We start from the raw sequence: 111,752 nt of genomic DNA on the forward strand, positions 1-111,752 counted from the left end.
CGGCGAGCGCATTCCCGATGTCACCCTCACCCCGGCCGATGGCAGCGACTACCGGGTAAGCCTTGCCGCACGCGAAGATGCCGGTACCACCATTGCGTACTACCGCGACGTGCGCAGTGCCAAGCGCCAGGAAGTGAAGGTCGGCAGCGGTGAACCGATCATGCGCCTGCGCATGGCCTATGCCGACCGGGAGAGCGCAGAAGCGGCGGCGCGCGCCAAGCATCGCGAACAGGCACGGCAGACGCGGACGCTCAGCTACACCCTGCCCGGCCGCGAAACACTGATGGCCGAAGCCACCGTGGTGATGCAGGGGTTCCGCGAGGGCGTGGATGGCCAGTGGCTGGTCAAGCGTGCCGAGCACAGCATCGGCAGCGAGGGCTTTATCACCCGCATCGAATGCGAACAACCCAACAGCGCCGACGCAGTGAAAGCGGCCAGCAATGCCCCGGCCAGCGAAGGCGAACAGGTCGGCAGCGAAGTGTAGATTCACGCCATGCGTGGTGCTTTCCGCGCATCAACTCACGTACTGCGCCACGCCATTGCCGAACGACCAGTTCTCCTTCTTTACTTCAACAAGATTGATGAACACATCCTCGCGGCGGATGCCCACCGCCGCGTGCAGTCCATCGGCGATGCCGGCGTACAACGCCTTCTTCTGCTCCAGCGTACGCCCTTCGTTCCAGGTGATCTGGATGCAGATGAAATCGTCGGTGCGGTCCACCCCCAGATAGCCGGGGTCGTAGATCAGCGTGCCGGCGTCGTGCTGCTGGAAGATCTGGAAGCGGTCGTTCTCCGGCACGCCCACCGCGCGCATGGCCTGGTAGATGGCTTCGCCGACACGTTGCAGGTAGTCGGCGGATTTACCTTTGCGAAGATCGATGCGGGCGAGCGGCATGGTGGCACTCCAGGGAATGGGGGCACGGCACTGCCTCGAGAGTACGCCGGCCGTGAACCACGGAACAGCGCATGGATGGAATCCTGTGCCCGCATCGGTGAAGTGCGTCCCCCGAGCGCTTCGCGCGGTTGAGGGAGCCGGTGAGTCGCGCTTCCAACGATGCCGGAAGGCCGCGCTGATGGCCAGGCAACAAAAAAGCCCCCATTTCTGGAGGCTTCTTTCGTTCTGCAACATGGTGGGCGGTACAGGGATCGAACCTGTGACCCTTGCCGTGTGAAGGCAATGCTCTACCGCTGAGCTAACCGCCCGGTGTGTTGCTGAGCCGCTCATTATAGGGGCTTTTCAGAGGCCGTCAACACTTTTTCACATTGGTGTTCACGGGCGTTTCGAGGCATGCAGCCGCATGGCCCGGCGCTACCTCACATCGTGTGGGTCGGCTTGTCCGAACCGGTCAGGCCGGCCAGCAGGGTCTCGATCTTGTGGCGTACGCCCTCGCCTTCTGCACCGTCGGCCAGCTGCACGCCGATGCCGGCGGTACGGTTGCCCTGCGCGCCGGCCGGGGTCACCCAGATCACCTTGCCGGCCACCGGCAGGCGCTCGCTGGAATCGGGCAGCGTCAGCAGCAGGAACACCTCGTCACCGAGGAAGTAACGCTTGGGCGTGGGCACGAAGATGCCGCCGTTCTTCACGAACGGCATGTACGCGCTGTACAGCGCGGCTTTGTCATTCACGGCCAGGGACAGGATGCCCTGGCGGGCGTTGCTGGCACTCATCGATTTCCCCTTGCGGCAGGCCGCTCGTTCACCTTGTTCCAGGCCAGCAGCAACTCGACCACCGCAAGGTCTGCACGCACCGTGGTGCGCAGCAGGTCGCGGGTGCGGTTGGCCGCATCGAACCAGGCTGCAAGCTTGTGCAATCGCTCCGGCGTGGTCAAGGCATCGGTGCTGGCCTGGGCCAGCGCCAGGTCGGCGGCAAAGCGCAGGCGCAGCGCCGCGTTGTCGTCACCACACCACTTCTGCGCCAGCTCCACCGCGCCGGTCTTGCCGGCGGCCAGCTGTTCCAGATCTCGACCGACTTCGCGGCGCAGGCTCAGGCCGTCTTCGCGCAGCCAGTTGTCGGCCTGGCCGGGATGGCCGCGGGCGGCCTCCAGCGCTTCGCGCGCCGATGCTTCGCTGTGGCCCTGCTGCTGCAGCCAGGCCAGCGCTTCGTGCTGCGGCGGCAGCTTGAATTCCAGGCGCTGGCAACGGCTGCGGATGGTCTGCGGCAGGCGCGCCGGGTCGCTGCTGATCAGCCACAGGTAGCGGCCGGGCTGCGGCTCTTCCAGCGTCTTCAGCAGCGCGTTGGCCGCCGAGCGGTTGATCGCATCGGCCGGGTCCACGATCACCACCTGCGCCACGCCGTACTGCGGGGTCAGCGCCAGCTTGTCGGTGATCTCGCGCACCTGCTCGATGACGATCTCGGTGCGCAGCTTGTCGCCGCTCTTGTTTGGAATGAAGCTGACCAGCTGCAGGTCCGGATGGGTACCGGCGGTGATCAGCTGGCGCGTGCGCGTGGCATGCGCGGCATCACCGCGCGCCAGCACGTGGTCGGCCAATGCCAGCGCCACCTCACGCTTGCCCAGCCCGGCCGGCCCGCAGATCAGCAGGCCATGGCCGAGGCGACCGGCATCGAGCGCGGCCACGGTCTGGTCGAACGCGCGCTGCTGCCAGGGCGAAAACGTGCTCATGCGCCCTCCCCGTCCTGCAGCCAGCGCTCGACACGCGCGACCACATCGGCGGCCACGCGCGCCTGCTCCTGGCCGGCGTCGATCAACGCGAAGCGCTGCGGGTCCTGCTGTGCGCGGCTGCGGAACACTTCGCGCACGCGCTGGAAGAAATCATCCTGTTCGCTCTCGATGCGGTCCGGCCACAGGTCACGGCCATTGGCGCGTGCCCGGCCGACGGCCACGTCCACGTCCAGCAGCAGGGTCAGGCCCGGCAGCAGGCCCACCGCGCGGCGCTCCAGATCGGCAATCCACTGCGGGTCGAGGCCACGGCCACCGCCCTGGTAGGCATAGCTGGAATCGGTGAAACGATCGCTCAGCACATAGGCACCGCGCTGCAGCGCCGGCTGGATCACCTGGCGCACATGCTGCGCGCGCGCGGCGAACACCAGCAACAGCTCGGCTTCGGCGCTGAGCGGTTCGGCGGCGATCTCGGCATCGGGCTTCAGCACCAGGCCGCGGATGCGCTCGGCCAGCGGCGTACCGCCCGGCTCGCGGGTCAGTACCACCTCATGACCGTGGCTGCGCAGGCAGTCTCGGATGGCATTGATGGCGGTGGTCTTGCCCGCGCCCTCGCCGCCTTCCAGGCTGACGAAACGCGGGTGGCGAAGCAGCGCGGGACTCATTGCGCCGGGGTCTCCTGGGTACGTTGCTGGCGCAGCTGCTGCAGGTAGCGGGCGACTGCGGCGTTGTGCTGGTCCAGGCTGGGCGAGAACACGTGCGCGCCGCTGCCATCGCCCACCGCGACGAAGTACAGCGCGTCGCCCGCCGCGGGTTGCGCGGCCGCCATCAGCGCGTCGCGGCTGGGCATCGCGATCGGGGTCGGGGTCAGGCCGGCACGGGTATAGGTGTTGTACGGCGTATCGGTGGTCAGGTCGCGGCGGCGGATGTTGCCGTCATACGCGGCACCGAGGCCGTAGATCACGGTCGGGTCGGTCTGCAGGCGCATGCCGATCTTCAGGCGGCGCATGAACACGCCGGCAATCTGCGGGCGTTCGCTGGCCAGCGCGGTTTCCTTCTCGATGATCGAGGCCATCGTCAACAGCTCGTAGGGCGTGTTGATCGGCAGGTCCGGCGCGCGGCTTTCCCAGGCCTCGTCCAGCGCCTTTTCCATTGCGGCATGGGCGCGCTTGAGCACGTCCAGATCGCTGTCGCCACGCTGGTAGACATAGGTCTCCGGCAGGAAGCGGCCTTCCGGATGCTGGCCACCGAAGCCGAGACGCTGCATCAGCGCGGCGTCATCGAGATTGTCGGTGGTGTGCAGCAGCGGCTCGGCGCGCTTGAGCGCGGCACGCAGCTGGCGGATGTTCCAACCCTCCACGATGGTGACGCGGTGCTGCAGCACCTTGCCGGCACGCATGCGCAGCAGCAGCTCGCGCGGGGTCAGGTCGCCACTGAGCGCGTACTCGCCCACCTTCAGCTTGCCGGCGGCATCAAGCTGACGCGCCAGCAGCTGCCACTGGGTGTCCTGGCCCTCGTCCACGCCGGCATCGCGCAGCTTGCGCAGCACGCTGTTCATGCCATCGCCGCTGGCGATGACCATGCTCTCGGCAGTCGGGGTGATCGGGGCATCGGCGAAACGCGTCTGCTGGTAGAAGAACCACGCGCCCACGCCGGCCACGACGGCGCCCAGCACCACCACCAGCGTTACCACGAACAGACACCCGCGCTTGGCTCCCGCCATGGACTACCTCTGAACTCGATTCCGTCGTGCAGGATACCGTGCCGGTGGATTGGGGTCATGACCGGGGCCACGCAGCCGTGCCGACCAACGGTCGGCACCCACCGGAACAACGGCACCCGCCGGTACCGGTAGTGCCGGCCGCTGGCCGGCAATCGCGTGGACCGCGGATGAATGAGGTTGCCGGCCAGCGGCCGGCACTACCCCTGCTGGCCCAGTGCGCGCAGCAGGCCGCGGGCCTTGGCGCGGGTCTCGTCCAGCTCCTTGTCCGGGTCCGAATCGACCACGATGCCGGCGCCGGTGCGGAAGCTCACCTCGTGGCCATCCACTTCGGCGGTACGGATCAGGATGTTCAGGTCCAGGTCGCCATCGCGGTTCAGCCAGCCGAACGCGCCGGTATAGGCGCCGCGCGGCACCTGCTCCAGCTCGCTGATGATCTGCATGCAGCGCACCTTCGGGCAGCCGGTGATGGTGCCACCCGGGAACGTGGCGGCGATCACCTCGCCGGGCGTGACCTCCGGGCGCAGATGGCCGCTGACGTTGCTGACGATGTGGTGCACGTGCGCGTAGCTCTCCACGGTCATCAGCTCATCGACCACCACGGTGCCCGGCAGGCAGATGCGGCCCAGGTCGTTGCGCTCCAGGTCGATCAGCATCACGTGCTCGGCGCGCTCCTTGGGGTGACCGACCAGTTCCTGGATGCGCGCGGCATCGTCGTCGCCTTCGAAGCGTGGACGGGTACCGGCAATCGGACGGGTCTGCGCATGGCCGGCGTGCACCGACACCAGCCGCTCCGGCGAGGAACTGACCACATGGCGGCCGTGCGCGCTGAACAGGCCGGCAAACGGCGCCGGGTTGGCACGACGCAGCTGTGCGTACAGCGCCTGCGGGCTGACCGGCGCAGCGAACTGCGCGTTCCAGCGCCGCGACAGGTTCACCTGGAACACGTCGCCGGCGCGCAGATACTCGATCACCCGGCGCACGCCATCGGTGAAACGCTGCGGCGCGTCCTCGCCGACCGCCTGCGGTGGCTGCCAGCCCTGCCCGGCTTCGGGCAGCGCGGCCGAGGCCAGTGCCACCAGCGCATCCAGCAATGCCTGCTCGCCGGCTTCGGCAATGACGAAGCTGGCCTCGTTGTGGTGGTCGTGCAGCACCGCGGCCGGGCAGCGCAGCGCCAGCGCGGTCGGGCGGCCATCCCCGCGAGCACGCGCCGGCAGCACCGGTTCGATCTGGCTGGCCACTTCGTAATCGAGCATCAACGCCCAGCCGCCGCGGAACGGCAGGCTGTGGCTGCCGTCATGCGACAGGCGCTCATGCTGCCAGGCGCGATCCAGTGCCTGCAGGAACGTGCCGGGCTGCACCAGGTCGTGCTGGTCGCGCACCTGGCCGTCGGCATCCAGCCGCAGGCCATCGCCCTGCGCGACCAGCAGCAGGCTCCAGCGGCCCTGGGCGGTGCCCGAGGCGGTGGATTCCATCAGCAGCGGGAAACGCGCCGGGTCGTGCTGCTGCAGGGCCAGCAGATCGATCGGGTGCGGCAGCGGGTGGATCAGCGGTGCGTGGGTCATGGCAGCCAGTTCGGGAGTTCAGATGCACGGAAGCCGCCTTGCGGCGGCTCCGTGGTGCACGGCGTTGATCCGTTTGTCGGATTGCCGATGGGTAGAGTCGACTGTCAGTCGACTGCTTTCCCATCAACGATCACCGCGGCGGATCGAAAGGCAGTCGACTGACAGTCGACTCTACCAATGCGACGTCGAGCGTGGCGCGACGTCGCAACACCACTCAGACGCGCTTGAAGATCAGCGTGCCGTTGGTGCCGCCGAAGCCGAAGCCATTGGACATCACCACGTCCACCTTGGCCTGGCGTGCTTCGTTCGGCACGTAGTCCAGGTCGCAGCCTTCGCCCGGCTGTTCCAGGTTGATGGTCGGCGGAATGACGTTGTCCTGCAGTGCCATCACCGAGAAGATCGCTTCCACGCCGCCGGCAGCGCCCAGCAGGTGGCCGGTCATCGACTTGGTGGAACTGACCATCATCTTGTAGGCGTGGTCGCCGAAGGCGGTCTTCATCGCCATGGTCTCGCCCAGGTCGCCCAGCGGCGTGGAGGTGCCGTGCGCGTTGAGGTAACCCACCTGCTCCGGGGTCACGCCGGCGTCCTTCATGGCCATGACCATGCAGCGCGCGGCGCCTTCGCCGTTCTCGCTCGGTGCGGTCATGTGGTACGCGTCGGAGCTGGCGCCGAAGCCAGCCAGTTCGCAATAGATCTTCGCACCACGGGCCTTGGCGTGCTCGTACTCTTCCAGGATCAGGATGCCGGCGCCGTCGCCCAGCACGAAGCCGTCACGGTCCTTGTCCCACGGGCGCGAAGCCTGTTCCGGGGCATCGTTGCGGGTGCTCATGGCCTTCATCGCGCAGAAGCCGCCCAGCGCGGTCGGCGACGAGCCACGCTCGGCACCGCCGACCACCATCACGTCAGCATCGCCGTACTGGATCATGCGCATCGCGGTACCGATCGAGTGGTTCGAGGTCGCGCACGCCGAGACCGCCGAGAACGACGGACCCTTCAGGCCGGTGATGATGCTCAGCTGGCCCGGCAGCATGTTGATGATGGTCTTCGGTACGTAGAAGGGCGAGATCTTCTTGCCCTCGTGGAACTCGATGGTCTGCTCTTCGATGCCGAGCAGGCCGCCGATGCCGGCGCCGACGATGGCGCCGATGCGCTCGGCATTGGCGTCGGTGATCTCCAGGCCCGAATCATGCAGGGCCATGAACGAGGCACCGAGGCCGTAATGGATGAACGGGTCCATCTTCTTGGCATCCTTGCCGCTGACCCGGAACTTGCCGAACAGTTCATTGTCGGCGGTGATGTCGAATCCCTTGACCTCACCTGCAATCTTGGTGGTGAACCGATCCACGTAGGCATCAGCAACGTTGGTCAGCGGACCGATGCCCGAACGACCGTGGGTGATGCCTTCCCAGCTGCTGGCCAGATCATTGCCCAACGGCGAGACGATACCCAGGCCGGTTACGACGACGCGACGCTTCATTGCTGTTTCTCCTGACCCGGATGATTTCTACGGGTAACTCGGTTTGCTTCGATGTGATGCCCAAACACACGGGGCCGCAACAGCGGCCCCATGGGGTGCGGTGCGCGGCAAGGAAATACCTGCACGCGCACTGCCGTCTGACATCAGGCCTTGACGTGGGCCTTGACGTAGTCGATGGCGGCCTGCACGGTGCTGATCTTCTCGGCTTCTTCGTCCGGGATCTCGCACTCGAATTCTTCTTCCAGGGCCATCACCAGCTCGACGGTGTCCAGCGAGTCAGCGCCCAGGTCATCGACGAACGATGCGCTGTTGGTGACTTCTTCTTCCTTGACGCCAAGCTGTTCGACGACGATTTTCTTGACGCGTTCTTCGATGGTGCTCATGGGATCTCGCTCCAGATGGAGTTGTGGTTCAAAAGTGGTCGCCATCAAAGGCGATGGCCGTGGGATAGTGTAGTGGAAACCGGCGCGGCCTTGCATCGCAGCAAAAACCTCAGCAGATCAACCACTTGCGGCGCAATCCCTGCGCCCCTTGCTTACGGCATGTACATGCCACCGTTCACATGGAGGGTTTCGCCGGTGATGTAACCGGCAGCCGGGCTGGCCAGGAAGGCCACCGCATGGGCGATGTCCTCCGGCGAACCCAGGCGTTCGAGGGCGATGTCGTTGATCAGCGCGGTGCGCGCTTCTTCCGGCAACGCCTTGGTCATGTCGGTGTCGATGAAGCCGGGAGCAACCACATTGACGGTGACACCGCGCGAACCGATTTCCTTGGCCAGCGACTTGCTGAAGCCGATGATGCCGGCCTTGGCGGCCGCGTAGTTGGCCTGGCCGGCATTGCCGGTCACGCCCACCACCGATGCGATGTTGATGATGCGGCCCTTGCGTGCCTTCATCATGCCGCGCATCACCGCCTTGCTGGTGCGGAACACGCTGGTCAGGTTGGTGTCGATGATCGACGCCCAGTCCTCGTCCTTCATGCGCATCAGCAGGTTGTCGCGGGTGATGCCGGCATTGTTGACCAGGATCGAGATCGGGCCGAACTCCTTGGCGATGCCGTCCAGCACGCTGTCCAGCGCGGCAGCGTCGGTCACGTTCAGTGCACGGCCGTGGCCGCCGTGGGCGGCCAGGCGCTCACCGATCGCGGCAGCGCCGGATTCGGTGGTGGCGGTGCCGATGACGGTGGCGCCCTGGGCGGCCAGCAGATCGGCGATGGCGGCACCAATGCCACGGCTGGCGCCGGTGACCAGTGCGATTTCACCCTGCAGGGGCTTGCTCATGATGTTTTCCTCAGGCTGGGGCGGCCGCCGTACCCGTACCGCGTGCAGCGGCCACCGGTACGGTCGGCAGGAACAGGGGGAGTCAGGCCGACCATGCCTCGCGGGCGGCTTCGAAGTCGCCCGGGGTGGCCAGTGAACGGCCGTCGATGGCCTTGTCGATGCGCTTGACCAGGCCGGTCAGCACCTTGCCCGGGCCGCACTCGGCGATCCGGGTGATGCCACGGCCGGCCAGCGCCTGCACGCATCCGGTCCACTGCACCGGCTGGTACAGCTGCTGGACCAGCGCGGTACGGATCGCGTCGATACCGTCATGCACCTGGGCATCCACGTTCTGCACCACCGGCAGCTGCGGCGCCTGCCAGGACAGGCCGGCCATCACTTCGGCGAGGCGGTTGGCGGCTTCGCGCATCAGCGGGGTGTGCGAGGGCACGCTCACGGCCAGCTTGACGGCCTTGCGCACGCCCTTCCCGGCCAGCAGCGCCAGCGCGCGGTCAACCGCATCTGCGTCGCCGCCGATCACGATCTGGCCCGGCGAATTGAAGTTGGCCGGCACCACCACCTGGCTGCCCGCGGCTTCGGCGCAGACGTCCAGCACCAGCTGGTCTTCAGCGCCGAGCACGGCGGCCATGGCGCCGACACCGGCCGGTGCGGCTTCCTGCATCAGCTGGCCGCGCAGGCGCACCAGGTGCGCACCGTCATGCAGGCTCAGCGCGCCAGCGGCGACCAGGGCGGTGTACTCGCCCAGGCTGTGGCCGGCCAGCACCGACGGGCGCGGACCGCCCAAGGCGTTCCAGGCACGCCACACGCCGATGCTCGCGGCCAGCAGGGCCGGCTGGGTGTATTCGGTACGGTTGAGCATTTCCTCCGGGCCACCCTGGGACAGCGCCCACAGGTCGACGCCGGCACCATCGGATGCTTCGGTGAAGGCTTCACGCACCTGCGGGTGCAGTTCGGCCAGCTCGGCCACCATGCCCACAGACTGCGAGCCCTGGCCGGGGAAGACAAAAGCGAGGGTGGATACGGTCACGCGGTCATCCGCTTGTTGCAATCGAAGCGGGCCATGATAAGGGCGAATCCGCTGTGTCGTCTGTACGTGCGCGTATGCAGGCGTATGGAGCGCCGCCGCGGGACAACCCCGCATCCGGTGCGGTGCCCCGCCCAGGTAGAGTCGAGTGACAGTCGACTGCCCTTCGATCAGCCGCTGAAAACCTGCGCTGCGCGCGGAAGTCGACTGACAGTCGACTCTACCGCAGCGCCAACCTGCCAGCAGCGCGAACCTGCCATCAGCAGAACAGCTGCAGCACGTCCAGGTCGCCGTCGGCGAGGAAGTCCACGCACAGGCCCACCAGCATCAGTACGCCCGCCGTGCTGGCGCCATGGGCGATGAAGATCGAATGCGCCAGCGCGCGCGCTGAACGGCCCAGCTTCATGCAGACCCGGGCCAGGCTGCGCAGGCGGCCGCTGACCGCGTGCACGTGTTCGCGCACAGGCGCCTGGGCCTCGCCCATCGCCTCGGCCATCATCGCCTGCAGCTGCTCGGGGCGGTCGGCGTAGTACTTGGCCACGCCGTAACCGAACATCAGCCAGTCGCGGGCCTGCGCTTCGGACAGATCCATCACTTCCAGCGGATCTTCCTCGAAGTCGATGAAGCCCACCTTCTGCCCATCCCAGGTGAGGTTGCGCGGCAGCGGCTGGCCGAAATAGGCGCCGCGCGCATGCGCTTCGGCGATGGCCTGCATGGCCGCCATCACCAGCCGGTCGCGGCCGGCCTCATCGGCCTGGCGCAGGCAGGTATTGAACGAGCTGCCGTTGTCACCGATCACCAGCGCGGCGTGGCCGCTGCCCAGCACGTCGGGCACGTTCACGCCTTGCGCCTGCAGTTCTCCCAGGCGACGGGCTTCGGTTTCTCGCGCGGCATCACCACCACGGTGCGGCGGTGGCCGCAGGGCGTCCAGATGGAAACGGCGGGCAACGAAATTGAGCAGGCCCAGGGCCACTGCGCGGCTTCCCTTGCCGTACTGCTTCAGCCAGGCGCGCTGCCCTTCGATGACGATGGGCTCAACCATGACGTGTACTCCTTTAAACGCGTTACGGCCCCAGAGGGGCCGTAACGACAAAACTTCACATTGTCGTAACTTGCACTATCAATAGCGCAGCAGGGCCGAACCCCACGTGAAGCCGCCGCCGAAGGCTTCCAGCAGCAGCAGCTGGCCGCGCTCGACGCGGCCCGAACGCACCGCGGCGTCCAGCGCCAGCGGCACCGAGCCGGACGAGGTGTTGCCGTGCTTGTCGACAGTCACCACCACCTGGTCCATCGACATGTCCAGGCGCTTGGCGGTGGCTTCGATGATGCGCAGGTTGGCCTGGTGCGGAATCAGCCAATCCAGGTCGGACTTGTCCAGGCCATTGGCAGCCAGGGTCTCGTCCACGACCGAGTCCAGCGCCTTGACGGCGTACTTGAACACGTCGTTGCCCTTCATGTTGATGGTGCCACCACCGTTGGCGCCGTCCTTGAAGCCGGTCGAGACGCCCACCGGGTTCCACAGCAGCTCCTTCTTGCTGCCGTCGGCATGCAGGTGGGTACTGAGGATGCCGGTTTCCTCGTCGGCCTTGAGCACGACGGCGCCGGCGCCATCGCCGAACAGCACGCAGGTGGTGCGATCGTTCCAGTCGACCATGCGGGTCAGCGTTTCGGTGCCGATCACCAGCACGTGCCTGCAGTCGCCGGAACGGATGAACTTGTCGGCCACGCCCAGCGCGAACACGAAGCCCGAGCAGGCGGCGTTGACGTCAAAGGCAGGGCACCCCGCAACACCGAGCTTGGCCTGGATCAGGCACGCGGTGGAGGGGAAAATGAGGTCGGGCGTGGTCGTACCGACCACGATCATGTCGAGCTGCGAAGCGTCGATACCGGCCGCTTCAAGTGCGCGCAACGCGGCCTGGTAGCCGAGGTCGCTGGTGGTTTCGCCTTCGGCCGCGATGTGCCGTTCACGAATTCCGGTGCGCGACTGGATCCACTCATCCGAGGTTTCGACCATTTTTTCCAGGTCGGCGTTGGTCAGGACTTTTTCCGGCAAATAGCTACCGGTGCCCGCGATCCTCGAATAGATCCGCTTGCTCATCATGTTTCCTGTTGCGCGGGCCGCCGATCACCGGCACGCCCGGGAAAGAAGGCAAAGGCCGCTGCCCGGGGGCAGCGGCCTTCCCGGCACATCAATCTTCTTCGACGGCCGAGGTCTTGGTCTGGATGACCTTCTTGCCGCGGTAGAAACCGTCGGCAGTGATGTGGTGACGCAGGTGCACTTCGCCGGTGGTCGGGTCGGTCGACAGCTGCTTGGCGCTCAGGGCGTCATGCGAACGGCGCTGGCCGCGGCGGGACGGGGTAACACGGGATTTCTGCACAGCCATGGGATTGCTCCAAACTCGGTTCGTTTTGCTTCGTCGTATCGTCGCGCAGGACGCCAGCGCCCAGCACACTTTCGCTTTCGCCGCAGCCGCCGACGACAATCCGGCTGCTATTGTTTCTTCAATGCCGCCAATGCCGCGAACGGATTGGCCTTCTTTGTTTCTTCTTCGCTCGGCGCCCAGTCCTTGTCGACTGCTTCACCGTCGGGCGACAGTGGAACCACCGGCACCGCCAGCACCAACTCGTCTTCGACCAGGTCCAGCGGACGCAGCTGGCCGTCTTCCGGCACCAGCAACGCCTCGTACTCCTCCGGCAGGGACGATTCCTCGTCCTCGTCGCGGATCAGGCCAAGCCTCTGGGTCACCTTCACCGGCAACAGGAATCGCTGCATGCTGCGCTGACAGGTCAGCGGCAACGCGGTGTCGATGGTCAGTTCCACATAGGATACCCGCAGGACTTCGTCGCGACCGAATTCAAGCGAGTAGGAACACTCGCCGTCGGTATCTGCGACCAGCCCCTGCAGGCGGGTCAATTCAGCCAGGGAGACCTGGCCGTCGAAGCGCCTTCGCGCTACGACCATCCGCCAAGCATCCAGCGATTCGGGCACGTTCGCGGACATAAGCCGCTGAATACTAAGGATCGGGGGGGCTGCTGTCAAATGCCCGCCATACAGCACTTGCTGCTGGCGCTGCGCACAGGCCAGACTGCCGCACCCTGCCCCGGTATTCTCGCATGTCACTGGTCCTGGCCTCCACCTCCCGCTACCGCCGCGAGTTGCTGCAGCGGCTGGGCCTGCCCTTCGACTGCGCGCGCCCGGAGGTGGATGAAACCCCGTTGAACGGTGAGACGCCGCTGGCCCTTGCAACGCGCCTTGCCACGGCCAAGGCAACCGAAGTCGCCGCCCGCCACCCCGGCGCCTGGGTGATCGGCTCGGACCAGGTGGCGGACCTGAACGGGCGGCCGCTGGGTAAACCGGGCACGGCCGGGGCGGCCTGCGCGCAGCTGGCGGCGATGTCCGGGCAGACAGTACGCTTCCATACCGCCATCAGTCTCACGCGAGACGGAGAATCATTCAGTGCCGTGGATCTGACCGAGGTCCGTTTCCGCGCGCTGGGCCAGGAGGAGATCGCACGCTACGTGGCCACCGAACAGCCCCTGGACTGTGCCGGCAGCTTCAAGTGCGAGGGTCTGGGCATCAGCCTGTTCGAAGCGATCGACAACCGCGACCCGACCGCGCTGATCGGCCTGCCGCTGATCGCGCTGTGCGGGTTGCTGCGCCAGGCAGGGTTCGCGGTGCCCTGAAGGCGACACACTGACTGCCGGCACCGATCGCGGAAACAGGCCGGACACGGGCCGGGTAGGACCTGAGCCGGGTAGCGTCGACTGTCAGTCGACCATCGCGCGCAGCGCGGGGTTTTGCCGGCGGCTGGAAGAGCAGTCGACTAACAGTCGACTCTACCAACGTGGAGCACCCGACCAACCTGGAGCACGCAACCAACCTGGCGCGCGACCACCTGGACCGCGCTCCGCCTCAGCGCCCGCGAACCTCGAACGGCTGCTCCTGCCATTCCTCTACGCTGCCATCGCGACCGTGCAGGCGCAGGCCCAGCCAATGCCGTCCCGGCGCCAGCGTGCTCGTGTCCAATGAAGCATCGAAGCCCACCGCAGGATGCTGCGGATCGGTGCTGTCCGGCCAGGTCTGGCGCACGTCGAATGCGCGGCCATAGCGCGCATCCCCCATCGAGCGGCCATCGACCAGCACCTCAACCCGTGCCAGGCCGACACCATCCTTGAACGCCCATCCCTTGATCGCCAGCGTGCCAGACACCTTTTCGCCGTTGGAAGGCGTATCCAGCCACGCCATTGCCGGAGTCACGCACGCCCCGGACGCGCGCTGCGCCGGCAGCCGGAACAGCAGGAAACGCTGGAAGCCATGGTCACTGCTGACCACCCGCGGCGCCGGCAACGGCCCCACCTGTCCGCAGATGGCGTGATAGCGCGCCAGCAGATCGCGGTAACGCTGGTCGCTGGGTGAAAGCACCAGCAGCATCGGCGTCGAGCGCTTGCCCTCATGCAGCAGTTCCCACTGCGCCAGCTGCGCGGTGCGCCCATGCTTGTCGTTGAGCGGATGCGGCAGCACTTCGATATCGCCATTGCCGAGCTGGAAGCCCAGCTCGGCCCCCACCTTGAAGTTCCCCGCCAGCACCCGCGTGCCCGCCGGCATCTGCTGCAACTCTTCGCGCACCGCCATCGCCAACGGCTGCCAGCCAGCGAAATTGCGCGGGTAGTACTTGCTGCCTGCCAGCTGCTCGCGCAACGCAGGCGTGGAGGCCATCAGGTAATAGCCGAACGCCAGCACCATGCCTGCGCCCGCCAGCCACCAGCCGGTGCGCCGCAGCCAGCGTGGCCAGCCGTTGAGCACCACCGGCACCGCCACCAGCAGGGCCAGGTAGCCCGGCAGCGGCCAATGGAAACTGATCCGCTCGACGTCGGTGAAGAAGCCCAGCAGGAAGATGCCCAGCGTGGATACGCCCCCGACCAGGCCGAAGTAGCGCCACTGCACGCGCGTGCCGCCGCCCCTGCGGGTACCGGCCAGCGCCACCTTCCACATCGCCATGCACAGGATCGGGGTGACCAGCATGGGCTGGATCACCAGGAACCACAGCCCGTTCCATTCGAACGTCCAGGGATGGCGCTCGACCACCTGGAACTTCAGGCCGGCGTCGTGGTTGTCCGCGTTCCATGCCAGCAACGGCAGCCACGCCAGCACGCCCACCGCCAGCGCGACCCATACGCGCGGATCGGCCAGCATGCGCCGCCCCTGCGGCAGCGCCAGCAACGCGATGAAGCCAACGCCGATGACACCGATGAAACGGTAGTGACTGAGCGCACCGATCGACAGGCCCAGCGCAAGCTTCATCGCCGACGATGCATCAACGTTGTGCAGCAGCCGCGCACCGGCGTGCAGGCAGATCACCGCGGCCAGTGCCATGGGCACATCCGGCACCGCCAGCAGGCCCAGCGTCGCCGACAACGGCATCAACAGCGTGAGGCTGCCCGCTTGCCAACCGGCCACATTGCCGAACCAGCGCGTGGCCGTGCGCACCACCAGCAACGGCAGCAGCGCGCCGATGGCCAGGAACGGCAGGCGCAACGCGAGCACATGGTGGCCACCGATCTCCACACCCAGGCGCGCCAACCACGCGGTCAGTCCGGGAAGGTCCGAATACGCAGCGGCCAGATGCTGGCCTTCCTGCCAATAGAACGCCTCGTCAACAAACAGTGGTAGCCGCGCAGCCACTACCAGCTTGGCCGCTGTGACCAGCGTCCATAACCAGAGAAATATTGTCCGCGCGCGCTGTTCGCCCTGCATTGCTCTATGGATAATCGAATGGATTCCAGACCTGAGACGATCATGCCAGCCTCGTCCCCCAATCCCAGCATGCTAACCGATCAACTGCGCCAGGCCCTGCGGGAGGCACAGGATCAGGTAAACGCACTGGTGCTGGGCAAGGTGCCGGAAGTCAGGCTGGCTTTCGTCGCCCTGCTTTCCGGTGGCCATCTGCTGATCGAGGATCTGCCCGGCCTGGGCAAGACCACGCTGGCGCATGCGTTGGCCAGCAGCCTGGGCCTCAGTTTCCAGCGCGTGCAGTTCATCTCCGACCTGCTGCCCGCCGATGTACTGGGCGTTTCGGTATACGAGGCCGGCAGCCGCCAGTTCCAGTTCCACCCGGGGCCGGTGTTCACCCACGTGCTGCTGGCCGATGAGATCAACCGTGCGCCGCCGCGCACGCAGAGCGCGCTGCTGGAGGCGATGGCCGAACAGCAGGTCACCCTGGATGGGCAGACCCATCCCCTGCCCGATCCGTTCTTCGTGATCGCCACGCAGAACCCGGTGGACCTGTCCGGTACCTTCCCGCTGCCGGATTCGCAGCTGGATCGTTTCCTGCTGCGCCTGGCGATGGGCTACCCCAGTGCGCAGGCCGAACGCGAACTGCTGCGTGGTACAGACCGCCGCGACCTGATCGCACGTGCCGTACCGAAGCTGGATGACACCCAGGTACGCGCGCTGCGTGAAGCCGTCAGCCAGGTCCATGCCAGCGATGCACTGGTCGACTACGTGCAGGCCCTGCTGACCCGCAGCCGCCAGCACGCCGGCGTGCGCGTGGGCCTGTCACCGCGTGCCGGCCTTGCGCTGCTGCGCGCGGCCAGGGCGCATGCACTTCTGCTGGGCCGCGGCCACGTGGTGCCCGAGGACGTGCAGACCCTGTTCGTGGCGGTGGCCGGTCATCGCCTCGTGGCCGAAGCCGAGTCCAGCTCGGGGCCGGCACTGGCACGGGCCATCCTGCAGACCGTTGCGGTGGATTGAGGGTGGCCACGCGCTGGGCACGACTGCAACTGCTGGCACGCCCGCGCAGGCCTGAAGCACTGCCGCAGCGCCTGGACCGCCATCGCATCTACGTGCTGCCCACCCGTTTCGGCCTGTTCGTCGCCGCGCTGCTGGCGGCAATGCTGCTGGGCGCACTGAACTACAACAACAACCCGGCGTTGCTGCTGGCCCTGCTGCTGGCGGCAGCGGCGATCGCCAGCGCCATCGCCGCGCACCTGCAGCTGTCCGGCGTACAGATCGACGCGATCTCCGCCGAGCCGGTTCCTGCCGGGCAACCACTGCGCCTGCGCGTGGACCTGTCACTGCGTGATCCGCGCGCACGCCACGGCCTGCACCTGCAGCTGGGTGACAGCGAAGCCTGGACCTCGCTGCCTGCACACGGCCGCGGTGAAGTGGAGCTGCACGTTCCCAGCGAACGCCGCGGCTGGCTGGAGCTCCCGCGCATCCGCCTCTCCACCACCCAGCCACTGGGCCTGGTGCGGGCATGGTCGTGGGTGTGGCCGGAACAACCGCTGCTGGTCTATCCGCAACCCGAGGCGCTGGCCCCTGCACTGCCGGAAAGCGGCAACGATCCGCTGCACACGCGCGCCCATGCCAGTGGCGAGGAACTGCATCAGCTACGGCCCTATCGTGCGGGCGATGCGCCACGCAGCATTTCCTGGAAGCACTCGGCACGCCGCGACAGCCTGCTGGTGCGCGAGTACGAAAGGCCGGTTGGCATCGAAGTCATCCTCGATTGGCGCACGCTGTCCCCGCTGGGCCATGAAGCACGCATCGCGCGTTTGGCGCGATGGGTCGACATGGCCGAGCGCGAAGGCCGCCGCTACACCCTGCTGCTGCCTGCACACCCGCCATTCGGGCCAGGCCAGGGCGCCATCCACCACCACCTGTGCCTGCGTGCACTGGCATTGATGCCGCATGACTGAGACCACGCCCGCGCTCGACCGCAATGCCCGCAACTGGACCCTGGCCAGCGCGGCGTTGGCGCTGTTGCCGTTGCTGCTGCAGTTGCCGCCCCTGCTGGCGGGCGTGATCGCGGCCGCAGCGCTCGTGACTGCGGTCCTGTCGAGGCGGAAGGTGCTGCCCATGCCGGTGCGCCTGCTGCTGGTGCTGGCCATGCTCGGTGCCATCGCCTGGCAGATGGGGATGGTCCGACCTGGGCGCGATACCGGTTGCGCCCTGCTGGCAGCGATGCTGGCGATCAAGTCCAGCGAACTGCGCAGCCGGCGCGATGCCCGCAGCCTGCTCGGCTTCGCGCTGTTTTCCCCGTTTGCGGCGTTCCTGCTCGACCAAGGACCACTGACCACGGTGTTGGCCGCACTGGCGGGGATCAGCGCGCTGCTCGCCCTGCAACGGCTGGCCGGGGATGAAGGCAACGCCGCGCAGCTGCCCTTGCGAGGGCAGCTGCGCGGCGTTGGCCGCCTGCTGGCGATCGGCCTGCCGCTGGCATTGGCCTGCTTCTGGCTGTTCCCCCGCCTGGCCACGCCACTGTGGGGTGTTCCCGAGCGCGCCGTGGGTACGCCGGGGTTGTCCGACAGCATGGAGCCCGGCCAGTGGCTGGACCTGATGGCCGACGACAGCCCGGCGCTGCGCGTGCAGTTCTTCGGCGCGGTACCCGAGCCGATGCAACGCTACTGGCGAGGACCGGTACTGACCGCCTTCGATGGCCGGCGCTGGACACGTGACCGCGCCAGCGAGCGACGGCCGGCGGCCGTGGTCGAGGCCGGCACGCAGGGCTGGGACTACCAGATCGACTACGAACCCACCGACCGGCGCCAGCTGGTGGCACTGGACCTGCCCAGCCGCGCGCCTGCAGGCAGCACGCTGGATGCGGACATGAGCCTGAGCAGCGAGCGGTCACTGGCGTCGCTGAGCCGCTGGCGGTTGCATTCGGCGCCACCACAACGCTTCGACAGCACGCTGTCACCCTATCTGCGACGGGCCGCGCTGCAGTTGCCCAGTGGCTTCAACCCGCGCACCGCCACGTTGGCGCAGCAATGGCGGCAGCAGGCTGGCAGCGATGACGAGGCCATCGTGCGCCGCGCGCTGCAGTGGATCACCACCGACTTCTCGTACACGCTGGACACCCCTGCGGCAGGGCGCGACCCGATCGACGAGTTCCTGTTCGGCTACAAGGCCGGCTTCTGTGAACACTTCAGCTCGGCCTTCGTGGTGTTGATGCGCAACGCCGGCGTCCCGGCACGGGTGGTGACCGGCTTTGCCGGCGGCACCTACAACCGCCTTGGCGACTACTGGATCGTGCGGCGGATGGACGCCCATGCCTGGGCCGAGGTATGGCTGCCGCAGCGCGGCTGGGTAAGGGTTGACCCGACCGCAGCCGTGGCACCGGAACGCATCTTGGACACACTGGACGACCGCCTGCAGGCCGGTACGGACACGCCACTGCAGCAACGCTGGCAGCAGCTGGGGCAGATGGGCGACTGGCTGCGCCGCGGCTGGAACGACCTGGTGCTGTCATTCGATGCACGCCGCCAGCAGCAACTGCTCACGCCGTTCGGGCTGGATGATCTGGGCCCCACGCAACTTGTCGCTGGCTTCGTGGTGGCAACGATGCTGGCCTTGGCGTGGATGGCCTGGCTGCTGGCCCGTGGCGAGCGCGAACGCGACCCGCTGCTGCGCGCCTGGCACCGGCTCGGACGGCGCTACGCCCGCCTCGGCCTCGCCCGTGAACCGCACGAAACCGCACAGGACTGGGCCCAGCGGGTGCACCGGCAGCGCCCTGACCCGGCCCTGCTCGCACTCAGCCAGCGTTTCGCCGACGCGCGCTACGCTGGAACTTGCACCGACCTCGCTTCATTATTGCGGGACCTGCGCAGGCATCGCCCGACTTCCGGAGCCTCCCCATGAACACCAAGTTCCTTCTCACCGCTGTGGCCACGCTGGCCCTGTCGGCCTGCGCCACGGCCCCCAAGCCGCTGCAGGGACAGTTCAGCCTGGTCTCCCCGCGCGACTCGGTCGCTACCCAGCAGGTCGGCACGCCGGTCCGTTGGGGCGGTCGCATCATCGAAACCAAGCCCGGCCAGGGCGAGACCTGCTTCCAGATCATCTCGCGCCCGCTCAATGGCAGTGGCCGTCCGAACACCACCTCGTCCGACGCCAGCGACGGCCGCTTCATCGCCTGCCGTGCCGGCTTCTACGACCCGGCCGTGTTCGAAGCCGGTCGTGACGTGACTTTCATCGGCAAGATCGACGGCTACCAGAACACCCGCATCGGCGAGTACGACTACCGCCTGCCCAAGCTGTCGGCCGATGTGATCTACCTGTGGCCGGAACAGCGCCAGGTCGACGTGGTGCCCTACCCCTATGGCCCGTGGGGCCCGGGCCCGTATGGTCCGTACTGGGGCGGCTATGGTCGCTGGGGCTGGTGGTGATCGTCACCGCACAGGCATGACGGAAAAGGCCGCCCTCGGGCGGCCTTTTTCATCCGCGCATGGCGTGGACAGGGGCTTCAACGCCCAGGCGCACCGAAATGCCCCAGCGGCGCACCGGCCAGCAGGTGCATGTGGATATGGAACACGGTCTGCCCGGCATGCTCGCGGCAGTTCATCACGATGCGGTAGCCGTCCTGCGCGAAGCCCTCGCGGCGCGCGTACTCGGCGGCAGCCAGCGCCAGCTTGCCGATCAGGTGCGCCTGCGACGGCTGCAGGTCATCCAGGGTCGGAATGATCTCGTTCTTCGGAATGAACAGCACGTGCACCGGTGCCTGCGGTGCGATGTCCTTGAAGCCCAGCACCTCGTCATCCTCGTAGACGATGGTGGCCGGGATCTCGCGACGGATGATCTTGCTGAAGAGGGTTTCGTTGCTCATGGTCGGCCTCGGCGGGGATGTCATCCGCATTGTAGGCCGGCCGCGCCGGGGGATGCCCGGCCGGCATTCAATCGCGGAATTCGCTGCGCGTTCCGAACGCGTGCGAGAGCGTGCCGCGATCGACGTATTCGAGTTCACCGCCAAGTGGCAGGCCCTGCGCCAAACGGCTCGGCTGCACCTTGCGTGCGCGCGCCAGCTGCGCCAGGTAGTGCGCGGTGGCCTCGCCCTCGACAGTGGCGCTGGTGGCGATGATCAGCTCCTGCACCTCGCCTTCGGCCAACCGTCGCTCCAATTGCTCCAGGCCCAGCTCGCGCGGGCCGATGCCATCGAGCGGCGACAGCCGCCCCTGCAGCACGAAGTAGACACCGCGGAAGCCGGTGGCGTTCTCGATGGCCAGGCGGTCGGCCGGCGATTCGACCACGCACAGCTGGCTGCGCTCGCGGCTGCCGTTGGCACAGGTCGGGCACAGCTCGGTTTCGCTGAAATCGCGGCACTGCACGCAGTGGCCGATTCGCTCCACCGCCAATGCCAGTGTCTCGGCCAGACGCTGGCCACCTTCGCGCTCGCGCTCGAGCAGGTGATAGGCCATGCGCTGTGCAGTCTTCTGGCCGACGCCAGGCAGCACCCGCAATGCGTCGATCAATTGTTCAAGCAGGGGTGCGGACACGGCGGCATGCTTTCATGGCGTCGAGCACGCTCGACAGCTGTCTGTAGAGTCGAGCCATGCTCGACCGAGGGTTGGAGCGGGCACCTGCAGCGGCAGGCGCCCCCTGGGAAATCAGAACGGCAGCTTCATGCCCGGCGGCAGCTGCATGCCGGCGGTGGCCGACCCCATCTTCGACTTCGACTCGGCATCGATCTTGTTCGAGGCATCATTGAAGGCGGCGGCGATCAGGTCTTCCAGCATCTCCGGGTCGCTGGTCAGCGACGGGTCGATGCGCACCTTGCGGCATTCCTTGGCACCGGTCAGGGTCACGCTGACCATGCCGCCGCCGGCGCTGCCGGTCACTTCGATCTTGGCGATTTCTTCCTGGGCCTTCTGCAGGTTTTCCTGCATTTTCTGGGCCTGCTGCATCAGTTGTGCGATGTTTCCGCGCATGGTGTCTTACTCGTCAAAAGAACGGATGGAATCGGAAACAACCCGGGCACCGTGCTGTTGGATCAGCACCTGCACTTCCGGGTCGTCCATGAAAACGGCCTCTGCCACCTGCTGCCGCTCACTACGCTGGCGGTCGGCACGCTGGTGCAGGGTCTCGGCCGGAACGTGTTCGGTTTCCACGGTCTCGACCACGATCTTCGGCGCCTGGCCGAGGGCCTTCTCCAGCATCTCGCCCAGGGCGGCCAGCGCGCGCTCCGAGCGCAGGTATTCAAATCCGGGCGAAAGGCCCAGTTTCAAGGTCCCGTGCTGGCAACTGATGAAGGCAGCGTTGGCGGCCAGCTGCCGCGACGGGCCGCTCAGGCCACTGTTGGCGACCAGATCCAGCCAGTCCTCGGCGCTGGCCAGGTCGCTGACACCTTCCAGCGGCGCGTTCTCCTGCACTGGCGCCGGCTCGACCGGCGCGATGGCAATGCCTTCCGTGCGGAACGGGCGTGCGGGCGGTGCAGGCTCGCTGGGAGCCGCGACGGGAGCCGGCGGCTCATGCCAGGGCGCCACCATGGCAGCTTCCGGCCCAGCCATCTCGGCCGCCAGCGCCTCGTCACGTGCCTCGGCTTCGTCGGTGGCCCACGGCGGCAGGTCGTCGCCCGCTTCTGTTTCAACGGACGGCGGCGCCGCTGCTTCGGCCTTCACCGGCGGCGGTGACACCGGCTCTTCCACCGGAACCGGCTCGGGCTCCGGCGTCGGGTCCGGTTCGGGTTGCGGGGCCGGGTCCGGTTCGGGTTCAGGTTCGCGCGGCGCGGCCTGCACCGGAGCGGCCACCTGCGCCACCAAGGCCGGGCTTGCCGAAGCGGCGGCAGTCGCCGGCGTCGCTTCGTGGGTACCCGCACCGGTGCCACCACCGGCAGCATTGCCACCCGGCGCATTGCCTGCCCCCTCCACCGACTTCGGCACCGGCGGGACCGCCGCGGCCGGGCGGAACGCCAGCATGCGCAGCACGGCCATCTCGAAGCCCGCGCGCGGGCTCGGCGCCATCGGCAGGTCACGACGGCCGTTCAAGGCCATCTGGTACCAGAGCTGCACCACTTCCGGGCGCAGGCGCTCGGCGAATGCGGCGGCATCCAGGCCTTCGGCAACGGCCGCACCCGGTACCAGCTGCTGCACCTGGATGCGGTGCAGGCCTTCGGCCAGCGCTTCCAGCACGCCACTCCAGTCCGGCGAGAATTCGGCCAGCGCGGCCACCACCTGCAGCAGGCGCGGGCCATCGCCGTCAGCCAGCGCATCGAGCATCGCCGCCACCTGGGTGCGGTCGACCGTGCCCAGCATGGTACGCACCACGTCCTCGCGCAGCGCGCCGCCGGCATAGGCAATCGCCTGGTCCAGCAGCGACAGGCCATCCCGCAGGCTGCCATCAGCGGCCTTGGCCAGCTGCACGATGGCACTGCCGTCGGCCTCGATCTCCTCGGCCGCCAGGATGCGGGTCATCTGGCCCTGGATCTGGTCCTCGTCCAGGCGCTTGAGGTTGAACTGCAGGCAGCGGCTGAGCACGGTGACCGGCAGCTTCTGCGGATCGGTGGTGGCCAGCAGGAACTTCACGTGCTCCGGCGGCTCTTCCAGCGTCTTCAGCAGCGCGTTGAACGCCGCCTTGGACAGCATGTGCACTTCGTCGATCAGGTAGACCTTGTACTTGCCACGCGAAGGCATGTACTGCGCGTTCTCGATCACCTCGCGCACGTCGTCCACGCCGGTGTTGGACGCGGCGTCGATTTCCAGCAGGTCGATGTAGCGGCCGGCGTCGATATCCAGGCAGGCTGCACACTGGCCGCATGGATCGGCACTGGTGCCCTGTTCGCAGTTCAGCGACTTGGCGAAGATGCGCGCGATGGTGGTCTTGCCCACGCCGCGGGTGCCGGTGAACAGGAACGCATGGTGGACCCGGCCGCTGTCGAGCGCGTTGCTGAGCGCACGGACCACGTGTTCCTGGCCCACCAGCTCGGCAAAACGCTTTGGACGCCACTTGCGGGCAAGGACGAGATAGGACATCAGGCCACCGTTTTCCATCGGATGTTCCATTGTGCCATGCCTGTCCAGCCCCCCTCGCCTCCGGCACATCTTTCGCGGGTTCCTGGCCGGGGTGCTTGTGAAGTGCCGCGCAGCCCGCTAGAATCTGCGCCCCTGCTGAGGCGTTTGCCGATGGCAGGGATCCGGAGAGGTGTCCGAGTGGTTGAAGGAGCACGCCTGGAAAGTGTGTAAGCGTCTAAACCGCGCTTCGGGGGTTCGAATCCCCCTCTCTCCGCCATATTAAAGATTAAGCCCCTGATTTCAGGGGCTTTTTCTTTTCCATTGGGCAGCATCCCAACATCTATCCCAACACGGGCAGAAGCGCGCTTCGGGTAGCCTGTGCTTTAGGGACTGCAAAATCTACCGGCGTTACGAGCTCACTTAAAGCCCGGCATCCACGATGAAAACGGCCTTCGCCCTGCTCAACCCAGCCTGAGCATTCCCATTGTCTAGGTCAGACCTCGAAGAGGCATTGCGGATAGCGTCAGCGTAAGCCAGTGACGCGATATAGACCTCTTTAGCGGCGGCTTTCTCGCCTTCTTTCGGTTGCGACGCTACGTAAGCATCGTAGGCAACTTTGACCCGCTCACTACCTGTCGAAGCACAATCAAGAACTCGGCCTGTACCACTTGGCGCAAACGAGCCATACATCTGATTGTTCATCTCACCCTCTCCAATCAGTCGCGAACAGCTATAGAAGGCACCATTGACCTCCTGCAAAAACGCCAGGGCCGGGGGCCTATCATCCGCCAGAGCTAGAGATGGCGGCGAAAACACTACGATTGCGACTGCTAGATTTTTAATACCCATATATTTCCTAGAGGCCTTTCGTTACATGTTATTCCCTAAGACCGAATGGCCCAAGTTCCATGTCTTGAGCCCTTCTAGCCCCTCCCTTGGAGGAGGCTCATGGTTTGCAATGATCGAAGCAAATAGAAGACCCGAAGGTTTGATGCGCCGCCCGCCCTGCTCAGGAGCGACTAGGCGTGTCAGGGGGGAGAACGGGGTCAGCACGCTGAATGTCTAGGTTTCCGTTCATGTCTATCGACAGTCTAAAGAACTTTTTCTCGCCGTTCCGGAAGGTGGTTTCGCGCTGGGTCCAATGCTCTTTGCTCAGCGCACACAATCCGCGACCGCTCGGGTCGCCCCCCCCCACACGAAGCACCAGCTCACCGACAGGGACAGTGAATCTAGCAGTTTCAGAGTTATCAATCCGGGCGGCAAGCTCTTCGTTTACGAAGAAGCCGGCGTAACAGCCGGAACCAAGATAGCCCTTGTCTCGGGTCAACACCAAAGTTCCACTTGGCCCATCTACAAGGGACAGAAAGCCCAATAGCCTATCCGCTGGGACGGGGCGAGCCTTAGAGTGGTCAGCCGGAGTGGTTGCGCATCCAGCCAGCGTAAGTGAAACGAAGAGCATTCCTGCGCGCGCTTTCGTACGATTTCCCTGTCCCTCTTAGCTCGGCCCGGTTGGCTTAGAGGGCACTCTAGTCATAGGGCCATGGGCTGTACACCCCCCCTTTTTCTTCGCCAGAGCCCAAGCTACGGCCTGCAGCCTAGTGATGCAGGTACAATCTGGCTAATTGCTAGGAGGATGCAAGAATGGCCTTAGTAACTTGTCACGAATGTGGGCACAACGTCAGCACTACTGCAAAGGCATGCCCTTCATGTGGCGCAGCCCCGCCGCCGACGCCCGTGCCGCATGTGCGGCCTCCCTTGCTCACTGGCGCGGGGTGGGCAATCCTAATTTTTGGTTTGGGCGCGGGGTTGTTGGTTTTACTTCTCCTGATTGCAGCAATGCGGGGGCCGTCACCTAAGGCTAAAGAAAAGGGCCAGGAGCGGGCCGCAATCGATCTGTGTTGGAAAGACTACGAGCGAAGGTCTCTTGATCCATCCACCAAGAGATTCGTAGCTAGCGCATGTGAGCTTATGGAAAAGCGATTCCGGGAGAAGCATGGGGTGGAGCCATAAGAGAGGGGGGATTCGGTCTTGATTTGTACTCGATGACTGCGCCCCTTTAGGGGCTGAACAAATTAAGCGTCCGTCTAGTTTTATGGTTGCGCGAAATAGTCGCAGCGCCCCGCTGCTGAGCGCTGACTCAGCCCTGTGAGCAGCGCATGGAATGGCAGCAGTATCTGTGTAGCTGTGATGGCTACGCAAAGCTCATTTAAAGCACCCTTTCGGTAGTCGGATTGGCTACCAAAAGGGCGATTCGTTCTCACTAAGCCTCATCACTGTAGCGAACACAACTACAGAGCCTGTGCACAATGATTACCGGTGTTTTTTAGATCGGCAGGTGCAGGCGTCCAGCGGAGATATGCCTTATTTGGGTTGGCCCCAGGTGCACAGGTAGCTTCATTTGTGAGGCGATAGCTTGTGGCGTGGCGCGTCTTTTGTTGGAAGCCGCCCGGGGTTTCCACAGTAATCCAGCCACGTTGGATAAGATCGGAGAATGCGCGTTGTGCGCGTCTCTGCCCAATATTCAGGCGAGCCATTGCTTCTCTAATAGAAAGAAATACAACGTTCCCGTTCGAGGGTCTATACAGACCTCTGAGCGCAACGAGCAATGCGCGAGCGTCGGGAGACATTGTCGTCCAAGCGAGGCATCGCTCCTCGTACCAGTAGATTCGTACATGCGCATCTGCTTTCCTGGATCTTCTTTTCATCGTTCAAGAGACCCCTTGGGCGAGGGGAGGTGGTACTGGACGACGCGGGCCATCGTTTGATGACGCGTAGTTACATTTATCCACGTTGAGAGGATGGGCCATCCCATCCGTCGGAGCTCGTGAACATCTGCGGCAAGTCGTGACGATCCAAATTCGCGCCAAGCGTCGGCACTTGTGAGGTTTCTGCCAAGCATTAGCGCGTCCAGAACCTTGGCTCTCGCCGAGCCGGTTGCTGGGTAGGTAGTAATTGAATTATCATTCGATTTCTCGCTAAAGCTGTAACCTCTTGCGAAACCCGGTCCGCCAGCCGGGTTTCGTTTTTTTTGACCTCCAGAGAGCGCTTCTGCCTTAGGCAACGTGCGCGGGATTTGGTTAGTCGAATAGATGCTCAGATTGGAGTCGGCTCCGCTTGGCACCTCAACGCCTGTCTCCTTTTGAATTGCCGTAATCTTGTCGTGCCAGAGGTTTGGATCATCGAAATTAATCACTTCAGACCTCCCTGCGTCTGCGCATCCAGCCAGCTACGAACGTCGCCCCAACGCCAGCACGTAATTCGGCCGGGAAGGCGATGGGGACGCGGGAATTGCCCTTCTTTTATCCGTCGCCAGCACGTCGCTTGGGAATAGGGGATGACGGGAAGTAGGTCCCGAATTCGCAACATCGCGTCATCTGGCAGCGAGGGGAAATGAATAGCTGATTTCATATGTGCCCTTAGGCGAGGAGATGAGGCTATTAAAGCCAAGCACCGTCCCCGCAACTGGACACAAAATGTGCGATTTTCTAGAGACTTGGGTAGATGGGGTGCAGGCCGTCGAGTACGCCTGAACGTCCATTCGCGATTACTTGGTCAAAGACAAACCAGTACTTGGGGTACGTTTTTGCCCAGACGCGTCTTAACGTCCTTTCATCTCTATTGCCTTGAGCCTTACCCAGCCGTTGCAACCTCTCGAGAACCAAGCGACAAGCCTTGCCTGGCCGTCTGATATCGCCGTTCAGTGCCCCTAGCTGATCCGCGACCAAGATGCATATGCGGTAATCTTGATCGTCTAAGAACTGCGAAGTTATAACTCCTCGGCGGGGCCGCTTAGCTCTCTCTGCAAAGCTGATGAGAAGCGCCTTAGCCACCTCAGTACCCAGCCCATAGTCAATGAAGTGATCTAGGAGCGGGTCCAATAGGCGGTGATTCCGGTAGACGCTCACAAGGTAGTGCTCAGCAACCTCCCGCCCGCAGTGACTCTGTCCGGACGAGCATCGCCAGCAAGGCCGACCGTCTGATCTCGTGCCGTTGTGGCGATATGCCCTCTGGCTAGCGAGGACACCCTCAATGCCGGCCATGTCATCCTTGTTGATGCGGGTTCGAGGTCGTCCCTTTCCCTCCCTGCGCGCTCTCTTTGCTAAGGTGGCAACCAGCTCTCGGGCCTCCTTGGTGGCTAGGCCGTAAGCTCTCATCTGATTTAGCAATGGCCCTGACTCTCCGTACGCTTCGTACACAAAGCGAACGCGGATCTCCTGCGCGCCACGGCCAACCACACTTTCACATTGTGAGCATACAAACGACGACGATCCGCGACTTCCCCCTGCGGCGAGTTCGTCTACCTCACTCACCCGCCTGCGCTCCACGCCGAGTGCTGGGGAACCTAAGCACAGTGCTTTCAGACTTAGCGGAGTCTATAAAATTGGCCCAGTCTTCCATTAATCCCGTCCGTTTTACGAATAGATCCCCCCGGCGGTATGCTGCCTCAACCTTGTTGCTGATTGCATGGGCCAGTGCCATCTCTGCTACGTCGCGAGGATAGTTGGTTCGTTCGCTGCACCAGTCGCGGAATGTAGAGCGAAAGCCATGCGGCACAGCGTCAACCTGCATCCTGCGCATTACGGCGGAGATGGTCATATCCGACAACCTGCCCCCCCTTGGGGCGGGAAAGACAAGCTCAGTGCCTCCCATGCGCGGCAACCCCTTGAGAATAGCTACTGCGCGCGCGCTGAGCGGGACGCGATGTTCTTTGCCAGCTTTCATGCGCTCCGCTGGAACGGTCCACACAGCGGCATCTAGGTCAACTTCCTGCCATGTAGCCCCGCGAACCTCACCGGACCGAGTGGCGGTCAAAATCAGGAACTCCAGCGCGCGCGCCGCCATGCCTTGCTGCAAGCGGAGCGAAGCTACAAAGGTGTGCATCTCATCAATTGGTAGCGCCTTGTAATGGCTCACCTTTGCAACCTTGCTTGGCTTCGCCAGGACAGCGTCTAGGTTCCCCTTCCAACGCGCGGGATTGTCGCCTTTGCGGTAGCCCGAGGCGGTCGCCCAAGCCAGCACTGCTTCCAGCCGAGCGCGTAGGCGTGTCGCCGACTCGCATTTAACCGTCCAGATAGGGACCAGCACTTCCAGCAAATGAGAAAGCTCGATTTGGTCTACAGGAGTCTTCCCGATGACGGGATAGGCATCGGCGGCAAGGGTGCTGGTCCACTGGGCGGCATGCTTGGCAGACTTCCATTCCGGACGCTTCGCAGCAATGGTTTGCTCGGCACACCATTGGAAGGTCGGAATGGCCTTGTACGCCATTCTGCGCGCTTGCTTGTCCGCTACAGGGTCAGAGCCACTTGCTACAGCCTCGCGGACCTTGCGGGCCGCTTTGCGTACGTCTGCGAGGGTTACGGCAGGGTAGCCGCCCAAACCCATGTCACGGCGGTGGCCGTTGATCACGATGCGCAGAATCCAGCTCTTTGCTCCCTTGGGAGTCGCGCGCAAATAAAGCCCGGTAACAGTGCCCTCCGGATGGAAGCCCGGCTCTAGCTCAGGAATCTGAATGGCTGTCAGCCCGTCGGCAGCTTTCTTTGGCATGGCAGTCCCAACATCTGTCCCAACATCAGATGATGCCATAGGATGCTACCAAGTGACGCCTTATGATGCGATGAAAGCCCTACTGTACTTGGCCACAATGCTCGTTTGAGTCGATGTGATGCAATGTGAATCATGGCGGAGGCTGCCCCTCTCTCCGCCAGACAAACGCAAAAGGGCCGCCCACAGGGTGGCCCTTTTGCGTTTGTCTGGCGGATGGGATGGGTGGTGAGAAGCCCCGCCGGGGTTCGACGGTTCTGCAGGAGCAGAACCGGACAGCCGCAGGCTGGTCCCGGGGCGCAACGCGCATCGGGATCGGGATCGGGTGCAGGGATGCACCCGACAATCCCCCTCTCTCCGCCAGATAAATGAAGAAGCCGCCCACTGGGCGGCTTTTTTATTTGGCTGGCGGGAAGCGCGGCAGGTACTACCGAACTGAACAGGCCCTGCCGCCAGGGGCAGGTCCAACGGTTCGCCCGCCGACAGCGCGCGATCCGCTGCGAGTCACCTGCGCCGGAGCAGTCCCCGCACGCAGACGCCGACGAACGCCAGCCCCAGCAGCATCCACACGACCGTCATTCCCCACAGCGCACCGAACGTATCCAGGACCGGCTCCAGGCGCGGTTGCGCCGGATCGTACAGCACGCGTACCGGCTGTCCAGGCTCATAGCCGAAGATCATGCCACCCTGCGGGTAAGAGACGTGTTGGCCGGTCGCGGTGGTGAACGCAATCTGCGGATGTGATCCGCCCGCGTTCAGGCGCTCGACCTGGCCATCGACGGCCTGCGCGATCTGCAGGAACTCAAGGCGATGCGTCACTTCGAAGGCGGCCACGGCAAGGATCAACAGCCCCACCGCGCCAAACAGCAGACCGCGCATGACCTGGGCAGTCCGGGAAAGAGAAGGGTCGGGCATCGCTGGGCAGCTCCGTTGCAGGCAGGAAGACGAATGGGGCCGGCGGATCCTGCCGCGCGGTCAGTCCCACGTGTCGAAAGCATAGCCCAAGAGCCGCCGCGCCCCGCTGCATGCCATCGCGGCCGCATGCGCCTCGCCACTGACGCACCCGCCTGGTGCAGGCGCCTGTGTTCCGCACAGTCATTCGAGGTGGGCGAAATCATCCGTGAGAAGATCGACTCCGCTCCATGTACCTTGGAGCACTTCGGCGGCTCCTGCGGCCTCGTCGCGCGATACCCCCTTGAGAAGGACAACGTCTGGACGGTTGAAATGCGCCCGGGCAACGCCAAGGCATTTTCCATGAACCTCCGCCTCTACCGCCCCGCCGATGCCAGCGCCTGCCTGTCGATTTTCGACAGCAACGTGCCCACCTACTTCGCGCCCGAAGAGCGCAGCGACTTTGAGCGCTTCCTGCAAGAACAGGCCATGGACTGTGCATTCCAGGTCATCGAGCGAAATGGCAGCATCGTGGCGTGCGGCGGCCTGTCGCGACGCGGCGACGGCAGTGCCGGTTTCTGCTGGGGCATGGTACAGCGCGCGCTGCACCGGCATGGACTGGGCCGGGAACTGGCGCTGGCACGCCTGCGCCAGGCCGAAGCGGATCCCTCGATCAAGCGCATCACGCTCAGCACCAGCCAGCACACCCAGGGCTTCTATGCTGGCCTGGGCTTCCAGGTGACGCGGATCGTTTCCAATGGCCACGGCGCCGGGATCGATGCCGTGGAGATGGAGCGGAGGGTCTAGCCCTCCGCACCGCCCTGGATCCACGCAGGCGTGGATCCAACGTCGCCCCACTCTCCTCAGAAGCCCACACGCAGGTTGATCTGCCCGCCCACGTCGCGGCGGCCATCGCCGTGCTGGCCCTGCACGAACATCGACAGCTGGCTGTTGCGGCCGAGGCCCACCGCCACGCCCACCTGACTGACCAGCGCATTGCGTGCCATCACCGCGCTGTAGACGTCGAAGGCATTGCCGCCCACCGCGAAGCGGTTGCGGCTGGCCACATCGGTATCACCCGATGCATGCTGCCAGCCCAGGCCAACCGTCAGCTGCGCCGGGAAGCGCTCGCCGCTGCCCACATCCCAACGGCCGCGCACGCCCACGGTGCTGACATTGAGCGTGTCCTTGCCGCCTTCCAGCACCAGCGCAGCCGTGCCGCCCTGCTCCACCGCACGATCACTGTCGACCCAGTGCCTGGTGAACTGCACATACGGCTGCAGTTGGGTCCTGCCATGGGTCCAGGTCCAGCTGCCCTCCACCTGCGCGATGGTCACATCCGAGTCCTGGCGGCTGTACAGGGTCTGGCCCAGCAGCGGCACCTCACGCGTGGTACGCGTGCGGTAGTCACCGCGCGATACGCTGCCACCGACCGCAAAGCCGTTGTTCCACTGGCCCTGCGCATACAGGCCGAACGTGTTGCCGCGCAGGCGGGCCCGCGAGCTGCGATCGTACAGGCGGGTATCCAGCCGCTCGTTGCCTGCGGCCGCACCCAGCACCACGTGTTCGCCCAGCTGCCAGTCCACGCCCGCCATCAGTGCATTGCGGTTGGAGCGGATGTCATCGCCGTTGCCGTCACCGTCCTGGCGGAACACCTTGCCGCTGCCGGCCAGCCAGGCCGAGGCACGCTCGCCACGCACGGTCGGCAGTTCGCTGCCGAGACGCTGGCGGATGCCCTCTTCCAGGTAGTTGTCGTACAGCAGCACCGCACGGCTGGCCGCATGTACCTCGCCGGACAACTGGTCGAACGCCGCACGCGCGGTACCCGCGTCATACATCAGCAGCGTGTTGTACAGGCCCAGTGCCGGACCACTCTGCGGCAGGCTGTCCAGCGCTGCAGCGGTGTTGTACTGGTTGCGCGTCTTCGCCGCCGTGGTGAATGCCGCGGTCTGCGCCACGTCGATCTGCAGGTTGGCCGTGTTGGCGGTATAGACCGGAGTAACCGAAAGGAACGCCGAAGTGCTTCTCCCTGCCGCGAACTGCCCACTCACGCCACCGCCCGCATTGACCACCGTGTACTGCTGGCCCTGCTGGTAGCTGGTACTCGGCGAAATCGTGTTCACCTGCACGGTACTGCCACCCACGTTGGCGCTGCCGCCCACCTGCACCGTGTCGCTGCCGCTGGCACCCAGATCGACGCCCAGCGTGCTGCCCGGCGACAACGTCAGGTTGCCGCCCACCGTGATCGTGCCGGTGCCATTGCCTGCACCACTGCCGTTGCCCGGGCCATTGCCCGGCGACAGCACGCCGCCGCTGGACACCGTCACGCCGCCACCCGTGCCACCGATGGTCCCGGTACCGGACAGCGTGGTACCGCTGCCGATGGTCCACTGGCCACCGATGTTGCCGGTGACATTCAGGCCACCACCGGTGACCTGGCCGGTGCCGCTGAAGCCGCCGCTGTTGCCGCCCAGGTTCAGGCCGCCCGGGCCTGCCTGCACGATGCTGCCACCACCGCTGATGGTGCCGCCCAGCGTGGTGGTGCCGCCGGTGTTGATGACCAGGCCACCGTTGTTGGTGATATTGCCGGTGATCGAGCCGCTGGCGCCGCCATTGCCGACCTGCACGGTGCCGCCGGCATTGATGGTGGTGCCGCCGGTGTAGGTGTTGTTGCCGGTCAGGGTGACCGTTCCGGTGCCGGCCTGGGTCAGGCCACCACTGCCGCTGATGGTGCCTCCGACGGTGGTGTTGCCGCCCACGTTGAACACCAGGCTGCCGTTGTTGCTGACGTTGCCGGCGATCGCACCGCTGGCGCCGCCATTGCCAACCTGCAACGTGCCGCCGGTATTGATGGTGGTGCCACCGGTATAGGTGTTGTTGCCGCCCAGGATCAACGTGCCGCTGCCGGCCTGGGTCAGGCCACCGCTGCCGCTGATGGCGCCACCGACCGTGGTATTGCCGGCCACGTTGAACACCAGGTTGCCGTTGTTGGTGACGTTGCCAATGATTGAGCCGGTCGCGCCGCCATTGCCCAGCTGCAGCGTGCCGCCGGCGTTGATGGTGGTACCCCCGGTGTAGGTGTTGGTGCCGGTCAGCACCAGCGACCCACTGCCCGCCTGGGTCAGGCCACCCGTACCGCTGATGGTGCCGCCCAGCTGCGTGTTGCCGGCCACGTTGGAGATCAACGCGCCATTGTTGGTGATGTCTCCAGCGATGGCGCCGGTTGCCCCGCCGTTGCCGACCTGCAGCGTACCGCCGGTATTGATCGTGGTGCCACCGGTATAGGTGTTGTTGCCGACCAGGGTCAGCACGCCGCTGCCGGCCTGGGTCAGGCCACCGCTGCCGCTGATCGCGCCACCGACCGTGGTGTTGCCGCCCACGTTGAATACCAGGCTGCCGTTGTTGGCAACGTTGCCGGTGATCGCACCGGTCGCACCGCCATTGCCCACCTGCAGGGTGCCACCGGCATTGATGGTGGTGCCGCCGGTATAGGTGTTGTTGCCGGTCAGCACCAGCGTGCCGCTGCCGGCCTGGGTCAAGCCGCCACTGCCGCTGATGGTGCCACCGAGCGTGGTGTTGCCGGCCACGTTGGACACCAGCGCGCCGTTGTTGGTGATGTCGCCGACGATCGCACCGGTCGCACCACCGTTGCCGATCTGCAGCGTGCCGCCGGCATTGATGGTGGTCCCTCCGGTGTAGGTGTTGTTGCCGGTCAGCACCAGCGTGCCGCTGCCGGCCTGGGTCAGACCGCCATTGCCACTGACCACCGCACCCACGGTTGCCGTGGTGCCGAGGTTGTAGACCAGGCTGCCATTGTTGGTGATGTCGCCCAGCACCGAACCGGTGCTGCCACCGTTGCCGATCTGCAGGGTGCTGCCACCGTTGATGGTGGTACCGCCGGTATAGGTGTTGTCGCCGCTCAGGGTCAGCGTACCGGTACCTCCCTGCACCAGGCCGCCGGTGCCACTGAGGACGCCAGCGAACACGGTGCTGGCGTTGTTGCCGCCGGTAGTCAGCGTTGCGCCTCCCAGCGCCACCGTGCTGCCGGCCACACCGGCCAGGCCGCCGATGGTCTGGTTGCCACCGGCGCTGATATCCAGTGTGCCAGCACCGGCCAGGTTGACCGTGCTGGCGCCGGACAGGCTGCCGCCGGCTGCTACCGCCAGCGTCCCGCTGTTGATGGTGGTGGTGCCGGTATAGCTGCTGGCACCGCCCAGGGTGACCGTCGCCGCGCCATCCTTCAGCAGGCCACCGGCACCGCTGATCGGTCCGTTCAAGGTCAGCGCGTTGCTGCCGGCCAGAGTCAGCGTGCCGCTGGCCAGCTGCACGGTGTTGGCCAGAGTCAGCGCACTGGTGCCATCCAGGCTGGCGTTGCCGCCTACGGTCAGCGCGCCGATGCCCAGCGAACCGCCGTTGCCCAGCAGCAGGCCACCGGCATTGAGGGTCACGCCGCCCGTGAAGACGTTGACGCCAGTCAAGCCCTGGATGCCTGCGCCGTTCTTTACCAGGCCACCGGCCCCTCCGATGGTGCCGGCGAACGTGGTATTGCCCACGCCATTGAGGGTCAGCGTGCTGCCGCCCAGCGCCACTGTCGAACCCGCCACGCCTGCCAGCGAACCGATCGCCTGCGCACCACCCGCGCTGATGTCAAAGGCGGTACCGGCATTGGCCAGGTTCACCGCACCAGTCGCCGCGAGGCTGCCGCCGGCACCGATCGCCAGCGTGCCGGCGTTGATGGTGGTGCCACCGGTGAAGGTGTTGGTACCGGTCAGCGTCTGCGTTCCCGCACCTTCCTTGATCAGGCCACCGGAGCCGGCCACCGAACCACTGAAGGTGCCATTGGCAGGGCCTCCGATCGTCAGCGTGTTGGCGCCCAGATTCACTGTACCGCTGCCGATCAGGGTACCGAACTGCTGCGTGCCGCTGCCTGCTGACAGATCGAAGGTCGCCCCCGTGGCCAGGTTGACGGTGCCTGAGGAGGCCAGGCTGGCGCCAGCACCCAGTGCCAGAGTGCCGGCGTTGATGAAAGTACCGCCGGTATAGGTGTTGGCACCATTCAAGGTCAGCGTCGCGGCACCCTCCTTGGTCAGTGAGCCGGTACCACTGAGGATGCCGTTGAGGGTGAGGTTGTTGCTCCCGAGGACGGTCAACGCGTTGTTGAGGGTGAAGTTGTTGGCGAGGGTGACCGCCGTGTTCGAATCGAGCGTCGCAGCGCCTCCGACCGTCACCGCACCGGTGCCCAACGCAGCATTGTTGCCGACCACCAGGCCACCGGCGTTGAGCGCTACGCCGCCGCTGAAGGTGCTGGCGCCGTTGAGCGTCTGCACGCCTGCGCCGTTCTTGACCAGGCCGCCGTTGCCACTGATCGCACCGCTGAAGGTGCTGTCCACGGTGCCGCCCAGGGTCAGCGTGCTGCCGCCCAGCGCCACCGTACTGCCGGCGACGCCGGCCAGCGAACCGATGGCCTGGTTGCCCGCCGAAATGTCGAACGTGCCGGCACCGGCCAGGTTCACTGCGCCGGCCGCGGCGAGGCTGCCACCAGCGCCGATCGCCAGCGTGCCGCTGTTGATGGTGGTGCCACCGGTGTAGGTGTTGGCGCCGCTCAGGGTCACCGTGGCCGCACCGTCCTTGATCAGCCCGCCCGTGCCGGAGATCACGCCGCCCAGGGTCAGCGCCTGGCTGCCGAGCAGATCGAGGTTGGCACCCGATGCGAGGTTGATGTTGTTGGCCAGGCTGACGCCGGTGGATGCATCCAGCGTCGCGTTGCTTCCCACCGTCAGCGCACCGCTGCCGAGCGCAGCGTTGTTGCCGACCACCAATGCGCCGCCATTGAGCGCGACGCCACCGCTGAACAGGTTGGCACCGCCCAGCGTGAGGCTGCCGGCGCCATTCTTGACCAGGCCGCCGGTGCCGGAGATCGCGCCATCGAAGATGCTGTTGCCAACGCCGCCCAGGGTCAGTGTCTGTGCCCCCAGGCTCACCGTCGAACCCGCCACGCCGTTCAACGCCCCGATGGTCTGGTTGGCGCCGGCAGTGGAGATATCGAAGCCTGTGCCTGCCGCAGTGAGCGTCACCGCACCGGTCGCGGCCAGACTGCCGCCGGGGCCGATCGCCAGGGTACCGGCGTTGATGAACGTGCCGCCGGTGTAGGTGTTGGCACCGGTCAGCGTCTCGATGCCGGCACCGACCTTGGTCAGGCCACCGGTGCCTGCGATCGAGCCACTGAAGGTGCCATCGGTGGCGCCGCCCACTTCGATCGAGTTGGCACCGAGGTTCACCGTACCGTTGCCGACCAGCGTGCCGAACTGCTGCGTGCCACTGCCGGCCGACAGGTCCAGCGTGGCGCCGGTGGCAAGATTGACGGTACCGCTCGCGGCCAGGCTGGCACCGGCCCCCAGCGCCAGCGTGCCGGCGTTGATGTTGGTGCCACCGGTGTAGGTGTTGATGCCGTTCAGGGTCAGCGTCGCGCTGCCATTCTTGGTGAGGCTGCCGGTACCGGAAAGGACGCCGTTGAGCGTCAGTGCATTGGTCCCGATTACGGTCAGCCCGGCGTTGAGCGCGATGTTGTTGGCCAGCGTTGCCAGACCGGTGGTATCCAGCGTGGCAGCACCACCGACGGTCAATGCGCCCGTGCCCAGCGCTGCGTCATTGCCGAGCACCAGTCCGCCTGCATTGAGCGTCACGCCACCACCGAAGGTATTGGCGCCGGACAAGGTCTGTACGCCCGCGCCCACCTTGACCAGGCCACCACCGCCGCTGATCACGCCATCGAACGCGGCGTTGCCAGCGGTACCGAAGGTGAGCGAATTGCCGCCCAGCGTCAGCGTGCTTCCCCCCGCTCCGTTGAGTGCACCGATGGTCTGGTTGCTGCCGGCGCCGGAGATATCGAAGCCAGCGCCTGCGCCCAGCGTGACATCACCGACTGCGGCGAGACTGCCACCCGTACCCAACGCGAGCGTGCCGGCGTTGATGGTGGTACCGCCGGTGTAGGTGTTGGCACCGGACAGCGTCAGCGTGGTGCCGCCATTCTTGATCAGGCTGCCATTGCCGCCGACCACGCCGGACAGCGTCAGCGCATTGCTGCCGGGCAGCGTGAGTGCGACGCCCGAGCCCAGCGTGACCGCATTTCCCAGCGTCACTGCAGTACCTGCATCCAGCGTGGTGCTGGCATTGACCGCCAGCGCACCGGTACCGAGCGCACCATTCGCGCCGACCACCAGGCCACCACCGTTCAAGGTCAGGCCGCCACCGAAGGTATTGGTGTTGTTGAGGGTCAGCAGGCCCGCACCATTCTTGACCAGGCTGCCGTTGCCGCTCAGCACGCCTCCGAATGCAACGTCACTGGTTCCGCCCAGGGTGAGCTGGGTGCCGGCACCGAAGTTCACCGCGTTGGCCAGATTCAATGCCACCGTGCTGTCCAGCGTGGTGGTGCCGCCAATACCCAGCGCACCGGTACCAAGCGCACCTGCATCGCCCAGTACCAACCCACCCGCATTGAGCGCAAGGCCACCACTGAACGTGTTTGCACCGGACAGCGTCTGCACGCCCGTGCCGGTCTTGACCAGGCCACCGGTACCACCGATCACACCGGCAAAGCTTCCATTGCTGGCACCGCCAAAGGTCAGCGACTGCGCGCCCAGCGCCAGCTGGCTGCCCGCCACGCCATTCAACGCGCCGATGGTCTGTGCCACACCGGCTGCGGAGATGTCCAGTGTCGCGCCCGCAACGGCAAGATTCACCGCACCGGCTGCGGCGAGACTGCCGCCTGCGCCCAGCGCCAGCGTGCCGGCGTTGATGGTGGTGCCTCCGTTGTAGGTATTGGCGCCCGACAACGTCAACCGCGCCGTGCCGTCCTTGATCAGCCCACCGGCACCGAATACCGGACCGGCCAGCGTCAGGTCATTGCTGCCCAGCACGGAAAGGTTGGCACCGGCAGCGAGACCGAGGGTGTTGCCCACCGAAAGCGCCGCAGTGGCCTCCAGCGAAGCGTTGCCGCCCACGTCCAGCTGGCCGGTACCCAGCGCCTGCGCATTGCCCAGCTGCAGCAGGCCCGCGTTGAGGCCGACGCCCCCGCTGAACGTATTGGCGCCGTTCAACGCCAGCGTCGCCGTACCGTTCTTGACCAGGCTGCCAGTACCACTGATGAGACCGCCCAGCGACACGTTCTGGCTGCCCAGCAGATCCAGCGCCGCGCCTGCCCCAAGGTTGAGGTCGTTGGCGAGGTTCAGCGCTACTGAACTGTCCAGCGTGGCATTGGCGCCCACCGACAGTGCACCGGTGCCCAGTGCGCCGGCGTTCCCCAGGAACACGCCGCCGCCGTTGACGGTCAGCCCACCACCGAAGCTGTTGGCGCCGTTGAGGGTCAACGTGGTGGCACCATTCTTGACCAGCCTGCCGGCACCGGACACCACGCCACCCAGCGTGATCGCCTGCGAGCCCGGCAGCGACAGCGCGGCACCCGCGCCCAGGGACACATTGTTGGCCAGGTTCAGCGGGGCGCCGCCATCGAGCGAGACGCTGCCGCCAATGCCCAATACTCCCGTACCGAGTGCGCCACTGTTGCCCAGCAGCAGACTGCCGGCGTTTGCGCTCAGTCCACCGCTGAAGGTGTTGGTACCGTTCAAGGTCAGTGTCGACGCGCCATTCTTGACCAGGCTGCCGGTGCCGGTGATGTTGCCGGCCAGGGCCAGGTTCTGGCTGCCCGGCAGGGTCAACGCCGCGCCGAGGTTGATCGCATTGCCCAGGTTCAGTGCAGCAGTGGCGTCCAGCGAACCGTTGCCACTGACGGTCAGCGCACCGCTTCCCAGCGCACCGGCGTTGCCCAGCACCAGGCCACCGGCGGCAAGATTCACCCCACCGCTGAAGGTGCTGGCGCTGGTCAGCGTCTGCACGCCGGTGCCCTGCTTGATCAGGCCACCGGTGCCGCCGATCACGCCGGCGAAGGTCCGGTTGGTGGCATCACCGAAGGTCAGCGTGCTGCTGCCCAGCGACAGGGTGCTGCCAGCCACGCCGGACAACGCACCGATGGTCTGGTTGCCACCCAGCGAGATATCCAGCGCGCTGCCAGCGCCGGCCAGGCTGACCGCGCCGGTCGCCGCCAGGCTGCCACCACTGGCCAATGACACCGTTCCGGCATTCACCGCCAGCCCACCGGTGAACGTGTTCGCGCCGCCCAGCGTCAGCGTGGAGGCGCCGTTCTTGACCAGGCTGCCGCTCCCGCCGATGACACCGCCCAGCGTCAGCGCATTCGAGCCCAGCACATCGAGCGAACCACCGGCGCCAAGCGTGATGCCATTGCCCACGGTGAGGCCGGCGCTGGCGTCGAGCGATACCGCACCGCCGACGTTCAGCGCCCCGGTTCCCAGTGCACCGCCGTTGCCCAGCACCAGGCTGCCGGCATTGAGCGCCAGACCGCCGCCGAACGTATTGGCGCCGTTGAGCGTCAGGGTTGCCGCGCCATTCTTGATCAGGCCACCAGCGCCACCGATCACGCCGTTGAATGTGAGCGCCTGGTTGCCCAGCAGATTCAGGCTGGCCCCGGCACCGAGGTTGACGGCATTGGTCAACGCCAACCCGGTCGTGCCATCCAGCGTGGCATTGCCGCCGACGGACAGCGTGCCGCTGCCCAACGCGGCCGCATTGCCCAGCAACAAGCCGCCGGCGTTGAGCGCAACACCGCCGCTGAGGTTGTTGACGCCGGACAGGGTCTGCACGCCGGTACCGAGCTTGATCAGGCCACCGGTGCCTGCGGCGAACGTGCCGCTGTAGCTGGTATTGCCCAGCCCACCCAGGGTCAGCGTGTGGCTGCCGAGATTGACCGAACCGCCGAGACCGGCCAGCGAGCCGATGGTCTGGTTGGTCGCCGCTGAAAGATCGAGGCTGGTACCAACGCCCAGCGTGATCGCACCGGTGGGCGACAGGCTGCCACCCGCGCCCAGCGCCAATGCGCCGCCGGCCAGGTTGAAGGCGCCGGTCAGCGAATTGGCGCCATTCAAGGTCAGCGTGCCCGCGCCGTTCTTGGTCACGTTGCCGGCACCGGAAATCGAGCCACTCAATGACAACGCATTGCTGCCCAGCAGGTTCAGCGAGCCCCCGCCATTGATCACCAGATTGTTGCCCAGGGTGAAGCCCGACGTCGTATCCAGTGAAGCGCTGCCACCCACGGTCAGGTTGCCGCTGCCCAGCGCGCCCGCATTGCCCAGCAGCAGACCGCCGGCATTGAGGTTGACGCCGCCGGAGAACAGGTTTGCGCCGCCGAGCGTGACGATGCCGGTGTTGTTGACCGTCAGCCCGCCAGTACCGGACAGCACGCCACCCAGGCTGAACGCATTGGTCCCGCCGAGGGAAAGGTTGCCGCCAAGGTTGAAGGCGTTGGTCAGGTTCAGACCGGCCGTGGAGGCGGCAATGGCACCGCCGTTGGCGGTGAACAGCCCTGTGCCGAAGGAACCGGCATTATTGAAATTGACCAGGCCATCGTTGAGCGTGGTCGTGCCCGCAGCCGCCCACGCACCCTGCAGGTTCCAGGTACCGCTGTTGACGGTGAGCCTCTGGAAGTTGATGTACTGGTTCCAGCCCAGCGTGGTTACCGCTCCGCCGGTACCGCTGCCCGGGCCGGTGGCGCTGTTCTGCAGCACCAGGCTGTTGTTGGACGCCGAGCCACCGTCGACGATGCCGGCCGCGGCCAGATTCACCGCAAGCGCGCCGACCTGCCCGGCCACGCCGATACCGGCGGTATTGACGCTGGAACCAGACACGGCGGTGAAGGTGTTGCCGGCGACCGAACTGCCCAGGTTCACACTGCCGTTGATGGTTCCCGCGTTGAGGAAGGTATTGCCGGCCCCCGCCGTGGCCGAACCCTGGAACCCTATGCGGCCGGTAATGATGCCGGTGTTGTTGAGAGTGGTCTGCGCACCACCGTAGCTTACGATCGATGCCGCATCGGCCGTGGTCAACAGGCCTGCACCAAAGATCGACATGTCCACATTACCGGCATTGACGATGTTGCTGACACCGCCGGAAGCGTTCTGCACCACCAGCGCCTGTCCGCCGAAACCGAGGATGGAGCCGATGTTGACCAGGCCTTTGATCGCCCCGCCTGCCTGATTGTTGACGCTGATGGTGTTTCCACCGACGGTATTGTTGCCCAGCACCATGCCCGACGCTGCCAGGCTCAGGCCACCGTTGATGGTGGGATCGACCGTGCCCTGGTTGTTCACGGTGATGCCGTTACCACTCAAATTCACTGCACTTCCGCCAACGATCGGCGGCACGCTGAGCTCGGCGCCGGTCTGGATATTCAGCGTCACGCCGTTGATGCTGTTGGTCAGCGAATTGGTATTGGAGCCGGTGGCACAGGTCACCGTCGTACCTGCGGTAGTGCAGGCCGCAAACGCCGATCCACTGGCCAGCGTGGCCGCCAGTGCCACCGCCAGCTGGTGCGCCCGCAATCGCGGCACCCGCCCTGCGCTGACCGCGCTTCCGCCGGGGTTCCGGGCGACCTCCGAAGCAACCTGCATTACCCCAAGGGCACGATTGAAAACCAGACGGTAAATGCGGTTCATCGGTAAATCTCCATGAAAAGACCGGATGGCACAGCTGGCAGGTTTTTTGGAGACAATGCGGCCCACCCCGGCTCCCGATGCGGAAACAAGGTTCGAAGGCATTAACTCCTGAAAATCTTCACATCTTCACGCCGTCGCACCCGGCGACAGGTGCGACAGCGTGTCCCTCAAGGCGAAAACTCCCCGGTTTCGCCCGACGAATGGCGGCACTGTGCGACCGTCCGTGCCAGTGGCATGTGAATCACGCTCGTTATTTTCATGACGTACGTCAAATAAAACGGGCGGACAAAATGGTCTTGCCGAAAATGCATATATCTGCTGGAAGCGGAGATTCCTTTCCCCGCCATAAGTAAATCATTCAGCTGCTCGAGAGTTTCATCAGCACCAGGCCGGAAACGATCAGCACCGCTGCACCGATCCGCATCGGGCTGACCTGCTCGCCGAGGAACACGATGCCAACCACGAACGCACCGACCGCGCCGATGCCGGTCCAGATCGTATAGGCGGTGCCCAGCGGCAGGCTGCGCATGGCCACCGCCAGCAACCAGAAGCTGGCGATCATGCCGACGATCGTGACCACGGTGGGGGTGAGCTTGGTGAAGCCTTCGGACTGCTTCATGGACACGGCCCAGACGATTTCCAGCAGGCCGGCGAACAACAGATAGATCCAGGCCATGACGGCCCTCCTCTTGGTAGGGCCAGGCCGTCCTGGTCTTTGATTCCCGATGTGGGGGAGGCCGTTCCTCCTGGCCGGCATTCTAGCAACGGCGGGTGGCCCGGGCCGCCATGGGCGGGAACGGGTTACAGCGGATTCAGCGCGTGAAGCTGGCGTCGATGCACCTGCCTGCGCTAGACTACGCGTCTGCCATCGGCCAGCCGATGCGCAGTCCGGCTGTGGTCTCTGGCGCATCGCGCGCTGCTTCCCCTGGTCCGTGAACTGGCTGCCCTCCGGGCGGCCGACGTCTCTATGGTGGCCCCGTCGGCCCCTCGCGACGCTAGGTCGAAAACCCCGCCAGGGCCGGAAGGCAGCAACGGTATCGATCGACGCGGGCGCCGAGGTCAGCCGGCGGGGCCATCGCCTTTTCCGGCGACGCCCCCCCCTGGCAGGTGCCAACCCTGGTTGGCGCCCTTCGCCGGACATGGCCCGGTCCTACCGTGCCTCGGGCGTGCCCTGGTGGAACAGCATGCGCCATCCATCCCCGTGCCGGCGCCACAGCGAGCTGCGCAGCACCCAGCCTTGCGGCTGGCCGTCGAGGTAATGGCGGCTGCGATAACGCACCTGGGCCAGACCGTCGGCCAGCAACCACGCCGCGTACTGTTCCGATTCGATCAGCACCTGCGCGCGCTCCAACGGGATCTCCTGCAAGGCTGCATCACGGCCGTAGCATTGCCCGGAACTGCCGATCTCGCTGAAATCCTCGTCCAGCAATGCGTCAAGGCGCTCAGGATCGGCCCGCACCGCAGGCGCATGCAGCGCGCGCTCCAGCACCTCCAGTTCGGCGGCCAGCGCCGCGTCGGCGGGCTGGCCGGCACCGCTCACGGCGGATCCTGCGCCAGCACGTGCGGTGCAGTGGGGGTCGCCAGCGCCACGCACTGCCCCGGCTGCGCCACGCGGTGGCCGCGCGCGGCCAGCGCCACGCCATCAGCCACGCTGGCGTAGTGGTAGAGCATCATCCGCGCCTGCAGTTCCGAGCTGTACTCGCGCTCCAGGTCGTCCACACCGGTATGCGACGGATTACCGTGCAGGCCGCAGTCGTGGGCGATCAGTTCGTTGTCATTGGCGAAGCGGGCCAGCATCTCCGGAATCGGCCGGGTATCACCACTCCAGGTCAGCGCGCCCTGCAGGCGCAGGCCGTACGCCGTCTCCGGCCAGTGGTGGCGTACCGGGAATACTTCCAGGCGCACGCCCTCGTGCCAGAACGCCTCGCCCACCACGATCAACTGGAACGCATCCCAGAAGTTGGCACCGCCCTCGGCCAGCACGTTCGGGTAGTCACCGATGCGCTTGTGCAGCAGCGGCACCACGGTGGCAGGCACATACAGGCGCACCTTGCCGCGGCGCTGCGTGCTGAAGAAGGTATCGACGAACAGCCGCTCGAAACCGGCCACGTGATCCAGATGCACATGGGTGACGAACAGTGCCTGCGGCATGTGCCCGTAGTGCGCCTTGAACGCGGTCAGGCCTTCGCCGCCGCAGTCGATCGTCAGCCATGGCCGCCCGTCCCGCTCGATCACCGACATCGGCGACCCCAGCTCGACCGCCGACGCGTTGCCGACGCCGAGGAAACGCAACGACCAGCCCATCAGGTGCCCCGGTTCCAGGCCATGTCATAGGCGCGCCTCAGCCGCGCGTAGTCCTTCTGCACGTCCTCCACGCTGCGCTCGCCGCGCAGCTTGATCAGCGAGCGCAGCAGGCGCTTGAGGTTGCGTTCGCGCCAGGCGGTGGCCGGAATGCGGATCACCCCGCGGTCGAAGTCGATCAGCCAGCCATGGCCGTTGCCATCGAACAGGATGTTGTGCGCGTTGAGGTCGGCATGGTCCAGGCCGGCACGGTGGAAGCGGGCGATCAGCCGCCCGGCCTCTTCCCAGGGCGCGCCCCGTCCGGCGACCAGCGCACGGTCGGCCAGCGAGCGCACGCCCTCGATCCGCTCCATCAGGATTGCCGCCCGGTAGCGCAGGCCTTCGCGCATGTAGTACGCGGCGATCGGCCGGGGCACCGGCAGCTTCTTCTCGCGCAGGGCGCGCATCAGGCGGAATTCGGCAAAGCTCCGGGTCCGGTCCGAGCCACGCCAGAGGTACTGGTCATGGCTGATCTTCGCTGCCAGGCCGCCGCGCAGGTAGTGGCGCAGCACGCTGGCGCCGAACGGCGCATCGATGAACCAGGCGCTGCCGCGGCCGCCCTCGCCGACCGGCCGGGCCTTGCTGCCCCAGTGCTGGGGCGAGAACAGGCCAACCTCGGCTTGCCGCAGCCGCTCGCGGTCGAACAGAATGGCCCCGATGCCGCGACCCTCGCGGCATGGCGTCAGCGCTTCATTGGCGTCGAATGCGACCATTTCATTGAGTCTAACAACACATGGCATCAGCGTCCTCCTCCTTGTGCCTCCTGCGCCTGTCCGCACTCGGCGATGTCACCCACGTGGTGCCCCTGGTGCGCACCCTGCAGGCTGCGCGCCCGGACACGCCGATCCACTGGATCATCGACAAGGTCGGCCACAAACTGCTCGATGGCCTGCCCGGCGTCACCTTCCACGCCTACGACAAGAAGAGCGGCATGGCAGGGGTCAAGGAGCTGCGCAAACAGCTGCCACCGGGGCGTTTTGAAGCACTGCTGCAGATGCAGGTGGCGTTCCGCGCCAACCTGCTGTCGGCGTTCATTCCCGCCGAGCGCCGCATCGGCTACGACCGCAGCCGTTCCAAGGACCTGCACGGGCTCTTCATCAACGAGCGCATTCCCGACCGCCCCGGCGTCCATGTGCTGGATGCCATCGGCAGCTTCTGCGAGCCGCTGGGCCTGCGCCAGACCGAGGTCAGCTGGGACCTGGCCGTGCCCCAGTCCGCATATGACTGGGCCGCTGCGCAATGGCAGGACGATGGGCGCCCGGTGCTGATGATCTCGCCCTGTTCCAGCCACGTGCGCCGCAACTGGTATGCAGACCGCTATGCAGCCGTGGCCAACCACGCCGCGCAGCGTGGTTGGCAGGTGGTGCTGTGCGGTGGCCGCAGCGAACTGGAGCGCAGCATGGCCGATGCCATCCAGGCACAACTGCTCACGCCGGCGCTGGACCTGGTCGGGAAGGACACCTTGAAGCAGCTGCCTGCCCTGCTTGCCCGCGCCAACCTGGTGATGACTCCGGACTCGGGCCCGATGCACATCGCCAACGCGATGGGCGCCAAGGTGCTGGGCCTGCATGCGGCCAGCAACCCGAACCGCAGCGGACCGTACTCGGACCGCCGCTACTGCGTGGACCGCTACGACGACGCCGCACGCAAGTACCTGGCCAAGCAGGCTGCCGATCTGAAATGGGGCACCAAGATCGAGTTCGACGATGTGATGGAACTGATCACTGTCGAAGACGGCATCGCGGCTTTCGAGCGTTACGTGGCCGATCATCTGGGGTGATGGGCCGGCCGGGCGTTGGCCTGCGCCCTGCGGTTTCATCCACGCGTGACGTGGCCCCCCCTTTTGGCCGCCGGGATTACGCGCGCTGCGCGTAATCCTGGTAGGACTTCTCTTCCACGTACGCCGAGCCCAGCGCCAGGTTGATCGCCTTCTTGATGCGCGCACGCTCGTCGTTGCGCAGGTAGACGCTGCGCGCCAGGTCGACGAAGCCCTGGTCGAACGCCTGCGCCTTTTCCTTCAGGCGGATGTCGTCCTCGATGTCCCACAGCTGCTCGTTGACCGCCTTCAGCTCGGCACGCAGCTTGGCGATGTCCTTCACCGCCGCCGGGTGCGCCATCCAGGTCTGCTCCAGCGCCGACAGCTCCCTGCGCACGTTGGCCAGCTTGCCCTCGTCGCTGATGCGCTCGGACTTGATCTGCAGGATCGAGATCTTGTCCAGCAGCTCGCCGAAGGACACGGGGACAAGGATTTCAGCGCTCATGGGGGAAGGCTCCAGCAGGTGATGCATACATGGTAACCCGCGCGGCGCAAACGCTGCGCCCCGTCGCCTGCATGGTCAGCCGAGCGCGATGACTGGGGGAGATCCCCCCGCAGCTGCGTTAGCGGTCTGGAGAGGCGGCCTGTCGCCTCCTCGCCCGGCCAGTCCAACGGCCGAGCGCGCGCGACCCGCCCTGCCCACGCTGCAACGTGTTGAAACCACGCCGCATCAGCGTGTTCATGCAGCGAAAAAAGGGGCGGCATCCGCACTTCACTCCTTTCCGTGGAACTCCGCATGCATCGATATCCCGCCCTCCCCACCCGTCGCGCCACCGTCCTCGGCAGTGCCCTTGTTGCAGCACTTCTCGGCATCGCTGCCTCACCGCAGGCCCATGCCAGTGCCTTCCACGTGAATGGAGACACGCTCTACTACACCGGCAATGTACTGGCGACCGATCCGCAGACGCTGGAGGCCTACATCCTGGCCGCGCAGGCCCGGGGTACGCCGCTCCGCCAGGTGGTGTTCCGCAACTCGCCGGGCGGGGCCGCCTCCGGTGGCGTGGGCATGGGTGCCATCATCCGCCAGCACGGGCTGGATACCGTACTGGATGGCGGCTGCTACTCGGCCTGCGCCGACGCCTTCGTTGCCGGCGTGAAGCGCAAGGTCACGCAATTCGGCCTGCTGCCAGCGCACGGCAACTACACGGAGACGGTGCTGGGCATCCATGGCGAATCCGGCCCGAACGGTCCTACCCCCTACCCGGGGCAGGACAAGTACATCAAGTATTACCGGGACATGTTCGGCCCGACCGACTTCGCGGTCATCGAAGCGCGCATCGTCCAGGCGCACTATGAACTGACCCAGCAGTCGGGCTTCCTGCGCTACTTCGACCCGAACGTGGCGGCCGTGGCCACGCGCTTCTGCCCGACCCGCGACCAGAGCGCGGCAGGCAACTGCACCGCGTATCCCGGTGTCACCTTCTACAGTGATCGCGTCGTTACCGAAGCCGGTTACGTCCAGCCTGGCGACGTGCTTTCCGTCGACAAGGAAGTGAGCGGAGACCTCAATCCGAACCTGGCCGTGCGCGGGCGCTACACCAATGCGCTGGCCAACCTGCGCTACTTCCAGCAGTCGGCCCCGGACATCCGGCTGGACGACGCCTTCGGTGTGATCCGCATCGGCAAGGGCGGGGTCTGGTCGCTGGATACCGCCTCCGCCGCCCAGTATGTGGTGGCCGATGGCGGCACCCTGCGCCTGCAGCAGAATGGCTGGATCCACCACGCCGAAGCCATCGGCGCCCGCAATGGCGGGCGCATCGAGCTGCAGCAGGGCGCACTGCGCAGCCTGACCGTGGTCGAACGCGGCGGCGTGCTGACCGGACACGGTTCATTGAATGCCACGATCGACATCAACGAGGGCGGAACGCTCGCGCCCTCCGGCATCGTCATGCGCCCCTACTCGCTGGAAGCACTCGCGCCGGGTGGCGACGACGTGTTCACCAGCGAACGCTTCCGGATCGGCAAGGGGCGCTACATCAACCTCAATGACGGTGCGAACCTGGCCTTCCAGGTCGACAGCCAGCGCACCGCACCGGCACTGACGCTGGAAGAAGCTCGCTACTTCCTGGTCGAAGAGGACCGGCGGTCCGGTGACTACAACCTGTTCGGCAACATCAACCGCGCCGTGCTGAGCATTGCCCCCACCGCCAGGCTGACGCTGGACGTCAAGCAGGCGTTCTTCCCGGCCGGGCAGCAGAACCACCTGGTGGGGACCCAGGTGGATGCCAGCGCCCTGCAGCTGCCCATCGCCCCCTGCAGCCCGTCGAACGGTGAGTACGCTGGCCTGTGGTGCCGCACCGCCACGCCCGATACCCTGACCCGCGCGGCGCCGGTGTCGGACTTCATCGAAGGGCGCTTCCAGTACGTCGAGCGCAGTGGCGAGGCCGGCAGCGCGGTGGACCTCACCGCTCCCGGCGCCGTATTCCGCCCTCGCCACAATTCACTGCTCAGCTTCACCGTCAACCAGACCGGCAGCGGCCTGTGGCTGACCGCCAATCCGTCCTTCGACGACACACGCCTGTTCGGCAACGCCGCATCCGGCGACGGTCTGGGCATCGCACTGCAACAGGCCGCTGCGCAGCGCACCTCCTCGATGAGCGGACTGCTGGGTGCCCTGCAGTTCGCTGACCGCGATGACATCGCGCGCCAGGCGGGAGCATTGCGCGGCGACGCGCATGCCAGCCTGCGCCTGGCCGATACCGCACTGGTCGGCAGCATCGGCAACGTCGTGCAGCAGCACCAGGCAGCATCGCGCAGCGGTGGCGATGCGGACGGCCTGGCAGCACAGGCCGCGCAGACCGCCTCGGCGCAATCGGCAACGACCGGCAGTCGCCTGTTCAACCAGCTGGCGATGCACCTGGTCGCACCGGCAGATGCAGGCAGTGATGCGGGCGACGCCGGACACAACCGCAGCTTCTGGGCGCGCGGGTTCGGCAGCCATGGCCGTATCGAGGGTGGTGCGGGCGTCGCCGGCCTGAACCACACCATCGGCGGCATCGCGCTTGGTGCCGATACCCGTCTGGCAGACGACCGCGTGACACTGGGCGTGAGCCTTGCCGCGGCCGACATGTCGACCCGGTCCAGCGAAGGTGCAGGATTCAGCGGCGATGTCCGCGCGCTGGATATCGGCGGCTACGTGGACGCGCTCTATTCGCGTGGCTACCTGTCCGCCGCCGTCCGCTACACCGATCTTCGCCACGACACCCGTCGCAGCATCGAGGGGATCGAGGGCCTGCAGGCACCGCTGCGCGCGAAGTACAGCAACGACGCGATCTCCGCGCGCGTGGAGCATGCGTTCTCGTTCACCACCGGCAACGGCGTGGTGATACAGCCGCTGCTGCCGGTGATCGACTACATGCGCACCTCGGCCACGCACTTCAACGAAGGCCAGGACGCAGCCGCACTCATCGGCCGCAGTGGCAGCCTGGAGAGCATCCGCGTAGGCGCCGGCCTGCAGTTGTTCAAGACCTTCGACGGCAACAACGGCGAGCGCATCACCCCGCGGGCCCGCGTGGTCTGGCAGAAGGAGCTGGGCGATACCCAGGCCCGCTACAGCAACGGCTTCGCCGCCGCCCCGGACCTGCTGTTCAGTGCCAGCAGCCAGCCCGTCGGTGAGCAGGTCCTCGCCTGGAACCTGGGCGTGACCAGCCGTGCCAGCAAGCGCCTGTCGGTGATGGTTGATTACGTGGGCGAGCGGCGCGACGGCCAGACCCAGAACGGCATACAGCTGGGGCTGGGCTACACGTTCTGAGCACACGCCATTCGCACAGGGCATCGGTCCCCACCCTGTGCGAATGGCCTTGCCTTCCACGCCGTGCGTGGATGCACCCAGCGGGCAACGAGCGGCGCAACGTGTGGGGCGACGCGCGAAACGCGCGTCGCGTCCCGCGCCAGATGAAAGAAAAAGGGTGCCTTTCGGCAGCCCTCTTCTATTCCCGCAGAGACAAGGAAGTCATCAATGCCGCATCCACGCCCGGAACCATCTGGAGAAGCAAGCCCCTCTGTTGAGGGGCTGCCCCGACAGGGGCGGGGAGAGGCAGGCAAAGGGAGGGGCCCGCGCGTTGCGACGCAACGTGTGGGGCGACGTGCGAAACGCGCGTCGTGTCCCGCGCCAGATAAGAAAAGGGCTGCCTTTCGGCAGCCCTTTTCTTTTATCTGGCGGAGAGGGGGGGATTCGAACCCCCGAGGCGCTATAAACGCCTGCCTGATTTCGAGTCAGGTACATTCAACCACTCTGCCACCTCTCCGGGTGGTCCCCGGCGGACCGGGGACGCGCATCATACGAGGAAGTGAGGCCGACGACAAGTCATTCCGGCCAACGAACTGAAAATTTCCTGGGCACATGCCTTGCCGGATGCCTGCGGCCACCCGATGATGCCTGTCTCCCCGGCAATACCCCGCCCTGCCTACCATGATCGAATTCGGACACCTCACCCACCCCGGCATGCGCCGCGAGCTCAACGAGGACACCTACTACGGTGACAGCGAGCTGGCCCTGTGGCTGGTGGCCGACGGCATGGGCGGGCATGCCTGCGGCGAAGTGGCCAGTGCACTGGCACGCGAAACCATCGTGCGCGAGATCCGCCGCGGCGCACCGCTGGCACAGGCCATCCGCACTGCCGACGAAGAGATCATCCGCGCCTCGCGCCGGCGCAACGACACGTTGCCGATGGGCACCACCGTGGTCGCCGCGCGTGTGCAGGGCAACCGCTATGAAGTGGCCTGGGTCGGCGACAGCCGCGCCTACCTGTGGCGCGACGGCCAGCTGGCGCAGCTCAGCCAGGACCACAGCGTGGTGCAGGAACTGGTCGCACAGGGCAACCTGACCGCCGAACAGGCACGCGCGCATCCGCATCGCAACGTGGTCACCCAGGCACTGGGCGTGACCGATCCAGCCCACCTGAACGTGGCCACCACCAGTGGTGAGCTGCGTCCGGGCATGCAGCTGCTGCTGTGCAGTGACGGTCTCACCGAGGAAGTGGATGACCGCGGCATCGCCCGCACCCTGGCATTCGAAGATGCCAGCGCGCAGGAATGCGTGGATACGCTGGTCGCCGCCGCACTCGACGGCGGTGGCCGTGACAACATCAGCGTAATCCTGGTGCGCTGCCATTAACCGGTAGAGCCACGCCATGCGTGGAGGCGGTAGTGCCGGCCGCTGGCCGGCTCACCCGGGGAACCTCGTATCACGACGATGCCGGCCAGCGGCCGGCACTACCTCGATGTATTACGCGCCGGCGGGCTCTTCCACCTTCGGGCCATCCCACAGTGCGTGGCCGGCCTTCTTGCGCAGCCGCTCCAGCCGCGCGGCGTGCGCTTCCAGTTCCGACGGCGTAGCCACCACGCGCGGACGCGGCAGCAGCTTGCTGGTATCGAAAGCCTGCAACGCCGCGCCGGCACCGCCGCCGTCGTCATCGCCCAGGCCGAAGCCGATCTCTTCCTGGCCCGAGGTCAGTGCGATATAGACATCGCCGAGGATCTGCGCATCGAGCAGGCCGCCATGCAGCGCACGGTGCGAGTTGTCCACGCCCAGCCGCTTGCACAGCGCATCCAGCGAGTTGCGCTGGCCCGGGAAGCGCTCACGCGCCATCGCGAGGGTATCGATGACCGTGCAGCGGTCGGCGATCTTTCCGTACTGCGGCCCCAGCAGCGACAACTCGTTGTCGAGGAAGCCAAGGTCGAACGCCGCGTTGTGGATGATCAGCTCGGCGCCATCGATGAACGCCAGGAACTCATCGGCGATCTGCGCGAATTCAGGCTTGTCATCGAGGAACTCCAGGGTCAGGCCGGTGACTTCCTGCGCGCCCTGTTCGAACTCGCAGTCCGGCTTGATGTACTGGTGGTAGTTGTTGCCGGTCGGGCGGCGCTTGAACAGCTCCACGCAGCCGATTTCGACGATGCGGTTGCCCTTCTTCCACTCCAGGCCGGTGGTTTCGGTATCGAGGATGATCTGACGCATGGGCTCAGTTTACCGGGCTGGCGTCGCGGATCTGGATCGCCGCGTTGCGGGCCAGGGTATCCACCCGCTCATTGTCCGGGTCGCCGGAGTGACCCTTCACCCAACGCCAGTCGATCTGGTGCCGCAGCGTGGCCGCGTGCAGGCGCTCCCACAGCTCGCGGTTCTTCACCGGATCACCGCCAGCGGTCTTCCAGTTCTTGCGGATCCAGCCGGGCATCCACTGGGTCAGGCCCTGCCGCACGTACTGCGAGTCGGTGTAGAGCACGATGTTGCACGGCTCGGTCAGCGTCTCCAGCCCGGAAATGGCCGCCATCAGCTCCATCCGGTTGTTGGTGGTGTGCGCTTCACCGCCACTGAGCTCGCGCTCGTGGCCCTTGTAGCGCAGCAACGCAGCCCAGCCGCCGGGGCCGGGATTGCCGAGGCAGGATCCGTCGGTGTGGATTTCGATGGTTTTCAATACAGCTCCAGAATCAGGTAGCAACGGTGCCGTGCCAGCGCACCGGCAGCGGTTTCGGCCCGGGCAGGGCCAGCGTGCGTTTCTCCGCATGGAACAGGCAGGCCGCGCGCAATGGCGCCCAGCCCCCCGGGCGACGGCTGCCGGCACCGCGCCAGAGCGGGCCGAGGTAGCGCATATCGTCGCACTCCAGGCCATGGCGGCCGAGCAGCAGGCGGATCCGCTGCGGCGTACGCACCACCAGCCCATGCTGCCGCCAGTGCGTGCGGTAGGGGCTGAACGGATTGAGGCTGCTCAGCCACAGATGGCCGCCCGGCATCAGTACGCGCTCGCACTCGTCGAGCAGGAGGTCGGCATCGCCGGTGGTGACATGCTGCAGGACGATCGCATTGACGCTCTCGTTGGCCAGGGGCAAGGGCAGCCCGCAGCGGGTATCGCCGTCATAGCCCGGTCCCGACCCCTGCCGGTACAGGCGCAGGCCGCGCCCACCCAGCTGCGCATCCTCCAGCCAGGCCGCACTCGGCGCGATCCACAGCCAGGGCTGCGCGGGCAGCGCCGACAGCTGCGGAAGCAGCAACTGCCGTTCCAGAACGCGCAGCGCCGCCGCCGGCTCACTGTCGAACCACGGGGTCTGGCTCGCTTGACGGGTGCTCTGCAGCGCGGGCATGGTCCAATTCTATGCGACTGACTGCCCTGCCCGCATTTGCGGATAACTACATCTGGACGCTGATCGCCGACGATGGCACTGCCGTGGTCGTCGACCCCGGCGATGCCGCGCCAGTGCTCGCACTGGCCGATCAGGGCCTGCGCGTGGACACGATCCTGCTCACCCACCACCACGACGACCACATCGGTGGCGTGCCCGCACTGCAGGCTCGCTTTCCCGGTGTACGGGTCATCGCGCCGGTCGAAGAGCGCATCCCCACGGCCACCGAACGCGTCGGCGAAGGTGAACGCGTTCAGGCACTGGGCCGGACGTTCCACGTACTATCCGTGCCCGGGCATACCCGCAGCCACATCGCGTTTCACACTGCTGAACATCTTTTCAGCGGAGATTCGTTGTTCAGCCTGGGCTGTGGACGTCTGTTCGAAGGTACGCCGTCCCAGCTGCTGGCATCGATGCGCAAGCTGGGTACCTTGCCCGCGCAACTGCTGCTTTGTTGCGCTCATGAGTACACCGTGTCAAATGCCGTCTTCGCGCGGCATGTCGACCCCGCCAACGCTGCCCTGTGGCAGCGCCAAGAGGAGGCTTTGGCCATGCGCCGCGATGACCGTTCCACCCTGCCGGTAACCCTGGCCAACGAATTCGACTGCAATCCCTTCCTGCGTGTGCACGCGGCGCCGATCCGTGCGTCGGTCTCGGCACACCTGGGCCGTGACGTCGTTGACGACGTCGACGTGATGGCCGGTCTCCGGCACTGGAAAGACGGCTTCCGCGCATGATGCGCCGAAGTCTGCCGCTGGCCCTGGGCCTTGCCCTGGGGCTGGCCGGAACCGCGGGCGCGCAGTCGCTGGGCGCCGGCATCAGCCAGAACCTGACCGCCGCTGCGGCCCTGCCGCTGGATCCGGCTGCGCTGCCCGCCGCTTCGGTGCGCAACGGCCAGGAGATCTTCACCAGCTTCCGCGACGGCCTGGCCGAACCCAGCTGCGACGCCGAGGCCACCAGCCCGCGCTGGCAGAAGCAGTTCGCCCACGCCCCCTCGCGCCTGGCCAACCAGGATGACGATGCGCTGGTGCTGTTCGGCTACGTGGTCGAAGAGCTGCGCAAGGCCGACCTGCCCACCGAGTTCGCGCTGATTCCCTTCGTGGAAAGCGGCTACCGGCCCAATGCCCGCAATGGCAGCGGCCCGACCGGCCTGTGGCAGTTCATCGCCACCACCGCGCGCAACCATCGCGTGCCGATGACCAACGGCTATGACGGCCGCCTGTCGGCGGTCGATTCGACCCAGGCCGCAGTGCGCTACCTGAAGACCCTGCACGGCATGTTCGGCGGCGACTGGCGCCTGGCCACGATGGCCTACAACGCCGGCGAGTACCGCGTGCTGCAGTCCATGCGCAAGGCTGGCATGAACGCGCAGAACGCCAAGCCTTCGGCGCTGCCCGGCCTGTCGCCGGTCACCCATGCCTACGTCGAGAAGCTGCATGCCCTGGCCTGCGTGCTGGAAGACGTGGAAGACCAGCCTGGCGTGATGGCCTCGCTGGACCGCACCGTGCCGGTGCTGAAGGACCACACCCTGCCTGCGGGCACCAGCGTGCAGCAGTGGGCCGCACAGCGCGCCCTGGACCCTGCCAGGATCGCCCGCCTCAACCCGGCCCTGGCCTCCGGTGGCCGCCCCTCGGGTACCACCCGCGTGCTGGCGCCGGTCTCGGCCGCAAATGCGACGGTAGCGGAGGCAGCGACCGCGCTGGTCGCCACCACCGCACCGGTGGCGGCCGCTGTACCGACGCCGCAGGTCACCAGAACCGTCGCCGCGATCGCCGACCGTCCGCGCAGCCGCCGCCACACCGTGCGTGATGGCGAGTCGGCCTGGACCATCGCCCGCCGCTACGGCATGCCGGTCAAGGCCCTGCTGTCGCTGAACGGCCTGAGCGGCAGCAGCGTGCTGAAGCCTGGCGCGGTGCTGCGCGTCGAGGATTGAAGCAGGCGCGATTCCGGCCGCGCCCTGCCCTGCTTCCTGTAGAGCCGAGCCCATGCTCGGCTTTTTCATGCCTGCGCCCAGCGGATGCAGTCGAGCACGGCTCGACCTTACAAAAAGGCGGTCGAGCAAGCTCGACCACTACCAGAGGCCAAGCGCACCACAAACGACGCGAAGACAAAAAAAGGCCCGGCATTGCCGGGCCTTCTTCGATCCTGCCCGCCGCGAGGCTTACAGGTTCGCTTCGGTGGTCTGGATCACGAACTTCTTGCGCATCGCCTCGACATAGGCCTTGGCCGCAGCCATGCCATCGATCTGGCTCAGCTGGTCCTTCAGCTGCTTCTGCTGCTCGGCGGTCACTTCCTTCACGTCGCCCGGGTTCACCTTGTTCACCGCGAACAGCAACGCATGGCCGTTGACATCGACCTTGCCGTAGCTCGGCTTGCCATCGGCCGGCACCGGCGCGCTGAAGATCGCGCGGTTGATTTCCGGGGTCGGCACCGGCTGGCTGCGCGGCAGGCCGGGCATCGGGCTCAGCTGCAGCTTCTCGCTGGCCGCCAGCGACTGCAGGGTGGCGCCCGCCTTCAGCTTGGCCAGCACGGCATCGGCCGCCTTGTCGCTGGCCTGGCGCTGACGGTCGGCACGGATCGCGGCGATCACCTGCTCGCGCGCCTTGTCCAGCGGCATGGCCTGTTCCGGGGTGTGCGCGGCCACGCGGATGACCACACTGTGGTTGGTCGCGCCGCCCAGCGCAATCGGGTCGCTGGCGGTCCCGTCCTGCACCAGCACGTCGGAGAAGGCGGCACGCAGCACGCCCGGGTCAGCGGCGATGCCGCTGGCGGTGGCACGGGTGATCGGGCCCAGCGTCTGCAGCGGCAGGTTCACTTCCTTGGCCGCGGCAGCCAGATCGCTCGGGCTCTTGTTGATGGCGTCGACCAGACGGCCGGCCAGTTCGTTGAAGCCGCGCTCGCCGTCGGCCTTCAGCTGCTCGGCAGCCAGCGTGTCACGCACTTCCTCGAAGGACTTGCCCTGGCCGCCACGGACCGCAGCAACCTTGATGATGTGATAGCCGAACTCGGTCTTGACCGGACCAATCACGTCACCGGCCTTGGCAGCGAACAGCGCATCTTCGAACGGCTTGACCATCGCGCCGCGTTCGACCCAACCCAGGTCACCACCCTGGCCCTTCGAACCCGGGTCTTCCGAGTTGGCCTTGGCCAGTGCAGCGAAGTCGGCGCCGGCGGCCTTGGCTTCGGCGGCAATCTTGTTCGCCTTGGCTTCGGCACCGTCGCCGGTAATCAGGATATGCGAGGCCTGGCGCTGCTCCGGCGTGGTGAACTTCGCCTTCTCGTCTTCATAGCGCTTGCGCAGGGTGGCTTCGTCGGCGGCGGTCGGTGCCGGCAGGTTCGCACCATTGATCTCGACGTACTCGAGCGAAACGCTCTCGGCCTGGCGGAAGTCCTTGCCATGGCTGTCGTACCACTGCTTGATCTGCGCGTCGGTCACCGGCGCGGTATCGGCCGGCACTTCCGGCAACGCGGCCAGTTCGACATCGCGGGTCTCGCCCAGCAGCTTCAGCAGGCGCTCGGTCTCGGACTGGGTAACGAAGCCCGAGTTCTGCAGGCCCGACGGGATCACCGACTGCTGCAGGCTCTCACGCACCAGTTCCTGGAACTGGGTCGGCGTGCGCGGCGGATTGCCACCGGCAAGCGCCAGGCGGTAGTTGTTCTCGTTGAACTTGCCGTTCGAATCGAGGAAGGCCGGGATGGTGGCGATGTATTCGCGCACCGCGCCATCGCCGATCACGACACCGGCCTGCTCGCCGACCAGGCGCACGACCTGTTCGTCGATCAGCTGATCGAGCACGGCCAGCTTGTTTTCAGTGCTTTCAAACGCGCGCGGGTCGAAATTCTCGCCCTGCTGCTGGCGCTCACGCATGCGCTCCTGCTCGAAGCGGGTGCGGAAATCCTGCGCGCTGATCTCATGGTGCTGCCACAGCATGCGCACCGGCCACCACGACGGTGCCGAACGCCACCAGGTCGGCGGCGCGGAAACCTTGGCCACGTTCTGTGCGCCAACGCCACCGAGGTAGCTGTTGTCGATCACGAACAGGAACGGAATCATCAGCAGCCCCAGGATCACGGTGACGATCCAGCCTGAGGTCTTGTCGCGGAGTTTCTGCAGCATGGTGAGGAATCACAAGGCCTGATTGGCGAGCCCGGCAGTGTAACCCGCTTCGTCGCAGGGACCAAAAGCAGCACCGGCGTGGCCTGCGCACCGCTTCCGACGGCACAAAGAAAAAGCCCCCGGCTTGCGCCGAGGGCTTTTAGAGTTGGCGGAGCGGACGGGACTCGAACCCGCGACCTCCGGCGTGACAGGCCAGCATTCTAACCAGCTGAACTACCGCTCCGCGCTGAAACTTTGCAGGCGCCCAGTATATCCGAAGACTCCCTGGAAACCCAGCCCGGTGAACACTTTTTTCAAAGTTTTTTCACAGGGACTTAAGAATTCTGCAATGGCGGAGCGGACGGGACTCGAACCCGCGACCTCCGGCGTGACAGGCCAGCATTCTAACCAGCTGAACTACCGCTCCGTTCTTGCAAAACCTTTCGCCTTCTTCCCGAACCTTCCGGGGAGAAGACAAGGCCCCCGGCTTCAGGCCGGGGGCCTCGATGTAGTGGCGGAGCGGACGGGACTCGAACCCGCGACCTCCGGCGTGACAGGCCAGCATTCTAACCAGCTGAACTACCGCTCCGCATTGTTGCTTTTTTGCTTTCCAGCCGGCCTGGACCGGGAAGAAAACAAAGCCTCCAGCTTTTGGCCGGAGGCCTCGTTGAATGGCGGAGCGGACGGGACTCGAACCCGCGACCTCCGGCGTGACAGGCCAGCATTCTAACCAGCTGAACTACCGCTCCACACTCAAACTTTTACCGCGGTGCTGTGGTGGGTGCTGAGGGTTTCGAACCCCCGACCCTCTCCGTGTAAAGGAGACGCTCTACCGCTGAGCTAAGCACCCCAGCGAGCCGCTTAGTTTACAGCATCCTTCAGGGCCTTGCCAGCCTTGAACGACGGATTCTTCGAAGCAGCGATCTTGATGGTGTCGCCGGTCTTCGGGTTGCGGCCGGTGCGTGCAGCACGGTCGCGGACCTGGAAGGTACCGAAGCCAACCAGGGTGACCGCATCGCCGTCCTTCAGCGCCTTGGTGATGGCAGCAACGACGGCATCGACAGCGCGGCTGGACTCGGCCTTGGTCAGGTCGGCAGCTTCAGCAACGGCATCGATCAATTCGGTCTTGTTCATTCTCTACAACTCCTTTGGCGGTGGGTTCCGCTTATTCGACAGGGAAGCAACCGCATGCCTTCTGCATGCGGCCACCATGTGGAAACGGTTCGCCGATTCAGTCATCGCTGACAGCGATCACTCATTCGCGAGTGCTGCTTTTATACCAGTGGCCCTACCCCCACGCAAGCTGGAAAGCCAGCAATGACGCGGGTTTCGGGCCATTGGACAGCGCGCGTCAATGCTTGACGCGCGCGCTTCCACTCGGTTTGGCCTTGCTGCGCACCGTGACACGCTGCGCACTCTTGCGCGCCTTCTTCGGTGCCAACGGACGCTCCAGCGCCAGGTCCAGGACCTCTTCGATGTACTTCACCGGGACGATCTTCAGATCGCGGGTGACGTTGGCCGGAATGTCGGCCAGGTCCTTGCGGTTCTCTTCCGGGATGATGACCGTGCGGATGCCGCCACGCAGTGCCGCCAGCAACTTTTCCTTCAGGCCACCGATGGCGGTGACGCGACCACGCAGGGTGATCTCGCCGGTCATCGCCACATCGGCACGCACCGGCACCCTGGTCAGCATCGACACCAGCGAGGTGACCATTGCCGCACCGGCGCTCGGGCCGTCCTTCGGGGTGGCGCCATCGGGCACGTGCAGGTGCACGTCGTGCTTCTGCAGGAAGTCGCTGTCGATACCGAAGCCGACCGCGCGCGAACGCACCACCGACAGCGCCGCTGAAGCCGATTCCTTCATCACGTTGCCGAGCTGGCCGGTCAGGATCAGCTGGCCCTTGCCCGGCACCAGCGTCGATTCGATCTGCAGCAGATCGCCGCCCACCTCGGTCCAGGCCAGGCCGGTGACCAGGCCGATCTCGTTCTCTTCCTCGGCACGGCCGAAGTCGAAGCGACGCACGCCCAGGTACTTGTCCAGGTTCTTGCTGGACACGCTCACCAGCGCCTTCTTCTTCGCGCCCTTTTTCGCCTTGGCCGGCTGCGGGCCGGCCAGCGCGATCTCCTTCACCACCTTGCGGCAGATCTTGGCGATCTCGCGTTCCAGGTTGCGCACGCCCGATTCGCGCGTGTAGTAGCGCACGATGTCCTGGATGGCATCGCTGCCGATCTCCAGCTCTTCCGGCTGCAGGCCGTTGGCCTTGACCTGCTTGGGCACCAGGTAGCGGGTGGCGATGTTGAGCTTCTCATCCTCGGTGTAGCCGGGGATGCGGATCACTTCCATGCGGTCCAGCAGCGGGCCGGGAATGTTGAGCGAGTTCGAGGTGGCCACGAACATCACTTCGGACAGGTCCAGGTCCACTTCCAGGTAATGGTCGTTGAACGCGTTGTTCTGCTCCGGGTCGAGCACTTCCAGCAGCGCCGAAGACGGATCGCCACGGAAGTCCATCGACATCTTGTCGATCTCGTCGAGCACGAACAGCGGGTTCTTGCTGCCGACCTTGTTGAGGTTCTGCACGATGCGGCCCGGCATCGAACCGACGTAGGTACGGCGGTGGCCACGGATCTCGGCCTCGTCGCGCACGCCGCCCAGCGACATGCGCACGAACTTGCGGTTGGTGGCCTTGGCGATGGACTGGCCCAGCGAGGTCTTGCCCACGCCCGGCGGCCCGACCAGGCACAGGATCGGTCCCTTCATCTGCTTCACGCGCGACTGTACCGCCAGGTATTCAAGGATGCGTTCCTTGACCTTCTCCAGGCCGTAGTGATCGGCGTCGAGGGTGTCCTGCGCAGCCTTCAGGTCCTTGCGCACCTTGCTGCGCTTCTTCCACGGCACGCCCAGCAGCCACTCCAGGTAGTTGCGCACCACCGCGGCTTCGGCCGACATCGGCGACATCTGCTTGAGCTTGTTCAGTTCGTTGCGCGCCTTGGCTTCAACGGCCTTCGGCATGCCGGCTTCGGCGATCTTGCGGGCCAGTTCTTCCAGCTCGCCCGGTGCGTCGTCCAGGTCACCCAGTTCCTTCTGGATGGCCTTCATCTGTTCGTTGAGGTAGTACTCGCGCTGGCTCTTCTCCATCTGCGACTTCACGCGGCCGCGGATGCGCTTCTCCATCTGCTGCACGTCGATCTCGCCGTCGACCAGGCCGACCAGCATTTCCAGGCGGTCGCCCACGGCCAAGGTTTCCAGCAGGCGCTGCTTGTCGGCCAGGCGCACGCTGATGTGCGCGGCGATGGTGTCGGCCAGGCGCGCCGGCTCATCAATGCCCGACAACGTCTGCAACAGCTCCGGCGGCAGCTTGCGGTTGGTCTTAACGTACTGCTCGAACAGCGACATCAGCGAGCGGGCGATGGCCTCGACCTCGCGCGCTTCGCGCTCGTCAGTGGCCTCGATCTCCACCGCCTGGCCGTGCAGCGAGCCGTTGCGCTCGTCGACGTGGGTGACCTGTACGCGCGACAGTCCTTCGACCAGCACCTTGATGGTGCCGTCGGGCAGCTTCAGCAGCTGCAGCACCTGCGCCAGCGTACCGACCTGGTAGAGGTCGGCTGCATGCGGGTCGTCGGTTTCGGCCGACTTCTGCGCCAGCAGCAGGATGCGCTTGTCCGCCTCCATTGCCTGTTCGAGCGCGTGCATGGACTTGTCACGGCCGACGAACAGTGGGATGACCATGTGCGGGAACACCACTACGTCGCGCAGCGGCAGGACCGGCAGGTCGAGGGTTTCACTTGGGGAACGGGCCATGGGGGCTCCAGGGAAGGGGGAAAACCGCCTCCGGGAGGGCATCTTCCGGAGACAAAAAAAGCCGATGGCCCCGTTATGGGGCCATCGGCTTTCAGATGCAAGGCATTCCTTGAAAATCCTTTCCAATCAACAACCTGGAAGGATCACTCGGCGCCTGCGGCCTTCTGTTCAGGGGCCGCCGGGGTCTGGTAGATCAGGTAAGGCTCTGACTTGTGCTCGATCACCGACTCGTCCACCACCACCTTGCTGACGTTTTCCTGCGACGGCAGGTCGTACATGGTGTCCAGCAGGACCGATTCGACGATGGTGCGCAGGCCGCGGGCACCGGTCTTGCGCTTGAGCGCCTTGCGGGCAATGGCCGACAACGCGTCCGGGCGGAACTCCAGCTCGACGTTCTCCATCTCGAACAGCTTCTTGAACTGCTTGGTGATGGCGTTCTTCGGCTCGGTCAGGATCTTGATCAGGGCCGGCTCGTCCAGCTCCTCCAGGGTCGCCACCACCGGCAGGCGGCCGACGAACTCGGGAATCAGGCCGAACTTGATCAGGTCTTCCGGCTCGACTTCGGCCAGCACCTTGCCCACTTCCTGCTTGCGCTCGCTGCTCTTCACCTTGGCGCCGAAGCCGATGCTGCCGACGTCGGTGGAACGGGCCTGGATCACCTTGTCCAGCCCGGCGAACGCGCCGCCGCAGATGAACAGGATGTTCTTGGTGTCCACCTGCAGGAATTCCTGCTGCGGGTGCTTGCGGCCGCCCTGCGGCGGAACGCTTGCCACGGTGCCTTCGATCAGCTTCAGCAGGGCCTGCTGCACGCCTTCGCCGGACACATCGCGGGTGATCGACGGGTTCTCGCTCTTGCGCGAGATCTTGTCGATTTCATCGATGTAGACGATGCCCTGCTGCGCCTTCTCGACGTCGTAGTCGCACTTCTGCAGCAGCTTCTGGATGATGTTCTCCACGTCCTCGCCCACGTAACCGGCTTCGGTCAGCGTGGTGGCGTCGGCCATGGTGAACGGCACGTTGAGCAGGCGGGCCAGGGTCTCGGCCAGCAGGGTCTTGCCCGAACCGGTCGGGCCGACCAGCAGGATGTTCGACTTCGCCAGTTCGACGTCATCGTTCTTCTGCCGGCTCTCGATGCGCTTGTAGTGGTTGTACACGGCCACGGCCAGGGTGCGCTTGGCGCGGTTCTGGCCGATCACGTACTGGTCGAGCACCTCGAGGATCTCGCGCGGCTTCGGCAGCGAACTGCGCGCCGACTGCGCCTTTTCCTCAAGCTCCTCGCGGATGATGTCGTTGCACAGCTCCACGCATTCATCACAGATGAACACGCTCGGACCCGCAATCAGCTTGCGCACTTCATGCTGGCTCTTGCCGCAGAAAGAGCAGTAGAGGATCTTGCCGGTGTCCGTGGAACGACCTTGGCGGTCTTCGCTCATGCTTCGCTTACCCAGTTACCCCACCCGCTGAACGGGGGTTCGATTCGAGAATAGCACAGGGCCGAGGGGACACCAGTCCCGCCCGACCCTGCAGGAACGAGGCCTCCATGGCCCCGTGAAGGCCGGTCAACCGGCCTGGATCGACTCATCCGGACGACGCTCCAGGACCTGGTCGACCAGACCGTAGGCCTGCGCCTCGAAGGCGCTCTTGAAGTTGTCGCGCTCGGTGTCGCGGGCGATCGTCTCCAGCGACTGGCCGGTGTGCTTGGCCAGCACCTCGTTCAGGCGCGAACGCAGGGTCAGGATCTCACGCGCGTGGATGTCGATGTCGGTGGCCTGGCCCTGGTAGCCACCCAGCGGCTGGTGGATCATCACGCGCGAGTTCGGCAGCGCATAGCGCTTGCCGGCTTCGCCCGCGGCCAGCAGCAGGGCACCCATCGAGGCAGCCTGGCCGATGCAGGTAGTGCTCACATTCGGCTTGATGTACTGCATGGTGTCGTAGATCGCCATGCCGGCGGTGACCACGCCACCCGGCGAGTTGATGTAGATGTTGATGTCCTTTTCCGGGTTTTCCGATTCCAGGAACAGCAACTGCGCCACCACCACGTTGGCCATGTGATCGTCGATCGGGCCCACGAGGAAGATCAGGCGCTCCTTCAACAGGCGCGAATAGATGTCGTAGGCACGCTCGCCGCGGCTGGTCTGCTCGACCACCATCGGAACCAGGTTCAGGGCTTTGGTTCGGTTGTCCATTACGTGAGGTACCTATCTTGGGGGGCAACAACCCCGCGCCGGCAAAGGCACGGGGCATCCGGTGATCCGCCCGGGCTTACTGGCGGATCGCGTCCTGGAACGACAGCTTCTCTTCGGTGTGCTGGGCACGCTCGGCGATCCAGTCGATCACCTGCTCTTCCATCACACGGTTCTGCAGGCCAGACATCAGCTGGGGGTCGTTGCGGTACATCTCAATGACCTGCTCCGGCTCTTCGTAGGTCGAAGCGATCAGACGCATCGTTTCGTTCAGGCGCTTGGCTTCCAGGCGCAGGTCGTTGATGCGGGCCACTTCACCGACCAGCAGGCCGACCAGCACGCGCTTGGCGGCCGCTTCCTTGAAGCCTTCGTGGGCATCGGCCGGGATCTCGCCGACGCTCTGGCCGTTGCGGCGGATCTGCTCGACCTGCTGGGCCAGCATGGCGCGGGCTTCGTTCTCGACCAGGCGCGGCGGCATTTCCACCGACGAATAGGCGGCGATCAGCTGCTCGCCCACTTCGCGGCGCAGGCGGTTCATCAGGGCGCCCTTCAGCTCGCGCTCCAGGTTGGCGCGGATGTCGCTGCGGAACTGCTCCACATCGCCACCCTTCACGCCAAAGCTCTTGATGAAGGCTTCGTCGACCGCCGGCACGACCGGCTCGGACACTTCGGCGACCTTGACGGTGACCTGCACGGTCTTGCCGGCCAGCACCGGCACGCGCCAGTCAGCCGGGAACTCGACGTCCAGGGTCTTCTCTTCGCCCTTGGCCAGGCCGACCAGGCCCTTTTCAATGGTCTCGAACATCATGCCCTGGCCGAGCACGATCGAACCCTTCTCGGTGCCTTCGGCCGGCAGGCGCTCTTCACCGGCCTGCGACCAGGTTTCCACCGCGACCAGGTCACCGTCCTGCGCGCCACGGCTGACCGGGGCCCAGGTACGACGCTGGTTCTGCAGGTTCTCGATCATCTGGTCGATGTCGGCGTCGGTGATCTCGGCGGTGTGGCGCACGACAGTCAGCTTGCTGACGTCGATGTCGCCGAAGTCCGGCACCACTTCCACGGTGGCCACGAAGGAGAATTCACCCTCGTCGCCCTTGTCGATGCGCGGGCTGCCGACGATGCGCAGATCGTGCTCGCGCACGGCCGCGTCGAAGGTTTCGCGCAGCAGGCCGTCCAGCGCCTCGCCACGGACCTGCGCGCCGAAGCGCTGCTCGATCACCTTGGCCGGCACCTTGCCCGGACGGAAACCCTTGATGCGGGTGGTACGGGCGATTTCGCCCAGGCGGCCGACGATGTGGCTCTGCAGACGGTCTTCCGGCAGCGAGAAGCTCAGGCGGCGTTCCAGGTTGCCGGTGGATTCGATCGAAGCTTGCATGTTGACTCCTGCCACCGGTGGCCCACGCCCCCGGCTCGATGATTGGGATGAAACGGTTGTAAGGACACGACGTCTGGGACGCGCCTGCTTGCCGCAGCCCTTTAGTTTCGCCCAATTCGGCCTGCACTGCCAGCGCGTGCCGGTCAAGGGGGGCAGCGGGGCCCGATCAGGGCGGGGGACAGGCCGGCACTGGTGCGAAAGGGGGGACTCGAACCCCCACGCCTTGCGGCACTGGAACCTAAATCCCGAAGCCCCTGCCGATTAGTCCTGACCACTCAACTACTTACAGCTTTCCAGTCTATCAGGTGACGCTTCGGGTGACATATAGGTGACGCCGGGTGCCACGACAGGTGACACCAGGTGACGCCGAATAAAGTGGTCATCTTCGGCGGACCTCCTCCTAGGACAACCATTCAGAACTACTCATTGCTGTTCACCACCGAGGACTACTACAGTTCCACATAGGTCCACCCAGGACCAACAACCGAACCACTCAGGACCGTACCGGGCAGCCCCCGGTGCGGTCCTCCCGTTTTGACTTTTGCATCCCCCGAGGGCAAACGATGACGACTTGGCAAGAGAACGACCTGCACGCCGCCCAGCTCGAACTGGAGAAGGAAAGCACCAGCCTGGGCATTGCCCGCTACGAGAAGATCAGGGAGCAGCGCCAGGAGGCCGAGACCGGCCCCGGCCGCAAGCTGGTCATGGAGAGCATCGACGCCACCGCCGCCGCGATCATGGCGTTCGTGGCCGAAGCCGACACCGGCAAGCCGGGCAAGCGCCACGCCGCCCTCAAATTCATCCGCCACCTGAACCCCCACGCCCTCGCCTATCTGACCAGCTTCACCTGCGTCAACGCGCTGGTCGCCGATCACCGCAAGGCGGTGTCCGTGGCAATCACCCTGGGCCACGAGGTCGCCAACGAGATCAACTTCTCCCTGCTCCGCGAGAAGCACCCCGGCCTGTACCGGGTGGTCCAGGAGCAGCTCAAGAAGTCCACCTCGGCCCGGCACTCCACCGCCGTCATGCGGCACGTCATCGCCGACGCCGAGTTCGCCCCCGAGGACGACAAGCGCCTCTACCTGTCCGACAAGGACGCGCTGCTGGTGGGCATGAAGCTCATCGAGCTGTTCGTCGAGGCGACCGGGCTGGTCGAGCTGGTCACCGTGGCCGAGCGCGGCAAGCGCCACCTGCTCATCGCCGGGAATCAGAAGGTGCTCGACTGGCTGACCAAGGCCCACGACAGCGCCGCCCTGTACCAGCCGGTGCTCATGCCGATGGTCGTCCCGCCGCGTCCGTGGACCACGCCCCGCGACGGAGGCTACCTGACCGACATCGGCGGCCGGGCTGACCTCGTGCGTACCCGCAACCGCGCCTACAAGCGCGAGCTGGCGCTGGTCGATATGCCCAACGTCTACCAGGCCCTCAACGCCATCCAGGCAACCGCCTGGAAGGTGAACGTGCCCGTCCTGGAGGTCATGCGCGAGCTGTGGAACGCAGGCGGCGGTGTCGCCGGGCTGCCGGAGCGCGAGCTGATGGACCTGCCGAGCCGCCCTGCCCTGCTGGAGACCGACCCGGACTACTTCAAGGAGCACCACGCCGACGAGTTCAAGGAATGGAAGCGCGACCGGGCCAAGGTCTACGAGGCCAACGCGCGCAGCGTGTCCACCCGCCTCGCCGCCGCGCAGAAGATCGCCCTTGCGGAGAAGTTCGCCGAGTACCCCGCGATCTACTTCCCGCACAACCTCGACTTCCGCGGCCGGTGCTACCCCCTGCCCCCGACGCTGACCCCGCAGGGTGATGATGCGGCCAAGGGCCTGCTGACGTTCGCCCAAGGCGTGCCGCTCGGCGAGGACGGTGCCTACTGGCTCGCCATCCACGTCGCCAACTGCTTCGGCGTGGACAAGGTGTCGTTCGAGGAGCGCGTGGCCTGGGTGCGCGAGCACGAGGAGCAGATTCTCGACAGCGCCCTCGATCCGCTGGACGGCCAACGCTTCTGGATGGACGCCGACAGCCCGTTCTGCGCGCTGGCCGCGTGCTTCGAGTGGCTCGGCTACAGCCTCAACGGCCGCGATCACGTCTCCCATCTGCCCATCGCGCTCGACGGCTCCTGCAACGGCCTCCAGAACTTCTCGGCCATGCTCCGCGACTCCGTGGGCGGCGCAGCCACCAACCTGATCCCGCAGCCGAAGCCCGCCGACATCTATTCGCGCGTGAAGGACGTGGCCCAGGAGAAGCTGCGCGCCCGTGCCGAGAGCGGCGACCCGCTGGCGATCAAGCTGGACGGCCAGCTCACCCGCGACATCGTGAAGCAGCCGGTGATGACGCTGCCCTACGGCGTCACGAAGTCGGGCATGCGCGCCCAGGTGCTCTCCAAGTTCAAGAAGCTGGGCATGGAGGACGATTGGGAGACCGCCGAGTACCTGGCGACCCTGCTGTGGGAGTGCATCGGCGAGGTCGTGATCGCAGCCCGCGCGGCGATGAACTGGCTGCGTGACGCCTCCAAGGTCGCCTCGTCGGCCGACCTGCCGGTGAGCTGGACGACCCCCGCTGGCTTCCCGGTCCTCCAGGAGTACCGCGAGGAGGAAGGCGTCCGTATCCGGCCGCACGTCGGAGGCCGCGAGGTGAATTTAGTGGTCAACATCGGCGGTACTAAGCTCGACCGTCGCAGGCAGACCCTCGGGATCAGCCCGAACTTCGTCCACTCCTGCGACGCCAGCCACATGATGCTGACCACCTGCCTCGCGGCAGAGAACGGCATCGAGTCGTTCGCCATGATCCACGACTCCTACGGTACGCACGCGGGCCAGGCAGCAATCCTCGCCGCCGCACTCCGGCAGGCGTTCGTCGATCAATACAGCGGCGACGTACTGGCCGACTTCCGACAGCAACTCGTCGAGCAGCTCCCGCCAGAAGCGGCAGAGAAACTCCCACCCCTCCCGCCGCATGGCGACCTGGACCTCAGCCTGGTGCTGGAGTCGCGCTATTTCTTTGCCTAGTCCATCCCCCTTTGGCAATTGATACCCCAATCGAGAACATCAACATGAGCATCAACTACCAGCACGCACTGAACACCTACGTTGCCCAGGACCACTTCGGTGTGGTCCTCGGCATCTACAACCCGGCCGAACACGGCACGGTCGAGGAGTTCAAGCACCGCATGACGGAGCTGCACGCAGGTGCGTGATCGCGTCATCGACGGACTGCACTCACGTTCTGCCGAGAGCGCCGCACGCGGCGCTTTCGTCGTGATCGACAGCGTGCAGTCCCTCGGCCACCCGGCCGATCAGGTGATCGGCTTGGCGTGCGCCTTCAAGAACTTCTGCGAAGTGCTCGGCCTCGATCCGATGGAAGTGCTGCGGGTCGTCTCGCGCATGGAGCAGGACTGCCGCTACCGGCAGGTCAACACCCTCAACGCCGTGCGCCGCTACGCGGAGCGCGAGCTGAAACCGCATTACCCGTGATGCGTGACCCGATCACCGACGCCTTCATCGACGAGGCGCTCATCGGCTTCGACATCGACGAAGCCTTCGGCATTTCCGCCGACACCCCGCTGACCGCCGCCGCTGACCTGTGGCGCGCGGGCATCTATCTCCCGACCAACTACGAGACCGACAACTGATGGCAACCAAGAAGCGCGAACGATTCGTCTCCCCCAAGGGCACCGCCGTGTGGCCTCGCCTGAACGAACCGGATACCAAGTTCAAGCCGGAAGGCGAATACACCGTGAGCCTGGCGTTCGACCCGAACGACAAGGACTTCAAGGCGCTGGCGAAGAAGCTGGAAACCCGGCGCGACGAGCTGTTCCAGGAGTTCCTGAGCGAGAACCCGAAGAAGAAGAAGGGCGCCGAAGTGGCCCCGGTGTTCACCGAAGAAACCGACGAGAACGGCGATGACACCGGCCGCGTGCTGGTGAAGTTCAAGATGAAGGCCAGCGGCGTCAGCAAGCGCACCGGCAAGAAGTTCACCATGCGCCCGGACATCTTCGACGCCCGCGGCAAGAAGATCGACAACCCGCCGCAGATCGGCGGCGGCAGCGAACTCAAGGTCTCCTACGAGATCGGCGGCTCGTTCGTCGAATCGGCCAAGAAGTTCTACCTGACCTGCTACATGGTCGCCGTCCAGGTGATCGAGCTGGTCGAGTTCGGCCAGCGCAACGCCAAGGACTACGGCTTCGGCGAGGAGGACGGCTACGAGGCCGCCGACAGCGCGCCGTTCAGCGACAGCGATGACGACTCGGACGACGACAGCGACTCCGACGACGAGGGCGATGACGGCGACTACTGATCCGCTGTCGGTCATCGTGGACACCGCGAGGGGGGCCAAGCATTTGGCCTCCCTCACGTTCCCGTTTGACCCGGTGCCCGCCTCGCGCCCGAAGGTTTCGCGCTGGGGCGTCTACTACGGCAAGACCTACAAGACCTGGAAGGAAGCCGCAGAGAAGCATCTGCCAGCCGGTGACCTGGACCTGTCGCCGACCGATCCGGTTTTAGTGGTCATCATCGCGGTATGCAAACGCGCCAAGACCTCGAAGGCCGCGTTTCCCAAGGGCGACGTGGACAACCTCGCCAAGGGGCCGATGGACGTTGTGACCAAAGCCACCGGCTATTGGGCCGACGACAAGCAAGTCATGTGGCTGCTCTCCGGTAAGCGCTGGGCGCAGCCGGACGAAGAACCACGCACCGAAGTCCACCTCTACAAACTCTAAGTGCGCCTCAAACCTCTGGAATCGGTAGAGGCGCTGTTCGTCCTCGCCAGCATGACCCGCCCCGAGCAGGTCACGACCGGCGAAGAACTCGCACGCCTGCACCGCTCGCAGGGCTACTCGAAGATCGCCGTCCACTTCGTCATCGAACGTGACGGCTCGATCTACGACGGTCGCCCGCTGAATCAGCCCGGCGCTCTCGCCGGTAAGCACAACCAATCCGCATACCAAGTCTGCCTCCTGGGCGGCGTCAACGACGCCATGCAGCCCGAGGACAACTTCACCGAAGCCCAACACGCCGCGCTGCGACGCCTGCTCGCCGCCTACGGCAAGCCCGTCGTGTGGGCACCTGACTTCCCTCGATAGGAGAACCCGACGTGAAACCGCTGCCCCCGCAAACCCAGGTCGTCCTGGATCACCTGCGTCGCCACTCGCACCTGACCTCGTGGCAAGCCGAAGGCGTCTACCGCATCCGCCGCCTCGCCTCGCGCGTCGATGAGCTGCGCGCTGCTGGCTTCGAGATCGAAACGCAGACCTGCGAGGACGCCTCGGGGCAGCGGTACACGCGCTATCGCCTGTCGCGCCGTCAGCGCCGCAGCAAGGCTCCGCTCCTGGAAGCGCGCCGCGCTCCGAAGCAGTACCGCGTCGATGCGCTGCTCCAGCTGTATCGCAACTACTGCACCGACGAGCTGGGCCTCGACGCCAACGATGCGACCGAAGAAGTCGCCGCATTCACCAAGTTCCTGCTGGAGAAGAACGCATGACCAACACCGCCACCACCGTCATTCCGTCCGCGATGCGCTTGGCTTTCGAGCGCGCATGGGCGCGCGCCGACAAGCCGTTCCGCGGCCTGGGCCGCACCGTCAAGGGTGCGCTGAATCGTCGCCTCGGCATTTCCTACCGCAAGCGCATGTGGTCCGTGGAGCGTGCAAAGCGCTGACTCCGAATACCTCCACAAAGAGCCGTGCCCGAACTGCGGCAGCAAGGACAACCTTGCGCGCTACAGCGACGGGCACGGCTACTGCTTCGGCTGCGGTCACTACGAGCCAGCCGAAGGCGAGGAGGTCTCTCAACCCACCAGCAGGAAAACCATGAGCGACTTTGCGAAGGGTGAACCGCAAGCCCTGGCGAAGCGCGGTATCACTGAGGAAGCATGCCGTAAGTACGGCTACTGGATCGGCAAGGACAAGCACGGCAAGACCGTGCAGATCGCCAACTACAAGCGTGATGGCGGCATCGTCGCGCAGAAGCTCCGCTACCCCGACAAGAAGTTCTCGTTCATCGGCGACTCGAAGGCGTGCGGGCTGTTCGGCCAGCACCTCTACGAACCGGGGCGACGCCTCGTCATCACCGAAGGCGAGATCGACGCGCTCTCCGTAGCGCAGGCACTCGGCCTCCGCTGGCCGGTGGTGTCCGTACCGAACGGGGCGCAAGGCGCGGCCAAGTCCATCAAGCGCGAGCTGGAGTGGGTCAACGGCTTCGACGAGGTTGTGCTCATGTTCGATATGGACGAACCGGGCCAGGCCGCCGCACAGGAAGTGGCGCTGCTGCTGACTCCCGGCAAGGCCAAGATCGCACAGCTCCCGGCGAAAGACCCGAACGAGCTGCTCCAGCGTGGCGATGCCGAGGCGATCACTCGCGCCATCTACGAAGCGCAGACCAAGCGCCCCGATGGCGTGGTGACGTTCGGTTCCCTCAAGGAGAAGGCACTCAAGCCGGTCTCGATGGGCATGCCTTGGCACGACCCGCGCCTCACCGCGCTGACCTACGGCAAGCGGTACGGCGAGGTCTACACCTTCGGCGCAGGCACCGGCATCGGCAAGACCGACTGGCTGATGGAGGAAGCAGCCTTCATCGCGCAGGAAACCGGCGACCGCGTTGGCCTGTTCTTCCTGGAACAGCAGCCGGTCGAGACGGCGAAGCGCATGGCGGGCAAGGTTGCAGGCCGCCGCTTCCACGTTCCCGATGGGAGCTGGACGCAGGAGGAACTGGAAGCCGCGTTCGAGATTCTCGACAAGGGCCAGGTGTTCATCTACGACCACTTCGGCTCGTCCGAGTGGGACGTGATCGAAGCCAAGATGGCCCACATGGTCGTCGCAGAGGGCGTCAAGCACATCGTCCTCGACAACCTCACGTCGTTCGCGGCCGGTGCCGAGGATGAGCGGAAGATGCTGGAGGACACGATGGCGAAGATTGCGCAGTTCGCGCAGCGCCACCTCATCTGCATCTACCTGGTCTCGCACCTCGCCACGCCGGAAGGCAAGCCCCACGAGGAAGGCGGGCGCGTGATGCTCCGTCACTTCAAGGGCAGTCGCGCGATTGGCTTCTGGACGCACTTCGCGTTCGGCCTGGAGCGCAACACGCAGGCCGAGAGCGAGGCCGAGCGCAACTGCACGACCTTCCGCGTCCTCAAGGATCGCTTCACCGGCCAGTCGAACGGCCAGGTTCTCTACTACAGCTACGACCACGCATCCGGCCGTCTGCTCAATGCAGATGCTCCGGGCGAATACGGCGACTTCGCCGACGAGTCATCCGATGTATCCACCTCCGACTACTGACGGCCGCTCGGTCGTCGGCTTCATCCCAGCTGATGCGCCGCTCTCCTTCGCTGAGAGCCTCGTTCTCCCCTACCAACTCCCGCGCTCCGACCAAGCCTGCCGTGTCATGTACGGCAAGCCAGGGCGGCGCGTGGTCATCCACATCAAAGCCGAGGAACTACCCCAATGAAAGAGATCGTCGCCATCGCAATCGACCTGCTGACCGCACCGTTCCGCAAGGATACCGTGACCGACGTGGTGAAGGTGCTGGAGGGCCAGGTGGACAAGCTGTTCAAGATCAGCGCCGACCGCATCGCCACCGCCTCGACGCTGCGCGACAAGGCCGATGTCCTGCACTCGCAGGCCGACGAGCACGAGGAAGAAGCCGAGCGCGCACTGCGCGTCGCCGAGCGCTTCACCAACCTGATCCGCTAAGGGACCAACCATGACTGCCGAGCAACACGCTCGGTCCCTGTTCGACGTGTTGCCGGCCGAAGTCCGCCACCTGGTCATCCTGGGTGGCGGAAGCCTGCGCGCGTTCTACGACGGGACCGAAATCAAGGACATCGACTGCTTCTTCGTGTCACTTGCGAGCTACACCTACGTGGCCGCGTACCTGAGCGGCCGTGGCGACTGGACCAGCGAAGCCGCCCCGAACGGTATCCGTAACTTCCGCTCGCCCGAGGGTCACCTCGTGAGCCTGATCGGCTTCGAGTTCGGCACGCCGCACGAGCACTGCGCCCGCTTCGATCTGCGGTGCTGCGCCCATGTCGCCATCTACGAACCCAGCACCGACGAGGTGGTGGTCGTATCCCTCGAAGGCGCGGTTGCCGACGCATCGGAGAAGCTGCTGTTCGTGCTGAACAACAACGGCACCGAGCGCACCATCCGCCGCATCACGCACTACGTCGAGGACTACGGCTACACGCTGCATCCCGGCCAGCCCGAGCAGGACGAACTGTTCGAGGACGACGACTTCCCCGGTCACGCGCCCCAGGGCATCCACACGCCGCCGAAGGCCCCCGAGCCGGAGTACATCCTCCGCGCCCGCCGCCGCGTCCGCGCAATCCCCGTAACCAACCACGGCTACCCGTAAGGAGGACCGCCGTTGATCCTCGTATTCGACTGCGAGACCAATGGCCTCCTCGACGAACTTGACACGATCCACTGCATTTCCCTCCAAGAGGTAGATGAGACCGGCGCACCGCGCGGTCCCATCCTGTCCGCCAACGATCACGGCACGGGCGAAATGACAGTCCGTCAGGCCGTCGAGAGGCTCAAGAAGGCCAAGCGCGTTGTCGGCCACAACATCGCCGGATTCGACATTCCGGCTATCGCCAAGGTGTTCCCGGACTTTAAGGTCCAGGCGTACTTCGACACGCTGCTGATGTCCACACTGGTCTACCCGGACCTCAAGGACCGCGACTTCAAGGCCCGCAAGAAGCAGGGAGCGAACCCGGTGTTGCCGGGCAAGCTGATCGGCCGCCACGCCCTCGAAGCGTGGGGCTACCGCCTCGGCCGCTGGAAAGGCGACTACGCGGCGCAGATGGCCGCACGCGGCCTCGACCCCTGGGCACAGTGGTCTCAGGAAATGGACGACTACTGCGACCAGGACGTTGCGGTAACGCAAGCGCTGTTCGCGTTGCTGATGAGCAAGGGCCTCCCCACCGAGGCCATCGAGCTGGAGCAGGCGGTCGCGCCGATCCTCTCGCGCCAGCAGCGCTACGGCTACCTGTTCGATCAGGAGAAGGCGCGTGAGCTGGAGTGCATCCTCGTGTCCCGGCGCACTGCGCTGGAGGCCGAGCTGCGCAGGGTCATTCCGCCGTGGAAGGTGGTGAAGCGCAAGTTCGTACCGAAGCGCGACGACAAGCGCCGCGGTTACGTCAAGGGCGTGGAGGTCACGACCTACAAGGACGTGGTGTTCAACCCGGCAAGCCGACAGCACATCGCTGACCGCTTGACTGCAATGTATGGCTGGCAGCCCCAAGAGTTCACCGAGAAGGGCCAGCCGAAGATCGACGAAGAAGTCCTGGGCGCGCTCAAGTTCCCGATCATCCCGCTCCTGCTGGAGCACTTCATCGTCAACAAGCGCCTCGGCCAGCTCGCCGAAGGCGACGAGGCGTGGCTCAAGGCCATCAAGAAGGATGGCCGCATCCACGGCAGCGTGAATCAGAACGCAGCGGTGACCGGCCGCATGACGCACTCGAAGCCGAACATCGCTCAGGTGCCGAAGGTCCAGCACTCGAAGGAGAAGGGAATCCTCAAGGGCCAGGAAGGCGGATACGGATTCGAGTGCCGCTCATTGTTCTGCGTCCCGACAGGGAAGCTCCAGGTCGGCGCGGATGCCTCGGGATTGGAGCTGCGCTGCCTGGCTCACTTCATGGCAAAGCACGACGGTGGCGAGTACGCCAAGGTCATCCTCGAAGGCGACATCCACTCCGTCAACCAATCGGCGGCAGGACTGCCCACCCGCGACAACGCCAAGACCTTCATCTACGCCTTCCTCTACGGGGCAGGCGACGCGAAGCTGGGCTCCATCGTGGGCAAGGGTCGCCAGGCCGGGGCGAAGCTCCGCTCGAAGTTCCTGGCGGGGCTGCCTGCGCTGGAGAAGCTGGTACGCGGGGTCAAGAAGCGCGCGGCCGAGAAGGGATACCTGATCGGTCTCGACGGCCGGAAGCTGCACATCCGCAGCGACCACGCCGCGCTCAACACCCTGCTCCAGTCGGCCGGTGCGCTGGTGATGAAGAAAGCCCTGGTGATCCTCGACGCCGACCTGCAAGCCGCAGGGCTGGTGCCGGGCGTCCACTACGAGTTCCTCGCCAACGTCCATGACGAGTGGCAGATCGAAGTGGACGAGGACAAGGCCGAGTTCGTGGGCAAGACCGCCCAGGCCGCCATCCGCAAGGCTGGCGATCACTTCGGCTTCCGCTGTCCGCTGGATGGCGAGTTCAAGATCGGAAGGAATTGGGCCGAGACGCACTGACCCGCGGCAAGCGGGACATTGCACTCGCCCTGGTGCGCCAAGCGAAACGCCGGGCAGCAAGGAAGGGACTGCCGTTCGACCTCACGTCGGACGACATCGTGGTCCCCGACTTCTGCCCGGCGCTGGGCATCCCGCTGTACCGCGCTGTCGGGCGCAAGGCCCAAGGCCCCAACTCACCCACGCTCGACCGCATCGAACCTGACCTCGGCTACGTCCGGGGCAACGTGCGCGTGATCTCCGCACGCGCGAATCAGATCAAGTCCGACGCGACTCCCTCGGAGCTTCTGCGAGTCGCCTGTTACGTCCAAGAGAACCGATGAACCCAACCAACATCCTGCGCGCCCTCGCGGCGCTGCTGGTCGTTGCCGCGCTCGCGGCTGGCGGCTTCGCAGCCTGGAAGTACACCGCAATGGCCCAGCGCGTGACGGAGCTGGAGGAGTCGGCAAAGGAACTGGCCGACCTCAAGCAGACCGTCGAGACCCTCAACCGCGAAGCCGTGCGCCGCTCTGCCTTCGATGCAGCGCTGCGGAACGCCCGCGCCACCACCAACCGCTCTGTGGAGATTGCAGCAAATGCTGACCCGGAAACTGGCGATTACCTGTCTCGCCGCATTCCTGACGAGCTGCGCCGCGCACACCTCGAAAGTCGTGCCGGAGCAGTTCCTCCAGCCGACCGTCATTGAGGGCACGCACTCCTCACTGGACGCCGTGATGGCTGACCCGACCACCACCACCTACGACCTCTACCGCTTCGGTGGCAACGCCGAGGACGGCCTCCAGCGCTGCAACGCCGACAAGGCGAGCGCCTTGGAAGTCCTCAAGGAATCGAACCGATGAACGAGAATCAGCTTCGCGTGCATTTCATTGGCGGCCCCGCTGACGGCGATGTCCGCTTGATCGCTCCGTGTACTACCTACCGCGTGGCTGTGCTCGAACACCAGCCCGAGGTTCACGCCTACAACGCCAAGTGCCCGTGCTGCACGGAGCGCATGCTGCGCCCCGTGGAGTGGAACACCGCGATCTACTTCATCCGCCGCGTTAGCGAGAAGTGCTGGGTCGCCGTACACGAGAGCATGGTATGAAGCGCGCTCTCCTGATCCTGGCGCTGTGTGCCGGCCTCGCCGCGTGCGATATGAAGCCCTGGCCGCCGAGTGCGGACTATGGCTCGTGCCTGAAAGGGCACAGCGAGGACTCCTACATCATCATGTGGCAGTCGATGTGTACGGGGAACTCCTGCACGCAGATTCCGTACACCATCCCGACCACCGACTTCGTGTGCGACGAGCACGAGTACCCGCTCGGCGACGGCCCGGAGTACCAGGCCGGAATGAAGCGCTACGCCGCCGAGCTACAGGCGTGGTATGAGCGCCACCCGGAGAAGCGGCCATGACTTCCTACGTCACCTATCGGCCACCGCAGGCGGCCGGTTCCTGGGTCATCGGCGGCAACTTCTTCGTACAGGTCCGGGAGCGTCCGAACCGGCTGCACCGCTGGTTCGCGCTGGCGCTCCTGGGATGGCAGTGGGTGGACGCATGAACAAGCGCGGCCCCCTGCTGCTGATCGACGCCGACGTGCTGCGCTACCAGCTCGCGTTCTCGAACACCGCGAACATCGACTGGAACGGCGACGGCAACAAGGTCGAGGCGATCCAGCCCGAGCGCGCGAAGGCGAAGCTGGAGGACTACATCGACGAGATCGTCGAGAAGTTCGGCGCTCGTGATTACCTGCTGGCCCTGTCCTGCAAGAAGCACAACTTCCGCAAGGACATCGACCCGACCTACAAGCTCAACCGTGCCAGCAAGGACAAGCCTGCCCTGTGGTACGTGCTCGACGAGTTCGTCTACGACGAGTTCGGCGACAAGATCGTGGAGATCGAGAACCTGGAAGGTGACGACGTGCTGGGCCTGCTGGCCTCGCACCCGAATCCGAAGCGCGCGCCAGGCAGCCGCATCGTCGTGTCCATCGACAAGGACATGCAGACGATCCCCGGCATCCGTCTCTACAACCCCAACCGTCCCGACGTGGGCGTCAGGCCGATCTCGGCTCACGACGCTGACTTGTTCTGGATGAAGCAGGTGCTCACGGGCGACCAGGTGGACAACTACCCCGGCTTCCCCGGCATCGGCCACAAGGGCGCGGACGAGCTGCTCATGCCCATCCACGAGGCGTACCGCGATGCGTCCGTCGAGGAGCACCTCGGCGCGCTGTGGAACACCGTCGTCACCACCTACACCACCCGCATCCCCCGCGGCGGCACCGAGCCGCTGTCGAAGCACGATGCGATCCGCCAAGCACGCCTCGCGCGAATCCTGCGCTACGGCGACTACAACCCCAAGACCAAGGAAGTGAAGCTGTGGAAACCCTGATCCTGTTCATCACCATCGTCGCCGTGCTGGCCGTGCTGTTCGCCTTCGTCGCCTACGGCGCTGCCTGGCTGTGGTGGCGCAGCCTCAACACCCTCGAACGCGCCCTGTACCGCTCGGCTGGCAGCGTCAAGCTGTGGCCTGCCGCTGTCGGCGTTGCTGGTGCGGCCTGGCTGATCGCCCGTTGCTTCGCCTGATGCGCCCGAAGCTGCTGGCGCTCGCCATCAACCTGTCGCTGCACGGCCGTCCCGGCTGGTAGCGCCGCTCCCCCAAGTCCCCTTCGGCCCGCCTCGTGCGGGCCTTTCCTTTTCTGGAGTCCCCATGAAGATCATCGGAATCACCGGCCGCGCCCGTAGCGGCAAAGACACCCTGGCCGAGTTCCTGGTCAGCGACCACGGCTTCGTGAAGCTGTCCTTCGCGGCCCCGATCCGCGCCTTCGTGGCGGACATCACCGGCCTGCCGGTGTCCGCGATGGAGGACGGCCCGCTCAAGGAGGAGCCGCTCGACTGGCTCAACGGGCAGACCCCGCGCCGCCTGATGCAGACCGTGGGCACCGAGTGGGGCCGCGAAATGATCGACCGCGACCTGTGGGTCAAGGTGGTCGCGCAGAAGATCCGTCAGGCCCGCCGCGACGGCGCTGCTGGCGTCGTGGTGTCGGACGTTCGCTTCGACAACGAGGCGCAGTTCATCCGTGAGTGGGGCGGCCAGGTGGTCCAGGTGCTCCGCGACAGCGCGGTCCCGGTCTCGGCGCATGCCTCCGAGGCAGGCGTCCACGGCGACCTGATCGACACCGTGCTCGACAACAACGGCCCGATCCACCGCCTGCGGATGGTCGCGGAATCACTGGCCCGACTCTAAGGGTTTAGTGGTCATCATCGGGGGAAACGACAGTTTCCCCACCTATTCATAACCCAGGAGTTCTATGCAAATCCCTCTGCACTCCTACGACCTGATCGACCTCCTGGACGAACTGCACCCCGAAGTGATCTACGACCCCGCCCAGCCGAAGGAGGAGTTCCTGCTCCGGCAGGGCGAGCGCCGCCTGATCCTCCGGCTCAAGGCGCTGCGGAAGGTCGAGCAGATGGAGCACCGCGCCCGCTAATCATGTGCAGCAAGCCCAACATGCCGGACCAGCAGGAGAAAGACCCGATCCTGCTGACCCGCCAGGACACCCAGCCGACCGGCCACGCGGCCGATCAGCGGCGTAAGTCCAAGGTCCGACTGGACCTGAACAACGCAACGCAGTACCAAGGACTGACCATTCCGAATGGCTGACGCCAAGCAGACCTCGGCCGAGAAGCAGACGGCCGCGAAGCGCTACGGCGATCTCAAGTCCAACCGCAAAGAAGCCGAGACGCGCGCCAAGCGCTGCGCCAAGGTCACCCTGCCCCGCCTGTGGGTGGACGAGGGCGCGAAATCGCGTACCCCCGGTTCCGCCTACATCGACACCGGCCCGAAGTGCGTCAACGCCCTGGCCTCGAAGATCGTGCTGGCCTGGCTCCCGCCGAACGCCTCGGTGTTCAAGCTCGCGCCTGACCAGGCCGTCGCCGAGAACATCGCCGAGCAGGCTGGCGTGGAGACCTCCGAACTGGAGGCCGCGCTGGTGGACGTGGAGCGAGTCATCGTCAACGACCTGGAGACCAGCGGCGTCCGCCCGGTCCTCAGCGAGGCGGCCAAGCACGCCATCGTCCTCGGCAACTTCCTGCTCTACGACCCCGACGAGGGCAAGCCCAAGCTGTACCCGCTGACCTCCTACGTGACCGACCGCGATGGCCTGGGCAACGTGCTGGAGATCATCACGCTCGACAAGATCGCCCCGGCCATGCTGCCGGACTCGATCCGCGCGGCGGTGATGCAGAAGCTCGCCCAGGAACGCGACGAAAAGACCAAGAACGACGACGTGAACCTCTACACCTGGGTGCGTCGCTCGGAAGATGGCAAGGAGTGGGAAGTGGTCCAGGAGGTCGAGGGCGTCGAAGTCCCCGAGACCGTGGGCACCTACCCCATCGACGCCTGCCCGTGGATTCCCCTGTGCGCCCCGCCGTCCCTCGTGGACGACTACGGCGAGGGCTTGGTCTACGACTACGTGGGCGCGTTCGAGTCGCTGGAGGCGCTGCGCAAGGCGATCCGTAAGGGTGCCGCCGCCCTGGCGAAGATCATCATGTTCCTCAAGCCGACCTCGACGATCCGCGAGCGCCAGCTCACCGAGGCCGAGTCCGGCGCGGTGCTGCGTGGCGAGGCCAGCGACGTGACCACGCTCCAGCTCCAGAAAGCCTACGACCTGAACTTCGTGCGTCAGGAGGCCGAAGGGCTGGCGAACTCGCTGGAGCTGATCTTTGGCGTGAAGTCCGCCGTGCAGCGCCCCGGCGAGCGTGTGACCGCCTACGAAATCCGGGTGCTCACCCAGGAACTCGACGACGCCCTCAGCGGCTTCATGGCGATGTCGGGCGAGCAGCTCTTGCTGCCGCTGATCCGCCGCCGCCTGCACAAGCTCCAGAAGCAGGGTCGCCTGCCCGAGCTGCCGCAGGAACTCATCAAGCCGCGCATCACCGTTGGCATCGCTGCCCTCGGCCGCGGCCACGACCTGAACAAGCTGATCGAGTTCGGTCAGGCAGTGGATGCGCTTGTCGGCGCAGAGGAGAAGGCACGCCGCCTCAACAGTGGCGAGGCGATCTCCCGACTGGCCGCCGCTTCCGACATTTCCACCAAGGGCCTGATCCGCTCCGACGACGAGCTTGCTGCCGAACAGCAGGACGCCTCGGCGCAGGAGGCGATGGTCCGTGCCGCTCCGAATATCGCCTCAGCGATGACCCAAACCCCGTAACCCCGAGAAGGACGCAATGTCGAACGAAACCACCGAGAAGCCCGCCAAGCCGACCAAGGAAGCCCCGAAGGCTCCGAGCGTCGAGCGTAAGGGCAAGGCCGAGATCACCCGCAAGACGAACGGCCTGGTCATCGTCAACTACAAGCCCGAGGACAAGTAATGTCGCAGCCGGGCAAGTCCGAAGTGACCGTCAGCCTTGACGGCATCAACGGCCAGCCGACCCCAGGTCAGCAGCCGCCGCAGAACTCCCAGGACACCCAGCAGCCCGCACAGGGCGCGCAGGGTGGCACCGATGGCGAGCGCCTGTTCGGCGGCAAGTACAAGACCGTGGAGGAGCTGGAAGCCGCCTACGCAGAACTGAGCACGCCAGCCGACGACAAGGGTGGCAAGGGCGGCCCCGCGACCATCGACGACGCCACCGCGGATGACGCGCGTGACGCCTTGGCGCGAGCTGGCCTGAACCTGGACGACTTCGCCACCGAGTTCAACTCGAACGGCTCGCTGTCCGAGGAGAGCTACAAGAAGCTCCAGGACGCGGGCTATCCGAAGGAGCTGGTGGACGTGTACGTCGATGGCCTGCGCGCTCGCGTGCAGACCTACGAGAACGCCGTCTACTCGCCCGCAGGTGGCAAGGCCGGTTACGACGGCCTGGTCCAGTGGGCCAAGACCAACCTGAGCGCCGAGCAGAAGCGGGCGTTCAACGAAGCGGTGCAGTCCGGCGACGCCGGCCGCGCAGCGCTGGCAGTCCAGGGCCTCGTCGCCCTCCGTGGCGGCAACGGCCGCCTTCTGAATGGCAAGACCGCATCGAACGCCGATGCTGGTCCCAAGCCGTTCCAGTCGCAGGCGCAGGTCGTCGAAGCGATGCGCGATGTGCGCTACCACCGTGATCCGGCTTACCGCGCGGAAGTCTCCGCCCGCCTGGCCGTGTCGCCGCTGTTCAAGTAATCCACTCAACCTCAAGCAAGGACTAAATGTCGGACGCAATCCCCTCCCGCCTGGGTCAAGCCCAGGCCAACGGCGACGCCTGGGCGCTGTTCAAGCAGAACTACACTGCTGAAACCATCACCAGCTTCGTCGAGAACTACAAGCTGGACGGCCGCGTGTCGGTGCGCAACATCGAGAGCGGCAAGTCCGCCTCGTTCCCGAACGTCGGCACCATCGGCTCCGAGTACCATGTGCCGGGCACCGAGATCAAGGGCCTGGTGGTCGAGCACAACGAGACCATCATCACCCTCGATCCGATGCTGATCTCGCACGCCTTCATCGCCAACATCGACGAAGCGATGAACCACTACGACGTGCGTTCCGAGTACACCCGTCAGCAGGGTGCGGAGCTGGCGCTCAAGCGCATGCAGAACGAGCTGCGCTGCGCGATCCTGGCCGCTCGTACCACCGAAGGCAAGGTCGAAGGCCAGCCGGGTGGTGCCATCATCAAGGCCGCCACGATGGCCTCCGATCCGACCGTGCTGGCCGATGCGTTCCGCAACGCCCGCATGCTGTTCGACGAGAAGCTGCTGCCGGACAACCCGCAGGAGTTCACTGGCGCACTGGCCCCGGCTCAGTGGTATCTGCTGACCGAGAACAAGGACTTGATCGACCGCGACATCAACGCGGAATCGAACGGCTCCTACGGCCAGGCGATCATTTCCTCGGTCGCCCGCATCCCGCTGGTGAAGATCAACGCGATGCCGCGTGTCGATGAGTCGTCCCTGGCCTCGATCCCGGCCAAGTACCGCGGCAACTTCGCGGACACCGTGGGCGTGATCTTCCACCGCTCGGCGGTCGGCACCCTCAAGCTGCTGGACCTGTCCCTGGAGGACGTGTACCAGGGCGAGAAGCAGGGCACCCTGATGCTGGCGAAGTACGCGCTGGGTCACGGCATCCTGGCTCCGCGCGGTGCCATCGAGCTGTCGAAGGCCCCGTAAGCAATACAGCGCCGTTGGGCAAATCCCGCGGCGCTTCAATCTCTCTCCATCTACGGGGGACATCCACATGGGTGTCCCCCGTTTTTTTGCCCCGAATCCATGAACCTCGAACTCACTCCGACCACGGAACTCGAAGCCGTCAATGTGCTGCTCGGTGCTATCGGCGAAGCGCCGATCAGCGACCTCGAAGCGCTCGGCAACCTGTACGCCTCGCAGGCGCGCGACACCCTCCGCGCGGTGAGCCGCGAGGTCCAAACCGCTGGCTGGTGGTTCAACACCAGCGAGTCGTTCACCTTCACGCTCAACGCGGAAGGCAAGGTGCTGCCGCCGCAGTCGATCCTCAAGCTCGTCCCCGCACGCGGAAGCGAGCCGCTGGTGATCCGAGGCACGCGCCTCATCAACCCGCTCACCCTCGCCGACACGTTCTCGTCGGCACCCACCGCCGACTTCGTGACCTGGTTCCTCGCCTACGAGGAGCTGCCCGAGTCGGCCCGCCGCTACATCGCCGTGCGCGCTGCGCGTCTGTTCCAGACGAGCGTGCTGGGTAGCGACCAGCTCTACGTGTTCACCGAGAAGCACGAGGAGGAGGCATACCTCATCTTCGCGCAGGAGCACGCCGACTTCACCTACGCCCGCGGCCACAACTTCCTCAGTGGCTCGACGGACGTGTCTGATATTTGGGACCGCTGATGCCGCTAATCACGGGGGACTATCCCTCGTTCCTGGGAGGCGAGTCGCAGCAGGACGATACCGTCCGCTCGCCGAACCAGCTCACCAAGGCGATCAACGCCTGGCTGCATGCCGCAATGGGCGCTGGCAAGCGCCCGCCCGCCGAGTTCGTTGCTGGCCTTGGCGTCACCCTCGATCACGACTGTGCCTTCCACTCCATCGTCCGCGATGAGAACGAGCGCTACATCGTCGCCGTGGGCCACCGCAGCATCCGCGTGTTCGACCACGAGACCGGCAAGGAATACACCGTCAACGCCACGGGCGACGCGCTCAACTACCTGGACACCCAGGGACAGCGTGCGTGGTCGTGCTTCGCGCTGGCGACGTTCTCCGATACCACCTTCATCGTCAACCGGCTGGTAGACGTGAAGCAGAGCGATGAGCTGTCGCCCGGTTCGCTGTACGGATCGGCGCAAACGATGTCCGACCTGCCGAAGCCCGGTGACAAAGGCTCGGCCGTTGTGCCGACCGGCGCGATCTACAACATCATCGGCTCGTCCGAGTCGCAGTTCGACGACTACTACGTCCAGAAGCAGTCCTCCTCGGTCTACCTGGAGGTCGCCCGGCCGGGCATCAAGCACCGCTTCGATGCCAAGACGATGCCGCACATCCTCAAGCGCATCCCCGATCCGGTGCATGCGGACGGCTTTTGGTTCTCCTTCGGTGGACCGGAGTGGACCGCGCGCCCCGCGGGTGACGAGCAAAGCAACCCGTTCCCGTCCATCGACGGCCAGCGCATCCGCGAGGTGTTCAAGCACCGGGACCGCCTGGGCTTCCTGGCCGGGGAGAACGTGCTGATGTCCGAGGTCTCCGATCCGTTCAACCTCTGGCGCACTTCGGTGACCCAGGTGCTCGACGCCGACCCCATCGACGTGAGCGTCAGCGGGTCGAACGGCGTCACCACGCTCTATCACGCAGTCCCGTTCCAGTCGGCCCTGTTCCTTGCCGCTGCGGGCGGCCAGTTCCTCCTGACCGCCGAGCCGTACCTGGCCGCCAAGAACGTCAAGAGCGATCCGGTCAACAGCTACAGCAGCTCGCCGTACATCCGGCCGAAGCTGATGGGCGAGTCGCTGTACTTCACCGAGGACAGCGGCGCATACGCAAGCGTGCGCGAATACTTCATCGACGACCTGTCGGTCACCGGCGACGCCGCCGACGTGACCGCGCATGTGCCCAAGCTGATGCCGGGCCGCATGCGAGCGATGGCGAGCGCAAGTGGTGCTGACTGCGTGTTCTTCGCTCCTGACGAGCCGACCGACGCGCAGCTCTACGTCTACTTCGTCCGCTGGATCGGCGACGAGAAGCAGCAGTCCGCATGGACGCGCTGGTCAATCTCCGGCGTCGGCCGCATCGTTCACATGCACGCCATCAACGACGTGCTGTACGCCGTCGCGGAAGCGCCAGGAGGCGGCTGCGAGCTGCTCAAGTTCCGTATGGTGCTCAACCAGCACGACGCGGATGCCACGGGCGACTACAACTTCCTGCTCGACCGCATGCTGGTGGTGCAGCCCACCTATCAGCAGTTCGGCAACGAGACCTGGATCGACCTGCCCTACATCGTGCCCGATGGTATGACGGTCACCGTCCTCAAGACGGACGACTGGCAAGACCCCGGCGCGTACCTGGACATCACCAAGGCGCGCTGGGACAACGCCCGCACCCGCCTCGCGCTCCCCGGTAACCACACCGAGGGCCGCGTGGTCGTCGGCATGGACTACGAGCACCGTCTCACCCTGACCAAGCCCATCGTTCGCGGTGGGCAGAACCAGGCCGTGCTGGTGGGCCGCACGCAGGTGCGTGACATCGAGGTCGCCTACAAGGACGGCGCGTACTTCGAGCTGGAGGTCGAGCAGCACGGCAATGGCCGCGTCGAGACCTACGTGGCGTCGCACTCCGGTGCGTACACCGCGCGCGTCCTCAACGACTCGGTGTTCCGCACCAGCGCCCCGACGTTCCACTCCGGCTCTCGCCGGTTCCCCGTGCTGGGCGACGCCAACAGCGTCCGCATGCACCTCGTCAACCGCCTGCCGTTCCAGTGCTGGTTCCAGTCAGCACAGTGGCGCGGCATGTTCGTCTCCCGCAGCCGAGTATGACCCTGACCTATCGAAGCCCCACCGCCAGCGACATCCTCCACGTCGCCGAGAATATGCGGCAGGAGGACATCCTGGAGGTGGCGGCTTCGCATGGTCACACCCCGCTCCAGGCGCTCGCATTTGCAGTGACCGCGAGCGACCGCAGTTTCGCCGCGATGCACGACGGTTCCCCCGTGTGCATCTTCGGCTTCACCCAGCACGCCGAGGGTATCGCCTCGGTTTGGCTGCTGGGCACCGACGCCCTGGTGGCTCCCACGTTCCGCCGCACGTTCCTCCGAGAAGCTCGGCGGATCAGCGACGAGTGGTCGGCCACCTTCGGCACCATCTTCAACTTCGTCGATGTCCACGCCGTCACCACGCGGCGATGGCTCGGCTGGCTTGGCTTCCGCGAGAGCGGCGTCGAGTCCGCCTACGGCTTCGCCAAGACACCCTTCGTCCGAGTAACCAAGACCCCATGTGCAACCCCGTAGCAGTCCAGGTCGGTATCGCCGCAGTCAGCGCGATGGCGACCATGTACGGCCAGAATCAGAACAACAAGGCCATCGAGGAAGCCGCGGAGCGTCAGCAGGAGCAGATCAACGACCAGGCCGCCGAGCGCACCCAACAGCGCATGGAGGAGGCCCGCGCACTGCGATCCGCGATGCGCGCCTCCGCAGCAGAAGCGGCAGTGTCCGGCAACTCGGTCGAGCTGCTGGCGAACGACATCATGGCCCAGGCTGGCCGTGACATGGCCCTCATCGAGAAGAACCGCAGGAACGGAGTCGTCGAAAGCGGCTCCGAAGCACGCGCACGTATCCGCACCGGCAATGCCGAGGCGCTGGGCGGCGTGATGCAGTCAGGCGCGAACGCCTACAGCAACATCCAAACCTACAAGCGCTATTCCATTCCCGGAGACGAGTAACCCGTGGCTCGCACGAAACCCCAAGAGATCATCCGCCGCGCACAGGTGCCGCAGCGTCTCGCCGAGCGCCCCGTTCTGGCGGTGCAGGCTGACCAAGCGTCCTCCGCTGGTGCCGGTGCCCTCTCCCGCACCGCCGCTGCGGTGCTGACGCGCGTCTCGGATTCCGTCAACTCGCAGATGATCTCCAATAGCCGCGAGCAGTACAGCGCCGCGGCGACCCAACGTATGCAGGAGGACGCCGAGGGTACGCCCCGGCAGGCCGAGGACTTCGTTGCCCAGCAGTCGGAGTCATGGCGTCGCGGCTACCTCAAGGCTGACGGCATCATCCGCGTCCGCGACTGGCAGATCGAAGCGGCCAAGGAGATCGCCAAGGCCGAACCCGGCACCGACATCGAGCCGCTCATCAAGGAGCGGATGGCGGCGCTGACGCAGAACCCCGAGTTCCAAGACCCGCAGGTCCGCAAGGCCCTGATGCCGGTCGCCATGCGCGCCGCGCAGCAGGTCCGCCAGCAGTGGCAGGCCGACTCGATGCGGGAAATGCTGGTCCGGCAGAAGGAGTCGCTGACCGCGATCATCCGCGACGGCATCAAGGGCGGCACGTTCCTCACTTCCGAGGGCATGAACGGCCTGTACGCGATGCTGGACCAGGAGGAGTACGCCTACCTCAACAAGCGCGACGTGGACGAACTCTACGTCGAGGCCGCCAAGGAGGAGCTGGCCGCAGGCAACCGCGATCCTCAGTCGATCCTGGCGTTCCTGGAGAAGGACCGCGGCGACGGCCAGCCCGGCTTGATGAACACCGAGCACGGCGATGAGCTGCGCGCGGCGGCTGCCGCTGGTGCCCGCGTAATCGCACACCGCGAGGACGAGGCACGCAAGCAGGCGATGGCCGAGGCCGAGTGGACGCTCCAGGGCCTCGCGGATCGCGGCCAGCTCACCCACAAGACCATCGACACCTGGGCCAGCAAGTTCGGCCTGAGCGGCGGCGACCTCCAGTCCTTCAAGCGCTACTGGAACAATCAGCAGGAGCAGACGCTTCGCCGCTGGGAGCAGGAAGCGAAGGAGCGCGCCCGTGAGGAGCGCATCCGCAAGCTGGTCGCCGGAGGCAATCCCTACGAGATCAGCGACGCCGACCTCAAGAAGCAGGCCGGTAAGGAGTGGGAGGAAACCCCGCAGGCCGCACGCGGCCAGGTGCTCCAGAAGTGGGCACGGCAGGGCATCGTTATCCCCCAGCTCGAACGCATCCTCAAGCGCGCTGACCCGGCGTTCCAGGAGAACTTCCAGAACGCCGCGACGCTGTACGAACAGCTCCGCAAGGTCTCGCCCAAGTACGCCGATACGGTCGCTGGCGGCGAGGCTGCCGCAATGCTGGACCAGTACCTCTACGACACCCGGCGCAGCGGCCAGTCGCACCAGGAGGCCGCCCGCGCCCTGACGCAACCGAAGCGCGAAGTCGAGGAGGCCCGCTCGGTCATCAACGACACCTGGAAGTCCGGCATCAAGGACTACCTGGAGATCGACGGCAAGCCGCGCGACCCGCGTGAGCTGCATCGCATCCGCCAGGAAGCCGAACGCATCGCCTCTCGTGGCGGCGTGTCCGGCGAAGCTGCCATCCGTGCGGCGGTCGGTCAGATCGACGCCCAGCGCACGACCGTCAACGGCCGTCGCGTGCCGAACATCGGCATGCCGCAGGGTGCCGAGCCAGCGGTAGACGAGCTGATCCAGACGGTCGCGCGCAAGCTCGGCCGCGACCCGGATGAGCTGTCGGCCCTGCCGAATCCCCGCAATCCGGGGCAGTGGCAGATCGTCGGCCCCGACAACTGGCTGATCCCTGACCCGGACACCGGCCGCGCCATCGGTTTCGACCCGCGCGCCATCGCGGCACAGCACCAGCGCTGGAAGGGAGACCTTGCGGAATCCCAGGCGCGTCGTCGGGTCGAGCAGCGCACCACCTGGGCAGATCAGTCCCGGAACATCCGCGACCTGCGTTCGCAGTCGGCGACGACGGAAGTCCCCGCGACCATCGCCAAGCGCGACGGCAGCGCCGCCGAGGCTCCCGCCTTCGAGCTGCCCAAGTTCGACCTCACCAAGCCGCTGGTCCCCAACGCGGGCACCAAGCAAACCACCACCACCCCGGCAGTCCCCGAGGACTTCCTGGAGTACCTGACGAGGAAGTAAGACCGCATGTTTGAATCCCTACCCGGCGCAGACGAGAACATCGTCAAGCCGGCAACCCAGCAGCCCATCGTGCAAGCCGTGCGCGAGCGCAAGGAGCAGCGAGAGGCCGCGCAGCGCCGGAAGGATCAGACGACCGTATGGGACGGATGGGGCGCTGCCCAGGCAAAGGGCGGCATCGGCTTCATCGACCGCTTCATCACCGAGCTGGGCTACGAGCCGCAGCAGGGCTATCGCATTCCCGCAGACGCGCGCAAGCGCTGGGAGTCGATGGGCCTGCGCCCGGAGCAGTGGGAGCTGTTCGGCCGGGCCACGTCCGACGAGCACCTCTCCTATCTGGAATCCGTGGCCTTTATGAATCAGATGGCGGACGACGACCTGGCGCAGTTTGGCCTGGGCGGACAGATCGCCCTCGGCTTCACCGACCCGGTGGCAACCGGCCTCGATCTCGCCACGGGCGGCCTGGGGTACGCAGCCAAGGCCGGACGACTCGCCAACGCGGTGCGATCCGGTCTACAGGCTGCGGGCACCTCCGCGCTGATGTCGGCCGCAACCTCCACCTACGACCCCGAGCAGACGCTCGCGGATGGCGTGCAGAGCGCCGCCCTGTCGTTCGCGTTCGGTGGTGCCCTCGGCGCTCGCCGGGGTGCCCTGTTCGATGGCGAGGTCAAGCCTGACGTGGTGAAGCGGCTGGCTGGTGACGACTCGCTGTCGGCCGCCCGCGTTGCTGGCACCGCCACCACCGACCCGACGCCCGGCGTCCTCCCGCTGCGCAACGAGACCGCATTCGAGCAGGAGTTCACCGACAAGGCGCTGGTCAACGCGCACATCACGCCCCACTTCGCCACCGTCCGCCGCGACCTTGCTGCCCGCATGGGTAGCGCCAAGTCGCCGCTGGTGCGCGAGGCGGGCCGTCTGCTGTTCCGCGATGGTGTCGGGTACACCGATCGCTCCGTCGCGGTCCAGGAGTCCACCAGCGAGTTCGCCAAGCGCCACCTGGCCGTCATGGAGACGGAATGGCGGAGCGGAGTGAACGCCGCGTGGGACGCCTACAAGCAACGGACGGGCACGCATTGGTGGAACTTCTCCGAGCGCGCCAAGTTCAACGAGGAGGTCGGCCGTGCCGTGCGCGGTGCGCCGGACGTGTCACCGGAAGCCGCCAAGGCTGCCGGAAGCGTCGCCAAGGCGATGCGGGACGCGCTCAAGCTGGCGCAGGACAGCAACCTCGACGGCTTCGCCAACGTGGCGCAGAACGGCAACTACCTGCCGCGCTACTGGAGCGGCAAGGGCTTCAAGCGCCTGTTCGGCGAAATGCAGCTCCACCAGGACGACGTGATCGACCAGCTCATCAAGCCCGCCATGCGTCGCGCATGGGAGGCCGCCGCCGACGAAGGCGACGAGATCGACGACGAGCTGCTCGGTGCGGTTGCACGCTCCTACCTCAAGCGCGCTCAGGCGAACTTCGAGGGCGACGGGATGGACCTGCTGGTCCGTCCGCTGGACAGCGATTCGGTCGAGGAGATCGGCAACATGCTGACCGAGGCGGGCGTCTCGCCAGTGCGGTCGCAAGAGCTGCTGTCGAAGCTGGAGCGCAAGACCTACGAGTCGGGCAAGCTCGACCGCGCGAAGAAGCGCATCGACCTCGACGAGACCTACTCCACCACCATCCGCAACGAGGCTGGCGAGGACGTGCAGGTCTCGATGGCCGACCTGTTCGACAACGACGTGGACTCGGTGATGACCCGCTACATGCGCGAGATCACCGGCTGGTCGGCGCTGTCGTCGAAGGCTGGCATCAAGAACCGAGCACAGCTGGACCGCTTCGTGTCGAAGCTCAAGAGCGACGCCCGCAAGTCCGGCGACGACGTGAAGGACATCGAGCGCCTGATCGACATCGGCCTCAAGTCCACCTTCGGCCGCAGCACCGAACTTGATCCCGCCAGCCGTGGCGCACGCTACGCGCGGTTCCTGCGCAACTGGAACTTCGCTCGCGTAATGAACCAGGTCGGCTTCTCGCTGTTCGCCGAGCTTGGCCCGACCATCGCGCATGCCGGTCTCCGCAACTTCTGGAACTCCGTGGGTGCCGCCCGCGACTTCCTGGTGCGCGGCGCTGACGGCAAGCTGTCCTCGCAAGAGGCGCGCGTGATGGAGCGACTGTTCGCACCCGGCACCGACTGGCTGCGCAACCCGCCGTTCCTGCGCCTGGACGAGGATGCGCTCGTGCCGCAGACGTTCAACGTCAAGCACGGCGAGAAGATCGACAACGCGATGAACATGGCGACGCACGTCACCTCGGTCGCATCCGGCATGGCCCCGATCAACACGATGCTCCAACGCATCGCTGGTCGCGCCACGCTGCTGCGTCTGCTGGACATGGCGAACGCCAAGAAGCTGTCGGACGCCGAAGTGGCCCGCCTGCGCACCTGGGGCCTCGACGAGAAGGCCCAGGCCGACGTGTTCGGCTACCTCAAAGGCAAGCGGCAGATCGAGCAGATCGACCCGGACAAGCTGCCGTTCCAGACGCGCGAGCGCATGGCGGCATTCCTGTTCCGCGTGACGCGACACCAGGTTCTCGAAGGTGACGCCTCGGACAGCATCGAGCTGATGCACTCCACCACCGGCCGCATCGTCACGCAGTTCCGCAGCTTCATGGTCAACAGCTACACCCGCCACTTCCTGAACTCGGTCCACCACTACGACGACTGGCGCACCTACGCGATGGTCGTGCTGTCCACCTCGGCAGCAGGGATGGGCTGGGCGGCTCGCACGTACATCAACACTGCGGGCAACCCCGAGCAGCGGAAGAAGCAGCTCACGCAGGCGAACTTCTACAAGAACGCTGTCGCGCAATCGAGCTGGTCGAACGTCATCCCCGCGGTCACCGACGCCGTGTGGGCGGACGCCTTGGGCAACGACCCGGTGTTCGCCAACAACCGCTCGACCGGCCTGGAGAATGGCGTGATGGGCATCCCGTCCATCGACCTGTTCAACAAGGTCTACGGAAGCACGCGGATGATCGGTTCGGCCATCCGCGACGACGAGGAGATCACCGAGAAGCAGATGCGCGACTTCTGGAAGATTTGGTGGTTCAACAACATGACGGGCGTCCGCAACATCGCGGATCAAGCCCTACAGCAGTTCCCCGACCGCAAGGACGGGACTGATCGACCGTAACCAGGAGGCCCTTCGGGGCCTCCACCTTTTTGAGGACGCATGATCGAACTATCGCGCGGCCTTTCCTTCGTGCTCTACACCTACGAGGGAGGCCCTACGCGGTTCACCGTGCCGTTCCCGTACATCGCCCGCGAACACATCCGGGCGTTCGTCGGTGAACCGGACGCGGCCCGCGCTGTCTCCGTGTCGTGGGTGGACGCCAGCACCATCGAGCTTCCGTCGCAGGATGGCGTGCTCGACGCACCCTACACTGTGACCATCCGGCGATTCACGCCGATTGACGCCCTCCTGGTCAACTACAAGGAAGGCGCAAACCTCCCGGCGCGCGACTTGTCCAAGTCGTTCCGCCAACTGCTGTACGCACACCAGGAACTCGCTGAGTTCGGTAACGGCAGCGGCCTACCCGGTGGCGGCCCCGGCAACCCCGGTGGTAACCCGGACCTCAATGCAATCATCGAGCAGCTCCTCCGCTCGCCAGCACTGCAAGACCTGCTGACCCGCATCGACCTCATCGACGTGAACGCCGAGGCGATCCTGGAGGAGATCATGCGCTCGCACGAGTTCTTCGACGTGCAGCGCGACTACGGCGACAGGATCAGCACGGCCACCCACGAGATCGGGCTGCTGACCGAAGGCAACAAGGTCATCGCGCAGCAGATCATCGACCTGTTCGCGCGGGTGGACTACGGCGAGCAAAGCAACCAGGCACGATTCCTAGAGGTCAACCGCGCCATCGCTGACGAGCGCTCCGCGCGCGTCGAGGCGATCACCGAGCTGCAAGGCCAGGTGGTCGAGAACGGCAAGACAATCTCCGCAGCGCTCAACCAGCGCATCGACGAGGTGGAGAGCACCACCGAAGCGGCGCGCGCGGCCACCGAGCAGCGCCTCGGCGCAGAGATCGAGGACAGCGCGGCGCAGGTCCGCACCGCAGTCATGGCCGAGGTTGACGCCACCAAGGCCCGCGTGTCCGACGTTGAGACGGCAGTGGTTCGCCACGGCGAGAACATCGCTGGCCTGGCCGAGACCACGGAAGCCCTGACGGATGCCGAGGGTGCCAACACGGCATTCCGGCAGCAGATGGCGGCGAGCTACGGAGCGAACGTGCCGCAGGGGATCGCCAATGAGATCGACGGCCAGGTGTCGGCGGTCTCGGCTGCCTTCGAGCAGCGCATCGACACCGAAGCGTCCGCACGCGAAGCCCTGGCGTCGCAGGTATCCACGCTGGAGACCAGCACCGCGCCGACGATCTTCTCGGACGCGCAGCCCTCCCCGCCCGCTGGCGGCTTCAAGGTTCCGACCTTTTGGGTCAAGACCGGGCAGACCGGCGCGTACCTGACGCAGATTTGGGATGGCACCGGCTGGCGCAAGGCCGACCTGGATGTCACCTCTCCGACCGGCGCGCTGGTGCAGCAGCTCAACACCACCAAGATCACCGCCGAGCAGGCACAGGCCATCGCGGCCACGCAGGTACAGGCGTTCAAGGACGGCGACTTCGCCACCATCCGGCAGGAGTTCAATGTGGTCGCCGGGCAGCACTCCGGCATGTACGGTCAGTGGCAGGCCAACTACTCGGTCAAGATCAACGCGGGCACCATCAACGGCGTCCCCGTGGTCGCCGGTATCGCCCTCTCCGCGAACCCGCAGACCGGCAGCGACTTCATCGTGACCGCGGATCGCTTCGCCTTCGTCCACCCGCAGTACACCTCGGGCGGCACCCTGGCGAGCATCAAGTATCCGTTCGTGATCGGTACGGTCGGCGGCCAGTCCACCGTGGGTATCCAGGGTGCGCTGGTGGTGGACGGGACGATCACTGCGGACAAGATCAGGGTCAACTCCCTGGCCGCGCTCACGGCGAACGCAGGCACGATCAACGGCGGCACGTTCAAGACCCACACCCTCGACGGCAACGGCAACATCGTCAACGCTGCCGAGTTCCGCGTGGAAATCTCCAACCTCGGCGACTGGCCCCTGTGGGTCGGCTCCGGCGCGAAGAACGCCAACAACGCGGTGTTCTACGTGGACCGCAACGGCGGCGCGTTCTTCCGAGGCCGCGTCAATGCTCCCAACATCGTGGGGCAGTTCCAGTCGGCGACCGGCGTGTGGTGGACCGGGGCAACGAGCCTCTGCTACCAGGCGGGCAACAACTTCATCCCGCTCGGCGATTGGGTGGCGATCCACGAGTTCTGGCTCGGCGCTCCGGTGCTGGCTGGCGAGGGTCATACGCCTTCCGTGTCGGTGACCGTGACCGCGAACACGCGCGTCTACGGGTTGCACGTCATCTTGGAGGAGCTGCGCGACTCCGTGTGGGTCGTCATCGCCTCGCACGAGCCGCCGATGTACCGCGCGTTGATTCAGCAGATGGGCGGCGACGGCAACACCTTCACCGCGTCCAACTTCTACACCTACGAGCAGTCGGTGACGCTCTCGGCGTCCGGTGCATGGACAGGCGGTGCCCGCGCATTCCGCGTGCGGTGTCGCGCATCCAGCCCGCCTCCGCAGGTCCACGGCTACGACGCCCCGGCCTACCCGAACTACCTCATCACGTCGATTGGCGGCTTCGCCTTCGGCATCCGATAACCCTCAGAGAGAACCCAAGCACCGCATGAGCACTACCCCCGGCTACGTCTCCAACGCCGAGCTGGCCTCGCGCCTCTCGACGCTGGTAGACCGCTGGAACCGGCGCGAGAATCAGATGATCGCGCTGCTGACTCAGGAGGAAGGCACCGTCGTCGTGACGGACGGCCTGGGCAACAACCACACCCTCCCCTCGTTCCCGCAGCTCCAGAAGGACGTGGCCGGGCTGACCGACGAGCTGACCGGCTCGGTCGTGCAGGTGCGCGACCTGGTGTCCGTGGCAACCGGCATGGCGAACGCCGCGCAGGCGTCCGCAGATGACGCTTCCGGCTTCGCTGACGCTGCCGAAGCATCCGCCGTGCGCGCTGCGGAATCCGCCGCGAGCATCGACGACGACGTGCAGGCAACCGCCGACGCGGCGACCTTCGCTGCTGCCAAGGCGGCCGAGGCTGCCGACAGCGCAGAGAACGCCGACGTGTCGGCCGCTGCTGCGGCAGTATCGGCGACCAACTCGTCCGCCTCGGCACTCGATGCGGCCGGCTCGGCCAGCGCTTCGGCCGCTTCGTCCGTCGAGTCGAGCACCGCACGTTCCGACGCACAGGCTGCGGCAACCTCCGCGGCCACCGCGCGCGACGAGGCGCAAGCCATTCTCGGCCACGTGACCGACACGGCAGACCTGGCGGAAGCTGACGCGACCGCCGCTGCCGCTTCGGCCGCCGCCGCCGCCGCCAGCGCATCTGCCGCTGACTCCTCGGTCACCCAGGCAGCCACCCAGGCCAACAGGGCGGAAGCCCAGGCGTCCATCGCGGGCACCAAGGCAGGCGAAGCTGCCAGCTCGGCGACCACCGCTGCCGGCCATGCCTCCTCGGCGTCCGGCTCGGCCGCCGCTGCGTCGTCCTCGGCGTCCTCGGCGTCGAGCGCGAAGGTCGCCGCGGAAGCCGCGCGTGACAAGGCAAACCTGTACGCGAACGCGCCGCAGGGCACCGAAGTCGAACCGGGCGAATACTCGGCGAAGCACTGGGCCGCCCAGGCGCAGGCTGCGGCGACCGGCTCGCTGGTCTACATGGGATCGTGGGACGCCAGCACTGGCGTGTTCCCGGCTGCTCCGGTCAAGGGCCACTTCTACAAGGTGGTCGGTGCTGGCACGGCTGGCGGCATCGAATGGCGCGTCGGCGACCAGGCGCTCTACGGCGTCGATTGGGAGAAGATCGACAACACCGATCAGGTAACCAGCGTCGCCGGGAAGCAGGGCGAGGTGACCCTCGTGGCTGGCGACATCGGCGGGCTGGGCGCGCTGGCGACCCGCAATGACGTGGACTTCAACACCCACGTCACCGGCAAGCCGACGACCTACCCGCCAAGCACCCACACCCACACCAAGGCGCAGGTTGGCCTCGACAAGGTGGACAACACCGCCGACCTCGATAAGCCGATCAGCACCGCAACGCAGACGGCGCTCGACGGCAAGGCGGCGGCGTCGCACACGCACACCATCGCCAACGTGACCGGCCTCCAGTCCGCGCTCGACGGCAAAGCGGCGGCATCCCACTCGCACACCATCGCAAACGTCACCGGCCTGCAATCTGCTCTCGATGGTAAGTCGGCTGTCGGACACACGCACAACTCCACCGACATCGCCAATGTCGTCAACGTGACCGACGATCAGCCTGTCGGGGGCGTCAAGACGTTCACCTCCGGGCAGATTCGGGCGCAGGGATTTGGCGGCGAGGTCACGTCCGGCGTCATGTACCTGGGGGCGCTGGATCGCTACGTGTACGTTCCGCCAGCTGCGAACTCGCTGGAGTTCCGATTCGGCGATGGTACGGGTGGCGTCGCGTCCCTCAACGCTGGCGGCACCGTCTGGACCTCGGCGAACTTCAACCCGGCAGGAAAGGCCGACGCCGGTCACACGCACACCATCGCAAACGTCAGCGGCCTCCAGTCCGCACTGGACGGCAAGGCGAGCCTGGGCGGCGCAACCTTCACCGGACAGGTCACTCTGGCCTACGCGGCACCTCTGCGGCTGACCGGCATGGGCGCGGCGGGAACCGCCTACATCCACGGAACCAACGGAGCAGGCGACGACGTGGCGAGCATCACGCGAGCCAACGCCAACAGCTCCTACAACCTCCAGTGGAATGGAATGGCCTGGGTCACCGGTCGCCTGACGGTCGGCGATCAGATTTACCTCAACGCTGGCTGGTTCCGCTCCGTGCAGTCCGGCACCGGCTGGTACTCGGAAGCGCACGGCGGCGGCATCTGGATGCAGGACAACAGCTGGGTGCGCACCTACGGCGGCAAGGGATTCCTGGTCAACGGCGCGAACATGCGCATCGAGTCCACCTCGCCGACCATCGAGTTCTACGACACGGACCACGGCTCGACCCATTGGATTCACTGCAACGAGAACAACCTCGGATTCCTCGCGAACAACAACTTCGCGTGGGCCTGCTTCCGCAACGCCAACAACGACTGGCAGTGCCAGAGCAACAGCATTTCCTACGCATCCGACGCGCGCCTCAAGCAGAACATCGCGCCAATCCCTCGCTCCGCGGTGGACGCCTTCTTCTCGAAGTTCCGTGTGCGGGAGTTCGATTGGAACGATGAGCAGATCAAGGAGCTGAACCCTGGCTTCACCTACTCGGCAAAGCACGAGTACGGCGCAATCGCGCAGGAGGTCGAGGAGGTTTTGCCATACATGGTCTACGAGTCCGAGCACAACGGGATCAAGACGATCTTGTGGGACAAGGCCGTGCCGTTCCTTATCGCCGAGGTGCAGGCGCTCCGCAGGGAAGTCGCCGAGCTGCGGGGAGGTGCCTAATGGCCCTCCCCGGCTCCGGCCCGATCTCTTGGGAAATGATCCGCGCCGAGTTTGGCGGCGGGTATCCGATCTACGCGAACCAGTATTACCGAGGCGCTGGATTGGTGCCCGACGTTCCGGCCAATTACGGCGTACCCACGAGCGGGCCGATCTATGCCTCGCAGTTCTACAACGCGGTCAAGGCGACACCGTTCCAAGCGTCCCTGTCGCCGAGCTGGCTGATGGGTAGCTGGCCGCAGAACACCAGCGGCTCGATCAGCAAGTCTTTCACCGTCAGCTGCTCGGGCGGCACCGGGAACTACTCCGTTGTCTCCCGCTCCGTCACTGGCGGCGCAACGATCTCCGGCAGCGGCCTCGGCGGCACTGTGACCGCCTCGGGGCGGAACACCTCCCGCATGGGGCAGTTCACTGTCGTCGTCACCGATGGCGTCACGCAGATCACCCTGACCGGCAACTACGAGTACAGCTTCGGTCGTCCGCTCTAACGCATCCACCACCTACAAGAGACCTAATGCACGATGAAGTGAAGCTGGTCGGCGCTCTCGCGGGCGTCGGCCTCATCGTGGGCATCGCAAAGATGCTCACGTCGAACGATCCGATCACCTGGAAGCAGGCGCTCGGCCGCGCAATCCTCTCTGGCGCTACCGGCCTTGCCGCTGGTGCCATCGTCATTTTCATCCCCGGCGTCTCCTTCGTCGCCCAGGTCGCGCTCGCGTGCATCCTGGCGTCGCTCGGCACGTCCGCGCTGGAGACCGTACTGAACCGCGTCGTCAACAAGTGACCGCCCCCAAGGATGCCTTGGAGCGACTGCACGCCGCAGTCGCGGACAAGCTCGCCGACACCATCGACTCGATGGAGTCGGACGCGAAGGGCCTGGCCTCGATCCTCAACGTGGCCCGGCAGTTTCTCAAGGACAACGGCATCGACGTTGCGGCCACGCCGCCCGGCTCACCGCTGGGCAAGCTGGCCGACAAGGTGTCCGAGTTCCCGTTCGATCCCGCTGAGGATGGGCGGCTGAACTGATGGAGGGCATGACGAGCCTCCACGTTCGTCACCCTTTCGAGGACTTCCGCAACTTCGCCTGGTACGTCTGGAAGGAGCTGGGGCTACCAAGCCCCACTCCGATCCAGTACGACATCTGCGAGTTCCTGAAAACCGGCCCGCGCCGTCGCGTCATCATGGCGTACCGCGGCGTCGGCAAGTCCTGGGTGACGGCCGCCTACGTCTGCTGGCTCCTCTGGAAAGACCCCCAGCACAAGATCATGGTGGTATCGGCATCGAAGGAACGCGCCGATGCGTTCTCGGTGTTCGTCAAGCGCCTGATCGAAACCCTGCCTGAGCTGCAACACCTGCGCCCGCGTCCCGACCAGCGCAACTCGAACCTGGCGTTCGATGTCGGCCCCGCGCAGCCCGATCAGTCGCCCTCGGTGAAGTCGGTCGGTATCAACGGCCAGCTCACCGGCTCCCGCGCCGACACCATCATCGCGGACGACATCGAAGTCCCGAAGAACTCCATGACCGTCGTGCAGCGCGAGAAGCTCGCCGAGCTGGTCAAGGAGTTCGATGCGGTGCTCAAGCCGGGCGGCGAGATCATCTACCTCGGCACTCCGCAGACCGAGGAGTCGCTCTACAACAAGCTGCCCGAGCGCGGCTACGTCATCCGCATCTGGCCTGCGCGCTACCCGAAGGACACCAAGCACCGCCAGGTGTACGGCGACCGCCTCGCGCCGATGATCGCCGATGCGTTCGACGCGAACCCCAAGCTCGCCTGGAAGAACTGCGAGAGCGTCCGCTTCTCCGATGAGGACTTGATGGAGCGCGAGGCGTCCTACGGACGCTCCGGCTTCATGCTCCAGTTCATGCTCGATGCGTCGCTGTCCGACGCCGAGAAGTACCCGCTCAAGCTGTCCGACCTGATCGTGATGGACGTGGACCGCGAGGTCGCTCCGATCCGCGTGGTCTACAGCAGCGGCCCGGAGTACATCGTCAGCGACATCCCGTCCGTGGGCTTCACTGGCGACCGCCTGTACCGGCCCATGTACCTCGCCTCGGAAATGGAGGAGTTCACCGGCAAGGTGCTCGCCATCGACCCCTCGGGCCGAGGCGGCGACGAAACCGGCTACGCGGTCGTCGGCATGCTTCGCGGCATGCTCTACGCGCGTCGTGCTGGTGCGACCAAGGGCGGCTACGACGACGACACGCTGGAGACCCTGGCGCACATCGCGCGCGCCGAGAAGGTCTCCGCAGTCCTCATCGAGGCCAACTTCGGTGACGGCATGTTCGCCAAGATGCTCTCCGGCGTCCTGGCGCGCGTGTACCCGTGCTCCATCGAGGAGGTGAAGCACTACGGCACCTCGAAGGAGAACCGAATCATCGACGTGCTGGAGCCGGTGCTGAACCAGCATCGCCTGGTGGTCGATGCCTCGATCATCCGCGCCGATCAGAAGTCCGAACAGAAGTACCAGCTGTTCTACCAGCTGACGCGCATCACGCGCGACCGCGGCGCACTGCGCCACGACGACCGCCTCGAAGCGCTGGCAATGGCCGTGAAGTATTGGGCCGACCAGCTCTCCCGAGACGTGTCCAAGGAGGAGCAGCGCTACCTGGAGGAGCTGCTCGACCGCGAGTACGCCTCCTTCATCCAGTCCGTGACCGGCCGCATGCCGTCACCCGACAACTACCTCGACATCCTGTAGGAGACCCAATGTCCAACACGCTCGCTGCGTGGCTGATGGCGCTCGCCGCCGCTGCCCTGCTGTACCTGTTCCTGCGCCGCAAGAACGACGACGACAACGACGGCCCGAGCGCACCCGCGCCGGTAACGCCGTGCGACTGCAACCACGCTCCCTGCTGCCACACCCAGGGCGGCCAGTCGAACCCCTACGCCCCGGTGTGAGCCAGGCTGTCCAGCTCGCGCGCCCTCTGACGATGAAGTCGGAGGGTCTGCGCCTGGTGGCCTACCTGTGCCCCGCAGACAAGTGGACCATCGGCTACGGCCACACCGGCAGTGACGTGAAGCCCGGCCTCCGCATCACCGAGGAACGCGCTGTGGAGCTGCTGGAGGCTGACCTCTCCAAGGCCGCTACGGTCGTCCGTCGATACGTGCGCGTGCCCCTCAGCGCGCCGCAGGAAGCCGCTCTGATCGACTTCGTGTTCAACCTCGGCGAGGGCAACTTCGCCAGCTCCACCCTGCTCCGCGTGCTCAACGCGGGCGACTACGCGGCGGTGCCCGCACAGCTCCGCCGATGGACCAAGGGTCGCGTCAAGGGCGTGCTGACGGACCTGCCCGGCCTCATCGACCGCCGCGAGGCGGAAGTCAAACTCTGGAACTCCAAGTGACCATCAAGACCATCTACAACCGCGCCAGCGAGCGCCTGGTGCGCGCCTACGAGCGCGCCAAGGGGTACGTAGCGCTGCGCATTGCCCTCGCCTCGCAGTGGCTCCCGGAGCGCCTGCGCGAGACCTCCCGTCGCACCTACACCGGCTGGCTGTTCGTCGCCGTGTTCCTGGCGCTGCCCTACGTCGTCCTCGGCGGCCTGTGGGAGCACTTGCGGAATGCCGCGGAGCGCCTGTGGGATGACGTGAGCGACATCGAGTGGGCTGCGTTCACCCCGAGCTACTGGCGGGAGCACATCAAGCAGTGACCACGCTGGCCTTTGACGGCCGGCTCGTTGCTATCGACTCGCAGGTCACCGCTGGTGATCTGCGGTACGAGGAGGAGAAGTTCTACCGCACCACCGACACCACCGGGCGCGACCTGGTGGTGTTCGGCGCGGGCACCACTTCCCACATCCAGCGAGCCGTGCGCGAGCTGTCGGAGGGATTCGACGAACTGACCAAGGGCGAGTACACGATCCTCGTGGTCGGCCTGCGGGACAACCCGGTGGCCTTCTACCACGACGGTCTCCCTCTCGACCTCCGGCGCGACTTCCTCGTCGCCGGTAGTGGTGGTGCGATTGCCCTGGCCGCCATGAAGGCAGGCCACAACGCGACCGAAGCAGTCCTCATGGCCTGCTCGACGGACCTCTACAGCGGTCCACCGGTGCAGACCTACGACACTTTCAACAAGCGCTTCCTTAGAAAACGGACATGACTTAACAGCGCAAGGATGCGCCTAAACTGGAATCCCCATCTGACGCGTCCGTTCCAAGGCCCCCATGAGATCGTTTATGCGATACGGCTTTTGAAGAAAGGTAGCCCATTGGTGAATGGTGGGCAGTTGAGGATTGGGAAGCCCCGTGGCAAACATGTAGGGTATTCGATTCGACAAGAGACAGTCAGCGACCGACATGGAGCCACCATCCTCGATATGAATATCTAAGATTGCCGCGTGGAACACTTTTGCCGCCAGTTGGTCTAAAGCTTGCGCGGAGGAAGCAACAACCTCGACCTCATAGCCGAAATTCACCAGGATTTCCTGCAACATCTCTGACAGGTCGGGGTCATCTTCTAAGACCAGTAGCGACCCCAAGCAACCCTTACCGTTTACCCGCGAAGCCATCTGACACCTCCCATGCGTAGCGGCCCGTACCCTATAACTATTGAAGGGGAATATCGCGCTGATGATTTGCAGCGTCCTGAACTGTTCAGCTAGAGAGTCAAGTCGTCTTCCTTGAACCACCACATTACAGCCAAGGCGACGAACCATACGATCAAGGGTATTCCGACAAGGAACTGGAGTAACAGGTCTCTCATGTACTCGCATCCCGCCGACTCAGTAAGCGCGGAATCAAGGATACGCACCTGCTGCTCCACAACGCTTGGGGCGGTGTTATCGTCGTTAATAAGTCCGCGGCTTCTTTCCGCCACGGCGTCCGCATCTCGCATCTTTACATGTTGATACAGAGCCGGTACTCCCACAAGGATTACACAAGCCAGCGTGATCGAAGCCGCGAACCGGGTGAGGATGCTATTGAGCGATGCCATGTGGTCTTGATGAGCTGTCTAGGGCAAACGCCAAGTCTACCGGACCACACAGACCGTCATCTCCTAGGGGGCTTGACAGAGCTGTTATCATTAGATAGACCTAAGTATTACTATAGTGGGACTGTAGAGTTCTATTCATTGGTATTCACCACCAAGTAGAACTACAGTCCTCCTATGCACTCTTGGGGTGTTCCTCTGTCCTCCTTGGGTGCCACTGCGGCGGAACTCCCATGCACCGACTTCTCCTGATCCTGCTCATCGCGGGCGTCACGCCCATCAACCCGCTCCTGGCGATCCTCGCGTACAACCGAGGGATGACCTGGGCTGTGCCTGTGTGCGTCCTATGGGGACTTGGGTCGCTCGCCTGGTTCGCTGTCGTGGCAACGCGGAAGCGCTCCGGTGTGACTGAGGCTCCCTCCTCGCGCGACTGAGGGGGTCGAAAGGTTTGCGGCAAATTTCCGAAGGGGTATCCAACTACTTGGAACCGCGCGATCACCCCCCGTAGGGGGTCGCCCCCTGTAGCGCAAAGGCACGATGCGCCCCCCCCTTCGCGTCACCTGCGGCGTCACCACCTCGGCTAACCTGCTGATTCCAAAGGTGAACCACCGGATTAGGTATCCAGTGCCTAGGCAATCCCATGCGATACCTGGGCAACCTGCGGACATCCGCGCTCAAATGTTCGCGCCTCTGTCTGTCCCTATCTGTCTTTTTGCCCTGACCGCCACGCGTCCACCTCGGCACCACCTCGGCACACCTGCCTACCACCTCGGCGCACCCTGCCCCAGCCTATGCCCACCTGCCGCCCACCACGGCCAGCCAATGCGCCGCCACGGCCCACGCAAGGCCCGCCACGGGCATCCCTACCGCCCCGCCTATAGAAGCTCCCCACGCGCGCGCTAGGCGCTCCCTGCGACCATCCAAAAATCGTTGCCATCGGGGTATTGACAGCCATGCGGGGATTGATCTAATCTATACCCGTCGCCAGCAGCACGGCGGCAGCGGAAAAGGCGGCGACAGACGTGCGACCGATGGATCGACAGCACCTAGAGCTTATCCCGCCAGCACTGAGGACTAGCCCCAAAGGCCCCTGAGCGCACCGCAGGTAACGTCCGGCTCAATCCTCCCACTACCGGGAGTGATTGACAAACCGGGAACAAACGGGCATAATGCCCACCATCGAACAACGGTCGCAGGGTGCGGTCGGGACAGTAGGAAAGGGGCAGGCAGGAGCGCCGCCCACGGCAGAACGCGGGGAGCTGGGAACACTAGCCGCGCCGGGAAGTGTAAGGGCCGATGAAGGCCGCCACGGATACCGGGTCACCGCCAGAAAGAGCGGGGCCATCTGTACGGGATTCCTAGGCGAGCTGGAGGCGCTCCCGGAAGCTGGCGACGGTCAGATTCCATGCCTTACAAGCATGAGTCTGACCGCCAAAGCGTCCCTACCGTTGTGATGGGGCGTTTTGGTGGTCCGATTCACTGGAGAGCAACCCATGACGATGATCCCGTTTGATATGACCGCCCGCGACTACTACGTGGCCGGTTGCATCCGCCGCGGCATCCGCGAGCACCGCGCCCGACTCAACGAGCGGGAGCGCCAGGCGAACAGGAACCGCACCCAAGTTGCGCCTTGTCCCTCCCCCGTTGTCATCTGATCCCCTTTCGTCAACCCGGTTTTCCACACCCCGCCGACGTGTGACGGCGGGTCTTTTTTGGAGCTACCATGAGCACCAATGGACCACTGGAGGACTTGCAAGTGCGCAAGCTCACCGCTGAGATTCGCAAGATCAACCGCGAGAGCGACAAGCTGATGATGGAGACCCGGTGGTATCCGTTGGTGGTCGCCACGGCCTTTGTGGCTGGCATCGTCACGCTGACCAAGCTGTTCCTCTAACAGCGCCCTATCCCAATCCACCGAAGCCGCCGCAAGGCGGCTTTTTTGTTGCCCGGAGAAAGCTATGAACAAAATTCCTTCCGCCCTGATCGCCGCCGCTCTGCATGTGGCACCCAAGAATGACGTTCGCTTCTACTTGAATGGCGTGCTGATTGAGTCGCACGCCGATGGTGCGATCATCGTTGCTACAGACGGCCACCGCATGCTTGTGGTGCGTACCAGCCTGCCGTGGGACATTGGCAAGATCATCGTGCCGCGCAATGCGTGCGAGCTGGTCGCCAAGATGAAGGGCGATGTCTATTTCAGCGCCGTGGGCGATGCCAGCCGGTTCAAGGCGGAGCGCGGAGGCCAGGCCATTGAGTTTGCTGCCGTTGATGGAACCTACCCGGACTGGCGTGCTGCGGTGTCCAAGCCGAACGAACTCAAGCTGTCCGGATTCGCGCCTGCCGTCCTCGAAGGCGTAGTGAAGGCGGCCGGTGTAATTCGCAAGGCATTCGGCGGCAAGGCCACTTCACTGATTCCGGTGACTGGCGGCGACGTGGCGGCCATGTTCGGTATTGGCGGCATCACCGATCCGAGCATCAGGTGTGCGTCTTTGATCGTCATGCCAATGCGCGACTCGTCATACCCGGAAGCCCTGTGCAGCGACGCGCTCCGCGCTTAACCCGAACCCATTAGCCGCCGCTAGGCGGCTTTTTTGTTGCCCGGAGAAAGCCATGAACCTCGACAAGTACGCCCCTGAGAGCGCGAAGCGCATAGCCGTGGCGCTGGTGGATGCCGCCCTCGCCGCTGGTTACTCGCTCGGCGTCTACGACGGCGAAGAAACCACGGTGCGGCACAGCCGCGACCGGCAAGAAGTGTTGGAGGCCCTCGCCTCTACCGACCACGATCACCTGCGGTTCTACCGCCCGGACGCAACAAAGGCGGGGTTTGTGCTCCTGATTTGGGAGAACGGGAACGACGCCGCGAGCGACTGGAGCGACAACGACGAGACCAACGCGCTGGTGATGCCGGTGCTGCGCGGGCTGGGAGTGCTGTGATGGAACTGCGCACCTACGGAACCCGCAACGTGTTCCTGGCACAGCCGGGGCGCTATCACGAACAACTGGCGGCGACCGCGATGACGCCGCAGCAAGCCGAGGAGTTCGCCACCGTGGTCAACCGGGCAATCAGGGATACCGACTTCGACCCCATCGACCTTGCGTTGCTTGCGGCAGGGTGGCAGTTGGCTGACGTGCCTGTGACCATCGAAGTGGGCGAGTTCCTGACCAATGTGGCCCGGATGCTTCACAAGCTGTTCGAGGAGCTTTGCACCCCTGACGGCTATCCCGGCGTCTTTGGCTACGAGATCGCGGAACCGTTGGGTGCGTGGCTTGCCGAACGCCCCAAGAATCGCTGCGAACTCGCCGATGCTGAGCGGCAGGCACGCGAAATGATCCAAGCCGAGATGGGCCGCTTCGCATGAGCTACCGCGAGGAGGACATCATGTTCGAGACCGAAAAAGCGTGGGTGCTGCGCAAGGGGCCGAACCATTTTGAGGTCTACAAAATCGGCCTCACGCACTCGACACGCCACGGCATTTTTCACAACATCCCCGGCGCGCTGGATCGCGCCATTGAGCACGCAAAGGGCCTGTCGCAATGAGCAACGACAACGAGCTGGCTGTACCTGCCGGTGACAAGCTGGTCACCCTGGGCGACCGATCGGTCTCCTACGGTCCCCGCCAAGAGTTCGATGGAAGCGTCGAGCCTTGCGCACCGATGGCCGCGCAGTTTTGGGGCGTCTACCGCTGGGCTGGTAAGGACCGCTGGTGGTGGATTGCCGACGTGGCCGACGAAGACACCGCCCGCGCAGTGGCCGCCGCCTACCTGCTGAACGTCAAGCCCGATTGGGCGCACTGACCGACAACCACCGCTGATCCCGAGGCCCGCCTAGTGCGGGCCTTCGCATTTCTGGAGCACACCATGCAAATATACGTTGCCTGCCTTGCCTCATATAACGCTGGCGTCCTGCACGGCGAGTGGATCAACTTGGAGGGACGCGACGCCGACGACGTGCGCGATGAGATTGCCCGCATCCTGCGCGAGTCGCCGCACCCGAACGTGACCGTTGATTGCCCGGATTGCGGCGGTACTGGAACCACATACGTCCCCCGAGTATTCGGCGGGGCGGAATGCACGGCGTGTGGCGGAAGCGGCAAGGTCGCCAGCGCCGAGGAGTGGGCCGTCCACGACTACGACGACGTGTTCGGGGATACCTGGGGCGAGCACCCCGACCTGGACAAGCTGTGCGCATTGCAAGAGCGGCTGGACGAGTTGCACAACGACACCGAACGCGCCGCCTACACGGCCTTCTGCGACCACGAGGGCCTCGACGATGTGACCGTGGAGCAGTTCCACGAAGCCTACGCGGGCCAGTTCGATAGCTGGGCCGACTTTGCCGAGAACTATGTGGACGAATCGAGGCTTCTTCACGACGTGCCCGACGCCCTCTCCCGCTACTTCGACTACGAGAGCTATGGCCGCGACATTCGGCTCAACGGTGACGCGTTTGAGGTGAGCGGCTTCTACTTCTGGAGCCGCTAACGCCGCTTCCGCAAGACCCTGCGCCAATACAGGTATGTGCGATGCGCCGGCACCGAGCTAGTCCACACCCATACGACTAGGTGAAGGGCCGTAATGGCGACTTCTACGCGGGGGTCAATCATCGAATGGTCCTTGGGGTCGGGAGTGGCGATCACGCCCTTCAGCCCTAATCATAAGGCCAATCTCGATATTTGGCACTCATTGTTCCATTTGTAGCACTTGCATAACAGGAGACTTACATATGCGTAACGCAGATTTCACCGCAAACTCGACCCTGGTGATCGTCAACGTGGCCCTCCGCGTCCACCAGTTCGGCCCGTTCTTGGTATTCGAGCGGGAGGTTTTGGTCCTGCATGAACGGACCTACGAGGTGCCCGAATGATTCGGACCATCAATTTCGACCATAACGAGAAGCGCGGCGCTCTCCGCGCGATGCTCGGCCTACTCAACGAGCGCGTCCAGTTCTCGGTCGTCCCCGAGGACTGTGGCTGGCGGGTGTCGTATCCGGTCCCACCCGCGGCCCCAACGGAGACCCCGCGGCCATGACTTCACTGCACCAGTCGGGATCAATCTCTCCCGTGGTACTTGATTCCTACGGACGCGCCATCATTGTGGCCTGTAGTCTGCCCGACGGCAGCGTCATGCTGTCGGGCTGCGCATCCGCAGACGACCAGGGGGGCGTTCTCAGTCTATGAGTACGGTGAGACGGACAATAGCCAGCGCGGTAGTCCGCGTAGGGCAAGGACTGTTTTTTGCATCCGTGGTCGGGGCCATTGTGACCCTGGCGGCGATGCTGGCACTACCGTTCTTAAAACACTGAAACGTAAGACCTTTTTGTGGAGCGCAGCCGGGGGTGGCGGCGCATTACAACGCCGTGAGCAGGGGACAGGACGGCCCCTTCGCAGGGCAGAAGTACCTGGACCTGTTCGTGAAAGCCTTTGGATATGAGATCGGAATCGACCCCTCCCCCACGCCCTGGCAGCGTGGTTTCTGGATGGACAAAATTGGCAAGAATGCCATCAACATTGGCTTGGGCCTTGTAATCCTTACATTGCGGCTCCAAGATAGACCCTGATGGTTTCCCAAGGGGGAACCATCCCCTTACGGAAAATGAGCGCACCATGAATCTCTCGCAGAAAGAACTGACGGCCATTCTCACAACCGCACTGTCAGCCTTCCGGGAAGAGATCGACGAGGACATCACCGCCACCCGCATCCTCACCCTACTCGCCGTTGTGGACGAGCCGGGCATTCAGCAGGTGGACCTTGAGCGCGTCCTCGGCGGACTCTCTCCCTCCGCAGTGAGCCGCAATGTGCTCGACCTGTCGTCTATCAAGCGTAACCGCGAGCCGGGGCCTGACTTCCTGGAGCAGCGCCCTGATCCCGCCTACCGCAAGCGCAACCTGATCTTCCCGACGACCAAGGCGCTGCACTGGCTGGCTTCGCTCGCAGAACGTGTCAACCGCAAGGTGACGGCGCGCGTCGCAGCCGCCTAACCCCCAACACCCCGTTGTGCCCCGAGGCCCGCCTAGTGCGGGCCTTTTCATTTTTGGAGATACACATGGCCCTTCGCCTCAAAGGGACCGCGCCCAAGCCGGGTGCGCCCGATAAGCGCTACTACATGCTCGACGTGCAGGAGGGATACCGGCGCGTGCGCTTGTCCACCGGCACCCGCGACCGCGTGGCAGCCGAGCGCAAGGAGCAGGCGGTCCTCGACGCCCTGCGCGACGACCCCGAGATTGCCGAGGACGCGCTGCGGGAGCTGATTCGGGGCAAGTCCCGGTCGGTACAGATGGCCGTGGCAAAGGCCAAGGTCCGCCAGCGCACCCTCAAGGACGCGATGGACGACGCGCTGGACGACCGCAACTTTTGGGGCAAGCTCCGGTCCATCGACACCGTGCGTACCAACTGCAAGGTGGTCCAGAGCTACCTGGGCGAGGAAACGCCCATCAACGACATCACGCAGGCCGCGGTCAACGACATGGCGCAGCGCATGCTGGCCGACAAGGCGGCTCCCGCCACCGTGAACCGCAAGATGCAGTGCCTCCTCGCCCTGCTGAAACGCGAGCGGAAGGCTGGCCGGTACTTGGGAGAGCTGCCCGAGTACAGCTTGGCCGACGAGCGGGACAACGCACGCACGTTCGTCCTGAACGTCGAGGACGAGGAAATGATCCTGGCGCGGCTGCTGGAGTGGGACACGCTGCCGAACGGCCCTGCCGGAGGGCACCCACGGGTGCGCGACGGGGCGGACTACCGCGACCTGTTCGTGTGCCTCGCTGACCTGGGATGCCGCATGAGCCAGGCCATCGGCATCCGGTGGTCCGAAGTAGTCGAGCAGGGCGGAAGGCTCCACGTCCGCTTCTGGCGGCACGCTACGCTCAAGAAGGGGCGTCCCCGCACCCTACCCTGCACCGCCCGCGTCGCCGAGGTTCTACAGCGGCGCAAGGACGCGCTGGCGGCCACCTCGGACGGCCCCTTCACCATGCTCAATCGCGCGCGCGCCGACCGACTGTGGCAATGGGCCATCAAGGGGACACATCTCGCTTCCGAGAAGGAGTGCGTGCCGCATGCGCTCCGCCATACCTGCGCCACCCGGCTGCTGCTGGCGACCGGCAACATCAAGCTCGTGCAGGAGTGGCTCGGCCACCGCGACATCCAGACCACCTCAGCGGTCTACGCGAAGGTACTGGCCGAGCAATCGCTCCAGGGCATGTCTGCGCTGGAGCAGTTCCGCCTCCCCGCCGCCTCGAACGGAACAGGTGACGTTCCGAGACAGGGATCAATTGCCAAAGCGGGAATCCAATAGCACAACTGACCGTCGCCAGCTTATTTTTCAATCACTTAGGCAATCTGTGCTCGGCCGGATGGTGCGAAAGGCGGGACTCGAACCCGCACGAGGTCACCCTCACTGGAACCTAAATCCAGGGCGTCTACCAATTCCGCCACTTTCGCGTGGCCGGCACAGGCGTTCATTGTCGCAGGCGGGCGCAGGAAGCGGAAGGCCTGCACAAAGCTGAACATGGCCATCCTCGCGACTGGCGCGCGGGGACCGCCCCGGCGAGCGGCCGCTCAGCCGGGGCAGCGGTGGTTCAGTGCTGCGACCTGGCCTCGGCAGGCGCCGCATCGGCTCCCTGCCCGGCCGCAGGATCCACCTTGCGGATCTCCACGCCCCCGTCGTCGGTACGGCGCAGGGCCACCGACTCCGGCGTGGCCTTGCGCACATCCACCGAACCATCCGCATTGCGCTGCACGTCCACCGCGTCGGGCAGGACCTCCCCTTCCGCAGGCTGAGCCGGCTGCATCTGCAGGGCGTCACCGACCGGGCGCGCCGGAGTGCTCTCCGTGCCAGCATCGCGCTCGACGGTCTGCGCAGGATCATTGGCCGGCGCACAGGCAGCCAGCGCCATCAGCGCGAAGGGAACCCACAGCGTGCGGTGCAATCGATTGATACCAGCCATCAACATCTTCCTTCGTACATGCGCCATCGGCGCGGAAGATCCATTGGGTGCGATGCAGGACGCGATGCGCTGAGAAGCAGCGCACAGCATTGAAAACACTGATGACGCGTATGCCCCTGATTTCAGCATCGCTTCAGTAGATCCACGCCATGCGTGGATGAAGCGCAACCCGGCATACAGGCAAGAAAAAAGCCACTTGGCGAACCAAGTGGCTTTCGTCTGGTGGGCTGTCAAGGATTCGAACCTTGGACCTATTGATTAAGAGTCAACTGCTCTACCAACTGAGCTAACAGCCCGAAATCGGGGCGCGAATTATGACCCGATCCGCTCGGAGGGTGCAAGCACTTTCTTCAACATCGTTGAAACCAGCACTGCGATCCCGCTGCGTTGCAGATCCACGCCAGGCGGGGCCCTGCAACCTGTGATCCATCGAAACGAAAGGGTCACACTAATAAGAAAAAAGCCACCTGGCGTACCAGGTGGCTTCCGTCTTGGTGGGCCGTCAAGGATTCGAACCTTGGACCTATTGATTAAGAGTCAACTGCTCTACCAACTGAGCTAACGGCCCGTGAAACTCAGACGCACATTGTAGCGTGCTTTCTGTTTATTGCAATACCGTTTCGGCTGCGCCGATGCGGTTGAATCAGTGGGGTGGCTGAGGGGATTCGAACCCCCGACCACCGGAATCACAATCCGGTACTCTAACCAACTGAGCTACAGCCACCACTGAAACTTTCACTCCATCGCCGATACCGCTGACGCTGGAACCTCAAACCTTTGCCTGGAGACTGTCACCGAAGTTCCGGTCCGCCGAAGCGAGTCCGATATTCTGGTGGAGTCTTTACCCTTTTGCAAGCACTTCTTCACATCCGCCGATGCGATCCCGGTGCTCGCCGATGGCGCGCCCGACAGGAATCGAACCTGTAACCGCCGGCTTAGAAGGCCGGTGCTCTATCCAGTTGAGCTACGGGCGCCCGAACCGGAACGGTGTCCAATCCGACGTGATGTGGGATTGGTCGGGGTAGAGGGATTCGAACCCCCGACATCCTGCTCCCAAAGCAGGCGCGCTACCAGACTGCGCTATACCCCGGTCTTGCAATCCCCTCGGGCCGGGCCCGGGGAGTCGTTCATTGTGGCCAAGCACATCGCGAACTGTCAACGCAGGCGAGACCGGTCATGAACCTGCCACGGCGCCATGCGTGGTCATCGGCTATGCTCGCAGTCATCGGCCGGATGGCCGTCCCGACCTTCATTCGCACGGAGAACTCGCATGCGCAGCGGCAACCCGGCTCTTTCCGAGTCGACCTTCCTTGATCTCGCCAGCGGTTCGGTGGTGACCCACCCCGACCAGGTGATGACCCTCAACGGCACCGCCAACAAGACCGGCCTCCTGCTGCTGCTGACCGTGCTGACCGCAGCGTTCGCCTGGAGCCAGTCGGTCGACGAGTACGGCCAGATTTCCGGCAGCGCAAGCCTGTACGCCATCGGTGGCGCGATCGGTGGCCTGGTGCTGGCACTGATCACCATCTTCAAGAAGGAATGGTCGCCGGTGACCGCGCCGATGTACGCGCTGGTTGAAGGCCTGTTCCTGGGCGCCGTGTCTGCACTGTTCAACATGAAGTACCCGGGCATCGTGTTCCAGGCGGTGTTGCTGACCTTCGGCACCCTGGCCGCCCTGCTGTTCGCATACCGCAGCGGCGTGATCAAGGCCACCGAGAACTTCAAGATGGGCGTGGTCGCCGCCACCGGCGGTATCGCCCTGCTCTACCTGGCCTCGTTCGTGCTGGGCTTCTTCAACATCAACGTGCCGGTGATCCACGACGCCAGCTGGCTGGGCATCGCTTTCAGCCTGTTCGTGGTGGTCGTGGCCGCGCTGAACCTGGTGCTGGACTTCGACTTCATCGAAACCGGCGTGGCCCAGCGTGCGCCGAAGTACATGGAGTGGTATGGCGCATTCGGCCTGATGGTGACCCTGGTCTGGCTGTACGTGGAATTCCTGCGCCTGCTCTCGAAGATCCAGCAGCGCTGAGTCCAGCCACGCCGTAAACGACAGGCCGCGATCCGCAAGGGTCGCGGCTTTTTTGTAGAGTCGAGCTGGCCCACACGTCCCCTGCCCCCCCATGCCCGACACCTTTCACAGCTACCGCCCGGCGGAGGGCCACCGCCTGCCGCATGACCCGTTCAACGCCATCATCGGCCCGCGCCCGATCGGCTGGATTTCCAGCCAGGACGCGGGCGGCACGTTGAACCTGGCGCCCTACAGCTTCTTCAACGCCTTCAACTACACCCCGCCGATCATCGGCTTCTCCAGCCAGGGCCGCAAAGACTCGCTGCGCAACATCGAAGCCACCGGAGAGTTCGTCTGGAACCTGGCCACCTTCGACCTGGCCGAGGCCATGAACGAAAGCTGCCGCGCGGTTGCACCGGATGTCGACGAGTTCGCCCTCGCCGGCCTGACCCCGCTGGCATCCACGCAGGTCGCGCCACCGCGTGTGGCACAGAGCCCGGTGAGCATGGAATGCCGCTGCACCCAGATCGTGCGCCTGCGCGATGCCGCCGGACAGGACACCCACGGTTGGCTGGTGCTGGGCGAAGTCGTGGCGGTGCATATCGATGCACGGTTGCTGGTCGATGGCATCTACGACACCGCGGCGGCGGCACCGATCCTGCGCGGCGGCGGCCCCGCCGATTACTTCCGTATCGGCGCCGAACAGCGCTTCCGCATGTTCCGCCCAGCCTGATCCCAGCCCTTTGCGGGGCAACCCGCAGAGTCACCGACGCTATCACCACCACGGCTGCAGCCGCGCGGCTACCCCGCCGAACCCATCGCTGCAGCGTAGTGCGCCGCAAGGTGCTCGACCAGCGCGCGCACCTTGGGGGCGAGCGCGCGTGCATGCGGATACAGCGCGAAATAGCGCCGCTGGCCGGCATGCCAGGCTGGCAGCACGCGGATCAGACGACCGGCG

Annotated in this window: 111 protein-coding genes, 14 tRNA genes and 1 other RNA gene (2 of these 126 only partly in view); 71 read left to right on the forward strand and 55 right to left on the reverse strand. The window is 65.4% G+C overall.

All coding sequences use genetic code 11. The features are described 5' to 3' along the window. Window positions 1-484, forward strand: partial view of a phage late control D family protein gene (locus AC5P78_RS05535; RefSeq protein ID WP_049397149.1) — the end only. 590 nt of this gene lie to the left of the window's left edge; 484 of the gene's 1,074 nt are visible here — the last part of the coding sequence; its start codon lies beyond the left edge, outside the window; it ends in the stop codon at window positions 482-484. 30 nt (window positions 485-514) lie between these two features. Here the strand turns inward: AC5P78_RS05535 and AC5P78_RS05540 are convergent, their stop codons facing one another. The 15 genes from AC5P78_RS05540 to AC5P78_RS05610 form a co-directional block, all read right to left on the reverse strand. Next, window positions 515-895: a tautomerase family protein gene (locus AC5P78_RS05540; protein ID WP_005408320.1), complete on the reverse strand. Its 381-nt coding sequence runs from the start codon at window positions 893-895 to the stop codon at window positions 515-517. 233 nt (window positions 896-1,128) lie between these two features. Next, window positions 1,129-1,203: transfer RNA gene (locus tag AC5P78_RS05545), tRNA-Val, on the reverse strand. A 111-nt stretch (window positions 1,204-1,314) separates the two neighbouring features. After that, window positions 1,315-1,668, reverse strand: a complete 354-nt coding sequence (locus AC5P78_RS05550; protein ID WP_414498228.1) for a PilZ domain-containing protein — start codon at window positions 1,666-1,668, stop codon at window positions 1,315-1,317. After that, entirely contained in the window at window positions 1,665-2,621 is a 957-nt protein-coding gene (locus AC5P78_RS05555; RefSeq protein WP_012479293.1) for a DNA polymerase III subunit delta', read from the reverse strand. Before AC5P78_RS05555 ends, AC5P78_RS05550 begins: the two co-directional genes overlap by 4 nt. Beyond that, window positions 2,618-3,283, reverse strand: coding sequence for a dTMP kinase (gene tmk, locus AC5P78_RS05560; RefSeq protein ID WP_005412450.1), 666 nt, complete (start codon window positions 3,281-3,283; stop codon window positions 2,618-2,620). The genes AC5P78_RS05555 and tmk overlap by 4 nt, the downstream gene beginning before the upstream one ends. Continuing rightward, complete coding sequence (gene mltG, locus AC5P78_RS05565; RefSeq protein ID WP_012479292.1) at window positions 3,280-4,341, reverse strand: endolytic transglycosylase MltG; 1,062 nt, start codon at window positions 4,339-4,341, stop codon at window positions 3,280-3,282. The genes tmk and mltG overlap by 4 nt, the downstream gene beginning before the upstream one ends. A gap of 197 nt (window positions 4,342-4,538) precedes the next feature. After that, the gene (locus AC5P78_RS05570; RefSeq protein ID WP_012479291.1) at window positions 4,539-5,903 is read right to left on the reverse strand and encodes an aminodeoxychorismate synthase component I; all 1,365 of its coding nucleotides are present in this window, start codon (window positions 5,901-5,903) and stop codon (window positions 4,539-4,541) included. A 214-nt stretch (window positions 5,904-6,117) separates the two neighbouring features. After that, a complete protein-coding gene (gene fabF, locus AC5P78_RS05575; protein WP_012479290.1) occupies window positions 6,118-7,380 on the reverse strand; it encodes a beta-ketoacyl-ACP synthase II in 1,263 nt (420 codons plus the stop codon). 143 nt (window positions 7,381-7,523) lie between these two features. Next, entirely contained in the window at window positions 7,524-7,763 is a 240-nt protein-coding gene (gene acpP, locus AC5P78_RS05580) for an acyl carrier protein (protein WP_005408313.1), read from the reverse strand. A 152-nt stretch (window positions 7,764-7,915) separates the two neighbouring features. After that, window positions 7,916-8,659 carry a 3-oxoacyl-ACP reductase FabG gene (gene fabG / locus AC5P78_RS05585; protein WP_005408312.1) on the reverse strand — a complete coding sequence of 248 codons (744 nt, stop codon included), beginning with the start codon at window positions 8,657-8,659 and terminating at the stop codon, window positions 7,916-7,918. Window positions 8,660-8,741: 82 nt separating this feature from the next. After that, window positions 8,742-9,686 (reverse strand): ACP S-malonyltransferase, encoded by a 945-nt coding sequence (gene fabD, locus AC5P78_RS05590; RefSeq protein ID WP_049419366.1) that lies wholly within the window; start codon window positions 9,684-9,686, stop codon window positions 8,742-8,744. Between the two features lie 256 nt (window positions 9,687-9,942). Then, complete coding sequence (locus AC5P78_RS05595; RefSeq protein ID WP_005408310.1) at window positions 9,943-10,725, reverse strand: BUD32 family EKC/KEOPS complex subunit; 783 nt, start codon at window positions 10,723-10,725, stop codon at window positions 9,943-9,945. A 78-nt stretch (window positions 10,726-10,803) separates the two neighbouring features. Next, window positions 10,804-11,781: a beta-ketoacyl-ACP synthase III gene (locus AC5P78_RS05600; protein WP_005408309.1), complete on the reverse strand. Its 978-nt coding sequence runs from the start codon at window positions 11,779-11,781 to the stop codon at window positions 10,804-10,806. Window positions 11,782-11,872: 91 nt separating this feature from the next. Continuing rightward, window positions 11,873-12,067, reverse strand: a complete 195-nt coding sequence (gene rpmF, locus AC5P78_RS05605) for a 50S ribosomal protein L32 (protein ID WP_005408308.1) — start codon at window positions 12,065-12,067, stop codon at window positions 11,873-11,875. Between the two features lie 107 nt (window positions 12,068-12,174). Beyond that, window positions 12,175-12,684 (reverse strand): YceD family protein, encoded by a 510-nt coding sequence (locus AC5P78_RS05610; RefSeq protein ID WP_012479287.1) that lies wholly within the window; start codon window positions 12,682-12,684, stop codon window positions 12,175-12,177. 113 nt (window positions 12,685-12,797) lie between these two features. Between AC5P78_RS05610 and AC5P78_RS05615 the strand changes: the two genes are divergently transcribed. Continuing rightward, entirely contained in the window at window positions 12,798-13,367 is a 570-nt protein-coding gene (locus AC5P78_RS05615) for a Maf family protein (protein WP_012479286.1), read from the forward strand. A 229-nt stretch (window positions 13,368-13,596) separates the two neighbouring features. On the opposite strand, the gene AC5P78_RS05620 is transcribed toward AC5P78_RS05615, so the two are convergent. Further along, window positions 13,597-15,438: a glycosyltransferase family 39 protein gene (locus tag AC5P78_RS05620; protein WP_012479285.1), complete on the reverse strand. Its 1,842-nt coding sequence runs from the start codon at window positions 15,436-15,438 to the stop codon at window positions 13,597-13,599. 42 nt (window positions 15,439-15,480) lie between these two features. Here AC5P78_RS05620 and AC5P78_RS05625 point away from each other — a divergent pair, with 42 nt between their 5' ends. From AC5P78_RS05625 to AC5P78_RS05640, 4 genes are read left to right on the forward strand one after another with little or no spacing between them, the layout of a single operon-like run. Further along, the gene (locus AC5P78_RS05625; protein WP_495217173.1) at window positions 15,481-16,434 is read left to right on the forward strand and encodes an AAA family ATPase; all 954 of its coding nucleotides are present in this window, start codon (window positions 15,481-15,483) and stop codon (window positions 16,432-16,434) included. Window positions 16,435-16,436: 2 nt separating this feature from the next. Beyond that, window positions 16,437-17,381 (forward strand): DUF58 domain-containing protein, encoded by a 945-nt coding sequence (locus tag AC5P78_RS05630; RefSeq protein ID WP_109337778.1) that lies wholly within the window; start codon window positions 16,437-16,439, stop codon window positions 17,379-17,381. Next, complete coding sequence (locus AC5P78_RS05635) at window positions 17,374-19,323, forward strand: transglutaminase TgpA family protein (RefSeq protein ID WP_164172621.1); 1,950 nt, start codon at window positions 17,374-17,376, stop codon at window positions 19,321-19,323. The genes AC5P78_RS05630 and AC5P78_RS05635 overlap by 8 nt, the downstream gene beginning before the upstream one ends. Further along, window positions 19,320-19,847 carry a Slp family lipoprotein gene (locus AC5P78_RS05640; RefSeq protein ID WP_005408301.1) on the forward strand — a complete coding sequence of 176 codons (528 nt, stop codon included), beginning with the start codon at window positions 19,320-19,322 and terminating at the stop codon, window positions 19,845-19,847. The genes AC5P78_RS05635 and AC5P78_RS05640 overlap by 4 nt, the downstream gene beginning before the upstream one ends. A gap of 77 nt (window positions 19,848-19,924) precedes the next feature. Here the strand turns inward: AC5P78_RS05640 and AC5P78_RS05645 are convergent, their stop codons facing one another. The 4 genes from AC5P78_RS05645 to dnaX form a co-directional block, all read right to left on the reverse strand. Next, window positions 19,925-20,284, reverse strand: coding sequence for a histidine triad nucleotide-binding protein (locus AC5P78_RS05645; protein WP_005408300.1), 360 nt, complete (start codon window positions 20,282-20,284; stop codon window positions 19,925-19,927). 67 nt (window positions 20,285-20,351) lie between these two features. Continuing rightward, window positions 20,352-20,951 (reverse strand): recombination mediator RecR, encoded by a 600-nt coding sequence (gene recR, locus AC5P78_RS05650; RefSeq protein ID WP_005408299.1) that lies wholly within the window; start codon window positions 20,949-20,951, stop codon window positions 20,352-20,354. A 111-nt stretch (window positions 20,952-21,062) separates the two neighbouring features. Continuing rightward, on the reverse strand, window positions 21,063-21,383 hold the full coding sequence (locus tag AC5P78_RS05655; protein ID WP_005408298.1) for a YbaB/EbfC family nucleoid-associated protein: 321 nt from the start codon (window positions 21,381-21,383) through the stop codon (window positions 21,063-21,065). Window positions 21,384-21,389: 6 nt separating this feature from the next. Beyond that, window positions 21,390-23,441, reverse strand: coding sequence for a DNA polymerase III subunit gamma/tau (gene dnaX / locus AC5P78_RS05660; protein WP_049397088.1), 2,052 nt, complete (start codon window positions 23,439-23,441; stop codon window positions 21,390-21,392). A 145-nt stretch (window positions 23,442-23,586) separates the two neighbouring features. On the opposite strand from dnaX, the gene AC5P78_RS05665 reads away from it, so the two are divergent. Continuing rightward, window positions 23,587-23,679 (forward strand) — tRNA-Ser (locus AC5P78_RS05665). 143 nt (window positions 23,680-23,822) lie between these two features. Here AC5P78_RS05665 and AC5P78_RS05670 read toward each other — a convergent pair. The 5 genes from AC5P78_RS05670 to AC5P78_RS05690 form a co-directional block, all read right to left on the reverse strand. Further along, complete coding sequence (locus AC5P78_RS05670; RefSeq protein ID WP_495217157.1) at window positions 23,823-24,104, reverse strand: hypothetical protein; 282 nt, start codon at window positions 24,102-24,104, stop codon at window positions 23,823-23,825. A gap of 1,999 nt (window positions 24,105-26,103) precedes the next feature. Further along, entirely contained in the window at window positions 26,104-26,595 is a 492-nt protein-coding gene (locus AC5P78_RS05675) for a helix-turn-helix domain-containing protein (RefSeq protein ID WP_495217158.1), read from the reverse strand. After that, window positions 26,592-26,810, reverse strand: coding sequence for an AlpA family phage regulatory protein (locus AC5P78_RS05680; RefSeq protein ID WP_174842158.1), 219 nt, complete (start codon window positions 26,808-26,810; stop codon window positions 26,592-26,594). The genes AC5P78_RS05675 and AC5P78_RS05680 overlap by 4 nt, the downstream gene beginning before the upstream one ends. A gap of 894 nt (window positions 26,811-27,704) precedes the next feature. Beyond that, window positions 27,705-28,985 (reverse strand): tyrosine-type recombinase/integrase, encoded by a 1,281-nt coding sequence (locus tag AC5P78_RS05685; protein ID WP_495217159.1) that lies wholly within the window; start codon window positions 28,983-28,985, stop codon window positions 27,705-27,707. A gap of 462 nt (window positions 28,986-29,447) precedes the next feature. Beyond that, a complete protein-coding gene (locus AC5P78_RS05690; protein WP_024956127.1) occupies window positions 29,448-29,858 on the reverse strand; it encodes a DUF3592 domain-containing protein in 411 nt (136 codons plus the stop codon). A gap of 339 nt (window positions 29,859-30,197) precedes the next feature. Between AC5P78_RS05690 and AC5P78_RS05695 the strand changes: the two genes are divergently transcribed. Continuing rightward, window positions 30,198-30,641, forward strand: a complete 444-nt coding sequence (locus AC5P78_RS05695) for a GNAT family N-acetyltransferase (RefSeq protein ID WP_100438903.1) — start codon at window positions 30,198-30,200, stop codon at window positions 30,639-30,641. Window positions 30,642-30,697: 56 nt separating this feature from the next. Here the strand turns inward: AC5P78_RS05695 and AC5P78_RS05700 are convergent, their stop codons facing one another. Next, complete coding sequence (locus AC5P78_RS05700; RefSeq protein WP_414498405.1) at window positions 30,698-41,395, reverse strand: autotransporter-associated beta strand repeat-containing protein; 10,698 nt, start codon at window positions 41,393-41,395, stop codon at window positions 30,698-30,700. Between the two features lie 358 nt (window positions 41,396-41,753). After that, complete coding sequence (locus AC5P78_RS05705; protein ID WP_005408286.1) at window positions 41,754-42,071, reverse strand: DMT family transporter; 318 nt, start codon at window positions 42,069-42,071, stop codon at window positions 41,754-41,756. Window positions 42,072-42,371: 300 nt separating this feature from the next. Here AC5P78_RS05705 and ffs point away from each other — a divergent pair. After that, window positions 42,372-42,468: signal recognition particle sRNA small type (gene ffs, locus AC5P78_RS05710), an RNA gene on the forward strand. Window positions 42,469-42,545: 77 nt separating this feature from the next. Here the strand turns inward: ffs and AC5P78_RS05715 are convergent. From AC5P78_RS05715 to AC5P78_RS05725, 3 genes are read right to left on the reverse strand one after another with little or no spacing between them, the layout of a single operon-like run. After that, a complete protein-coding gene (locus AC5P78_RS05715; RefSeq protein ID WP_414489713.1) occupies window positions 42,546-42,935 on the reverse strand; it encodes a nuclear transport factor 2 family protein in 390 nt (129 codons plus the stop codon). Continuing rightward, the gene (locus AC5P78_RS05720; protein WP_049402793.1) at window positions 42,932-43,699 is read right to left on the reverse strand and encodes an MBL fold metallo-hydrolase; all 768 of its coding nucleotides are present in this window, start codon (window positions 43,697-43,699) and stop codon (window positions 42,932-42,934) included. The genes AC5P78_RS05715 and AC5P78_RS05720 overlap by 4 nt, the downstream gene beginning before the upstream one ends. Then, the gene (locus AC5P78_RS05725) at window positions 43,699-44,448 is read right to left on the reverse strand and encodes a 3-deoxy-D-manno-octulosonic acid kinase (protein WP_043033708.1); all 750 of its coding nucleotides are present in this window, start codon (window positions 44,446-44,448) and stop codon (window positions 43,699-43,701) included. The genes AC5P78_RS05720 and AC5P78_RS05725 overlap by 1 nt, the downstream gene beginning before the upstream one ends. Window positions 44,449-44,468: 20 nt before the next feature. On the opposite strand from AC5P78_RS05725, the gene AC5P78_RS05730 reads away from it, so the two are divergent. Continuing rightward, on the forward strand, window positions 44,469-45,515 hold the full coding sequence (locus AC5P78_RS05730; RefSeq protein ID WP_012479274.1) for a glycosyltransferase family 9 protein: 1,047 nt from the start codon (window positions 44,469-44,471) through the stop codon (window positions 45,513-45,515). Between the two features lie 76 nt (window positions 45,516-45,591). On the opposite strand, the gene AC5P78_RS05735 is transcribed toward AC5P78_RS05730, so the two are convergent. Continuing rightward, the gene (locus AC5P78_RS05735) at window positions 45,592-45,996 is read right to left on the reverse strand and encodes a DUF6165 family protein (RefSeq protein ID WP_005408281.1); all 405 of its coding nucleotides are present in this window, start codon (window positions 45,994-45,996) and stop codon (window positions 45,592-45,594) included. Window positions 45,997-46,287: 291 nt separating this feature from the next. Between AC5P78_RS05735 and AC5P78_RS05740 the strand changes: the two genes are divergently transcribed. Beyond that, entirely contained in the window at window positions 46,288-49,302 is a 3,015-nt protein-coding gene (locus AC5P78_RS05740; RefSeq protein WP_495217160.1) for an autotransporter outer membrane beta-barrel domain-containing protein, read from the forward strand. 405 nt (window positions 49,303-49,707) lie between these two features. Here AC5P78_RS05740 and AC5P78_RS05745 read toward each other — a convergent pair. Continuing rightward, window positions 49,708-49,798: transfer RNA gene (locus AC5P78_RS05745), tRNA-Ser, on the reverse strand. A 164-nt stretch (window positions 49,799-49,962) separates the two neighbouring features. On the opposite strand from AC5P78_RS05745, the gene AC5P78_RS05750 reads away from it, so the two are divergent. Further along, window positions 49,963-50,667 (forward strand): PP2C family protein-serine/threonine phosphatase, encoded by a 705-nt coding sequence (locus tag AC5P78_RS05750; RefSeq protein ID WP_005408277.1) that lies wholly within the window; start codon window positions 49,963-49,965, stop codon window positions 50,665-50,667. A 111-nt stretch (window positions 50,668-50,778) separates the two neighbouring features. On the opposite strand, the gene dnaQ is transcribed toward AC5P78_RS05750, so the two are convergent. From dnaQ to AC5P78_RS05765, 3 genes are read right to left on the reverse strand one after another with little or no spacing between them, the layout of a single operon-like run. Next, window positions 50,779-51,510, reverse strand: coding sequence for a DNA polymerase III subunit epsilon (dnaQ, locus tag AC5P78_RS05755; RefSeq protein WP_099523246.1), 732 nt, complete (start codon window positions 51,508-51,510; stop codon window positions 50,779-50,781). Window positions 51,511-51,514: 4 nt separating this feature from the next. Further along, window positions 51,515-51,967 (reverse strand): ribonuclease HI, encoded by a 453-nt coding sequence (gene rnhA / locus AC5P78_RS05760; protein ID WP_005408275.1) that lies wholly within the window; start codon window positions 51,965-51,967, stop codon window positions 51,515-51,517. Between the two features lie 13 nt (window positions 51,968-51,980). Next, window positions 51,981-52,631 (reverse strand): class I SAM-dependent methyltransferase, encoded by a 651-nt coding sequence (locus AC5P78_RS05765; protein ID WP_049397081.1) that lies wholly within the window; start codon window positions 52,629-52,631, stop codon window positions 51,981-51,983. An 11-nt stretch (window positions 52,632-52,642) separates the two neighbouring features. On the opposite strand from AC5P78_RS05765, the gene gloB reads away from it, so the two are divergent. Then, window positions 52,643-53,407, forward strand: a complete 765-nt coding sequence (gene gloB, locus AC5P78_RS05770) for a hydroxyacylglutathione hydrolase (RefSeq protein WP_005412427.1) — start codon at window positions 52,643-52,645, stop codon at window positions 53,405-53,407. Continuing rightward, window positions 53,404-54,603 (forward strand): lytic transglycosylase domain-containing protein, encoded by a 1,200-nt coding sequence (locus tag AC5P78_RS05775; RefSeq protein WP_044569572.1) that lies wholly within the window; start codon window positions 53,404-53,406, stop codon window positions 54,601-54,603. The genes gloB and AC5P78_RS05775 overlap by 4 nt, the downstream gene beginning before the upstream one ends. 228 nt (window positions 54,604-54,831) lie before the next feature. On the opposite strand, the gene AC5P78_RS05780 is transcribed toward AC5P78_RS05775, so the two are convergent. The 11 genes from AC5P78_RS05780 to tig all read right to left on the reverse strand — a co-directional run bounded on the left by AC5P78_RS05780 (window position 54,832) and on the right by tig (window position 64,123). Then, a complete protein-coding gene (locus AC5P78_RS05780; RefSeq protein WP_005408271.1) occupies window positions 54,832-56,787 on the reverse strand; it encodes a peptidyl-prolyl cis-trans isomerase in 1,956 nt (651 codons plus the stop codon). A 146-nt stretch (window positions 56,788-56,933) separates the two neighbouring features. Further along, window positions 56,934-57,010 (reverse strand) — tRNA-Asp (locus AC5P78_RS05785). Window positions 57,011-57,116: 106 nt separating this feature from the next. After that, window positions 57,117-57,193: transfer RNA gene (locus AC5P78_RS05790), tRNA-Asp, on the reverse strand. A gap of 85 nt (window positions 57,194-57,278) precedes the next feature. Next, a tRNA-Asp gene (locus tag AC5P78_RS05795) sits at window positions 57,279-57,355 on the reverse strand. Window positions 57,356-57,438: 83 nt separating this feature from the next. Next, a tRNA-Asp gene (locus tag AC5P78_RS05800) sits at window positions 57,439-57,515 on the reverse strand. Window positions 57,516-57,541: 26 nt separating this feature from the next. Continuing rightward, a tRNA-Val gene (locus tag AC5P78_RS05805) sits at window positions 57,542-57,616 on the reverse strand. Window positions 57,617-57,627: 11 nt separating this feature from the next. Next, window positions 57,628-57,900 carry an HU family DNA-binding protein gene (locus tag AC5P78_RS05810; RefSeq protein ID WP_005408270.1) on the reverse strand — a complete coding sequence of 91 codons (273 nt, stop codon included), beginning with the start codon at window positions 57,898-57,900 and terminating at the stop codon, window positions 57,628-57,630. A 217-nt stretch (window positions 57,901-58,117) separates the two neighbouring features. After that, on the reverse strand, window positions 58,118-60,565 hold the full coding sequence (lon, locus tag AC5P78_RS05815) for an endopeptidase La (RefSeq protein ID WP_049449901.1): 2,448 nt from the start codon (window positions 60,563-60,565) through the stop codon (window positions 58,118-58,120). 143 nt (window positions 60,566-60,708) lie between these two features. Then, the gene (clpX, locus tag AC5P78_RS05820; protein ID WP_004154600.1) at window positions 60,709-61,998 is read right to left on the reverse strand and encodes an ATP-dependent Clp protease ATP-binding subunit ClpX; all 1,290 of its coding nucleotides are present in this window, start codon (window positions 61,996-61,998) and stop codon (window positions 60,709-60,711) included. A gap of 126 nt (window positions 61,999-62,124) precedes the next feature. After that, window positions 62,125-62,751 (reverse strand): ATP-dependent Clp endopeptidase proteolytic subunit ClpP, encoded by a 627-nt coding sequence (gene clpP, locus AC5P78_RS05825; RefSeq protein WP_004146318.1) that lies wholly within the window; start codon window positions 62,749-62,751, stop codon window positions 62,125-62,127. A 76-nt stretch (window positions 62,752-62,827) separates the two neighbouring features. Then, on the reverse strand, window positions 62,828-64,123 hold the full coding sequence (gene tig / locus AC5P78_RS05830) for a trigger factor (protein ID WP_012479267.1): 1,296 nt from the start codon (window positions 64,121-64,123) through the stop codon (window positions 62,828-62,830). Between the two features lie 563 nt (window positions 64,124-64,686). Here tig and AC5P78_RS05835 point away from each other — a divergent pair. From AC5P78_RS05835 to AC5P78_RS06050, 44 genes are all read left to right on the forward strand, one after another. Continuing rightward, window positions 64,687-67,122: a DNA-directed RNA polymerase gene (locus AC5P78_RS05835; protein ID WP_495217161.1), complete on the forward strand. Its 2,436-nt coding sequence runs from the start codon at window positions 64,687-64,689 to the stop codon at window positions 67,120-67,122. Between the two features lie 44 nt (window positions 67,123-67,166). After that, entirely contained in the window at window positions 67,167-67,310 is a 144-nt protein-coding gene (locus tag AC5P78_RS05840; RefSeq protein WP_005412422.1) for a hypothetical protein, read from the forward strand. After that, the gene (locus AC5P78_RS05845) at window positions 67,303-67,587 is read left to right on the forward strand and encodes a hypothetical protein (protein WP_005412421.1); all 285 of its coding nucleotides are present in this window, start codon (window positions 67,303-67,305) and stop codon (window positions 67,585-67,587) included. The genes AC5P78_RS05840 and AC5P78_RS05845 overlap by 8 nt, the downstream gene beginning before the upstream one ends. Continuing rightward, window positions 67,587-67,745, forward strand: coding sequence for a hypothetical protein (locus AC5P78_RS05850; RefSeq protein WP_154267700.1), 159 nt, complete (start codon window positions 67,587-67,589; stop codon window positions 67,743-67,745). Before AC5P78_RS05845 ends, AC5P78_RS05850 begins: the two co-directional genes overlap by 1 nt. Continuing rightward, window positions 67,745-68,410: a hypothetical protein gene (locus AC5P78_RS05855; protein WP_004154595.1), complete on the forward strand. Its 666-nt coding sequence runs from the start codon at window positions 67,745-67,747 to the stop codon at window positions 68,408-68,410. The genes AC5P78_RS05850 and AC5P78_RS05855 overlap by 1 nt, the downstream gene beginning before the upstream one ends. Next, the gene (locus AC5P78_RS05860; protein ID WP_049444495.1) at window positions 68,394-68,831 is read left to right on the forward strand and encodes a RusA family crossover junction endodeoxyribonuclease; all 438 of its coding nucleotides are present in this window, start codon (window positions 68,394-68,396) and stop codon (window positions 68,829-68,831) included. The genes AC5P78_RS05855 and AC5P78_RS05860 overlap by 17 nt, the downstream gene beginning before the upstream one ends. Then, the gene (locus AC5P78_RS05865) at window positions 68,832-69,194 is read left to right on the forward strand and encodes an N-acetylmuramoyl-L-alanine amidase (RefSeq protein ID WP_004154593.1); all 363 of its coding nucleotides are present in this window, start codon (window positions 68,832-68,834) and stop codon (window positions 69,192-69,194) included. It abuts the gene before it with no gap. Between the two features lie 11 nt (window positions 69,195-69,205). Next, a complete protein-coding gene (locus tag AC5P78_RS05870; protein ID WP_004154592.1) occupies window positions 69,206-69,592 on the forward strand; it encodes a helix-turn-helix domain-containing protein in 387 nt (128 codons plus the stop codon). Beyond that, complete coding sequence (locus AC5P78_RS05875; protein ID WP_004154591.1) at window positions 69,589-69,768, forward strand: hypothetical protein; 180 nt, start codon at window positions 69,589-69,591, stop codon at window positions 69,766-69,768. Before AC5P78_RS05870 ends, AC5P78_RS05875 begins: the two co-directional genes overlap by 4 nt. Continuing rightward, window positions 69,755-71,386 carry a toprim domain-containing protein gene (locus AC5P78_RS05880; RefSeq protein ID WP_495217162.1) on the forward strand — a complete coding sequence of 544 codons (1,632 nt, stop codon included), beginning with the start codon at window positions 69,755-69,757 and terminating at the stop codon, window positions 71,384-71,386. Before AC5P78_RS05875 ends, AC5P78_RS05880 begins: the two co-directional genes overlap by 14 nt. Before the next feature lie 165 nt (window positions 71,387-71,551). Beyond that, entirely contained in the window at window positions 71,552-71,800 is a 249-nt protein-coding gene (locus AC5P78_RS05885; protein WP_005412417.1) for a hypothetical protein, read from the forward strand. A gap of 10 nt (window positions 71,801-71,810) precedes the next feature. Further along, on the forward strand, window positions 71,811-72,461 hold the full coding sequence (locus AC5P78_RS05890) for a hypothetical protein (protein ID WP_495217163.1): 651 nt from the start codon (window positions 71,811-71,813) through the stop codon (window positions 72,459-72,461). 12 nt (window positions 72,462-72,473) lie between these two features. After that, a complete protein-coding gene (locus AC5P78_RS05895) occupies window positions 72,474-74,348 on the forward strand; it encodes a DNA polymerase (protein ID WP_457894654.1) in 1,875 nt (624 codons plus the stop codon). Continuing rightward, window positions 74,330-74,668 carry a hypothetical protein gene (locus AC5P78_RS05900; RefSeq protein ID WP_050483582.1) on the forward strand — a complete coding sequence of 113 codons (339 nt, stop codon included), beginning with the start codon at window positions 74,330-74,332 and terminating at the stop codon, window positions 74,666-74,668. Before AC5P78_RS05895 ends, AC5P78_RS05900 begins: the two co-directional genes overlap by 19 nt. Further along, complete coding sequence (locus AC5P78_RS05905; RefSeq protein WP_005412414.1) at window positions 74,665-75,030, forward strand: hypothetical protein; 366 nt, start codon at window positions 74,665-74,667, stop codon at window positions 75,028-75,030. Before AC5P78_RS05900 ends, AC5P78_RS05905 begins: the two co-directional genes overlap by 4 nt. Window positions 75,031-75,058: 28 nt before the next feature. Continuing rightward, window positions 75,059-75,184: a hypothetical protein gene (locus tag AC5P78_RS05910; RefSeq protein WP_005412413.1), complete on the forward strand. Its 126-nt coding sequence runs from the start codon at window positions 75,059-75,061 to the stop codon at window positions 75,182-75,184. After that, entirely contained in the window at window positions 75,181-75,429 is a 249-nt protein-coding gene (locus AC5P78_RS05915; protein ID WP_164170918.1) for a hypothetical protein, read from the forward strand. Before AC5P78_RS05910 ends, AC5P78_RS05915 begins: the two co-directional genes overlap by 4 nt. Further along, entirely contained in the window at window positions 75,426-75,737 is a 312-nt protein-coding gene (locus AC5P78_RS05920; protein WP_164170919.1) for a hypothetical protein, read from the forward strand. The genes AC5P78_RS05915 and AC5P78_RS05920 overlap by 4 nt, the downstream gene beginning before the upstream one ends. Beyond that, window positions 75,734-75,883 carry a hypothetical protein gene (locus tag AC5P78_RS05925; RefSeq protein ID WP_495217164.1) on the forward strand — a complete coding sequence of 50 codons (150 nt, stop codon included), beginning with the start codon at window positions 75,734-75,736 and terminating at the stop codon, window positions 75,881-75,883. The genes AC5P78_RS05920 and AC5P78_RS05925 overlap by 4 nt, the downstream gene beginning before the upstream one ends. After that, window positions 75,880-76,713: a hypothetical protein gene (locus AC5P78_RS05930; protein WP_004154583.1), complete on the forward strand. Its 834-nt coding sequence runs from the start codon at window positions 75,880-75,882 to the stop codon at window positions 76,711-76,713. Before AC5P78_RS05925 ends, AC5P78_RS05930 begins: the two co-directional genes overlap by 4 nt. Next, window positions 76,701-76,907, forward strand: a complete 207-nt coding sequence (locus AC5P78_RS05935) for a hypothetical protein (protein ID WP_164260809.1) — start codon at window positions 76,701-76,703, stop codon at window positions 76,905-76,907. Before AC5P78_RS05930 ends, AC5P78_RS05935 begins: the two co-directional genes overlap by 13 nt. Before the next feature lie 124 nt (window positions 76,908-77,031). Next, window positions 77,032-77,568: a deoxynucleotide monophosphate kinase family protein gene (locus AC5P78_RS05940; RefSeq protein ID WP_329762313.1), complete on the forward strand. Its 537-nt coding sequence runs from the start codon at window positions 77,032-77,034 to the stop codon at window positions 77,566-77,568. Between the two features lie 64 nt (window positions 77,569-77,632). Next, window positions 77,633-77,812, forward strand: a complete 180-nt coding sequence (locus AC5P78_RS05945; RefSeq protein ID WP_004154580.1) for a hypothetical protein — start codon at window positions 77,633-77,635, stop codon at window positions 77,810-77,812. Window positions 77,813-77,832: 20 nt separating this feature from the next. Next, complete coding sequence (locus AC5P78_RS05950; RefSeq protein WP_005412406.1) at window positions 77,833-77,985, forward strand: hypothetical protein; 153 nt, start codon at window positions 77,833-77,835, stop codon at window positions 77,983-77,985. Beyond that, window positions 77,978-79,534: a portal protein gene (locus tag AC5P78_RS05955; RefSeq protein WP_005412405.1), complete on the forward strand. Its 1,557-nt coding sequence runs from the start codon at window positions 77,978-77,980 to the stop codon at window positions 79,532-79,534. The genes AC5P78_RS05950 and AC5P78_RS05955 overlap by 8 nt, the downstream gene beginning before the upstream one ends. Window positions 79,535-79,550: 16 nt before the next feature. After that, the gene (locus AC5P78_RS05960; RefSeq protein ID WP_004154577.1) at window positions 79,551-79,694 is read left to right on the forward strand and encodes a hypothetical protein; all 144 of its coding nucleotides are present in this window, start codon (window positions 79,551-79,553) and stop codon (window positions 79,692-79,694) included. Further along, on the forward strand, window positions 79,694-80,479 hold the full coding sequence (locus tag AC5P78_RS05965; RefSeq protein WP_049397856.1) for a capsid assembly protein: 786 nt from the start codon (window positions 79,694-79,696) through the stop codon (window positions 80,477-80,479). Before AC5P78_RS05960 ends, AC5P78_RS05965 begins: the two co-directional genes overlap by 1 nt. Window positions 80,480-80,505: 26 nt before the next feature. Next, window positions 80,506-81,459, forward strand: a complete 954-nt coding sequence (locus AC5P78_RS05970) for a major capsid protein (RefSeq protein ID WP_088476075.1) — start codon at window positions 80,506-80,508, stop codon at window positions 81,457-81,459. Window positions 81,460-81,558: 99 nt separating this feature from the next. Then, window positions 81,559-82,149: a phage tail tubular protein A gene (locus AC5P78_RS05975; RefSeq protein ID WP_005412402.1), complete on the forward strand. Its 591-nt coding sequence runs from the start codon at window positions 81,559-81,561 to the stop codon at window positions 82,147-82,149. Beyond that, window positions 82,137-84,281, forward strand: a complete 2,145-nt coding sequence (locus tag AC5P78_RS05980; protein ID WP_495217165.1) for a phage nozzle protein — start codon at window positions 82,137-82,139, stop codon at window positions 84,279-84,281. The genes AC5P78_RS05975 and AC5P78_RS05980 overlap by 13 nt, the downstream gene beginning before the upstream one ends. Continuing rightward, window positions 84,278-84,751, forward strand: coding sequence for a hypothetical protein (locus AC5P78_RS05985; RefSeq protein WP_423373203.1), 474 nt, complete (start codon window positions 84,278-84,280; stop codon window positions 84,749-84,751). The genes AC5P78_RS05980 and AC5P78_RS05985 overlap by 4 nt, the downstream gene beginning before the upstream one ends. A gap of 32 nt (window positions 84,752-84,783) precedes the next feature. Beyond that, window positions 84,784-85,182, forward strand: a complete 399-nt coding sequence (locus AC5P78_RS05990; RefSeq protein ID WP_495217166.1) for a virion core protein, T7 gp14 family — start codon at window positions 84,784-84,786, stop codon at window positions 85,180-85,182. A 3-nt stretch (window positions 85,183-85,185) separates the two neighbouring features. Then, window positions 85,186-87,360: a hypothetical protein gene (locus AC5P78_RS05995; RefSeq protein WP_495217167.1), complete on the forward strand. Its 2,175-nt coding sequence runs from the start codon at window positions 85,186-85,188 to the stop codon at window positions 87,358-87,360. Between the two features lie 6 nt (window positions 87,361-87,366). After that, window positions 87,367-90,531 (forward strand): hypothetical protein, encoded by a 3,165-nt coding sequence (locus AC5P78_RS06000; protein WP_155029022.1) that lies wholly within the window; start codon window positions 87,367-87,369, stop codon window positions 90,529-90,531. A 39-nt stretch (window positions 90,532-90,570) separates the two neighbouring features. Beyond that, window positions 90,571-93,108 carry a phage tail fiber domain-containing protein gene (locus AC5P78_RS06005; protein ID WP_495217168.1) on the forward strand — a complete coding sequence of 846 codons (2,538 nt, stop codon included), beginning with the start codon at window positions 90,571-90,573 and terminating at the stop codon, window positions 93,106-93,108. Between the two features lie 25 nt (window positions 93,109-93,133). Then, window positions 93,134-95,926 carry a tail fiber domain-containing protein gene (locus tag AC5P78_RS06010; protein ID WP_495217169.1) on the forward strand — a complete coding sequence of 931 codons (2,793 nt, stop codon included), beginning with the start codon at window positions 93,134-93,136 and terminating at the stop codon, window positions 95,924-95,926. Next, entirely contained in the window at window positions 95,926-96,411 is a 486-nt protein-coding gene (locus AC5P78_RS06015; RefSeq protein WP_495217170.1) for a hypothetical protein, read from the forward strand. Before AC5P78_RS06010 ends, AC5P78_RS06015 begins: the two co-directional genes overlap by 1 nt. 26 nt (window positions 96,412-96,437) lie before the next feature. Continuing rightward, window positions 96,438-96,707, forward strand: coding sequence for a phage holin family protein (locus AC5P78_RS06020; protein WP_005412393.1), 270 nt, complete (start codon window positions 96,438-96,440; stop codon window positions 96,705-96,707). Further along, a complete protein-coding gene (locus AC5P78_RS06025; protein ID WP_032961803.1) occupies window positions 96,704-96,949 on the forward strand; it encodes a DNA packaging protein in 246 nt (81 codons plus the stop codon). The genes AC5P78_RS06020 and AC5P78_RS06025 overlap by 4 nt, the downstream gene beginning before the upstream one ends. Before the next feature lie 8 nt (window positions 96,950-96,957). Then, window positions 96,958-98,622: a phage terminase large subunit gene (gene terL, locus AC5P78_RS06030; protein ID WP_239515487.1), complete on the forward strand. Its 1,665-nt coding sequence runs from the start codon at window positions 96,958-96,960 to the stop codon at window positions 98,620-98,622. A gap of 8 nt (window positions 98,623-98,630) precedes the next feature. Further along, on the forward strand, window positions 98,631-98,822 hold the full coding sequence (locus AC5P78_RS06035; protein ID WP_049434054.1) for an LPXTG cell wall anchor domain-containing protein: 192 nt from the start codon (window positions 98,631-98,633) through the stop codon (window positions 98,820-98,822). Beyond that, window positions 98,819-99,265 (forward strand): lysozyme, encoded by a 447-nt coding sequence (locus tag AC5P78_RS06040; RefSeq protein ID WP_049397868.1) that lies wholly within the window; start codon window positions 98,819-98,821, stop codon window positions 99,263-99,265. The genes AC5P78_RS06035 and AC5P78_RS06040 overlap by 4 nt, the downstream gene beginning before the upstream one ends. After that, window positions 99,262-99,570 (forward strand): hypothetical protein, encoded by a 309-nt coding sequence (locus AC5P78_RS06045; protein WP_049397869.1) that lies wholly within the window; start codon window positions 99,262-99,264, stop codon window positions 99,568-99,570. Before AC5P78_RS06040 ends, AC5P78_RS06045 begins: the two co-directional genes overlap by 4 nt. Beyond that, window positions 99,567-100,019: a hypothetical protein gene (locus AC5P78_RS06050; RefSeq protein ID WP_004154560.1), complete on the forward strand. Its 453-nt coding sequence runs from the start codon at window positions 99,567-99,569 to the stop codon at window positions 100,017-100,019. The genes AC5P78_RS06045 and AC5P78_RS06050 overlap by 4 nt, the downstream gene beginning before the upstream one ends. Window positions 100,020-100,040: 21 nt before the next feature. Here AC5P78_RS06050 and AC5P78_RS06055 read toward each other — a convergent pair whose 3' ends face one another. Beyond that, entirely contained in the window at window positions 100,041-100,427 is a 387-nt protein-coding gene (locus AC5P78_RS06055; RefSeq protein ID WP_049397870.1) for a response regulator, read from the reverse strand. 1,915 nt (window positions 100,428-102,342) lie between these two features. Between AC5P78_RS06055 and AC5P78_RS06060 the strand changes: the two genes are divergently transcribed. From AC5P78_RS06060 to AC5P78_RS06110, 11 genes are all read left to right on the forward strand, one after another. Further along, window positions 102,343-102,504, forward strand: a complete 162-nt coding sequence (locus AC5P78_RS06060) for a hypothetical protein (RefSeq protein WP_153643622.1) — start codon at window positions 102,343-102,345, stop codon at window positions 102,502-102,504. Between the two features lie 68 nt (window positions 102,505-102,572). After that, window positions 102,573-102,743 (forward strand): hypothetical protein, encoded by a 171-nt coding sequence (locus AC5P78_RS06065; protein WP_004154558.1) that lies wholly within the window; start codon window positions 102,573-102,575, stop codon window positions 102,741-102,743. 64 nt (window positions 102,744-102,807) lie between these two features. Continuing rightward, the gene (locus tag AC5P78_RS06070; RefSeq protein WP_049397873.1) at window positions 102,808-103,407 is read left to right on the forward strand and encodes a DNA polymerase III subunit beta family protein; all 600 of its coding nucleotides are present in this window, start codon (window positions 102,808-102,810) and stop codon (window positions 103,405-103,407) included. A gap of 52 nt (window positions 103,408-103,459) precedes the next feature. Beyond that, window positions 103,460-103,783, forward strand: coding sequence for a hypothetical protein (locus AC5P78_RS06075; protein WP_049397874.1), 324 nt, complete (start codon window positions 103,460-103,462; stop codon window positions 103,781-103,783). Next, window positions 103,783-104,208 carry a hypothetical protein gene (locus tag AC5P78_RS06080; RefSeq protein ID WP_049397875.1) on the forward strand — a complete coding sequence of 142 codons (426 nt, stop codon included), beginning with the start codon at window positions 103,783-103,785 and terminating at the stop codon, window positions 104,206-104,208. The genes AC5P78_RS06075 and AC5P78_RS06080 overlap by 1 nt, the downstream gene beginning before the upstream one ends. Before the next feature lie 20 nt (window positions 104,209-104,228). Continuing rightward, window positions 104,229-104,387, forward strand: a complete 159-nt coding sequence (locus AC5P78_RS06085; RefSeq protein WP_153643621.1) for a hypothetical protein — start codon at window positions 104,229-104,231, stop codon at window positions 104,385-104,387. Continuing rightward, window positions 104,384-104,644: a hypothetical protein gene (locus tag AC5P78_RS06090; RefSeq protein ID WP_032961791.1), complete on the forward strand. Its 261-nt coding sequence runs from the start codon at window positions 104,384-104,386 to the stop codon at window positions 104,642-104,644. Before AC5P78_RS06085 ends, AC5P78_RS06090 begins: the two co-directional genes overlap by 4 nt. 63 nt (window positions 104,645-104,707) lie before the next feature. Then, window positions 104,708-105,328 (forward strand): antirestriction protein ArdA, encoded by a 621-nt coding sequence (locus AC5P78_RS06095; protein WP_049397877.1) that lies wholly within the window; start codon window positions 104,708-104,710, stop codon window positions 105,326-105,328. 241 nt (window positions 105,329-105,569) lie between these two features. After that, window positions 105,570-105,710, forward strand: a complete 141-nt coding sequence (locus AC5P78_RS06100) for a hypothetical protein (RefSeq protein WP_005412379.1) — start codon at window positions 105,570-105,572, stop codon at window positions 105,708-105,710. 739 nt (window positions 105,711-106,449) lie between these two features. Then, window positions 106,450-106,824 (forward strand): winged helix DNA-binding protein, encoded by a 375-nt coding sequence (locus tag AC5P78_RS06105; protein WP_005412378.1) that lies wholly within the window; start codon window positions 106,450-106,452, stop codon window positions 106,822-106,824. Window positions 106,825-106,889: 65 nt separating this feature from the next. Next, window positions 106,890-108,134 carry a tyrosine-type recombinase/integrase gene (locus tag AC5P78_RS06110; RefSeq protein ID WP_495217171.1) on the forward strand — a complete coding sequence of 415 codons (1,245 nt, stop codon included), beginning with the start codon at window positions 106,890-106,892 and terminating at the stop codon, window positions 108,132-108,134. Window positions 108,135-108,193: 59 nt separating this feature from the next. On the opposite strand, the gene AC5P78_RS06115 is transcribed toward AC5P78_RS06110, so the two are convergent. The 7 genes from AC5P78_RS06115 to AC5P78_RS06145 form a co-directional block, all read right to left on the reverse strand. Beyond that, a tRNA-Leu gene (locus tag AC5P78_RS06115) sits at window positions 108,194-108,280 on the reverse strand. Window positions 108,281-108,417: 137 nt separating this feature from the next. After that, entirely contained in the window at window positions 108,418-108,786 is a 369-nt protein-coding gene (locus tag AC5P78_RS06120; RefSeq protein ID WP_012479266.1) for a hypothetical protein, read from the reverse strand. Window positions 108,787-109,006: 220 nt separating this feature from the next. Further along, window positions 109,007-109,082, reverse strand: a tRNA-Lys gene (locus tag AC5P78_RS06125). Window positions 109,083-109,278: 196 nt separating this feature from the next. Next, window positions 109,279-109,354: transfer RNA gene (locus tag AC5P78_RS06130), tRNA-Lys, on the reverse strand. Window positions 109,355-109,433: 79 nt separating this feature from the next. Beyond that, window positions 109,434-109,510 (reverse strand) — tRNA-His (locus AC5P78_RS06135). Between the two features lie 173 nt (window positions 109,511-109,683). Next, a tRNA-Arg gene (locus tag AC5P78_RS06140) sits at window positions 109,684-109,760 on the reverse strand. A 39-nt stretch (window positions 109,761-109,799) separates the two neighbouring features. Beyond that, a tRNA-Pro gene (locus tag AC5P78_RS06145) sits at window positions 109,800-109,876 on the reverse strand. A gap of 180 nt (window positions 109,877-110,056) precedes the next feature. Here AC5P78_RS06145 and AC5P78_RS06150 point away from each other — a divergent pair. Continuing rightward, window positions 110,057-110,815 carry a Bax inhibitor-1/YccA family protein gene (locus AC5P78_RS06150; RefSeq protein ID WP_012479265.1) on the forward strand — a complete coding sequence of 253 codons (759 nt, stop codon included), beginning with the start codon at window positions 110,057-110,059 and terminating at the stop codon, window positions 110,813-110,815. Between the two features lie 91 nt (window positions 110,816-110,906). Then, window positions 110,907-111,527, forward strand: a complete 621-nt coding sequence (locus tag AC5P78_RS06155) for a flavin reductase family protein (protein ID WP_012479264.1) — start codon at window positions 110,907-110,909, stop codon at window positions 111,525-111,527. A 68-nt stretch (window positions 111,528-111,595) separates the two neighbouring features. On the opposite strand, the gene AC5P78_RS06160 is transcribed toward AC5P78_RS06155, so the two are convergent. Next, on the reverse strand, window positions 111,596-111,752 hold the 3' end of the coding sequence (locus tag AC5P78_RS06160; RefSeq protein WP_012479263.1) for a LysR family transcriptional regulator. The gene runs 752 nt beyond the window's last position; the window shows 157 of its 909 coding nt (coding positions 753-909); its start codon lies off the right edge, out of view; the stop codon is at window positions 111,596-111,598.

The sequence above is a fragment of the Stenotrophomonas sp. YJH_SMC_133 genome, assembly GCF_059370655.1.

Excerpts from the sequence above, each read along its gene's own strand:
- AC5P78_RS05540 (WP_005408320.1), bottom strand. The coding sequence starts at position 895 with ATGCCGCTCGCCCGCATCGATCTTCGCAAAGGTAAATCCGCCGACTAC.
- AC5P78_RS05550 (WP_414498228.1), bottom strand. The coding sequence starts at position 1,668 with ATGAGTGCCAGCAACGCCCGCCAGGGCATCCTGTCCCTGGCCGTGAAT.
- AC5P78_RS05555 (WP_012479293.1), bottom strand. The coding sequence starts at position 2,621 with ATGAGCACGTTTTCGCCCTGGCAGCAGCGCGCGTTCGACCAGACCGTG.
- tmk (WP_005412450.1), bottom strand. The coding sequence starts at position 3,283 with ATGAGTCCCGCGCTGCTTCGCCACCCGCGTTTCGTCAGCCTGGAAGGC.
- mltG (WP_012479292.1), bottom strand. The coding sequence starts at position 4,341 with ATGGCGGGAGCCAAGCGCGGGTGTCTGTTCGTGGTAACGCTGGTGGTG.
- AC5P78_RS05570 (WP_012479291.1), bottom strand. The coding sequence starts at position 5,903 with ATGACCCACGCACCGCTGATCCACCCGCTGCCGCACCCGATCGATCTG.
- fabF (WP_012479290.1), bottom strand. The coding sequence starts at position 7,380 with ATGAAGCGTCGCGTCGTCGTAACCGGCCTGGGTATCGTCTCGCCGTTG.
- acpP (WP_005408313.1), bottom strand. The coding sequence starts at position 7,763 with ATGAGCACCATCGAAGAACGCGTCAAGAAAATCGTCGTCGAACAGCTT.
- fabG (WP_005408312.1), bottom strand. The coding sequence starts at position 8,659 with ATGAGCAAGCCCCTGCAGGGTGAAATCGCACTGGTCACCGGCGCCAGC.
- AC5P78_RS05595 (WP_005408310.1), bottom strand. The coding sequence starts at position 10,725 with ATGGTTGAGCCCATCGTCATCGAAGGGCAGCGCGCCTGGCTGAAGCAG.
- AC5P78_RS05600 (WP_005408309.1), bottom strand. The coding sequence starts at position 11,781 with ATGAGCAAGCGGATCTATTCGAGGATCGCGGGCACCGGTAGCTATTTG.
- rpmF (WP_005408308.1), bottom strand. The coding sequence starts at position 12,067 with ATGGCTGTGCAGAAATCCCGTGTTACCCCGTCCCGCCGCGGCCAGCGC.
- AC5P78_RS05610 (WP_012479287.1), bottom strand. The coding sequence starts at position 12,684 with ATGTCCGCGAACGTGCCCGAATCGCTGGATGCTTGGCGGATGGTCGTA.
- AC5P78_RS05615 (WP_012479286.1), top strand. The coding sequence starts at position 12,798 with ATGTCACTGGTCCTGGCCTCCACCTCCCGCTACCGCCGCGAGTTGCTG.
- AC5P78_RS05620 (WP_012479285.1), bottom strand. The coding sequence starts at position 15,438 with ATGCAGGGCGAACAGCGCGCGCGGACAATATTTCTCTGGTTATGGACG.
- AC5P78_RS05625 (WP_495217173.1), top strand. The coding sequence starts at position 15,481 with ATGCCAGCCTCGTCCCCCAATCCCAGCATGCTAACCGATCAACTGCGC.
- AC5P78_RS05635 (WP_164172621.1), top strand. The coding sequence starts at position 17,374 with ATGACTGAGACCACGCCCGCGCTCGACCGCAATGCCCGCAACTGGACC.
- AC5P78_RS05640 (WP_005408301.1), top strand. The coding sequence starts at position 19,320 with ATGAACACCAAGTTCCTTCTCACCGCTGTGGCCACGCTGGCCCTGTCG.
- AC5P78_RS05645 (WP_005408300.1), bottom strand. The coding sequence starts at position 20,284 with ATGAGCAACGAAACCCTCTTCAGCAAGATCATCCGTCGCGAGATCCCG.
- AC5P78_RS05655 (WP_005408298.1), bottom strand. The coding sequence starts at position 21,383 with ATGCGCGGAAACATCGCACAACTGATGCAGCAGGCCCAGAAAATGCAG.
- dnaX (WP_049397088.1), bottom strand. The coding sequence starts at position 23,441 with ATGGAAAACGGTGGCCTGATGTCCTATCTCGTCCTTGCCCGCAAGTGG.
- AC5P78_RS05670 (WP_495217157.1), bottom strand. The coding sequence starts at position 24,104 with ATGAACAATCAGATGTATGGCTCGTTTGCGCCAAGTGGTACAGGCCGA.
- AC5P78_RS05680 (WP_174842158.1), bottom strand. The coding sequence starts at position 26,810 with ATGAAATCAGCTATTCATTTCCCCTCGCTGCCAGATGACGCGATGTTG.
- AC5P78_RS05685 (WP_495217159.1), bottom strand. The coding sequence starts at position 28,985 with ATGGCATCATCTGATGTTGGGACAGATGTTGGGACTGCCATGCCAAAG.
- AC5P78_RS05690 (WP_024956127.1), bottom strand. The coding sequence starts at position 29,858 with ATGCCCGACCCTTCTCTTTCCCGGACTGCCCAGGTCATGCGCGGTCTG.
- AC5P78_RS05695 (WP_100438903.1), top strand. The coding sequence starts at position 30,198 with ATGAACCTCCGCCTCTACCGCCCCGCCGATGCCAGCGCCTGCCTGTCG.
- AC5P78_RS05700 (WP_414498405.1), bottom strand. The coding sequence starts at position 41,395 with ATGAACCGCATTTACCGTCTGGTTTTCAATCGTGCCCTTGGGGTAATG.
- AC5P78_RS05705 (WP_005408286.1), bottom strand. The coding sequence starts at position 42,071 with ATGGCCTGGATCTATCTGTTGTTCGCCGGCCTGCTGGAAATCGTCTGG.
- AC5P78_RS05720 (WP_049402793.1), bottom strand. The coding sequence starts at position 43,699 with ATGGGCTGGTCGTTGCGTTTCCTCGGCGTCGGCAACGCGTCGGCGGTC.
- AC5P78_RS05725 (WP_043033708.1), bottom strand. The coding sequence starts at position 44,448 with ATGGTCGCATTCGACGCCAATGAAGCGCTGACGCCATGCCGCGAGGGT.
- AC5P78_RS05730 (WP_012479274.1), top strand. The coding sequence starts at position 44,469 with ATGGCATCAGCGTCCTCCTCCTTGTGCCTCCTGCGCCTGTCCGCACTC.
- AC5P78_RS05735 (WP_005408281.1), bottom strand. The coding sequence starts at position 45,996 with ATGAGCGCTGAAATCCTTGTCCCCGTGTCCTTCGGCGAGCTGCTGGAC.
- AC5P78_RS05740 (WP_495217160.1), top strand. The coding sequence starts at position 46,288 with ATGCATCGATATCCCGCCCTCCCCACCCGTCGCGCCACCGTCCTCGGC.
- AC5P78_RS05750 (WP_005408277.1), top strand. The coding sequence starts at position 49,963 with ATGATCGAATTCGGACACCTCACCCACCCCGGCATGCGCCGCGAGCTC.
- dnaQ (WP_099523246.1), bottom strand. The coding sequence starts at position 51,510 with ATGCGTCAGATCATCCTCGATACCGAAACCACCGGCCTGGAGTGGAAG.
- AC5P78_RS05765 (WP_049397081.1), bottom strand. The coding sequence starts at position 52,631 with ATGCCCGCGCTGCAGAGCACCCGTCAAGCGAGCCAGACCCCGTGGTTC.
- gloB (WP_005412427.1), top strand. The coding sequence starts at position 52,643 with ATGCGACTGACTGCCCTGCCCGCATTTGCGGATAACTACATCTGGACG.
- AC5P78_RS05775 (WP_044569572.1), top strand. The coding sequence starts at position 53,404 with ATGATGCGCCGAAGTCTGCCGCTGGCCCTGGGCCTTGCCCTGGGGCTG.
- AC5P78_RS05780 (WP_005408271.1), bottom strand. The coding sequence starts at position 56,787 with ATGCTGCAGAAACTCCGCGACAAGACCTCAGGCTGGATCGTCACCGTG.
- AC5P78_RS05810 (WP_005408270.1), bottom strand. The coding sequence starts at position 57,900 with ATGAACAAGACCGAATTGATCGATGCCGTTGCTGAAGCTGCCGACCTG.
- lon (WP_049449901.1), bottom strand. The coding sequence starts at position 60,565 with ATGGCCCGTTCCCCAAGTGAAACCCTCGACCTGCCGGTCCTGCCGCTG.
- clpX (WP_004154600.1), bottom strand. The coding sequence starts at position 61,998 with ATGAGCGAAGACCGCCAAGGTCGTTCCACGGACACCGGCAAGATCCTC.
- clpP (WP_004146318.1), bottom strand. The coding sequence starts at position 62,751 with ATGGACAACCGAACCAAAGCCCTGAACCTGGTTCCGATGGTGGTCGAG.
- tig (WP_012479267.1), bottom strand. The coding sequence starts at position 64,123 with ATGCAAGCTTCGATCGAATCCACCGGCAACCTGGAACGCCGCCTGAGC.
- AC5P78_RS05835 (WP_495217161.1), top strand. The coding sequence starts at position 64,687 with ATGACGACTTGGCAAGAGAACGACCTGCACGCCGCCCAGCTCGAACTG.
- AC5P78_RS05840 (WP_005412422.1), top strand. The coding sequence starts at position 67,167 with ATGAGCATCAACTACCAGCACGCACTGAACACCTACGTTGCCCAGGAC.
- AC5P78_RS05850 (WP_154267700.1), top strand. The coding sequence starts at position 67,587 with ATGCGTGACCCGATCACCGACGCCTTCATCGACGAGGCGCTCATCGGC.
- AC5P78_RS05855 (WP_004154595.1), top strand. The coding sequence starts at position 67,745 with ATGGCAACCAAGAAGCGCGAACGATTCGTCTCCCCCAAGGGCACCGCC.
- AC5P78_RS05860 (WP_049444495.1), top strand. The coding sequence starts at position 68,394 with ATGACGGCGACTACTGATCCGCTGTCGGTCATCGTGGACACCGCGAGG.
- AC5P78_RS05875 (WP_004154591.1), top strand. The coding sequence starts at position 69,589 with ATGACCAACACCGCCACCACCGTCATTCCGTCCGCGATGCGCTTGGCT.
- AC5P78_RS05885 (WP_005412417.1), top strand. The coding sequence starts at position 71,552 with ATGAAAGAGATCGTCGCCATCGCAATCGACCTGCTGACCGCACCGTTC.
- AC5P78_RS05890 (WP_495217163.1), top strand. The coding sequence starts at position 71,811 with ATGACTGCCGAGCAACACGCTCGGTCCCTGTTCGACGTGTTGCCGGCC.
- AC5P78_RS05905 (WP_005412414.1), top strand. The coding sequence starts at position 74,665 with ATGAACCCAACCAACATCCTGCGCGCCCTCGCGGCGCTGCTGGTCGTT.
- AC5P78_RS05910 (WP_005412413.1), top strand. The coding sequence starts at position 75,059 with ATGGCTGACCCGACCACCACCACCTACGACCTCTACCGCTTCGGTGGC.
- AC5P78_RS05915 (WP_164170918.1), top strand. The coding sequence starts at position 75,181 with ATGAACGAGAATCAGCTTCGCGTGCATTTCATTGGCGGCCCCGCTGAC.
- AC5P78_RS05920 (WP_164170919.1), top strand. The coding sequence starts at position 75,426 with ATGAAGCGCGCTCTCCTGATCCTGGCGCTGTGTGCCGGCCTCGCCGCG.
- AC5P78_RS05925 (WP_495217164.1), top strand. The coding sequence starts at position 75,734 with ATGACTTCCTACGTCACCTATCGGCCACCGCAGGCGGCCGGTTCCTGG.
- AC5P78_RS05930 (WP_004154583.1), top strand. The coding sequence starts at position 75,880 with ATGAACAAGCGCGGCCCCCTGCTGCTGATCGACGCCGACGTGCTGCGC.
- AC5P78_RS05940 (WP_329762313.1), top strand. The coding sequence starts at position 77,032 with ATGAAGATCATCGGAATCACCGGCCGCGCCCGTAGCGGCAAAGACACC.
- AC5P78_RS05945 (WP_004154580.1), top strand. The coding sequence starts at position 77,633 with ATGCAAATCCCTCTGCACTCCTACGACCTGATCGACCTCCTGGACGAA.
- AC5P78_RS05950 (WP_005412406.1), top strand. The coding sequence starts at position 77,833 with ATGCCGGACCAGCAGGAGAAAGACCCGATCCTGCTGACCCGCCAGGAC.
- AC5P78_RS05955 (WP_005412405.1), top strand. The coding sequence starts at position 77,978 with ATGGCTGACGCCAAGCAGACCTCGGCCGAGAAGCAGACGGCCGCGAAG.
- AC5P78_RS05960 (WP_004154577.1), top strand. The coding sequence starts at position 79,551 with ATGTCGAACGAAACCACCGAGAAGCCCGCCAAGCCGACCAAGGAAGCC.
- AC5P78_RS05965 (WP_049397856.1), top strand. The coding sequence starts at position 79,694 with ATGTCGCAGCCGGGCAAGTCCGAAGTGACCGTCAGCCTTGACGGCATC.
- AC5P78_RS05970 (WP_088476075.1), top strand. The coding sequence starts at position 80,506 with ATGTCGGACGCAATCCCCTCCCGCCTGGGTCAAGCCCAGGCCAACGGC.
- AC5P78_RS05975 (WP_005412402.1), top strand. The coding sequence starts at position 81,559 with ATGAACCTCGAACTCACTCCGACCACGGAACTCGAAGCCGTCAATGTG.
- AC5P78_RS05985 (WP_423373203.1), top strand. The coding sequence starts at position 84,278 with ATGACCCTGACCTATCGAAGCCCCACCGCCAGCGACATCCTCCACGTC.
- AC5P78_RS05990 (WP_495217166.1), top strand. The coding sequence starts at position 84,784 with ATGGCGACCATGTACGGCCAGAATCAGAACAACAAGGCCATCGAGGAA.
- AC5P78_RS06000 (WP_155029022.1), top strand. The coding sequence starts at position 87,367 with ATGTTTGAATCCCTACCCGGCGCAGACGAGAACATCGTCAAGCCGGCA.
- AC5P78_RS06005 (WP_495217168.1), top strand. The coding sequence starts at position 90,571 with ATGATCGAACTATCGCGCGGCCTTTCCTTCGTGCTCTACACCTACGAG.
- AC5P78_RS06010 (WP_495217169.1), top strand. The coding sequence starts at position 93,134 with ATGAGCACTACCCCCGGCTACGTCTCCAACGCCGAGCTGGCCTCGCGC.
- AC5P78_RS06015 (WP_495217170.1), top strand. The coding sequence starts at position 95,926 with ATGGCCCTCCCCGGCTCCGGCCCGATCTCTTGGGAAATGATCCGCGCC.
- AC5P78_RS06020 (WP_005412393.1), top strand. The coding sequence starts at position 96,438 with ATGCACGATGAAGTGAAGCTGGTCGGCGCTCTCGCGGGCGTCGGCCTC.
- terL (WP_239515487.1), top strand. The coding sequence starts at position 96,958 with ATGACGAGCCTCCACGTTCGTCACCCTTTCGAGGACTTCCGCAACTTC.
- AC5P78_RS06035 (WP_049434054.1), top strand. The coding sequence starts at position 98,631 with ATGTCCAACACGCTCGCTGCGTGGCTGATGGCGCTCGCCGCCGCTGCC.
- AC5P78_RS06055 (WP_049397870.1), bottom strand. The coding sequence starts at position 100,427 with ATGGCTTCGCGGGTAAACGGTAAGGGTTGCTTGGGGTCGCTACTGGTC.
- AC5P78_RS06060 (WP_153643622.1), top strand. The coding sequence starts at position 102,343 with ATGACGATGATCCCGTTTGATATGACCGCCCGCGACTACTACGTGGCC.
- AC5P78_RS06065 (WP_004154558.1), top strand. The coding sequence starts at position 102,573 with ATGAGCACCAATGGACCACTGGAGGACTTGCAAGTGCGCAAGCTCACC.
- AC5P78_RS06070 (WP_049397873.1), top strand. The coding sequence starts at position 102,808 with ATGAACAAAATTCCTTCCGCCCTGATCGCCGCCGCTCTGCATGTGGCA.
- AC5P78_RS06075 (WP_049397874.1), top strand. The coding sequence starts at position 103,460 with ATGAACCTCGACAAGTACGCCCCTGAGAGCGCGAAGCGCATAGCCGTG.
- AC5P78_RS06080 (WP_049397875.1), top strand. The coding sequence starts at position 103,783 with ATGGAACTGCGCACCTACGGAACCCGCAACGTGTTCCTGGCACAGCCG.
- AC5P78_RS06085 (WP_153643621.1), top strand. The coding sequence starts at position 104,229 with ATGTTCGAGACCGAAAAAGCGTGGGTGCTGCGCAAGGGGCCGAACCAT.
- AC5P78_RS06090 (WP_032961791.1), top strand. The coding sequence starts at position 104,384 with ATGAGCAACGACAACGAGCTGGCTGTACCTGCCGGTGACAAGCTGGTC.
- AC5P78_RS06095 (WP_049397877.1), top strand. The coding sequence starts at position 104,708 with ATGCAAATATACGTTGCCTGCCTTGCCTCATATAACGCTGGCGTCCTG.
- AC5P78_RS06100 (WP_005412379.1), top strand. The coding sequence starts at position 105,570 with ATGCGTAACGCAGATTTCACCGCAAACTCGACCCTGGTGATCGTCAAC.
- AC5P78_RS06105 (WP_005412378.1), top strand. The coding sequence starts at position 106,450 with ATGAATCTCTCGCAGAAAGAACTGACGGCCATTCTCACAACCGCACTG.
- AC5P78_RS06110 (WP_495217171.1), top strand. The coding sequence starts at position 106,890 with ATGGCCCTTCGCCTCAAAGGGACCGCGCCCAAGCCGGGTGCGCCCGAT.
- AC5P78_RS06120 (WP_012479266.1), bottom strand. The coding sequence starts at position 108,786 with ATGGCTGGTATCAATCGATTGCACCGCACGCTGTGGGTTCCCTTCGCG.
- AC5P78_RS06150 (WP_012479265.1), top strand. The coding sequence starts at position 110,057 with ATGCGCAGCGGCAACCCGGCTCTTTCCGAGTCGACCTTCCTTGATCTC.
- AC5P78_RS06155 (WP_012479264.1), top strand. The coding sequence starts at position 110,907 with ATGCCCGACACCTTTCACAGCTACCGCCCGGCGGAGGGCCACCGCCTG.